The organism is Pseudoxanthomonas composti (assembly GCF_004122095.1).
GTDB classification, from domain to species: domain Bacteria; phylum Pseudomonadota; class Gammaproteobacteria; order Xanthomonadales; family Xanthomonadaceae; genus Pseudoxanthomonas_A; species Pseudoxanthomonas_A composti.
In genome coordinates, this window is sequence record NZ_SAWZ01000011.1 from 1 (window position 1) to 112,009 (window position 112,009).

The 112,009-nt window shown below is 67.6% G+C and carries 105 protein-coding genes, 1 tRNA gene and 1 pseudogene; 54 read left to right on the plus strand and 53 right to left on the minus strand.

The features are described 5' to 3' along the window. The first annotated feature begins 543 nt into the window (after positions 1–543). The 6 genes from EPA99_RS16255 to cho all read left to right on the plus strand — a co-directional run bounded on the left by EPA99_RS16255 (position 544) and on the right by cho (position 7,336). On the plus strand, positions 544–1,449 hold the full coding sequence (locus tag EPA99_RS16255; RefSeq protein ID WP_129472302.1) for a manganese catalase family protein: 906 nt from the start codon (positions 544–546) through the stop codon (positions 1,447–1,449). Positions 1,450–1,550: 101 nt separating this feature from the next. Further along, the gene (ku, locus tag EPA99_RS16260; RefSeq protein ID WP_129472303.1) at positions 1,551–2,486 is read left to right on the plus strand and encodes a non-homologous end joining protein Ku; all 936 of its coding nucleotides are present in this window, start codon (positions 1,551–1,553) and stop codon (positions 2,484–2,486) included. A 30-nt stretch (positions 2,487–2,516) separates the two neighbouring features. After that, on the plus strand, positions 2,517–2,693 hold the full coding sequence (locus EPA99_RS16265) for a DUF3606 domain-containing protein (RefSeq protein WP_129472304.1): 177 nt from the start codon (positions 2,517–2,519) through the stop codon (positions 2,691–2,693). A 12-nt stretch (positions 2,694–2,705) separates the two neighbouring features. Beyond that, on the plus strand, positions 2,706–5,303 hold the full coding sequence (ligD, locus tag EPA99_RS16270) for a DNA ligase D (RefSeq protein ID WP_129472305.1): 2,598 nt from the start codon (positions 2,706–2,708) through the stop codon (positions 5,301–5,303). A gap of 342 nt (positions 5,304–5,645) precedes the next feature. Then, positions 5,646–6,392 carry an OBAP family protein gene (locus EPA99_RS16275; RefSeq protein ID WP_129472306.1) on the plus strand — a complete coding sequence of 249 codons (747 nt, stop codon included), beginning with the start codon at positions 5,646–5,648 and terminating at the stop codon, positions 6,390–6,392. Positions 6,393–6,478: 86 nt separating this feature from the next. Continuing rightward, on the plus strand, positions 6,479–7,336 hold the full coding sequence (gene cho, locus EPA99_RS16280; RefSeq protein ID WP_129472307.1) for an excinuclease Cho: 858 nt from the start codon (positions 6,479–6,481) through the stop codon (positions 7,334–7,336). A 64-nt stretch (positions 7,337–7,400) separates the two neighbouring features. Here cho and EPA99_RS16285 read toward each other — a convergent pair whose 3' ends face one another. The 3 genes from EPA99_RS16285 to EPA99_RS16295 form a co-directional block, all read right to left on the minus strand. Next, positions 7,401–7,571, minus strand: a complete 171-nt coding sequence (locus EPA99_RS16285) for a CsbD family protein (protein ID WP_129472308.1) — start codon at positions 7,569–7,571, stop codon at positions 7,401–7,403. Between the two features lie 123 nt (positions 7,572–7,694). Continuing rightward, positions 7,695–7,889 (minus strand): hypothetical protein, encoded by a 195-nt coding sequence (locus tag EPA99_RS16290; RefSeq protein WP_129472309.1) that lies wholly within the window; start codon positions 7,887–7,889, stop codon positions 7,695–7,697. Next, the gene (locus EPA99_RS16295; protein WP_129472310.1) at positions 7,886–8,521 is read right to left on the minus strand and encodes a DNA-3-methyladenine glycosylase; all 636 of its coding nucleotides are present in this window, start codon (positions 8,519–8,521) and stop codon (positions 7,886–7,888) included. The genes EPA99_RS16290 and EPA99_RS16295 overlap by 4 nt, the downstream gene beginning before the upstream one ends. Positions 8,522–8,752: 231 nt before the next feature. Here EPA99_RS16295 and EPA99_RS16300 point away from each other — a divergent pair, with 231 nt between their 5' ends. The 5 genes from EPA99_RS16300 (at position 8,753) to EPA99_RS19090 (ending at position 12,088) form a co-directional block, all read left to right on the plus strand. After that, the gene (locus EPA99_RS16300) at positions 8,753–9,337 is read left to right on the plus strand and encodes a GbsR/MarR family transcriptional regulator (protein WP_206733788.1); all 585 of its coding nucleotides are present in this window, start codon (positions 8,753–8,755) and stop codon (positions 9,335–9,337) included. Continuing rightward, complete coding sequence (locus EPA99_RS16305) at positions 9,337–10,734, plus strand: cytochrome ubiquinol oxidase subunit I (protein WP_129472311.1); 1,398 nt, start codon at positions 9,337–9,339, stop codon at positions 10,732–10,734. The genes EPA99_RS16300 and EPA99_RS16305 overlap by 1 nt, the downstream gene beginning before the upstream one ends. A 1-nt stretch (position 10,735) precedes the next feature. Next, positions 10,736–11,740 (plus strand): cytochrome d ubiquinol oxidase subunit II, encoded by a 1,005-nt coding sequence (gene cydB, locus EPA99_RS16310; RefSeq protein ID WP_129472312.1) that lies wholly within the window; start codon positions 10,736–10,738, stop codon positions 11,738–11,740. Position 11,741: 1 nt separating this feature from the next. Continuing rightward, a complete protein-coding gene (locus EPA99_RS16315; protein ID WP_129472313.1) occupies positions 11,742–11,858 on the plus strand; it encodes a DUF2474 domain-containing protein in 117 nt (38 codons plus the stop codon). Between the two features lie 107 nt (positions 11,859–11,965). Beyond that, positions 11,966–12,088, plus strand: coding sequence for a hypothetical protein (locus tag EPA99_RS19090; RefSeq protein ID WP_277751652.1), 123 nt, complete (start codon positions 11,966–11,968; stop codon positions 12,086–12,088). Between the two features lie 111 nt (positions 12,089–12,199). Here EPA99_RS19090 and EPA99_RS16320 read toward each other — a convergent pair whose 3' ends face one another. Beyond that, positions 12,200–12,493, minus strand: coding sequence for a hypothetical protein (locus EPA99_RS16320; protein ID WP_129472314.1), 294 nt, complete (start codon positions 12,491–12,493; stop codon positions 12,200–12,202). A gap of 362 nt (positions 12,494–12,855) precedes the next feature. Between EPA99_RS16320 and EPA99_RS16325 the strand changes: the two genes are divergently transcribed. Both EPA99_RS16325 and glgX read left to right on the plus strand, forming a co-directional pair. After that, a complete protein-coding gene (locus tag EPA99_RS16325) occupies positions 12,856–13,542 on the plus strand; it encodes a DUF1349 domain-containing protein (RefSeq protein ID WP_129472315.1) in 687 nt (228 codons plus the stop codon). 155 nt (positions 13,543–13,697) lie between these two features. After that, on the plus strand, positions 13,698–15,821 hold the full coding sequence (glgX, locus tag EPA99_RS16330) for a glycogen debranching protein GlgX (protein WP_129472316.1): 2,124 nt from the start codon (positions 13,698–13,700) through the stop codon (positions 15,819–15,821). Positions 15,822–16,159: 338 nt separating this feature from the next. On the opposite strand, the gene EPA99_RS16335 is transcribed toward glgX, so the two are convergent. The 3 genes from EPA99_RS16335 to EPA99_RS16345 all read right to left on the minus strand — a co-directional run bounded on the left by EPA99_RS16335 (position 16,160) and on the right by EPA99_RS16345 (position 18,366). Next, positions 16,160–16,465, minus strand: a complete 306-nt coding sequence (locus EPA99_RS16335; RefSeq protein ID WP_129472317.1) for a hypothetical protein — start codon at positions 16,463–16,465, stop codon at positions 16,160–16,162. Between the two features lie 184 nt (positions 16,466–16,649). Continuing rightward, positions 16,650–17,138 (minus strand): pyridoxamine 5'-phosphate oxidase family protein, encoded by a 489-nt coding sequence (locus tag EPA99_RS16340; RefSeq protein WP_129472318.1) that lies wholly within the window; start codon positions 17,136–17,138, stop codon positions 16,650–16,652. Between the two features lie 307 nt (positions 17,139–17,445). Then, on the minus strand, positions 17,446–18,366 hold the full coding sequence (locus tag EPA99_RS16345; protein ID WP_129472319.1) for a helix-turn-helix domain-containing protein: 921 nt from the start codon (positions 18,364–18,366) through the stop codon (positions 17,446–17,448). On the opposite strand from EPA99_RS16345, the gene EPA99_RS16350 reads away from it, so the two are divergent. Further along, complete coding sequence (locus EPA99_RS16350; RefSeq protein WP_129472320.1) at positions 18,341–19,171, plus strand: NAD-dependent epimerase/dehydratase family protein; 831 nt, start codon at positions 18,341–18,343, stop codon at positions 19,169–19,171. The two genes, EPA99_RS16345 and EPA99_RS16350, sit on opposite strands and share 26 nt — an antisense overlap. 214 nt (positions 19,172–19,385) lie before the next feature. Next, positions 19,386–20,294, plus strand: coding sequence for a LysR family transcriptional regulator (locus EPA99_RS16355; protein WP_129472321.1), 909 nt, complete (start codon positions 19,386–19,388; stop codon positions 20,292–20,294). Here EPA99_RS16355 and EPA99_RS16360 read toward each other — a convergent pair. The 3 genes from EPA99_RS16360 to EPA99_RS16370 form a co-directional block, all read right to left on the minus strand. Continuing rightward, complete coding sequence (locus EPA99_RS16360; protein WP_241688436.1) at positions 20,280–21,047, minus strand: substrate-binding domain-containing protein; 768 nt, start codon at positions 21,045–21,047, stop codon at positions 20,280–20,282. The genes EPA99_RS16355 and EPA99_RS16360 overlap by 15 nt on opposite strands. An 8-nt stretch (positions 21,048–21,055) precedes the next feature. Next, a complete protein-coding gene (gene tcuC, locus EPA99_RS16365; protein WP_164978679.1) occupies positions 21,056–22,375 on the minus strand; it encodes an MFS transporter in 1,320 nt (439 codons plus the stop codon). 494 nt (positions 22,376–22,869) lie between these two features. Further along, complete coding sequence (locus tag EPA99_RS16370; protein ID WP_129472323.1) at positions 22,870–23,421, minus strand: hypothetical protein; 552 nt, start codon at positions 23,419–23,421, stop codon at positions 22,870–22,872. 199 nt (positions 23,422–23,620) lie between these two features. On the opposite strand from EPA99_RS16370, the gene EPA99_RS16375 reads away from it, so the two are divergent. Continuing rightward, positions 23,621–23,845 carry a hypothetical protein gene (locus tag EPA99_RS16375; RefSeq protein WP_129472324.1) on the plus strand — a complete coding sequence of 75 codons (225 nt, stop codon included), beginning with the start codon at positions 23,621–23,623 and terminating at the stop codon, positions 23,843–23,845. A gap of 54 nt (positions 23,846–23,899) precedes the next feature. On the opposite strand, the gene EPA99_RS16380 is transcribed toward EPA99_RS16375, so the two are convergent. After that, on the minus strand, positions 23,900–24,997 hold the full coding sequence (locus tag EPA99_RS16380; protein ID WP_206733791.1) for an SDR family oxidoreductase: 1,098 nt from the start codon (positions 24,995–24,997) through the stop codon (positions 23,900–23,902). A gap of 103 nt (positions 24,998–25,100) precedes the next feature. On the opposite strand from EPA99_RS16380, the gene EPA99_RS16385 reads away from it, so the two are divergent. The 3 genes from EPA99_RS16385 (at position 25,101) to EPA99_RS16395 (ending at position 27,097) form a co-directional block, all read left to right on the plus strand. Next, positions 25,101–25,430 (plus strand): winged helix-turn-helix transcriptional regulator, encoded by a 330-nt coding sequence (locus tag EPA99_RS16385; protein WP_206733789.1) that lies wholly within the window; start codon positions 25,101–25,103, stop codon positions 25,428–25,430. Positions 25,431–25,990: 560 nt separating this feature from the next. Beyond that, positions 25,991–26,503 carry a ferritin-like domain-containing protein gene (locus EPA99_RS16390; RefSeq protein WP_129472327.1) on the plus strand — a complete coding sequence of 171 codons (513 nt, stop codon included), beginning with the start codon at positions 25,991–25,993 and terminating at the stop codon, positions 26,501–26,503. Between the two features lie 99 nt (positions 26,504–26,602). Beyond that, on the plus strand, positions 26,603–27,097 hold the full coding sequence (locus EPA99_RS16395) for a YciE/YciF ferroxidase family protein (protein WP_129472328.1): 495 nt from the start codon (positions 26,603–26,605) through the stop codon (positions 27,095–27,097). 171 nt (positions 27,098–27,268) lie between these two features. On the opposite strand, the gene EPA99_RS16400 is transcribed toward EPA99_RS16395, so the two are convergent. Continuing rightward, positions 27,269–27,793, minus strand: coding sequence for a cysteine hydrolase family protein (locus EPA99_RS16400; protein ID WP_129472329.1), 525 nt, complete (start codon positions 27,791–27,793; stop codon positions 27,269–27,271). A 275-nt stretch (positions 27,794–28,068) separates the two neighbouring features. Here EPA99_RS16400 and EPA99_RS16405 point away from each other — a divergent pair, with 275 nt between their 5' ends. Continuing rightward, a complete protein-coding gene (locus tag EPA99_RS16405; RefSeq protein WP_129472330.1) occupies positions 28,069–29,232 on the plus strand; it encodes a zinc-dependent alcohol dehydrogenase in 1,164 nt (387 codons plus the stop codon). Between the two features lie 78 nt (positions 29,233–29,310). Here EPA99_RS16405 and EPA99_RS19020 read toward each other — a convergent pair whose 3' ends face one another. Continuing rightward, positions 29,311–29,826, minus strand: a complete 516-nt coding sequence (locus tag EPA99_RS19020) for a DUF3247 family protein (RefSeq protein WP_241688431.1) — start codon at positions 29,824–29,826, stop codon at positions 29,311–29,313. Positions 29,827–29,829: 3 nt separating this feature from the next. Beyond that, entirely contained in the window at positions 29,830–30,429 is a 600-nt protein-coding gene (locus EPA99_RS16415; RefSeq protein ID WP_129472331.1) for a DUF2585 family protein, read from the minus strand. Between the two features lie 108 nt (positions 30,430–30,537). Here EPA99_RS16415 and EPA99_RS16420 point away from each other — a divergent pair, with 108 nt between their 5' ends. Then, a complete protein-coding gene (locus EPA99_RS16420; protein ID WP_129472332.1) occupies positions 30,538–31,068 on the plus strand; it encodes a sterol desaturase family protein in 531 nt (176 codons plus the stop codon). Here EPA99_RS16420 and EPA99_RS16425 read toward each other — a convergent pair. The 7 genes from EPA99_RS16425 to EPA99_RS16455 all read right to left on the minus strand — a co-directional run bounded on the left by EPA99_RS16425 (position 31,033) and on the right by EPA99_RS16455 (position 38,710). Then, entirely contained in the window at positions 31,033–31,971 is a 939-nt protein-coding gene (locus EPA99_RS16425; RefSeq protein WP_129472333.1) for a phytoene/squalene synthase family protein, read from the minus strand. The two genes, EPA99_RS16420 and EPA99_RS16425, sit on opposite strands and share 36 nt — an antisense overlap. Continuing rightward, positions 31,968–33,461: a phytoene desaturase gene (locus EPA99_RS16430; protein WP_129472334.1), complete on the minus strand. Its 1,494-nt coding sequence runs from the start codon at positions 33,459–33,461 to the stop codon at positions 31,968–31,970. Before EPA99_RS16430 ends, EPA99_RS16425 begins: the two co-directional genes overlap by 4 nt. Further along, entirely contained in the window at positions 33,458–34,630 is a 1,173-nt protein-coding gene (gene crtY / locus EPA99_RS16435) for a lycopene beta-cyclase CrtY (protein WP_129472335.1), read from the minus strand. Before crtY ends, EPA99_RS16430 begins: the two co-directional genes overlap by 4 nt. Next, the gene (locus EPA99_RS16440; RefSeq protein ID WP_129472336.1) at positions 34,627–35,901 is read right to left on the minus strand and encodes a glycosyltransferase; all 1,275 of its coding nucleotides are present in this window, start codon (positions 35,899–35,901) and stop codon (positions 34,627–34,629) included. The genes crtY and EPA99_RS16440 overlap by 4 nt, the downstream gene beginning before the upstream one ends. Beyond that, positions 35,898–36,974, minus strand: coding sequence for a type 2 isopentenyl-diphosphate Delta-isomerase (gene fni / locus EPA99_RS16445; RefSeq protein WP_129472337.1), 1,077 nt, complete (start codon positions 36,972–36,974; stop codon positions 35,898–35,900). The genes EPA99_RS16440 and fni overlap by 4 nt, the downstream gene beginning before the upstream one ends. Beyond that, positions 36,974–37,861: a polyprenyl synthetase family protein gene (locus EPA99_RS16450; protein WP_129472338.1), complete on the minus strand. Its 888-nt coding sequence runs from the start codon at positions 37,859–37,861 to the stop codon at positions 36,974–36,976. Before EPA99_RS16450 ends, fni begins: the two co-directional genes overlap by 1 nt. A 330-nt stretch (positions 37,862–38,191) precedes the next feature. Further along, entirely contained in the window at positions 38,192–38,710 is a 519-nt protein-coding gene (locus tag EPA99_RS16455) for a hypothetical protein (protein ID WP_129472339.1), read from the minus strand. A 1,941-nt stretch (positions 38,711–40,651) separates the two neighbouring features. Here EPA99_RS16455 and EPA99_RS19180 point away from each other — a divergent pair. Beyond that, positions 40,652–41,263, plus strand: a pseudogene (locus tag EPA99_RS19180) (DUF6531 domain-containing protein); the annotation flags it as partial. 1,125 nt (positions 41,264–42,388) lie between these two features. Next, positions 42,389–45,055, plus strand: coding sequence for an RHS repeat domain-containing protein (locus EPA99_RS16460; RefSeq protein ID WP_241688432.1), 2,667 nt, complete (start codon positions 42,389–42,391; stop codon positions 45,053–45,055). Between the two features lie 434 nt (positions 45,056–45,489). Here the strand turns inward: EPA99_RS16460 and EPA99_RS16470 are convergent, their stop codons facing one another. The 19 genes from EPA99_RS16470 to EPA99_RS16560 form a co-directional block, all read right to left on the minus strand. Continuing rightward, complete coding sequence (locus tag EPA99_RS16470) at positions 45,490–46,299, minus strand: CheR family methyltransferase (RefSeq protein WP_206733793.1); 810 nt, start codon at positions 46,297–46,299, stop codon at positions 45,490–45,492. 34 nt (positions 46,300–46,333) lie between these two features. Continuing rightward, a complete protein-coding gene (locus tag EPA99_RS16475) occupies positions 46,334–46,867 on the minus strand; it encodes a chemotaxis protein CheW (RefSeq protein WP_129472341.1) in 534 nt (177 codons plus the stop codon). Positions 46,868–46,878: 11 nt separating this feature from the next. Next, positions 46,879–48,543 (minus strand): methyl-accepting chemotaxis protein, encoded by a 1,665-nt coding sequence (locus EPA99_RS16480; protein ID WP_129472342.1) that lies wholly within the window; start codon positions 48,541–48,543, stop codon positions 46,879–46,881. An 816-nt stretch (positions 48,544–49,359) separates the two neighbouring features. Next, positions 49,360–50,646, minus strand: a complete 1,287-nt coding sequence (locus EPA99_RS16485; RefSeq protein WP_129472343.1) for a Y-family DNA polymerase — start codon at positions 50,644–50,646, stop codon at positions 49,360–49,362. Then, positions 50,646–51,125: a LexA family protein gene (locus EPA99_RS16490; protein ID WP_129472344.1), complete on the minus strand. Its 480-nt coding sequence runs from the start codon at positions 51,123–51,125 to the stop codon at positions 50,646–50,648. Before EPA99_RS16490 ends, EPA99_RS16485 begins: the two co-directional genes overlap by 1 nt. A gap of 284 nt (positions 51,126–51,409) precedes the next feature. Continuing rightward, entirely contained in the window at positions 51,410–52,798 is a 1,389-nt protein-coding gene (locus tag EPA99_RS16495; RefSeq protein ID WP_164978680.1) for an O-antigen ligase family protein, read from the minus strand. After that, positions 52,798–54,675 carry an asparagine synthase (glutamine-hydrolyzing) gene (asnB, locus tag EPA99_RS16500; protein ID WP_129472346.1) on the minus strand — a complete coding sequence of 626 codons (1,878 nt, stop codon included), beginning with the start codon at positions 54,673–54,675 and terminating at the stop codon, positions 52,798–52,800. The genes EPA99_RS16495 and asnB overlap by 1 nt, the downstream gene beginning before the upstream one ends. A gap of 3 nt (positions 54,676–54,678) precedes the next feature. Continuing rightward, a complete protein-coding gene (locus tag EPA99_RS16505; RefSeq protein ID WP_129472347.1) occupies positions 54,679–55,869 on the minus strand; it encodes a glycosyltransferase family 4 protein in 1,191 nt (396 codons plus the stop codon). Continuing rightward, entirely contained in the window at positions 55,847–57,637 is a 1,791-nt protein-coding gene (locus EPA99_RS16510; RefSeq protein ID WP_129472348.1) for an asparagine synthetase B family protein, read from the minus strand. The genes EPA99_RS16505 and EPA99_RS16510 overlap by 23 nt, the downstream gene beginning before the upstream one ends. Beyond that, positions 57,634–58,800 (minus strand): glycosyltransferase, encoded by a 1,167-nt coding sequence (locus tag EPA99_RS16515; RefSeq protein WP_129472349.1) that lies wholly within the window; start codon positions 58,798–58,800, stop codon positions 57,634–57,636. Before EPA99_RS16515 ends, EPA99_RS16510 begins: the two co-directional genes overlap by 4 nt. Beyond that, the gene (locus tag EPA99_RS16520; RefSeq protein WP_129472350.1) at positions 58,790–60,016 is read right to left on the minus strand and encodes a glycosyltransferase; all 1,227 of its coding nucleotides are present in this window, start codon (positions 60,014–60,016) and stop codon (positions 58,790–58,792) included. Before EPA99_RS16520 ends, EPA99_RS16515 begins: the two co-directional genes overlap by 11 nt. A 3-nt stretch (positions 60,017–60,019) precedes the next feature. Continuing rightward, positions 60,020–61,156 carry a glycosyltransferase gene (locus EPA99_RS16525; RefSeq protein WP_241688433.1) on the minus strand — a complete coding sequence of 379 codons (1,137 nt, stop codon included), beginning with the start codon at positions 61,154–61,156 and terminating at the stop codon, positions 60,020–60,022. Beyond that, positions 61,153–61,983, minus strand: coding sequence for a polysaccharide deacetylase family protein (locus tag EPA99_RS16530; RefSeq protein WP_164978682.1), 831 nt, complete (start codon positions 61,981–61,983; stop codon positions 61,153–61,155). The genes EPA99_RS16525 and EPA99_RS16530 overlap by 4 nt, the downstream gene beginning before the upstream one ends. Before the next feature lie 5 nt (positions 61,984–61,988). Continuing rightward, complete coding sequence (locus tag EPA99_RS16535; RefSeq protein WP_129472353.1) at positions 61,989–63,329, minus strand: porin family protein; 1,341 nt, start codon at positions 63,327–63,329, stop codon at positions 61,989–61,991. Between the two features lie 4 nt (positions 63,330–63,333). Next, complete coding sequence (locus EPA99_RS16540) at positions 63,334–64,062, minus strand: P-loop NTPase family protein (RefSeq protein WP_129472354.1); 729 nt, start codon at positions 64,060–64,062, stop codon at positions 63,334–63,336. Then, positions 64,059–65,609, minus strand: coding sequence for an XrtA system polysaccharide chain length determinant (locus EPA99_RS16545; protein WP_129472355.1), 1,551 nt, complete (start codon positions 65,607–65,609; stop codon positions 64,059–64,061). Before EPA99_RS16545 ends, EPA99_RS16540 begins: the two co-directional genes overlap by 4 nt. A gap of 8 nt (positions 65,610–65,617) precedes the next feature. Continuing rightward, entirely contained in the window at positions 65,618–66,244 is a 627-nt protein-coding gene (locus tag EPA99_RS16550) for an XrtA/PEP-CTERM system exopolysaccharide export protein (RefSeq protein WP_241688434.1), read from the minus strand. A gap of 339 nt (positions 66,245–66,583) precedes the next feature. After that, a complete protein-coding gene (locus tag EPA99_RS16555) occupies positions 66,584–67,591 on the minus strand; it encodes an NAD-dependent epimerase (RefSeq protein ID WP_129472356.1) in 1,008 nt (335 codons plus the stop codon). Between the two features lie 119 nt (positions 67,592–67,710). Beyond that, on the minus strand, positions 67,711–69,000 hold the full coding sequence (locus EPA99_RS16560) for a nucleotide sugar dehydrogenase (RefSeq protein WP_129472357.1): 1,290 nt from the start codon (positions 68,998–69,000) through the stop codon (positions 67,711–67,713). Between the two features lie 218 nt (positions 69,001–69,218). Here EPA99_RS16560 and galE point away from each other — a divergent pair, with 218 nt between their 5' ends. Next, the gene (gene galE, locus EPA99_RS16565; RefSeq protein ID WP_129472358.1) at positions 69,219–70,283 is read left to right on the plus strand and encodes a UDP-glucose 4-epimerase GalE; all 1,065 of its coding nucleotides are present in this window, start codon (positions 69,219–69,221) and stop codon (positions 70,281–70,283) included. Positions 70,284–70,296: 13 nt separating this feature from the next. Here the strand turns inward: galE and EPA99_RS16570 are convergent, their stop codons facing one another. The 4 genes from EPA99_RS16570 to EPA99_RS16585 form a co-directional block, all read right to left on the minus strand. Next, on the minus strand, positions 70,297–71,163 hold the full coding sequence (locus EPA99_RS16570) for an alpha/beta hydrolase family protein (RefSeq protein ID WP_129472359.1): 867 nt from the start codon (positions 71,161–71,163) through the stop codon (positions 70,297–70,299). 239 nt (positions 71,164–71,402) lie between these two features. Then, entirely contained in the window at positions 71,403–72,806 is a 1,404-nt protein-coding gene (locus EPA99_RS16575) for a PhoH family protein (protein WP_129472360.1), read from the minus strand. Between the two features lie 97 nt (positions 72,807–72,903). Then, positions 72,904–73,377, minus strand: a complete 474-nt coding sequence (locus EPA99_RS16580) for a peroxiredoxin (RefSeq protein ID WP_129472361.1) — start codon at positions 73,375–73,377, stop codon at positions 72,904–72,906. A 104-nt stretch (positions 73,378–73,481) separates the two neighbouring features. Next, positions 73,482–74,093, minus strand: a complete 612-nt coding sequence (locus tag EPA99_RS16585) for a glycine cleavage system transcriptional repressor (RefSeq protein WP_425479221.1) — start codon at positions 74,091–74,093, stop codon at positions 73,482–73,484. Positions 74,094–74,189: 96 nt separating this feature from the next. Here EPA99_RS16585 and dapA point away from each other — a divergent pair, with 96 nt between their 5' ends. Both dapA and EPA99_RS16595 read left to right on the plus strand, forming a co-directional pair. Next, positions 74,190–75,098 carry a 4-hydroxy-tetrahydrodipicolinate synthase gene (dapA, locus tag EPA99_RS16590; protein ID WP_129472363.1) on the plus strand — a complete coding sequence of 303 codons (909 nt, stop codon included), beginning with the start codon at positions 74,190–74,192 and terminating at the stop codon, positions 75,096–75,098. Positions 75,099–75,115: 17 nt separating this feature from the next. After that, positions 75,116–75,625 carry a hypothetical protein gene (locus EPA99_RS16595; protein ID WP_129472364.1) on the plus strand — a complete coding sequence of 170 codons (510 nt, stop codon included), beginning with the start codon at positions 75,116–75,118 and terminating at the stop codon, positions 75,623–75,625. Positions 75,626–76,137: 512 nt separating this feature from the next. Here the strand turns inward: EPA99_RS16595 and fdxA are convergent. Beyond that, positions 76,138–76,461 (minus strand): ferredoxin FdxA, encoded by a 324-nt coding sequence (fdxA, locus tag EPA99_RS16600; protein ID WP_129472365.1) that lies wholly within the window; start codon positions 76,459–76,461, stop codon positions 76,138–76,140. Positions 76,462–76,666: 205 nt separating this feature from the next. Continuing rightward, positions 76,667–76,741, minus strand: a tRNA-Glu gene (locus tag EPA99_RS16605). 178 nt (positions 76,742–76,919) lie between these two features. On the opposite strand from EPA99_RS16605, the gene pcnB reads away from it, so the two are divergent. Genes pcnB through pgi form a run of 6 tightly spaced genes read left to right on the plus strand, consistent with a single transcriptional unit; the run spans position 76,920 to position 82,454 of the window. Beyond that, entirely contained in the window at positions 76,920–78,326 is a 1,407-nt protein-coding gene (gene pcnB, locus EPA99_RS16610) for a polynucleotide adenylyltransferase PcnB (RefSeq protein WP_129472366.1), read from the plus strand. Further along, on the plus strand, positions 78,323–78,835 hold the full coding sequence (gene folK, locus EPA99_RS16615) for a 2-amino-4-hydroxy-6-hydroxymethyldihydropteridine diphosphokinase (RefSeq protein WP_129472367.1): 513 nt from the start codon (positions 78,323–78,325) through the stop codon (positions 78,833–78,835). The genes pcnB and folK overlap by 4 nt, the downstream gene beginning before the upstream one ends. After that, entirely contained in the window at positions 78,832–79,644 is an 813-nt protein-coding gene (gene panB / locus EPA99_RS16620; RefSeq protein WP_129472368.1) for a 3-methyl-2-oxobutanoate hydroxymethyltransferase, read from the plus strand. Before folK ends, panB begins: the two co-directional genes overlap by 4 nt. A 29-nt stretch (positions 79,645–79,673) precedes the next feature. Continuing rightward, positions 79,674–80,516: a pantoate--beta-alanine ligase gene (gene panC, locus EPA99_RS16625; protein ID WP_129472369.1), complete on the plus strand. Its 843-nt coding sequence runs from the start codon at positions 79,674–79,676 to the stop codon at positions 80,514–80,516. Between the two features lie 58 nt (positions 80,517–80,574). Next, complete coding sequence (gene panD, locus EPA99_RS16630) at positions 80,575–80,955, plus strand: aspartate 1-decarboxylase (protein ID WP_129472370.1); 381 nt, start codon at positions 80,575–80,577, stop codon at positions 80,953–80,955. Further along, entirely contained in the window at positions 80,952–82,454 is a 1,503-nt protein-coding gene (gene pgi, locus EPA99_RS16635; RefSeq protein ID WP_129472371.1) for a glucose-6-phosphate isomerase, read from the plus strand. The genes panD and pgi overlap by 4 nt, the downstream gene beginning before the upstream one ends. 96 nt (positions 82,455–82,550) lie before the next feature. On the opposite strand, the gene EPA99_RS16640 is transcribed toward pgi, so the two are convergent. Genes EPA99_RS16640 through EPA99_RS16655 form a run of 4 tightly spaced genes read right to left on the minus strand, consistent with a single transcriptional unit; the run spans position 82,551 to position 86,982 of the window. Then, complete coding sequence (locus EPA99_RS16640; RefSeq protein WP_129472372.1) at positions 82,551–83,099, minus strand: Slp family lipoprotein; 549 nt, start codon at positions 83,097–83,099, stop codon at positions 82,551–82,553. After that, positions 83,099–85,066, minus strand: a complete 1,968-nt coding sequence (locus EPA99_RS16645) for a transglutaminase TgpA family protein (protein ID WP_129472373.1) — start codon at positions 85,064–85,066, stop codon at positions 83,099–83,101. The genes EPA99_RS16640 and EPA99_RS16645 overlap by 1 nt, the downstream gene beginning before the upstream one ends. Further along, positions 85,063–86,019, minus strand: a complete 957-nt coding sequence (locus tag EPA99_RS16650) for a DUF58 domain-containing protein (protein ID WP_129472374.1) — start codon at positions 86,017–86,019, stop codon at positions 85,063–85,065. Before EPA99_RS16650 ends, EPA99_RS16645 begins: the two co-directional genes overlap by 4 nt. Positions 86,020–86,028: 9 nt before the next feature. Further along, complete coding sequence (locus tag EPA99_RS16655) at positions 86,029–86,982, minus strand: AAA family ATPase (protein ID WP_129472375.1); 954 nt, start codon at positions 86,980–86,982, stop codon at positions 86,029–86,031. Positions 86,983–87,023: 41 nt separating this feature from the next. Here EPA99_RS16655 and EPA99_RS16660 point away from each other — a divergent pair, with 41 nt between their 5' ends. Next, positions 87,024–88,865 (plus strand): ArnT family glycosyltransferase, encoded by a 1,842-nt coding sequence (locus EPA99_RS16660; protein WP_129472376.1) that lies wholly within the window; start codon positions 87,024–87,026, stop codon positions 88,863–88,865. Positions 88,866–88,869: 4 nt separating this feature from the next. Here the strand turns inward: EPA99_RS16660 and EPA99_RS16665 are convergent, their stop codons facing one another. Beyond that, positions 88,870–89,439: a Maf family protein gene (locus EPA99_RS16665; RefSeq protein ID WP_129472377.1), complete on the minus strand. Its 570-nt coding sequence runs from the start codon at positions 89,437–89,439 to the stop codon at positions 88,870–88,872. Between the two features lie 114 nt (positions 89,440–89,553). Between EPA99_RS16665 and EPA99_RS16670 the strand changes: the two genes are divergently transcribed. From EPA99_RS16670 to EPA99_RS16730, 13 genes are all read left to right on the plus strand, one after another. After that, positions 89,554–90,063, plus strand: coding sequence for a YceD family protein (locus tag EPA99_RS16670; protein ID WP_129472378.1), 510 nt, complete (start codon positions 89,554–89,556; stop codon positions 90,061–90,063). Positions 90,064–90,123: 60 nt separating this feature from the next. Then, on the plus strand, positions 90,124–90,318 hold the full coding sequence (gene rpmF / locus EPA99_RS16675; RefSeq protein ID WP_129472379.1) for a 50S ribosomal protein L32: 195 nt from the start codon (positions 90,124–90,126) through the stop codon (positions 90,316–90,318). Positions 90,319–90,398: 80 nt separating this feature from the next. Then, positions 90,399–91,394 (plus strand): beta-ketoacyl-ACP synthase III, encoded by a 996-nt coding sequence (locus EPA99_RS16680; RefSeq protein ID WP_129472380.1) that lies wholly within the window; start codon positions 90,399–90,401, stop codon positions 91,392–91,394. A 162-nt stretch (positions 91,395–91,556) separates the two neighbouring features. Further along, positions 91,557–92,348, plus strand: a complete 792-nt coding sequence (locus EPA99_RS16685) for a BUD32 family EKC/KEOPS complex subunit (RefSeq protein ID WP_129472381.1) — start codon at positions 91,557–91,559, stop codon at positions 92,346–92,348. 78 nt (positions 92,349–92,426) lie between these two features. Further along, a complete protein-coding gene (fabD, locus tag EPA99_RS16690) occupies positions 92,427–93,371 on the plus strand; it encodes an ACP S-malonyltransferase (protein ID WP_129472382.1) in 945 nt (314 codons plus the stop codon). A gap of 55 nt (positions 93,372–93,426) precedes the next feature. Continuing rightward, positions 93,427–94,170: a 3-oxoacyl-ACP reductase FabG gene (gene fabG, locus EPA99_RS16695; protein WP_129472383.1), complete on the plus strand. Its 744-nt coding sequence runs from the start codon at positions 93,427–93,429 to the stop codon at positions 94,168–94,170. Between the two features lie 115 nt (positions 94,171–94,285). Next, on the plus strand, positions 94,286–94,525 hold the full coding sequence (gene acpP, locus EPA99_RS16700; protein ID WP_014161144.1) for an acyl carrier protein: 240 nt from the start codon (positions 94,286–94,288) through the stop codon (positions 94,523–94,525). Between the two features lie 120 nt (positions 94,526–94,645). After that, positions 94,646–95,884, plus strand: coding sequence for a beta-ketoacyl-ACP synthase II (gene fabF / locus EPA99_RS16705; protein ID WP_129472384.1), 1,239 nt, complete (start codon positions 94,646–94,648; stop codon positions 95,882–95,884). 236 nt (positions 95,885–96,120) lie between these two features. After that, positions 96,121–97,482 carry an aminodeoxychorismate synthase component I gene (locus tag EPA99_RS16710; protein ID WP_129472385.1) on the plus strand — a complete coding sequence of 454 codons (1,362 nt, stop codon included), beginning with the start codon at positions 96,121–96,123 and terminating at the stop codon, positions 97,480–97,482. Between the two features lie 103 nt (positions 97,483–97,585). Next, on the plus strand, positions 97,586–98,674 hold the full coding sequence (gene mltG, locus EPA99_RS16715; RefSeq protein WP_129472386.1) for an endolytic transglycosylase MltG: 1,089 nt from the start codon (positions 97,586–97,588) through the stop codon (positions 98,672–98,674). Continuing rightward, positions 98,671–99,321, plus strand: coding sequence for a dTMP kinase (tmk, locus tag EPA99_RS16720; protein ID WP_129472387.1), 651 nt, complete (start codon positions 98,671–98,673; stop codon positions 99,319–99,321). The genes mltG and tmk overlap by 4 nt, the downstream gene beginning before the upstream one ends. Beyond that, entirely contained in the window at positions 99,318–100,280 is a 963-nt protein-coding gene (locus EPA99_RS16725) for a DNA polymerase III subunit delta' (protein ID WP_129472388.1), read from the plus strand. Before tmk ends, EPA99_RS16725 begins: the two co-directional genes overlap by 4 nt. After that, entirely contained in the window at positions 100,277–100,630 is a 354-nt protein-coding gene (locus EPA99_RS16730; RefSeq protein WP_129472389.1) for a PilZ domain-containing protein, read from the plus strand. The genes EPA99_RS16725 and EPA99_RS16730 overlap by 4 nt, the downstream gene beginning before the upstream one ends. A 787-nt stretch (positions 100,631–101,417) precedes the next feature. Here the strand turns inward: EPA99_RS16730 and EPA99_RS18780 are convergent. Both EPA99_RS18780 and EPA99_RS16735 read right to left on the minus strand, forming a co-directional pair. Beyond that, positions 101,418–101,591, minus strand: a complete 174-nt coding sequence (locus EPA99_RS18780) for a hypothetical protein (protein ID WP_164978683.1) — start codon at positions 101,589–101,591, stop codon at positions 101,418–101,420. 76 nt (positions 101,592–101,667) lie between these two features. Further along, a complete protein-coding gene (locus EPA99_RS16735; RefSeq protein WP_129472390.1) occupies positions 101,668–103,761 on the minus strand; it encodes a 3-hydroxyacyl-CoA dehydrogenase NAD-binding domain-containing protein in 2,094 nt (697 codons plus the stop codon). Positions 103,762–103,992: 231 nt separating this feature from the next. Here EPA99_RS16735 and rpoE point away from each other — a divergent pair, with 231 nt between their 5' ends. The 8 genes from rpoE (at position 103,993) to era (ending at position 111,987) form a co-directional block, all read left to right on the plus strand. Then, complete coding sequence (gene rpoE / locus EPA99_RS16740; protein ID WP_129472424.1) at positions 103,993–104,613, plus strand: RNA polymerase sigma factor RpoE; 621 nt, start codon at positions 103,993–103,995, stop codon at positions 104,611–104,613. Beyond that, positions 104,610–105,518, plus strand: coding sequence for a sigma-E factor negative regulatory protein (locus EPA99_RS16745; RefSeq protein ID WP_129472391.1), 909 nt, complete (start codon positions 104,610–104,612; stop codon positions 105,516–105,518). Before rpoE ends, EPA99_RS16745 begins: the two co-directional genes overlap by 4 nt. A gap of 102 nt (positions 105,519–105,620) precedes the next feature. Then, positions 105,621–107,171: a DegQ family serine endoprotease gene (locus EPA99_RS16750; protein WP_129472392.1), complete on the plus strand. Its 1,551-nt coding sequence runs from the start codon at positions 105,621–105,623 to the stop codon at positions 107,169–107,171. Between the two features lie 123 nt (positions 107,172–107,294). Beyond that, entirely contained in the window at positions 107,295–109,088 is a 1,794-nt protein-coding gene (gene lepA / locus EPA99_RS16755; protein ID WP_129472393.1) for a translation elongation factor 4, read from the plus strand. Between the two features lie 105 nt (positions 109,089–109,193). Further along, on the plus strand, positions 109,194–109,988 hold the full coding sequence (gene lepB, locus EPA99_RS16760; RefSeq protein WP_129472394.1) for a signal peptidase I: 795 nt from the start codon (positions 109,194–109,196) through the stop codon (positions 109,986–109,988). A 24-nt stretch (positions 109,989–110,012) separates the two neighbouring features. Continuing rightward, positions 110,013–110,399 (plus strand): DUF4845 domain-containing protein, encoded by a 387-nt coding sequence (locus tag EPA99_RS16765; protein ID WP_129472395.1) that lies wholly within the window; start codon positions 110,013–110,015, stop codon positions 110,397–110,399. An 8-nt stretch (positions 110,400–110,407) separates the two neighbouring features. After that, the gene (gene rnc, locus EPA99_RS16770) at positions 110,408–111,070 is read left to right on the plus strand and encodes a ribonuclease III (RefSeq protein ID WP_129472396.1); all 663 of its coding nucleotides are present in this window, start codon (positions 110,408–110,410) and stop codon (positions 111,068–111,070) included. 8 nt (positions 111,071–111,078) lie between these two features. Further along, the gene (era, locus tag EPA99_RS16775) at positions 111,079–111,987 is read left to right on the plus strand and encodes a GTPase Era (protein ID WP_206733790.1); all 909 of its coding nucleotides are present in this window, start codon (positions 111,079–111,081) and stop codon (positions 111,985–111,987) included. Positions 111,988–112,009 lie beyond the last annotated feature (22 nt).

A 112,009-nucleotide genomic window follows, 5' to 3' on the forward strand; every position in this document is an offset into this window, starting at 1 on the left:
GCGCCGCGATGGTGGATGGAAGAGCGCCATCCACCCTACGTAGGGTGGATGGAAGAGCGCCATCCACCCTACGTAGGGTGGGCAACGCGAAGCTTGCCCACCGGGGCTTCGGCGGACGACTGAGGTGATGGCACGCGCGCGCTTCGGTCGATGCGCGGCGATGGTGGATGGAAGAGCGCCATCCACCCTGCGTAGGGTGGGCAACGCGAAGCTTGGCCACCGGGGCTTTGGCGGACGACTAAGGTGAGGGCGTGCGCGCTTCGGTCGATTCGTCGCGGTGGTGGATGGAAGAGCGTCATCCACCCTACGTGGGGTAGACAACGCGAAGCTTGTCCACCAAGCGAATCGCGCCCACGAACCGCGCCGACGAGACCGGTGTTCCGGAACGACCGCTGCGAAGCTGCACGCACACGCTTCGTGCAAGAAGTGCACGGCGTAACGATCCGGGAGGCGATCACAACATGCGCCTGACATCGATTTACGCCGTCGCGCCTAGCGTCGTGTCCCACAGGGGACACCGAGCAAGAAAGGAGCCAGGCACACATGTTCATGCACAACAAGCGGCTGCAGTACACCGTCCACGTCGCCGCACCCAATCCTCAGTTGGCCACGCTCATGCTGGAGCAATTCGGTGGCCCACAGGGCGAGCTTGCGGCTGCGATGCGCTACTTCACCCAGGCGCTGGCCGAGGACGATCCGGGCCGCAAGGACATGCTCTACGACATCGCTACCGAAGAGTTGAGCCACCTGGAGATCATCGGCTCCATCATCACCATGCTCAACAAGGGCGCCAAGGGTGAGCTGGCCGAGGGCATGGTGGAAACGGCCGACATGCGCTTCCTCACCGGCAACAGCACCAGCCAGACCGAAGCCATCCTTTATGGCAATGGTCCGGCCCTGGTGAATTCCAGCGGCGTGCCGTGGACGGCGGCCTACATCGACACCATCGGTGAACCCACCGCGGACCTGCGTTCCAACATCGCCGCCGAGGCGCGCGCCAAGATGGTGTATGAGCGCCTGATCGGCGTCACCGACGATCCGGGCATCAAGGATGCGCTGACCTTCCTGATGACGCGCGAAGTGGCGCACCAGAAGTCCTTCGAAAAGGCCTTGTACGCGATCAAGGACAACTTCCCGCCGGGCAAGATGCCGGGCGATCCGGCCTTCACCGACCTGTACTTCGACATGTCCCAGGGCGATGTGGGCAACGCGCGCGGGCCGTGGAACCAGGGCGCGCAGTGGGAGGTCATCGACGACCGCGAGGCGCAGTCGGCGGTGGATGGCGGCGACGGCTCGGCGAGCGTCGTGCTGACCGCGCAGCAACAGGCCGCGCTGGAGGCCTTCGCACTGCGTACCGCCTCGGACCCCACCGGCGATCCGACCACCGGTGCCGACCTGGGCGCAGGGCCGGGCGCCGGTGCCACCAAGAAGGGGCCGGCCGAGCCTTGATGGACGCGCGAGTCAGGGGCGGCATGGCTGCCCCTTTTCGTTCACACCTGGGCGATGACGCCGGCGCTACAACGGCGGCAGTTTCCCGCGGGGTGAATTGAATGGCCAGGCCAATCTGGAGTGGGTCGCTGTCGTTCGGGCTGTTGAACGTGCCGGTGTCGCTGATGTCTGGCGAGCGGCGCATGGACCTGAGCCTGCGCATGCTCGATGCGCGCGACAAGAAGCCGATCCGTTACGAGCGCGTCAATGCGGACACCGGCGAGGAAGTGCCGTGGAAGGACATCGTCAAGGCCTTCGAGTACGACAAGGGCAGCTATGTGGTGATCGAAAAGGAAGACATCGCCGCGGCCGCGCCGGAGACCCACGAATCGATCGACGTGGAGGCGTTCGTGGATGCCGCCAGCATCGGCCTGCGCTTCTTCGAGAAGCCCTACATCCTGGTGCCGGGCAAGAAGGCGGAGAAGGGCTACGTGCTGCTGCGCGAGACGCTCAAGCAGACCGGCAAGGTCGGCATCGCGCGGGTGGTGATCCGCACGCGCGAATACATCTGTGCGGTCATGCCCGAGGGCGATGCGCTGATCATGATCCTGCTGCGCTATCCGCAGGAGCTGGTCTCGCCGGAGGAGTACAAGTTGCCGCAGGGCGACACGGCCAGCTACCGCGTCACGCCCAAGGAGCTGGAGATGGCCACGCAGCTCATCGACAGCATGACCTCCGAATGGACACCGGACGACTACCAGGACGAGTTCCGCGAGCGCCTGTCGGACATCATCAAGAAACGCATGAAGCAGGCCGGCGCCACGACCAAGTTCGAGGAGCCCGCCCAGCACGAGGATTCGACCACCAACGTGGTGGACTTCATGTCGCTGCTGCAGAAGAGCCTGGAAACCAACAAGCGCACCCCCGCCAAGGGCACGCCGGTCAAGACCGCCAGCAAGCCCACCAAGGCCGCCAAGAAGGCCACGACCAAGAAGGCGGCCAAGAAATCGACCACCAAGAAGACCTCGGCAAAGAAGGCCGTGCGCAAGTCGGCCTGAGCGTCCAACCCACCATCGAAGGAGACCGCCATGAGCGATGACAAGGCCAAGACCGGCGCGCCGGACCGCGACCGCATCAACGTCAACGAAGACTACGAGCTGCAGTACTGGACCAAGGCCCTGGGCGTCAGCGCCGACGAGCTGCGCGAAGCTGTGCGCGCGGCGGGGACCAGCGCCGACGCGGTGCGCCGGCACCTCGGGAAATAGGTTCACCGCGCCATGTCGTTGACCGAATACCGCCGCAAGCGCAGCTTCGACAGCACCCGGGAGCCCGAGCCCGGCAAGGCCCTGCCCAAGGGCCGGCGGGCGATCTTCGTGGTGCAGCTGCACCATGCCAGCCGCCGGCACTACGACTTCCGCCTGCAGATCGGTGATGCGTTGAAGAGCTGGGCGGTGCCCAAGGGGCCCAGCTACGATCCCAAGGTCAAGCGCATGGCGGTGGAAGTGGAGGACCACCCGGTGGACTACGCCGAGTTCGAAGGCGAGATTCCCAAGGGGCAATACGGTGGCGGACACGTGGCGCAGTTCGACCGCGGGGTCTGGGCCACCACCGGCGATCCGGAGGCGCAGCTGGCCAAGGGGCACCTGCGCTTCGAGCTGTTCGGCGACAAGCTCAAGGGCGGCTGGCACCTGGTGCGCTCCGGCAAGGCCGCCAGGCAGCCGCAGTGGCTGCTGTTCAAGGACGAGGATGCCTTCGCCAGCAAGGTGGAAGCGGACGATTTGCTGGGCGATGTCACCCAGCCACCGGCGGCGGACCTCAAGCGCGCCGGCAGTGGCAAGCCGGACAAGCGCGGCCTGAAGCAAGTCTCGGTCCCGCGCAGGAAGCGCCGCAAGGACTGGGGCGCCAAAGCTTCGGCCTTGCCGCATGCCAAGCGCGCCAAGGCGCCGGACGGTCCGTTCTCGCCACAGCTGGCAAGGCTCGGGCAGCAGCCGCCTGCGGGCGAGCAGTGGATCCACGAGATCAAGTGGGATGGCTACCGGATCCTGGCCACCGTGGCCGAGGGCCAGGTTCGGCTGTGGTCGCGCAATGCCCTGGAGTGGACCGACAAGATTCCCGAGATTCGCAACGCGGTGGCCGCCCTGGGACTGCGTTCGGGCGCGCTGGATGGCGAGCTGATCGCTGGCAGCGGCAGCCGCGAGGACTTCAACCTGTTGCAGGCCACCTTGTCCGGCGAGCGCCAGGGCACGCTGGCCTATGCGCTGTTCGATCTGCTGCACGTGGACGGGGTGGATATCGCCGATGCGCCGTTGCTGGAGCGCAAGGCCCTGCTCAAGCAACTGCTGGACGATGCCGACGCCGCGCACCTGGCCTTCAGCTCGCATATCCAGGCCGATGGCGACGCGGCCTACCGGCTCGCGGCCGAGCGCGACTTCGAAGGCATCATCTCCAAGCGGGGCGATCGCGCCTATCAGGGCGGCAGGAGCGATGAGTGGCGCAAGACCAAGCTGCTGGCCACCGATGAGTTCGCCGTGGTCGGCTACACCGCACCGAAAGGCAGCCGCAGCGGGTTCGGCTCGCTGCTGCTGGCGCGCCCCGACGCGCAGCATGGCTGGCGCTATGCCGGGCGCGTGGGGTCCGGCTTCAACGACGAAACGATCCAGGCCCTCAGCGAAAGGCTGGGCAAGCCGGGCAGCAAGACGCCTTCGGTGTACGTGCCGGAGAACGACACCGACCTGCGCTCGGCCATCTGGTTCGCGCCCAGGTTCGTAGTGGAAGTGCACTCGCGTGGCATCGGTGGCCAGTCGCTGTTGCGGCAGGCCTCGTTCAAGACCGTCAGGCCGGACAAGGACGTGGGCGACCTGGCCGACTCGGACCAGGGCCCGCGCCAGCGCCGGGCCAAGCCGGCAGCGGCCGCGACGGCCGCGAAGAAAGGCACCGCGGCCACCAAGGCCAAACAGTCGGCTCCGGCGCGCAAGGCCGGCAGCAAGGCAGCGCCCGCCGCGCGGCAGCCACCGCCGCTGTCATCGCCCGGCAAGCTGTTGTTCCCGGACGACAAGATCACCAAGCAGGACGTGTGGAACTACTACGAGGCCGTGATGGATCACCTGCTGCCGGAGGTGATCGACCGCCCCTTGTCCATCATCCGCTGTCCGGCCGGCACCGGGCGGCCCTGCTTCTTCCAGAAGCACCACACCGCGGGCCTGGAGCTGGTGGACTCGGTGCGCCTGAAGGAGGACAGCGGCGTCAACGCGCACTACCTGGTGGTGCGCGACCCCGCCAGCCTGCTGGAGCTGGTGCAATTCAACGCGCTGGAGTTCCACCCCTGGGGCAGCCACGCCGAGGCGCCGGATCGCGCCGACCGGGTGGTGTTCGACCTGGATCCGGGGCCGGGCGTGTCCTTCGACGAGGTCAAGCGCGCGGCCGTGGAAATCCGCAAGCTCCTGGAGCAGCTGGAACTGCAGTCCTTCCTGCGGGTGTCCGGCGGCAAGGGCCTGCACGTGGTGGTGCCGCTGAACCCGGGGTGCGACTGGGACCTGACCAAGCGCTTTGCCAAGGGGTTCGCCGATGCGCTGGCGCAGCAGTCGCCGGACCGCTTCGTGTCCACCGCGACCAAGCGCCTGCGCAAGGGGCGGATCTTCGTGGACTACCTGCGCAACGGGCGCGGCGCTACCGCTGTGGCGTCCTACTCGCTGCGCGGACGGCCCGGCGCGCCGGTGGCCATGCCGTTGTCCTGGAGCGAGCTGGGCAAGCTCAAGCGCGCCGATGCCTTCACCCTCAAGGACGTGCCCGCCAAGCTCAAGCGCCGCCGCAAGGATCCGTGGGAGGGCATCTCGATGCTGAAGCAGAACCTGGCCCGCTGGGCCGATAGCGAGTAGGGCGCTGGCGTAAGCGTGCAAGGAACCGGGTGTCGCTGGGACAAGGTCCTGGTGCGTGCCATCGCGGGCTTGCCGCGCCATTGAACTCCGACTGACGCCAAACGCTTTCGTGGGAGCGGCTTCAGCCGCGAAGGGACTTTACCGGGAGGTCCCTTCGCGGCTGAAGCGGCTCCCACAGGGGATCGCGGACGCCGCGCGCCCATGGCGGCGCCAGGGTGTCCACGCCACGCGCCATCCTTGGCGCAATGGCACAGCGAAGGTCTTGCACGAAGTGCGCGCGCGCATCGGCGCGGACGTAACGCCGCTGTGTGTTTCCCTGGCGCCTGTTCGAAGGAGCGCCTCATGAAGATCCCCGCAGTCCCCCTCATTGCCGCCTGCTGCCTGTCCGCCTGCGGTGGCGATGATTCGCCTTCCCAGGTGCGGGCCCCCGGCGGCAAGGCGCAGGCCGACACCGCTGTGCTGGAGGCTGGCGCGGCCGCGCTCCAGGACCGCCCGCCGGTGGAAGCGCTCAACGCCTATCTGGATGGGTTCCACTTCTACAACGGTACGCCCGAGGGGCAAATGGAGGCGCATCACTACTGCGCCATCCTCAACGAGGATCTGATCCAGTGCGTGATCTACGATGGCAACGTCGGCCAGGCCAAGCTCATGGGCGTGGAGTACATCGTCAGCGAGAAACTCTTCAAGACGCTGCCGGCGGCCGAGCGCACGTTCTGGCACAGCCATGTCCACGAGGTGAAGTCCGGCCAGCTCATCGCCCCGGGCATCCCCAAGCTGGCCGAGCACCGGTTGATGGAAAAACTGGTCAGCACCTATGGCAAGACCTGGCACACCTGGCATACGGATCGCAAGAAATCCCTGCCCACCGGCGTGCCGCAGCTGATGATGGGCTTCACCGCCGACGGACAGGCCCGCGCGGACATGGTGGCCGCGCGCGACCGGCGCATGCAGGTTTCCAGCGAGCAGAACCGCCAGGAACGCCAGGACATCCCGGTCCCGCAGATCGTGGAAGGCGCCGACCACTGGCAGCGCCAGGCGCCGGTGCAGCTCGGCGATCCCACCGGCGCGCCGCACGAGCACACGCCATAGGCGCGGCCTGTCGCTGTCGCAGGGCTTGAGACGGGCGTGGGACAGGCTGCCCGTGCCAGTTCGCCCTGAAGTTTCGCAAGTCCGCCATGCCCAGCCGTGCCAAGCGCGCCCGCCGCGCTGCCGATGTCCTCGAATACGCCTATCCATCCCACCTGCGCGATTGCGTCGATGCCCTGCCCAGGTCGCCCGGCGTCTACACCTTTCACGGCAGGCACGGGTCGCTGCCGCTCTACATCGGCAAGAGCATCAATATTCGCCAGCGGGTCATGGACCACTGCCGCACGCCGGAGGAGGCCTCGCTGTTGCGCCAGACCACGGCGGTAAGCCATGTCGAAATGGCCGGCGATATCGGGGCGCGGCTGCTGGAGGCGCAGCTGGTGAAGCGGCAGTCGCCCCTGTACAACAAGCTGCTGCGCAAGGTGCCGCGGCAGTTCTCGATCCGGCTCTACCGGGGTGAGGTCTCCATTGCGCATTCGGCCGAATGCGACGTCACCGCCTCGCCGATGCTGTTCGGGCTCTACTCCAGCCCACAATCGGCACGCAAGACGCTACGGCGGCTGGCCGATACGCATCGGCTCTGTTACGGGTTGGTGGGAATCGAGCGTCACATTGCCGGGCGTCCCTGCTTTCGCGCCATGCTCAAGCGGTGCGCGGGCGCCTGCTACGGCGAGGAGCCGCTGGAGGCGCATGAAGAGCGCCTGCGTTCGGCCTTGATCCGCCTGGAGCTGTCGACCTGGCCGTTTCCTGGCGCGATTGCGCTGCGGGAGCAGGGCGAGGGGCTGCAGCAGTTCCACGTGCTCGATGCGTGGCAGTACCTGGGCAGCGTTCCAGCCTTGGCGCAGGCCGGTGAGTTGGCGGGTGCATCGGCGGGTTTCGACCGCGATTCCTACAAGATCATCAAGGCCGCGATCGAGTCGGGGCTGCACGAGGTCAGCGTGCTCTGAGTCTTTTCCAAACGCGTGCGCCGTACCGCGACCCACCTCCGCGGGCCGCGGCACGCAGGCGCATTCAGTGGCGTGCGTTGTCGCGTGCCTTGCCCACTTCGCTTTGGACCTTGCCAGCGCCCTTCTGCAACTTGCCTTCCACTTCCTGGCTCTTGTTGCCGGTCACCTTGCCAGCGACTTCCTTGGCAGTGCCCTTGACCTGATTCTTGGCGCCTTCGATGCGATTCTTGTCCACAGCTGACTCCGAAAGTTGAAGCCCGGTACGGGCGGGGCCAAGGTGCGCGCGCCGCAGTGTGGTCCGAGTGAAAAGCATGCACGCTGTCCCATCGACGTTTATCCGGCGGAAAGCTCAGCTGCGCTAGGGCGAGCGCAGCGAGGCCTGCAAGGCGGCCGCGATCGCGGCATCGCCACTGACCAGGTCCTTCCAGGCAAGCGCCAGCCCCTTGCGCTTGCCCTTGGGCACCAGCCGTAGCCCTTCGGGATCGATGGTGAGTGTGTAAGCGGTCTCTTCGATCACCAGCTCGCGTCGCAGCGGTTTGTCCAGGGGCGTCATGGCAAATCCTTGCGCGGTCGCACGCGCGGAGCAGGGCGTCGGGAAACATGTGGGTGGTCTGGCACATGCCAGCGCCACGGGAAATCGATGGCTTTGCTGATGCCGATCCGCGGCCCGATGGCAGGCTCGACTGCCGGCGGCATCCCATCGCTGACGATGCGGATGCCACGGTCGCCGGTCACCAGGTCGGCGCCATCCAGCGCCTTGGTGATCCCCAGGGCCTGCGATAGCCGCCCCGGGCCACTGCCCAGCGCCTGCAGCTTGTCCACGCCTGGCCGGGCCTGGCGGATGCGCTCCAGGCCCGCCACTGGCTCGATGGCGCGCAGCAACACACCCCAGCCCTGGCCGGCATCGCCGCACACGGCATTGGCGCCCCAGTGCATGCCATAGGAGAAGTACACGTACAGGTGCCCCGGCTCGCCGAACATCGTGGCGGTGCGGGGGGTGGGGCCACGGAACGAATGGGCGGCCGGATCCTCCGTGCCGGCGTAGGCCTCCACCTCGACGATCCTGCCTGCACGTCCATCGTCTTTGACCAGCAGCTTGTTCAGCAGCTCGGGCGCCACCAGCGTGGGGTGGCGTCGGTAGAAGTCGCGCGGCAGCGTCAGCCAGTTCAAATCATCACGCTGCATGCAGGCCCCATGTCCGTCTGAACGCCCCGGCGCTGCCCGGCGGGCGCGCCGAAGATCCCGGGATGCGAACGCCCGCCTGCACGCCCACCGGCCTGGCTGGGGCGGCCCCGGCTCGGCCACGCCCGGGGAGGCCCGGCATCGGCAGGCGAGCCGGCGCGATGGCCCTGGACACGTGGGGCGCGACCAGATGTACAATGCGTTCAGAAATTACTGAACGATCAGGATGTTCAAGTGGAATCACTACCGTCCTCCATCCAGCGCTTCGTGCTGCATTTCGGGGAAATGGGAAGCAGGTGGGGCATCAACAGGACCGTGGGCCAGATCTACGCCCTGCTGTTCTTGTCAGACCGCCCGCTAACCGGGGATGAAATCGCCGACACGCTGTCGATGTCGCGCTCGAACGTGAGCATGGGGCTGAAGGAACTGGATTCCTGGCGGCTGATCCGCAAGCGCCACCTGCCCGGCGACAGGCGCGAGTACATCGAAACGCCCAGCGATGTCTGGCAGATCGCGCGCACCCTGATCGAGGAGCGGCGCCGCCGCGAGATCGACCCCACGCTGACCCTGCTGCGCGACGTCCTGCTGGAGCGCCCTGCCGGGGCCGAGGAAAAACATGCACAGCTCAAGATGCGCGAGATGCACGATTTCATCGAGCTGTTGACCCTGTGGAGCGACGATATCCAGAAACTGGACGACACCAGCCTGCGGCAGCTGCTCAACCTGGGCCGGGGCGTGTCGCGCGTGTTCGAGCTCAAGGGCAAGGTGAGTCTGTTGAAGAGCGCCGCGCGCGCCAAGCCGGTCGATAGGAGCCCCTGATGGATGCCTTGTTGCTTGCCAGAGCGCAGTTCGCCTTTACCGTCTCCTTCCACTTCATCTTCCCGGCCTTCTCCATTGGCCTGGCCAGCTACCTGATGGTGCTGGAGGGGCTGTGGCTGAAGACCGGCAGCGGTCTGTACGCCAACCTCTATCGCTACTGGTTGAAGATCTTCGCCGTGGTCTTCGGCATGGGCGTGGTCTCCGGGATCGTGATGTCCTACCAGTTCGGGACCAACTGGTCGGTGTTCTCGGCCAAGGCCGGGCCCATCATCGGCCCGCTGATGGCCTACGAGGTGATGACCGCCTTCTTCCTGGAAGCCGGCTTCCTGGGGGTGATGCTATTCGGCATCAACAAGGTAGGGCCGCGGCTGCATTTCTTCGCCACCTGCATGGTCGCCCTGGGCACCCTGATCTCGGCGACCTGGATCCTCAGCGTGAACAGCTGGATGCAGACCCCGGCCGGCTACGCCATCAACGAGGCCGGGCAGTTCGTCCCCGCGGGGTCATGGTGGCCCATCGTGTTCAACCCGAGCTTCCCGTATCGCCTGGTGCATACGGTCATCGCCGCCTTCCTGACCACCTCGCTGGTGGTGGGCGCGGTGGGCGCGTGGCACCTGCTGCGCGACCGCAGCAATCCCGGCGCGCGCAAGATGTTCTCCATGGCCATGTGGATGCTGGCGGTGAGCGCCCCGATCCAGATCCTGGCCGGCGATGCCCACGGCCTGAATACGCTGGAGCGCCAACCTGCCAAGGTGCTGGCGATGGAAGGCGACTACCGGCCCAGTCCGGACGGGGCGCCATTGATCCTGTTCGGCCTGCCCGACAGCGAGCAGGGCAGGGTGCGCTATGAGGTCGCCATCCCCAAGGTCGGCTCGCTGATCCTCAAGCACGATCCGAACGCCCCGCTGCAGGGCCTGACCGATTTCCCCAAGGAGCTGTGGCCGCCGGTGCCGGTCGTGTTCTGGTCCTTCCGCATCATGGTCGGCCTGGGCATGGCGATGCTGGCGCTGGGCCTGTTCGGACTGCTGGCCCGCTATCGCAGGAAGCTGTACGAATGGGCGCTGCTGCATCGGGCGGCGGTAGCCATGGGCCCGGCCGGTTTCGTTGCGGTCATCGCCGGATGGGTGACCACCGAAGTCGGGCGCCAGCCGTTCACGGTGTATGGGCTGATGCGCACGGCCGATTCGGCCTCGCCGCTGGATGCCTCGGCCTTGGCCGTGTCCCTGCTGGCCTTCGTGGTGGTGTATTTCTTCGCCTTCGGTGCCGGCACCTATTACATCCTGCGCCTGATGGCCAAGCCACCGCAGCCGCACGAGCCGGCGCCGCCGCGTGTGCCACAGCGCGCGGCCGGCATCACGCCCGCCGCGGCGGTCGACGCCAACGTCAAGGAGCACTGACATGGAAGCGCTGGATCTGACCTTGATCTGGGCCGGCATCATTGCCCTGGCCGTGTTCGCCTACGTGGTCATGGACGGCTTCGACCTGGGCATCGGCATCCTGTTCCCCACCTTCGCCGTGGGCGAGGAACGCGACCAGGCGATGAACTCGATCGCGCCGGTGTGGGATGGCAACGAGACCTGGCTGGTCATGGGCGGCGGCGGGCTGATGGCCGCCTTTCCCATCGCCTACGCCATCGTGCTGCCGGCCACTTACCCGCTGGTGATCGCCATGCTGCTGGGCCTGGTCTTTCGCGGCGTGGCCTTCGAGTTCCGCTGGCGCGACCCGGCGCATCGCGCGTTCTGGGACTGGGCCTTCTGCATCGGCTCGGTGGTGGCCACCTTCTCGCAAGGGGTGATGCTGGGCGCCATCCTGCAGGGCATCCATGTCGAGCAGGGCGCCTATGCCGGCGGCTGGCTGGACTGGCTGAGCCCGTTCTCGCTGCTGACCGGGGCGGCGCTGCTGATCGGCTACGCGCTGCTGGGTGCGACCTGGTTGTTCGGCAAGGTGGAAGGCACGGCGCAGCAGCATGCGCGCAGGATGGCCGGACGCCTGGCCTGGATCATGCTGCTGGCCATCGCCGTGGTCAGCGCCGCCACGCCCCTCCTCAACCTGGAGTACGCCCGACGCTGGCTGGAGTTCCCCAGCGTGCTGCTGACCGCCCAGGTGCCGCTGCTGACCATCATCGCCATGGTCCTGCTGCTGCGCGGGCTGCGCAAAGGGCGGGAGCGTTTGCCGTTCCTGATGGCGCTGGGGTTGTTCCTGCTGGGCTTCATCGGGCTGCTGATCAGCGTCTTTCCCTACGTAGTCCCTGGCGCGGTCACCATCTGGGAGGCGGCCGTTCCCAGGGAAAGCCAGGTCTTCCTGCTGGTCGGCACGGCCATCATCATCCCGGTCATCGTCCTGTACACCAGCTGGTCGTACTGGGTCTTCCGCGGCAAGGTGGGAACCGAGGGGTACCACTGACATGGACAGGCAGGCGCCGCTCTGGCAGCGACTGGGCTGGATGGTCGCCATCTGGCTGGCCAGCGTGCTCGCCCTGGGGGCGGTGGCGAGCGTGATCCGCTTCTGGCTCAAGGGGTGAGGGACGCGGCCTGCCTTCCGGGCGTGCACCGCGTCTTGTCCTGGCGTTGACACGGCCGTCGGTAGCCTGAGGCCGACTCGCCTGGAACCGGTTTCGTGCACAACTCCATGTTTCTCACCGTTGCCGCCACGATCGGCGTTGGCCTGATCCTCGGGATCGCCGCCATCGTGGTGCACGACGTGGTGGCCAACTACCGGCGCATGGTGCGGCTGGGGCGCAACGCGCGCTAGCCAAGTCTGCGGCGTAGACACATTGCAGCGGCTGTCAACGCCTTTCTCGTCGAATGCTGCACGGCCATATCTGGATAGAGGCCAGCACCTTCTAGACCCCAGGAGCCGCCCTCAAGGCTCCCGCGGCGCGCGTCGAAGCACCTTTTCGGTGAGTTCCTGCAGCTGGTGGCTCAGCGGGCTCAATACCCGCATCTGCTCGCCATCGGCAAGCCGCGCGGCGGAGGTCTGCAGCGATTGCGCCAGCACCGCCGAGACCCGCTGGTCCCATGCTTCCCGGAACTCGACCGGGTATGGGTGGGTGGCGATGAGCGTATCGAGCATCGCCCCCTGGGCCAGGACCAGGGCCTGCAGCTCGGCCAGGGCGCGCGTGGTGTCGGCAAGTGACAAGCGTTCGTCGTCTTTCATGAGTACGGGCCGGCACCACGGAGGGGCACGAGACTAGCCGGGCGCTCGTGAGCGTTTTGCAGTGGATGGCCCCCGTGCCGCGCATACGGCGCCGACTTGCAGTCGGAGAAGGGGGTTAGAGGGGCGGAAGCCAAATCATGCCTTCGCAAGCCTGCGCTGGGCCCTGTGTGGGCGTGGCGGGTAGTGAGTGATGCCGACGGCGATGCAGGACCTGCAGCCCCTGCATCCCCGCACGCAGCTGCCATCGTCCGGCGGCGGGACGTAAAGCCCGCCACCTCGTCCTGGCGCGCACAGGCGCGTGCGCGGCAAGGCGGGTACCCTGTGGCATTCGGTCACTGCAGGCTGCCGCTCCGGGAGGATCCATGGCCATCAAGGACACCACATCAGTGGATATCGGGCGACGCACCGCCTTGGGCCAGCTGGCCGCGGGCAGCGTGGTCCTCGCCGCCGGCGCGGAGGAACGCCAGAGCGCCTGGACGCAGGGCACCTGGCTCAATCCGCCCGCGACCCATCGCGTGGTGGAGGGCGATGCGCTGGAGGTGGTGACCGACAAGGCCACCGACTTCTGGCGCGAGACGCACTACGGGTTCACGCGCGACAGCGGGCACTTCCTGGGCATGAAGACCGCGGCGGCCTTCACCTGCCAGCTGCGGATCCGCGGACAGTTCCAGGCGCTGTACGACCAGGCGGGCCTGATGATCCGCCTCAACCCGCGCCAATGGGTCAAGGCCGGGATCGAGCTGAGCGATGGCCGGGCGATGTTGAGCAGCGTGCTTACCGACGGCAGGTCCGATTGGGCCACCGGCCCCTACGAGGGCGACCCGGCCGATTTCTGGATCCGCGCCACGGTGGCCAAGGGCGTGCTGCGCCTGCAGGTCTCGGCCGATGGAAAGCACTGGCCGTTGATGCGACTGTGCCCGTTCCCCGAGGCCGACCACTATCTCGCCGGCCCGATGACGTGTACGCCCGAGCGCCAGGGGCTGAAGGTGCGCTTTTCCGATTGGCAGTTGGGGCCGGTGCTGGGCAAGGAGCTGCACGACCTGAGCTGAGGCCCGGCGCGCGTATCGGGCGCATAGGGACAGGTGCGCGATCGCGGGCGTGTGCCCGCATCGCCAAGGTGCACACGCCGTGCACAGCATCAATCGGAAGCTGCGGCACCCCCAAGACGCAATTCCGCGCTTGGCGAGCCTGCGAGCCCCCCCCAATGCGCGATACCGCCAAATACACCACCCCGTCCCGAGTCCGGGAGGGGCGCCCCTTCCCGCGTGGCGCCACCTACGACGGAAACGGCACCAACTTCGCGCTGTTCAGTGCCCATGCCACCAAGGTGGAGCTGTGCCTGTTCGACGAGGCCGGCACCGAGGAGCGCATCGAGCTGCCCGAATACACCAACGAGATCTGGCACGGCTATCTGCCCGACGTGAAGCCTGGCCAGCGCTATGGCTACCGCGTGCACGGCCCGTACGCGCCGGAGCAGGGGCATCGGTTCAATCACCACAAGCTGCTGCTGGACCCGTACGCGCGCGAGATCGACGGCGACCTGACCTGGGCTGATGAACTCTACGGCTATACCGTGGGCCATCCCGATGGCGACCTGAGCTTCGATGAGCGCGACAGCGCCCCGTTCATGCCCAAGGCCGTGGTGGTCCAGGACGATTACGATTGGGGCGATGACCAGCGCCTGCTGACGCCGTGGAGCGAGAGCTTCATCTACGAGACCCACGTGCGTGGCATCACCATGCGCCGCGATGACGTGCCCGAGGAACTGCGCGGCACCTTCGCAGGGCTCGCCCAGGAGCCGGTGCTGTCCTACATCAAGTCGCTGGGGGTCAGCGCGGTTGAGCTGCTGCCGGTACACGGCTACCTGGACGACCAGTACCTGCAGGACAAGAACCTGCGCAATTACTGGGGCTACAACACGCTGGCCTTCTTCGCGCTGAAGTCGCGCTATCTGTCCTCGGGGCATCGCGACGAGTTCCGCGACATGGTCAAGGCCATGCACCGCCAGGGCCTGGAGGTGATCCTGGATGTGGTCTACAACCACACCGCCGAAGGCAACGAGATGGGGCCCACGCTGTCCTTCAAGGGCATCGACAACGCCAGCTATTACCGCCTGGCCGAAGACAAGCGCTACTACATCAACGACACCGGCACGGGCAACACGCTCAACCTGAGCAACTTCCGCGTCATCCAGTTCGTCAACGACTCGCTGCGCTACTGGGCCGGTGAGATGCACGTGGACGGCTTCCGCTTCGACCTGGCCACCATCCTGGGGCGCGAGCCCACCGGCTTCGACCAGCGCAACGGGTTCCTGGACGCGTGCGGGCAGGACCCGTTGCTGTCGCAGGTCAAGCTGATCGCCGAGCCGTGGGACTGCGGCCCGGGTGGCTACCAGGTCGGCCACTTCCCGCCGGGCTGGGCCGAGTGGAACGACAAGTTCCGCGACAACGCGCGCAGCTTCTGGAAGGGCGACGAAGGCAAGCTGGCCGAGTTCGCCACGCGCTTCACCGGCTCGGCCGACCTATTCGACCGTCGCGGGCGTCGGCCCTGGTCCTCGGTCAATTTCATCACCGCCCATGATGGCTTCACCCTGCGCGACCTGGTCAGCTACAACGACAAGCACAACCAGGCCAACGGCGAGGACAACCGCGACGGCTCCGACCACGACTCCTCCTGCAACTACGGGGTCGAAGGCGAGACCGACGATGCGGGCATCCTGGCCTTGCGCGAGCGGCAGATGAAGAACCTGCTTGCCACCCTGCTGCTGGCGCAGGGCACGCCGATGATGCTGGCCGGCGACGAGCGCGCGCAGACCCAGGGCGGCAACAACAACACCTATTGCCAGGACAACGAGATCACCTGGATCGACTGGCACAACGATCCCACCGAAGGGCGCCTGGCGGACTTCGTGCGCCAGCTCACCCAGGTGCGCAAGCAATACCCCATCCTGACCCGCGGACGCTTTCTCAACGGGCAGTACAACGAGCAGGCGGGGTTGAAGGATCTGACCTGGCTCAACCCCAGCGGCGATGAAATGCGCGATGAGGACTGGTCCGATGCCGGCGCGCGCTCGGTGGGACTGGTGCTGGAAGGCAAGGCCCAGGCCTCGGGAGTGCGCGAGCATGCGCACGATGCCACCTTGCTGATCCTGATCAACGCCTACCACGAAGGCGTGAGCTTTCGACTGCCCGACGACGAGGACCAGCCCCTGCACTGGAAGCTGGTGCTGTCCACCGACGATGAGCTGGACCGCAACTCGGTGCCGAAGGGCTCGACCGACTTCCTGGCGCCGCCGCGCAGTGTGACGCTGTTCGAGTGCAAGAGCTGATGTGACGCCGGGCGCACGCCGCGGCTGGTAATGCGGTGTGCGCCTGCTGGCATTGGCGTTATGGGCATCGCCAGACGTGTGCCCGTTCGCTCTCACAGTTGCTGGTTGGGGCTTGGAGCATCAGGCCCGGCATCGCCGTTTGAACAGGGAGGGTGGCCACGCGGTATCCGCTGCCCGCGCGGCCTATGACGCGCAAGGGCCCAAGCGCACTGGTGGATGACGCATGGCGTGAAGACCAAGCGCTGGCGCGCAGCCGCATGGCAGCTGGGCGATCGCTTCGCCGACGATGTTTAGGTTGATCGCGAATGCCACTGCCCGCCGCTTCGACGGGCGGCGTCCTAATCGGCTTCGAGTTCCAGGTCCGCGGGCGGCCGTGCCCGGGCGTGGCGGGTACCGAAACTGCCCTCGACAAAGCGTCGCGCGGCCACCATCAGCGGCTCGATGTCGCCCTGTGGACTGGTCAGCGGTCCAAACGGCTCTCTGAATTCACCGACGCCGCGGATGGAAATGCGCTGTACATGGAGGTCGCCGCCGGCGCCTTCCCACATTTCCACCCAGTAGGTTCGGCCATCGCAAGCGCCGTGTCGGAAGATCCTGGTCTGTACATCCCGGTCCATGGTGCGCCTCGTGGTTCCCTTGCTCATACCTTACGCGCCGGAGCGCGAGACGGTGTGAGGAAGCGCGAGGAATCACAGGCGAGGGCGGGTGGCTGAGACGATATCGTCGCATCCGCGCAGAGGGCCGGCTCCGCGCTTGTACCAGTCGGGCCGGTGCATACACAGGACCGCGCCGGGCGTAAACCACGTCCGGCGCCGGTCCGCAGGGGGGTCAACGCAGGTCGACCTTGGCCACGTGGTCCTTGTAGTCCTTCTTCGGGTCGCGTCCCAGCAGCAGTTTCAGGCCTGCCACCAGGCTCGAGCCGTTCTTCCAGATCTCGGCCTGCTCGGCGTCCAGGCGCAGCAGCGCAAGCTTGGGATCGTCCTTGCCCTGCTCGTACCACGCCGCGATGAAGGGGTTCCACAGGCGGTCGATCACCTCGCGATTGTCATCGCGCGAGAGCGTGCCGCGGATGCTGGCGAACACATCGTGATCCTTGGAGGCGAAGGCTGCGATGGCGCGGTGGCCGCCGCCGAGCTTCTGGACCATGGCGTTGTCGGTGGCGGTGAAGAACCAGATAGGGCCGTTCTCATCACCTTCGATCATGGCGGTCATGGGACGGGTATGGCCGTCCTCCAGTCCTTCCAGGCCCAGCATCACGGTGCGGTCGGACTTGAGCGCCTTCCAGAAAGCGGTTTCGAGCTCGTCGGGTGTGGTCATTGCATTGACTCCATGCGGTGGTCGGACCCGGAGCATGGGCCTGCGCCTGTCGAATCCGTGTGTCGATCCGGCAAGGTGTTCAGCAGTTACAAAGCACAGGGTCGAAGGCTGGAGCACGTCGATGGCTGGCGAACAGTGCAAAGATGTCACCAGGACATCTCGACCAACTTGTTCTTACCGCGAAGGATTCCGCCGCCAACCGCACTGTGGGAGCGGCTTCAGCCGCGAAGGGGCCTTCCGGTAAAGCCCCTTCGCGGCTAATGGCCCGAGGCCACCCAGAGCCGCTCCCACAAGCGCAGACCAACACTCAGCCAGGCATGCCCAGGCCCTCGGAGACATCCTCAGCTTGCGCCAACTCCTGCATGAACCTGCGCGGCGTGACGCCGGCGATGGCGCGGAACTCGGCGATCAGATGCGCCTGGTCGCAATAGCCCGCATCGGCGGCGATCGCGGCCCAGTGCGCCTTCGGCGACCCGATCGCTGAGCTCACCGCCTGCTTGAACCGCTGCAGCCGCGCATAGGCTTTCGGATTCAACCCGATCTCGTCCTGGAAGATCCGCCGCAGGTGTCGCTCGCTCACGCCCAGCGTGCGCGCGACGCTCGCCACGTCCTGGTAGGGCAGGGATTCCATCGCCGCGTGGATCAGTGGCTGACGCTCCGCCGCGCGCACGCATGCGCCGCGCTCGGCCAGCGCTTCACCCAGCACGCGCACTGCCGCCTCTGGCGTTGGCAGCCCCTCGAGCTGTCCCAGCAAGCGATCGCAGGCCGCCGATCCCCACAGCGTATCCAGGGCCACCACGCGCCCCAGCAGATCGCGCGGCGCGACACCGAGCAATCGGCGCGAAGCGCCTGGCGCGAGCCTGACGAACAAGGTGCGCTGCCCGGCCTGGATGCGTTTGCGATGCGCGCGCGGGCGAGCGCCCATCGCGTAGGCTTCCACGCCGCCGCTGCCATCACGGACCACCACATGCAGGTGGGCGCTGGGCATCACCACCCGGTCCAGCGCCTGTTGGCAGTGATGCAGGAAGACCCCGCTGACCGGCGTGGGAAGCCCCTGGCGCAGGGTGAGGCGAGTCGGGATGGCCAGTGGCATCGGGCCATTGTGTGGCCGGCCCAGCGCCCGGCACAAGCTGGCCGATTTTTCCAATGCGTCCGGGACGCGCCTGGCTAGGCTCATCGCTTTCCAAGCAAGCGAGCGAGCCATGAAACTGTTGTTGACCGGCGCCACCGGCAAGGTGGGCAGTCGTCTGTTGGGGCGGCTGCTGGCACAGGGCCATCAGGTCACGGCCCTGGTCCGCGATACCGCGCGTGCCCGGGACATGCTGGGCACGGAGGTGTCCATCGCCGCAGGCGATCTGCTGGATGCCGCCTCCCTGGCGCGCGCCCTGGCGGGCATGGAGGCGGTGATCCACTGCGCGGCTTTCTTCCGCGGCGCCACCAGCCAGCAGGCGCATGCGACCAACCAAGACGGGACACGGCACTTGGCCGAGGCGGCGCGAAAGGCCGGCGCGCGCCGATTCGTCTTTGCCAGCACCGGTCTGGTCTATGGGCCTTCGCCGGGACGTCTGGTGAACGAGGACGACGCCTGCGCGCCGGTCGATGCCTACCCGTTGAGCAAGCTGGCGGCCGAACGCGCGCTGTTGGCCATGCCGGAGCTGGATGTGCGCGTGCTGCGGTTTCCCTTCGTCTACGGCGACGGGGACCGGCATATCGAGGAGATTGCCGCGTTCGCGCGCGGCTTCGCCCCGGACCTGCGGATGTCCATCGCCCATCACCAGGACATCGCCCAGAGCGTGATCAGGCTGCTGGAGGCCGCGGCACCCGGGCACCGGCTCTACAACGTGGTGGACGATCACGCGCCGACGTTTTCCGAGCTGATGGCGGCGGTGGGCCAACCCGCCCCGGACGGAACGCAGGCCGAGCGCGGCGCGGCCTTCGGTGCCCTGATGGATGGCAGCAGACTGCGGCAAGACCTGGGCTTCGCGCCGGTCTATCCCCGCTTGCAGGATGCGGTCCGGGCCGGTGCGCTGTAGCGTCATGTGCCGACCCGGCTTCAGGCCTCGGACAATTCTGACACGAGGCGATCTGCGCGCGGCTTGATTGTGGCGAGCGGTTGTTCGAAGTGCTCATTTGCCAAGCCGCTGTCGGTCGCGAACCGATGGACGCGCCCTCACATCCAGCGGCCACGGTGCCAAGCGCGTCACGACGTGCTATCAATGCCGCGCCCAGCCCTGGTGCGCGCGCGCTGTGACCATCAAGTTCGACCTCAACGACCTGCAGGCCTTTCGCGCCGTGGCCGAAAGCGGAAGCTTCCGCCGCGCGGCCGAAACGATCCGCATCACCCAGCCCGCGCTGAGCCGCAGGATCGACAAGCTGGAGTCGGCGTTGAACGTGAAGCTGTTCGAGCGCACCACCCGCCAGGTCAGCCTGACCACGGTGGGGCGCGCCTTCATGCCGCAGGTCGAGCGCATGCTCGACGACCTCGACCTGGCGCTGATGAGCATCGGCGATGCTGGATCCAGCCGCATGGGCACGGTGACCGTGGCCTGCGTGCCCTCGGCCGCCTACTTCTTCATGCCGCGCGCGATCAGCGGGCTGCACCAGCGCTTTCCCCGGATCAGGATCCGCCTGTTCGATGGCAGCGCCAGCCATGTCAGCGCCGCAGTGGCCTCCGGCGATGCCGATTTCGGCGTCAGCTTCAGCGGCAATCTCTCGCCTGAGGTCGAGTTCGAATCGCTGCTGCAGGAGCGCTACGTCATCGCCTGTCGTCGCGACCATCCGCTGGCGCGGCGCAAGACGGTGACGTGGAAGGAAGCCTACACCCACGACTACATCACCCTGGACAAGAGCTCGGGCAATCGCCTGGTCCTGGACCGGGCGCTGGCCGATTTCACACCGGACAAGCCGAGCATCTGCGAGACCCGGCACGTGACCACGTTGATTGGGCTGGTGGAGGCCGGGGTGGGAATCGCGGCGGTCCCGTCCATCGCCATGCCGCCGGATCCGCATCCGCTGCTGGCCGCGGTGCCCTTGCGCGAGCCAGAGGTCGCGCGCAACGTGGGCATCCTTAAGCGTCGCGGCCGGACCTTGACTCCGGCGGCACTGGAGCTGGAAAAGCTGCTGCGCGAGACCCGGCTGGACTCAGCGGGCGACTGAGTCCAGGCCGGTCTGTTCGGCGATGGCCGCCGCCTCTGGCGATTGCAGGTAGCGCAGCAGCTGCTCGGCCTCGTGCCGATGCTGGGCGCCTACCGGAATGCCTGCCGCATACCGGGTGATGGACTGGACCTGCTCCGGAATCCGGCCGACGAAGTCCGCACCCTGGATGGGCAACAGTTCGGCCACCTGCTGGAAGCCGAGCTGGTACTGCCCATCGGCGACCACCGAGGCCACCGGGATGCGCTCGATCTTGCGGCTCTTGGGCGTCATCTGGGGCTCGATGCCCAGGCGCTTGAACAGCGTGCGCTCGATGTACACGCCACTGGCGCTGTCCGAGTAGGCGACCGAGCGCGCATCCAGCAGGGTCTGCTTCAAGGCCTGCACGCTGTCGATCGCCGGCTTGGGCGCACCATGGCGCACGACCAGGCCGATGCGCGAATCGGCGATCTCCACGCGCGAGGCCGGGTCCACCAGGCCCTGATCGATCAACTGCTGCAGGGCCGAGCCGACCATGATGACCAGGTCGGCATGCTCGCCGTTCTTCAGGCGGGTCGGGATGGACTGGGGCGTAGCGCCCATCGACGGGCCGTGGACGGTTTCCACCTCGACGCCGGTCTGCTTGCCGTAGGCAGGTGCCAGGCGGGCCAGGGCGGCGGTATAGCCGCCGGAAGTCATCACCGTGAGCTCGCGTGCCCAGCAGGGCGCTGGCAGCAGCGAGAGCAGCAGCGACAGCAGCAGGACGCGGCGGCGCAGGCGCGAGATCACTTGGCGACCGCCACGGCTTCGACCACGCGTTGCGGCCGGCCCTGATAGCGGCGGTACATGTACAGCGTCGCCGCCAGCGCGCACAACGCGGCCAGGATCAGCCAGTACGCCGGCGCGCCCTTGTCGCCGGTGGCATGGATCAGCCAGGTCGAAATGGCCGGGGTGAAGCCGCCGAAGAACGCGGTGGCCAGGCTGTAGGCCAGCGAAAAGCCTGCCACGCGCACGTGCGCCGGCATGATCTCGGTCAGGGCCGGGATCAGCGCGCCGTTGTAGATGCCGTAGATGAAGGACAGCCACAGCAGCACCTGCAGCATGTGCGCAAAGCTTGGCGCGTTGGCCAGGAAGGACAGCACCGGATAGGCCGTCAGCGCGCACAGCGCCGACATGGCCAGCAGCAGCGGCTTGCGGCCAAAGCGGTCGCTCAGCGCGCCGCCGATGGGCAACCAGATGAAGTTGGACACGCCCACCAGCAAGGTCACGATCAGCGCATCGCCGGTGCTGAGCTTGAGCACGGTCTTGCCGAAGGTCGGTGCGTAGACGGTGATGAGGTAGAAGGCGGTGGTGGTCATGGCCACCATCAGCATCCCGGCGACCACGGTGCCGGCGCTGCGCATCAGGCCGCTGACCACGCCCTTCATGGTCGGGCGATGCTTGCGCTGCTGGAACTCCTTGGTTTCCTCCAGGCTGCGACGCAGCAGGAAGATGAAGGGAATGATGACGCAGCCCACCGCGAAGGGGATGCGCCAGCCCCACTGCGCCAGGTCCTGCGCGGGCATGAGCTGGTTGAGCAGATAGCCGATGGCGGCCGCCGCGACGATGGCCAGCTGCTGGCTGGCCGACTGCCAGCTGGCGAAGAAGCCACGCCGGCCCGGGGTGGCCATTTCGGCCAGGTACACCGACACCCCGCCCATCTCCGCACCGGCGGAAAAGCCCTGCAGCAGCCTGCCCAGCAGCACCAGGGCCGGCGCGAGCAGGCCGATGCTGGCATAGCCCGGCACCATTACGATCAGCACCGTGCCGCTGGCCATGATCGCCAGGGTGACGACCAGTCCCTTGCGGCGTCCGACATCGTCGATGTAGGCACCGAGGATCACCGCGCCCAGCGGCCGCATCAGGAAGCCCGCGCCGAACACGGCGAAGGTCATCATCAGCGAGGCGAACTCGTTGGAAGCGGGAAAGAACACCGCCGCGATCTGCGTGGCATAGAAGCCGAAGAGGAAGAAGTCGAACTGCTCCAGGAAGTTGCCCGAGGTCACCCTCAGCACCATTCCCAGCTTGGATTGGGCGCCTGTCGGCGCATGGCGATGGCCTTGCATGGAATCTCCAGACATCTGCGCGAGGCGCGCTTAAGGACAGATGCGATCGATTCTGCAAGCGCCTTTCGGCGGCGATAATTGCCGGTTTCTCATCGACTGATGCACGTGGCGCATCACCACGTCACGCTCGGTCGCGCGCCTCCTTGTGGTTCAAGGGGATAGGGCCGCGATACCCGTCGGGCGGACACTTGCCCGCCGGCCGCGCCCCGCCACCGACACGACCAAAGTCTTAGATCGCAGGCCGCCTGCTGCCGTGTGTCAGGGCGCGGCGGGTGGCGATCGCGAAGCGTCCATTGGCGCATCTTCCGGAAACGGGCACAACACCGCAGTTCAGGGCATCAGCGATGCGGATGTTGCCAAGTGGCGTGAGCGCTGCAATGCGGTCTTGCTCCAGCAGCGCCTGGAAATTCGTCGCGCCGAAAGCGGCGCGGCGCGTGCCCTCTGCGGACGTGCCCTGCCGCCTTGAGCGCGCGGATATCGCGCAAGCGGCCTGCCTAGCAGCGGTGCCAGGGTTGGTCGAGTGCGACGAGCGCGTCCGGGCCTGCGAGCAGCAGCCATTGCAGCGGCGAGATGGCGTTCAGCGCCAGTGGAAGGTGCCGGCCATCTTGATCGGCCTGGACCAGCACCTTGGCCTCGCCGTGTCGCCCCGCAGTATCGGCCACGCTGTAGCGCAGTGCCGGAAGGTAGGCGATGCCGTCGGGCGGCAACCAATCACAGGGCCCGCCCGCATCGCGTCGATCGCTGCGGAATCCGATCACCGGGATCACGCAGCGCTGGGTGTTCCATACGGCGTGATCGATCGCGCCGAACGTGGCCGCATCGACCTGACCGTCGTAGGCATCGCGCCGGTCTCCACGCTCAAGGCCGAAGGTCGCCTCGGCAATGTCGGAACAACGCGCGGCGCGATCAATGACAGTGAGTGAACCACCGAGCGCGATCTCACCGTCGCGCCGCGGCGTTGCCGAAAGCGCCACCGGATCGCATGCGTTCTGCCTGAGTTGGATCAGGTGAGTGATGACCATATGCATCTCATCTTCGAATGACACCCAACAGGCTCCTCCCGCAGACGCGAGCGATGTGTGCGCGCCGTCAGGAAACGATTGTTCCCGCGTGCCGTCCGTCGTGTCCCCTTCCTTGTCCTTCGCGTTGCCTGCAAGATCTGCACGGTCGGCGCGCGCGTCTCACCGTTGCGGAACGGCGCTAACGCAACCTGTGAGCCCGAACAGACACACCAGGGAGCCTGTCATGGGGATCTGCGACACCTGCGGAAACGTCTACGACAACACCTTTTCCATCCGGCAAGGCGATCGCCAAGCCACCTACGACTCGTTCGAGTGCGCCATCCAGGGCTTCGCGCCGCGTTGTGCCCACTGCGGCTGCCCCGTGCTGGGGCACGGGGTCGAGGATGCAGGGGCGATCTACTGCTGCGGCCATTGCGCGCGCAGCAAGGTGCTGAAGGACAATCACTGAAAGTCCTTGCCGCGCGGCTCGCCCGCGGACGTCCGGCAGGACGCGGCCAAGCCCTCAGGGAATGAGCTTGTCCCTGCGCAATCGCGCGAACAGCTCGAAGAACGCATCGTCGCTGGGCTGATACGCCAGAAAGCCCATGCGCCGGCTCTTGGACATGTCGGTCACCACCTCCAGCGGACGGCCCAGGTCGGCATCGGTGTGCCAGGGCGAGACCAGCCGCGTCATATCCGATTCCACCAGCCCGTGCGCGCCGGCGAGCGCCTTCCAGCGCGGCGCATCGTCGGCCATCTGTTGCTCCAGTGGCCGTAGCTCGCCGGTGAATGGTGCCGCTTCCAGCTCGAACCACTGCGCCAGGCGCTGCCACATCCAACGCCAACGGAACACGTCGCCGTTGACGATGTTGAAGGCCTGGTTGGCCGCTGCCGGCGTCTGCGTGGCCCAGATCAACTGGCGCGCCAGCTGGCGCGCATCGGTCATGTCGGTCAGCCCGTTCCACTGCGCGGCCGAGCCCGGGAAGTAGAAAGGACGGCCGCTGGCCTTGCACAGGCTGGCGTAGACCGCCAGCGTGGTGCCCATGTTCATCGCGTTGCCGACCGCCGCGCCAATCACCGTGTGCGGGCGATGCACGCTCCAGTGAAAGCCATCGCGCGCAGCAGCAGCAAACAGCGCGTCCTCCTGGGCGTAATAGAAATTGTCCACGTCCAGCCGGTCCTGATCCTCGCGGAACGGGGTCTGCGGCAGGCTGCTCTGGGCGTAGGCTTCAAACGGGCCCAGGTAATGCTTCAGGCCGGTGACCAGGGCGACATGCCGCACCGTGCCCGCCTCGGCCAGGGCGTCGAGCAGGTGCCGCACCATGGCGCCGTTGACGCGGATGTTCTCGGCCTCGGTGGCCTGGCGCGCCCAGGTGGTGATGAACACATGCGTGGGCGTCAGGCCTGCCAGCGCCGCCTGCGTGGCGGCCGGGTCCTGCAGGTCCGCGGCGATCCGCCTCACGCCGGCGCGCAGGGTGTCCGGCCGCCGCGCCAGGCCACTGACCTCCCAGCCCTCGGCGAGCAGCTGATCGATCAAGGCATTGCCGGTAATTCCCGTGGCACCGACCACCAAGGCATGTCGCGTCACACTGTCCACTCCAATCGACCAGGGCGCCACCATAGACAAGGCGGTGCGCCTCTCCAAGCAGGCACGAAATGGTGACCACCCGATGAAGTCAGGTACCCCCGAAGAGGAATGGCGGGAGGATTGCGCCCCAAGGCGAGTGTTGGAGCTGTTCAGCACCAAGTGGACCTCGATGGTGCTGCATACCTTGCTGGTCCGCCACGGCGGTACTACGCGCACGGGGGCGTTGCACCGAAGCCTGCCGGCGATTTCCAAGAAGATGCTGACCCAGACCCTGCGCGAGCTGGAGGAGGCCGGAGCGCTGACGCGTACGGTTCACCCCACCGTCCCACCGGCCGTGGAATACGCCTTGACGCCGCTGGGTGTGCAACTGGTGGAGCCGATCGAATTGGTCTACGACTGGGCGCGCCGGAACGCCGCCGCGCTGGACGCGCTCAAGCCAAGGCCGACTTCGCGCCGCCGGGGTTGATCGCGCCAGACGCGCGCTGATCGGGTCGCGCCGTTTGGCCGTGGGAGTTGCGCCCCCTGTTCGCGTGGTGGCACGCGTGTGCGCGTGGCAGCGGCTTCAGCCGCGAACTGACTGTCCTAGGGGCAAGCCCTTCGCCGATGAATCGGCTCCTACACGATTACGCTCGGAAGCGGCTGGGGTGGCCTCGGGTATCAGTTGCAGCGCCTTCCGAGGCAAGGCTCCTTGCTGATAGATCGGCTCGCTCAGGACCGTGCGTGGGAGCGGCTTCAGCCGCGAATGGGCTTCCCAGGCAAGCCCATTCGCCGATGAATCGGCTCCCACACCCGGCGTACGAGGGAATCGTCGCTGGCCCCCGCGGCACGGGCGCCGCAGGCACGCAAGTTATGCACGGGTGACCCGCCGGCTTGACGCCCGCTGCGAAGCCACTTAACGCCAAGCCAGGAGGATCTGCCGGCAATGGCGCACCGCATTCGCAGTATCTGCGGCGCGCCGGACCAGGCGCCGCGGAGCGCATGCAGCGCTCCAGAGGCGAGATAGCACAGAGAATGGAGAAACAAGGCATGGCGACAGAACAAATCGAGAACCTGAAGGACTGGCTGCGCGATGCGCATGCGATGGAACAGCAGGCCGAGTCGATGCTCAAGGCACAGGCGGCACGGCTGGAGCACTACCCGCGCCTGAAGGCCAGGATCGAGGAACATCTGCAGGAAACCCAGGCACAGAAGGCGTTGCTGGAAGGATGCTTCGAGCGGCTGGACATCAGCCCCTCCACGATCAAGGACGCGCTGGGCAAGGTTGCAGCCATCGGCCAGGCGCTGGGCGGCTCGGTGAATTCGGATGAGGTGGTCAAGGGCGTGATCGCCAGCTACGTGTTCGAGAATCTCGAAATCGCCAGTTACACCTCGCTCAAGGCCGCCGCGCAGGCAGTGGGCGACAGCGCCGTGGCGCAGGTCTGCGACCAGATCCTCCCCCAGGAGCAGGCCATGGCCGACTGGCTGCGCCAGTACATCCCCGAGGTGACCGAGGAGTTCCTGGCGCGCGACGCGACGCCCGGCGTGACCGCCAAGAAGTAACCACAGGCTGCGGCGCGCGCGACTGCGATCTGGCATCGCGTAGCGCCGGCGGTCGCCTGACCGCGCCATCTTCTTTCATACGACCCACGAGAGGTATACATGTCCATCAAGACCGCAGAAGAATTGTTCGTCCATGAACTGTCCGACATCTACAGCGCGGAAAAGCAGCTGACCAAGGCGCTGCCGAGGCTGGCCCGAGCCTCTTCCAATCCCGCCCTGGCCGAGGCCTTCACCGCGCACCTGGAAGAAACGCAGGGGCAGATCGAGCGTATCGACCAGCTGGTCGAGCTGCTCGGTATCCGCTTGAAGCGCATCAAGTGCGCTGCGATGGAAGGCCTGGTGGAGGAGGGCAAGGAAGTCATCGACAGCATCGAGGAAGGCCCGGTGCGTGATGCCGCGCTGATTGGCGGCGCGCAGAAGGTGGAGCATTACGAAATCGCCTCCTACGGCACCCTGGCCGCGCTGGCGAAGAATCTGGGCTACAAGGACGCCATCCCGCTCATCCTGGAAACGCTGAAGGAAGAGAAGTCCACCGACGAGAAGCTGACCCTGCTGGCCGAAGGCGGCGGCAACCAGGCTGCGGCGAAAAAGTGAGCAACCGCTTGAACTGCCGTCTCGTGGTGCGCTCATACGCGTGCCATGGGACGGCAGTTTCTTTATCCGTGACGGTCGCACTCCGCGAACGACCACACGCCTGCGGCCCGGGCGAGCACGCGTAACAGGCTTCGGCGCCGCGCTTCGGTGAGTGCCCGGGTCTGATTGTCGTCAGTCAGCTCGAGGCAACCCGAAGGACTCTTCCAGGATCGCCAGCGCATGCGCGCGCCGGGTTGGCGTCTCTGCGGCGATCAGCTCAGGTGCGACGCGGACATCGAAACCGCGCATCGAACCATCGATGGCCGTGGCCAGCACACAGAGGTCGGCCGCCACGCCGACCACCGTAATCCGCTGGATGTTCTCGGCGCGGAGCAGGCCCTCCAGTGAGGTCTTGAAGAAGCCGGAATGGCCAGGCTTGACCACAACTGGGGTCTCGGGCCCGACATGCAGCTGCTGCGCCACAGCCGCACTGGGGCCGCCGAGTGCGCGCATGGCGTTCGCGAACTCCGTCGCGCTCCTGGCAGCACCCACCTCGTCATTGCTGTAGATCACGTGTCCGCCTTGTTCCAGGCATCGCAGGCTGGCGCGCGCGATGGGTGCTGCAATCGCGATGGCATTCTTCGCCAGCTCCGCCGCGCCGGGAAAATCGAAGCAGTTGAACATGTCGACGACGATGAGCGCTGAGTGCTTGGCCATGGCGCATTGAATTTCCGCGGTTGTTGCCGGCACGTGTAGAGCGGCTTCCTGCAGCACACCTATGACGACCTGCGGATGCTGCGCAACTCAGGAACAGGCCAGGCACATCACGGCGTAGCGCTGCTTTCAGGGCTCCGTGCGTGCGCATGCATGCCCGTGGTGCCGCGGTACACCGCAGATTTTTCGCGCCGCCCCGCGCATCCTCCGCGGAGTTCACCAGCAGCAGATCCCGTGGTGCCTACAACACCCGATATCTTCTCAGCGGGAGTTGCGTCATGAAAGCACTGACCTATCACGGCAAGAAGGATGTCCGGGTCGAAACCGTCCCGGATCCGGAACTCCAGGACGCCGACGACATCCTGCTGCGTGTCACCGCCACCGCGATCTGCGGCTCGGACCTGCACCTGTTCCATGGCAAGATTCCCGAGACCCGGCACGGGGACATCTTCGGCCATGAGTTCATGGGCATCGTCGAGGAAGCGGGTCCTTCGGTGACCAATGTCAAGGTCGGCGACCGGGTGGTGATTCCCTTCGTGATCGCCTGCGGGCAATGCTTCTTCTGCGAGCACGAGTTGTTCGCCGCGTGCGAGACGACCAACAAGGGCCAGGGCGCCAGCCTGCGCAAGCGCACGGAAATGACGCCGCCGGCCGCGCTGTTCGGCTACTCGCACCTCTACGGCGGCGTGCCGGGTGGACAGGCCGAACTGGTGCGGGTGCCCAAGGCCAACGTCGGCCCGCTGGTGATTCCCGGCAGCCTGGCCGATGAGCGCGTGCTGTTCCTGTCCGACATCCTGCCGACCGGCTACCAGGCGGTGGTCAACGCCAGGGTCGGGCCGGGCTCCACGCTGGCCATCTTCGGCGCCGGAGCGGTCGGGCTGATGGCGGCGGCGTGCGCGCGCATGCTGGGCGTGGAGGAGATCTACATGGTGGATGCCGAGGACTATCGCCTGGACTTCGCCGTGGCCACCTACGGGGTGATCCCGATCGACCTCAACCAGGGCGATCCGTCCGAGCGCATCCTCGAGAAGACCGCCGGCCGCGGCGTGTCCGCCTCCATCGATGCGGTCGGGTTCGAGGCCAAGGGCAGCACCACCGAGACCGTGCTGAGCACCCTGAAGCTGGAAACCAGCTCGGGAGTGGTGCTACGTCATTGCATTACTGCGACCCGACGCGGCGGTGTCGTCAGCGTCCCGGGCGTGTATGCCGGCTTCATCCATGGCTTCCTCATCGGCGATGCCTTCGACAAGGGGCTCGCCTTCGCCACCGGGCAGACCCACGTGCAGAAGTTCCTCCCTGAGCTTTTGAACTTCATCGAGGAAGGCAGGCTGCAACCCGACGTGATCATCTCCCACCGGATGAAGCTGGCCGAAGCCGCCGACGGCTACAGGATCTTCGACGAGAAGCAGGACCAGTGCCGCAAGGTCGTACTCACGCCCTGACCCTGGCTTACCGCAAGCGACGGCTCCCCAGCGTGCGTGCTGCGCGACTGGGTGCGCACACAGAATTTTGCCTCCGCCTCACGCGGATCCGAGCCTGACCACGCGCGTGATGTCTTCGAGCTTGATCAGTCTGGACTGGCCATCTTCGGCATCCACGCGCACCAGACCGTTGAAACCTTCCTGGCCATCGCCGTCCACGCCAAGGACCACGGCCGGACGCTCGACGACAGTGCCCTTGAAGACGGTCTGGTCGCGCATGTGGAACTCGAACTTGCCTTCGGCATCCAGCTCCAGCTGCAGCGCCCGAAGCTGTTCCACACTGGCCGGGTCGGTCGCTGTGTGATTTGTCACCTTGGTCATCTGGCTCACTCCTGCGTTGGCGGTTGTCATCGATGTCAGGCGCCTGCGGGCAGTAGGATCGCCGTAAGGCGCGCCTGCGCCGAGGCTGCGCGCGACAGCGTTATCGATGCGCAGGCAACAGGATGGAACTCGACTTGCGGTGGCTGCGCCGTGAAAAAAGTTCATGACAGAGGTGGCGGTGCCTTCAGAGATCGGGGAAGCAATCCACGCGCAAGGCATCGCGCGGATGCGCATGCCTCAGAACACGTCCCGCACCAGTCGATATGCGGCCACCGCGATACCATCATGGATCATGAGCGTCGTGAAGACCTCCAGCGCCAGCGCCGCGGCCAGCGCCCAGCGCATTCCCAGCCGGCTGGCCAGGGCGAAACCGATCAGGCTGAAGGCCGAATCGGCCAGGGAGTTCAGCACGCTGTCGCCGTGATAGGGCGGGGCGGCGTTGGTGGCATTGCTCAGCAGCGCGATCGCCCAGCGCGAATTCTCTGCGACTTCCCAGAGCGTGCTGCTGATCAGCGTCAGCAGGCACAAGTCGATGGCCGGCCACCGCGGTCGCAGCCAGGACAGGCCGACGAAGCACAACATGCCGAAGGCAGCGTGCAGCAGGGAATAGAAATCGGCCAGCTGCTGCGAGTTTTCCGCCGGATCCTGGCCGAGCTGCCACAGCGACACGTGTCCGCATGGGCAGGTCAACGGCCTGCCTGCCAGCCATAGCGCCGCGACGTGGACGATCAGGCACGCGGCCACCACCAGTCCCACGTGCCGCAGCCAGGCCCAGCGCGGGAAGGCGTGCCGTGCCTGGCGGGTGAATCCATTGAGGTGATGGGTCAGCCAGTTCAATCAGTAGTCTCGGGGCGGGGCGGTCCGTACGCGCGCAAGTGAGAAGCCCGTGTGACTGGCGCGGCGCGCGAGCCTCGTATGATCGCCCTTCCCAAGGTGGACGTGTCCATGTCTGTTCTCACCAACACCCTCGTGTTTCTCGGCAGCCTGCTGGCCATGGAGCTGGTCGCGCTGCTGGTGCACCGCCACGTGATGCATGGCTGGGGGTGGCGATGGCATGCATCGCATCACCACAAGCGGACCGGTGTGTTCGAGAAGAACGACCTGTACGCGGTGTTCTTCGCCGGTGCCGCCATCGCGCTCATTTACGCCGGCTCGCGGGGGTATCACCCGTTGGAGTGGATCGGCGCGGGCATGACGGCCTATGGCCTGTTGTACTTCGTGTTCCACGACGGGCTGGTGCACAAGCGCTGGCCGTTCCGCCACACGCCGCGCTCGGGCTACCTCAAGCGCCTGTACCAGGCGCACCGGCTGCATCACGCGGTCGAGGGAAGACACGGCTGCGTGTCCTATGGATTTCTCTGGGCGCCTTCGGTCAAGCAGTTGAAAGCCGAGCTGCACAGGCTTCATGGCGGACCCATCAAGAAGGCACCGTTGGCCAGCTCAGCCAAGGCGCCAGCCGGGCGGGCGCTGCCATAGGCCATCGGGCCTGGGCGCGGCCCTGGCCCATCTGGAGACCAAGGCCCTGCCCAGGCCGCCGAGCATCAGCCGCAGCTTGGTGGGGGTGGAGGTCCGCACCCGGCTGTCCCAGGCCCGCGCGCCGCGCCGCTTGACCTGGATGCCGATCTGTCGATACACGCCGTGGGCCGACGCGACAGCCCAAGCGGACCGGAACGGAAGCGCCGGCAGGCCCTGCAGCGCCGAGGCGTAGTAGGGCTCGGCCGCATCGACCAGGCGCGCGGCAAGTGCGGCCAGCCGATCGCGGTGCTGTCTTGCGCCCAGGTCGGACTGCGCCAGCCGCTGTTCCTGCAGCCAGCGGCGCGGCAGGTAGCAGCGGCCCACCTGCGCATCCTCGACCAGGTCGCGGGCGATGTTGGTCAGCTGGAACGCCAGACCAAGATCGCAGGCGCGGTCCAGCGCGTCGCGTCCGCTGGCGCCCATCACCTGGCACATCATCAGCCCCACCACGCCGGCCACGCCGTAGCAGTAGCGCAGCGTGTCCTCGAAGGTCTCGTACACCGTCCCGCGCACATCCATGGCATAGCCATCCAGGTGCGCCAGCGCCAGCTGTTCTGGAAGTCGGTGACGCCTTGCCACCGTGCGCAGCGCCCGAAACGGCGGGCTGTCCACTGGCGCCTCGGCACAGGCCTGGCGTGTCTGCACGTAAAGCGCGTCCAGCCGGGCCACCGCCTCGGTGCGGGACATCCGCTGGGCGCCATGGCCCAGGTCCTGGCCGTCCACCTGGTCATCGCAATGCCGGCACCAGGCGTAGAGCAGGGTGACGCTTTCGCGGCTGCGTGCATCGAACAACCTGGCGGCCGCCGAAAAGCTCTTCGAGCCCTGGCGGATGGCCGCAGCGGCGTAATCCTCATCCGCGCTCATGGCATCGCCAGGTCATCGAGCATGAGCTGTGCGGTGGCCTTGGCCGAGCCCACCACGCCGGGAACGCCCGCGCCCGGATGCGTGCCCGCGCCCACCAGATACAGGTTGGGAAGGTCCGCATCGCGGTTGTGCGGCCTGAACCAGGCGCTCTGGGTCAGGATGGGCTCCAGGGAAAAGGCCGAACCGTGGTACGCATTGAGCTCATCCCGGAAGGTGAAGGGGGTGATGAAGTGGCTGGTGACCAGCTGCTGGCGCAGCCCCGGCATGTAGAAGCGCTCGAGATAGTCGAAGATCCTGTCGCGGTAGCGCGGCCCTTCCTCATCCCAATCGATGTCCGCGTTGCCCAGGTGCGGCACCGGCGCGAGCACGTAGTGGCTGCCGCAGCCCGGCGGCGCCAGCGACGGATCGGTCACGCAGGGCGCATGCAGGTACAGCGAGAAATCCTCTGGCAGGGTGGGGCCCTTGAAGATCTCGTCGATCAGCCCGCGGTAGCGCTGCCCGAAGCACACGGTGTGGTGCCGCAGCTGGGCGTGGTGGTGGTCCAGGCCGAAATAGAGCACGAACAGGGACATGCTGAAGCGCTTGCGCTTGAGCGATGCGGCCCGTCGCTGCGCCGGTGGGTGATGGCCCAGCAGGCGCTCGTAGGTATGCACCACATCGGCGTTGGAGGCGATGGCATCCACCGGGAACTGCGACCCATCGGCCAGGCGGATCGACGCGGCGCGTCCATGCTCGACCTCGATGCGCGTGGCATCGGCATCGAGCAGCAGTTTTCCGCCCAGGTCCTGGAAAAGCTTCACCATGCCGTTGACCAGCGCGCCGGTGCCGCCCTTGGGAAACCACACCCCCCAGCGACGTTCCAGCGCGTGGATCAAGGTGTAGATGGAAGAGGTCTTGTAGGGGTTGCCGCCCACCAGCAGCGAGTGGAACGAGAACGCCTGTCGCAGCTGCTCGTCCTGGATGAAGCGCGAGACGATGCCGTAGACGCTCTTCCAGGCCTCCAGCTTGGCCAGCTGCGGCCCGGCGCTGAGCATGTCCCGGAAAGACAGGAAGGGCACGGCGCCCAGCTCGAGGTAGCCAGCTTCGAAGACCGCCTTGGAATAGGCGAGGAACTTCTGGTAACCGGCCACGTCGGCCGGGTTGCGCGCATGGATCTGCCGGTCCAGCGCTTCCTGGTCGTTGGCGTAGTCGAAGTGCGTGCCGTCCTCCCAGCACAGCCGATAGAACGGATCCACCGGCAGCATGTCCACGTAATCGGACATGCGCCGGCCGCTGAGCGCGAACAGCTCCTCCAGCGCGGTGGGGTCGGTGATGACCGTGGGCCCGCCATCGAACACGAAGCCCTCGCGCTCGTACACGTAGGCGCGGCCGCCGGGCTTGTCGCGTCGCTCCAGCAAGGTGGTGGCCACGCCCGCCGACTGCAGGCGGATGGCCAGCGCCAGCCCACCGAAGCCGGCGCCGACCACGACGGCACGCTTCTGATGACTCATCTTGTGTTCCTTAGATGTGCAGGGGAGGCCAGCGCGGCGCGCAAGGCCTCGGCCAGCGGGATGGGGGGTTTCCCGGACAGGATGCGCAGCTTGTCGGCCAGCGTCAGCCGGTCGGCGTAGAAGCGCTGGATCAGCCCTTGCGGCAGGCCGTAGAAGCGCTGCATCACCCGCCAGCGCTGCTGGGGCTGGCCGGCCATGAAGAACAGGCGGTTGAGCAGGCGGAAAAAGCCCTGCCTGCGCCAGCTGGTCAGGGCTTGCTCACGGGTGATGCGCGCCACGGTGGCCGCATCCAACTGGCCGCTGTCGGCCAGTCGTTCGGCCAGCCTGGCCGCGTACGGGAGGGAGTAGCCCGTGGTCGGGTGAAACAACGCGGCGGCCAGTCCCGCGCGCGGCTGCGGATCGTGCGCGGGCCAGAAGCGCTGGAAATCCCCATCCAGAACGATGGGCAGCACGCCGCGCTCGCAGCCCAGTTGTTCGGCCACCTTCAGGCCGCGCGCCTGCGCATAGGCGGCGATGTTGGCCGTGGCCTGTTCGACCGCGACCTGCGGGCTGCTGGTGTAGTGCGTGTCCTCGATCAACAGCGTGTCCGGGCTGAAAGGCAGCACGTAGACGAAGCGATAGCCCTGGCCTTGCGCGACGCTGGCGTCCATCAGGGTGGGCGCGCGCAGCCCGTGCGGGGTTTCAGTGCGCAGGGTGTGGCCGACGAAGGCCTGGTAACCCAGCGCCAGGTGCGGGCTGGGGCGCGCGCCGCGACCGTCGATCACCGCGCCTGCGCGCAGCCGGCGGCCATCGGATAGCGTGACCTGGGTCGGGGAGAGGTGGGCCACCTCGGCGCCCACGCGCATGTTCTCGCCCAGCGCCGCGCCCACCTGGCGCGCCAAGTCCTCGGACAGGAGGCTGGAATACGCCCCGTCCAGCTGCCGGTGCAGCCCCGGGAAGCGCACCTCGTAGCCGTTCCAGCTGTGGCGCGCCAGCGGCAGGACCCACGCGCGCGTGGCGGCCGACAGATCGGTGTGGTGGAAGGACCAGGTGTGCTGGCCGCAGGGCACAGCCTGGCGCTCCAGCAACAGCACGCGCAGCCCGGGCCTGAGCGCATGCATGCGCAGGGCGATCAGCGCATTGGCCAGGCCACCACCGACCAGGATGACATCAGCGTCCGTTTCGCTCATGCAGGGACAGCCGATGGCGAACGCGCAGTGGTGGCCTGGATGATGTCCGCAGCGCGCTCGCTCCCCCCCGCCTGGCCGATCTGCACGCCGATCTCGCGCGCCGCCGCCGCATAGGCAGGGCGGTCCAGCAGTGCCGCCAGCGCCTGGGCGATCTGCCTGGCGGTGCACCACCGCGCCGACAGGCGCAGGCCGGCACCGGCATGGACGACACGCGCAGCCACGCCCGGCTGATCGAAGGCGATCGGCAGGGCCAGCATGGGCACACCGGCCACGCACGCGTCCAGGGCGGTGTTCAACCCGGCGTGGGTGACCACCGCGTCGGCGCGCGCCAGCATCGCGCGTTGCGGCACCGAGTGCACCACCATGACCTCGCCCGGCACTTCCAGCGCGCGTGCGCGCTCAGGCGACAGGCCGCCGCAATGGGCGATCACCAGCTGCACCTTCAAACCGCGACAGGCGCGCGCGATGCGCTTGAACAGGGCCAGCCGATGCCCCTGCAACGTGCCCAGCGAGGCGAAGACCACCTTGCGACCGTCCGCCAGCGGCAGCGCCAACGGCGGGTCCTCGGCCGCCGGACGAAGTGGCCCGACGTGATGGAAATGCGGCGGTGGCTGCTGCCGCGGAAAGTCGAAGCGTTCCACCGTCTGGCTGATCTGCGCAAGCGGCGAGAGGCAGTCGTGCAGCCCCGCGCGCGCGCCCAGGCCAAGCCGCGCGGCCTGCGCGGCGATCGTGCGATCCAGCGGCCGCATCAGCATGTCGTAGACCTGCTGGCTGCTGCGATACAGCTGCAGCGCCGACGGCCCGGTGGCGTACTCCCACGGCATCACCGGCAACGGGATGCCCGGCTCGCGATTGATCGGCAGGGCGCAGGCGACCGAGACGAAGGGCAGCCCCAACGCCTGCGCGACCAACGCGCCGGCCGCTTCCATCTGGTCGCAGATCACCGCCTCCACGCCGGCGTGGACAAAGGCCTCCGGTAGCGCCTCGCACAGCATCTGCGTGGTCAGGCTGACATCGCCGATCACCCGCTTCAGGCCCAGCGGCCCGCCCGGATTGGCCGCCCGCGCCAGCATCGCGCGCACCGTGCCAGCCTGCCGCGCAGGGTCGCCGACCGCGTGAAATGCCACGGGGCCCGGCTCCACCAGCGCGGCCGCATCGGCCTGATGAAAGAACGTGGCGCGATGCCCCCGGGCGACCAGACGCTGGGCGATGGCCTGCAGGGCGCGGAAGTGGCTGGGAAACGCCGGGCCAACCAGGGCAAAGTGGGTCATGCCGCTTCGATCGACCCCGGCTCGCGCTGCCTGACCAGTCTTGCCTGGCGCAGTGCGGCCAGATCGCCGCTGCCGGTGCAGAAGCAGGCGATGCGCAGCTGCTGGGCCATGACCTCGAAGTGCTCGATCACCGACTCGGTCGACTCGACCGCGCTGTTCAACACCGAGGCGGCCTGACCGATCAGGTCCGCGCCCAGGGCGATGGCCTTGGCCGCATCGATCCCATCGCGCACGCCGCCCGAGGCAATGAGCGGCACCGTCGGCAGGCACTGCCGCACGGCCACCAGCGCCTCGGCCGTGGGGATGCCCCAGTTGGCGAATGCGCTGGCCACGGCGCGGTCCCTCAGCGTCGGCGCGCGTTCGGATTCCACGGCCGCCCAACTGGTGCCGCCAGCGCCGGCCACGTCGATGACGGCCACGCCGGCCTCCACCAGTTGCCGCGCCACCTCCGCCGACAGCCCCGCGCCGACCTCCTTGACCACGATGGGCGTGCGCGACTGCCGCGCAAGCGTCTCCAGCGCGACCAGGACGCCGCGCCAGTCGCGGTCGCCGCCGGCCTGCACGGCTTCCTGCAGGGGATTGAGGTGGATGATCAAGGCATCGGCATCGATCATCTGCACCGCGCGCAGCGCCAGCTGCACGCCGCCACTGCGCAGCTGCGCCGCGCCCAGGTTGGCCAGGATCGGTACGTCGGGCGCGCGCTTGCGCAGGTCGCGGGTGAGGCCGTGATCGGCTGCGGTCTCCAGCGCCACGCGCTGGGAGCCCACCGCAATGGCGATGCGCAGCGCCTGCGCCGCTTCGGCCAGGTGGCGGTTGATGCCCTTGGCGCGCAGGGCGCCGCCTGTCATCGAACTGATCAGGAACGGCGCCTTCAGATCGCGCCCCAGGAAACGGGTCTCCAGCGAGATCGCATCCAGGTCCAGCTCAGGCAGTGCGCAGTGCTCGAATCGGTAGCCATCCAGGCCCGTGCGGGTCCGCGCCAGCGCGCGACGCTGGTCCAGCACGATATCCAGGTGATCGTTCTTGCGGGAGACGTGACAATCCGGGGCCGCGCCCTTGCTCGCCAGCCCCATCACGGCACCTTGAACAGCTTGCGGCAGTACTGCAGCAGCGGGCTGGAGGCGCCGAACAGATCGGCAAGCGCGGTTTCGATGCGCTGCACATGCTGGCGCATCTGCTCGCGCGAATGGGCAATGCCCAACAGGCTGATCAGGGTGGACTTGCCTGCATCCTGGCCCGAGTCCTTGCCCGAGCTGGTGCTGTCTTCGCCGTCCTGCAGATCGTCCTGCAGCTGGAAGGCCTGGCCCAGTTCCAGGGCGAGCCTGCGCAGGGACTGACGAGTCTGGGTATCGGTCTGGGCCACCACTGCCGTCATCTCGAACGCAGCGGCGAACAGGGCCCCGGTCTTCAGCGCATTCTTGTTGCTGACCTGGTCGGCGCTCTGCTCGGGCGCCTCGCGCAGATCCAGGCATTGCCCCCCGACCAGGCCCTGCGGACCGATGGCGCAGGCCAGCAGGGCCACGAGTTGGTTCCTGGTCTCTGGCTGCACCTCGGGCAGGCCAGCCAGCAGCGAAAAGGCTTGGCTCAACAGGCCGATCGAGGCGAGCGCGGCGATGTCCTCGCCGAAGCGGCGGTGGATGGTCGGCCTGCCGCGGCGCATCTGCGCGTTGTCCATGCACGGCATGTCATCCAGCACCAGCGAGGCCGCATGCACCATCTCCACCGCGCAGGCCGCATCCAACAGCCCGCGCGTGGGCGCGTCCAGCTCATGACCGATGGCCAGCATCATCACCGGCCGCGTGCGCTTGCCCGGGCCCGTGGCTGCTTCGCGGATCGCTAGCGCGACCAGGTCGCCGGGATCGCCCGGCCGGGGAAGCAGTTCGCCAAGACGGCGGTCGACCAGCGCCTTCAGCGCATCGGGTGAGTGGTGTAGTCCAGGTATGGTCGCCAGTGCCCGCACGGATGCTCCCGACCACCGCTCGGTGGCGCTGATTTGCAGAATTGAAGGCGCCACGTCGCTGGCGTCTTGAACTTCATGAATAGTGCCGGACGTGGTGTAAAAGCTGTCGTCACACACAGGGCTCGATGAGGTGAGCAGGTGGCGATCGGTGGGCGCGCAGGTGGCGTCGTCGGCGCCGCGCGTCTGGGACTTCACCTGCGCGCGCGGCTTTTGCTGGATGCAAGCGGTTGTCCTGCGATGCCAACGCTTTCGCTCTGCGCTGCGTGACGCTTCGCGCAGCGGCGCTCGTCGACGATCTTGTCCAGAGCGCTGCGATATCGGGCAATAGCGTTATAGACGCCGCCAGGCCTGGCACAGCATCGACAGCGCCTGCTCGCCGTCTAGCCTCAGCCAGTCGCGTGGCGCGACATCGCCCAACGCCAGCGGCAGCGGACCCAGTGGCGGCTGCTCGCGCACCATCAGCTTGCATTCGCCGTGGCGCCCGTCGTCGTCCGGGACGCTGTAACGCAGCGCGGGCAGATAGGTCAGCTTGCCCGAAGCCGTCACCCATCGCCGCGCTTCGGCTTTTGTCGCAGCACGTTTCCGAAAACCGATGGCCGGCACCAGGCAACGCTGGGTCTGCCACACCGCCTGCTCGGCCAGGCTCAGATGATCGGCATCCGCAATCGCATCGAAGGGATGCCTGGGATTTCCACACTCCACACCGAATGTGCATTCGGCCACGACCGTACTTTCCTCGCGTCGCTCGATCACCGCCAGCAGCTCGCCGAGGGCGACCTCTCTCTCTGTCGCGCCTTCGCGCGCGTCGGCCTGCCAATGCCGCAGTTGAATGAGATGCGTCAGTGCCATGGAGCCTCCTGGTAGAGTTCTGTGCCCCCTTCCGCAGATTGGTCGAGACTTTGGAACGGGAGGCCAAGGTTTCAACCGCTAAATGGCTCAAACGTGACCGCTGCAGAGTATTGGGGTGAATGTCGGGCGCATCGCTTGAGATGGCCGCTACATAAAGTCGCCGACCCCAGAGGTTGCGCGAGCGCTGCCTGAAGGGTGTCATGTCAGCGCTTGATCACGCGTTATCTCCTGAGTGCGGCCTGGAGTGCACCACTGGAGGCTTCGCCAGAAGGCGCGAGGATTGATTCAAAACAACGGGCGGCAGACGACAGACATTCGCGAGCGGACATGCAGGGAGCCTGGCTTGTCACGATGCCGCGATACGCGCTCGCGGCTAGCCTTGCGCGGCAGCAGACAAAGGTCAGTTGGTCGCCAAGCCAGGGGGTGCCGACGGAGCGCACCTATCCAGCCCCTCGCCGACCGGTCGCACTGGGTTAGGAGCGCGATTGCTCACTCCCCGGCACGGTGGTCAGATGCAGGTCCCGGCGTAGCGCCAAGACCCTCGCTCAGCAAGCGCAGACCGACCATGGTCATCGTGCCGTGCACCGCGCAGCTCGGGCAGGTCAGGCTCGCCCCCGAATCATGAGTCGCGATAAAGCCGGGTCCACCCACGGCGGCCCCCCACCGATGCGCGCAACGCAGGCACTCGGCAATAAGGGATGAAATCCCGATCCACCGCCCCGCGCTGTACAGCGGAACGGCCTGATGGATGTTGAAACATGCAGTCTGCAGCATCGATGCCCTCCACGGCTCGGAAGCGGCCCTGACGCGAAGCGCTCCCAGGCAACGCAGGCCGTTATCAGCACTACAGCCGTCTGCAACGCGAAACGCGGCCACGTCAGGCCGCGTGCGCGTCGCGGGGCCTGGGGCCGTGGGTGACGCGCGCCGGCGCTTGCCGTTGCTGCATTGAAGCATTGGCGCCACAGCCCGGCGAATCGGCATGCAGTCAGCGAGTTGAAGACGTGGGTGTCCAGCTGTGGGCGGGGAGGGTAGCGGCCCGACACGCAGTCGATCCAACAACCGGGAGCGGGGAGGCCGCTCTGCAAGCCGCAGACCGCAGCCCCGTGCTCTCTCACCGACCGGCCCTGGAATTCCACCACGCCAGCGCAGAGACGCTCTCTCAAGGCTGACGCATGCCCCCGTTGGCACCACCGCCCTTAACTCGAGGAGAGCGCCGTCTTAGAAGCCCACCAAAGCCGCAAAAAGAAAGCCCCGCCTTTCGACGGGGCTCTTCGAGGGCCCGACATCAGCTATCGGGGGCTCCCCTGCAGCAGGACCGCGAGATCAGCTGGTGAACGGGAGTTTGGGCCGGCGGATGTGAGGCTGCTGAGAAGGCTGATTGAGAGAGGTAAGCCCTTGACCGACTGTTGACGCCTGATGTGCGAAGCGACAATCATCCTTAACTGTCGTCTGGGGACGATGTACGGGTAGCAAGAACAGGAATTCTTCCCTTCCACTTTAAGGATCGATATGAAGCCCGCTGTCTCAAGTGCGAGGGGTCCTAGGCATTTGCTTTCGTTTGCTACCCATTTCATGGGGGCAATTGCTGCTCTGGCCCTGACGGGCGGAGCTTTTGCCGGCTCCGCAGTCGCGCAGACTGTCAGTGCTTGCTACGAGGGCGTCTGCAAGAGCTCGCTTAGTGAAGCGGAAGCGCTCATGCGGCAAGACCCCATCTACGGGAGCCTGTTCCGCAAGTCGACGTCTCGTCTTCTTACTGTGAGTGACAGGTCGTCGACCCGTGCTATCCAGTACGATGTTGATAACACGGTGCCAGAGAGGTTTTATCAGCCCGGTTACGTCATGGACGGCTGGGGCTCTTATGAAACGGGCTGCGCGGCCTCTGAGAGTGATGAATATACCTGCGTAAGTGAGCAGGAGATTATAGCTCGCTTTGCCGCGTCCATGAAAAATTTATACGCCGGTTGCAACTTGCGGAATGAAGCTATCGGAGGCTCCTACATCGAGCCGTTTAGGACTGTTAGGTCTTATTACAATGGGTCCTCGGGTAGTACCGGAAAAATCGATAGCACGCATCAAGGCGCAGGGCCGAACGGCCAAAAAGCATGGAGTTATGAAGTCAATTGCCCCGCATGGGGTGAGCCTGTAATTTGGTATCCGCGCTGGCATCCGATCTATAAGACTCAGGTCTTTCAGTGTCCAGTTGGCTTCTATGCTGAAGATGGAATTTCGGCGGCGTACGCCGATGCCAATACGAGCCCAGACGCGATCGTCGAGTGGCCAAAACTTTGCGCGCCTGGAAAGCAGTACGCTGAGATCAGCGTCACCACAACGCAGGTGGCGAGCCCATGCACTGCGCATCCTTGCCATCCTTCCACAGGTGATAAATCAAGGGCGGAAGTCGATTTCGAGTTTGCTGGGCGGCCTTTTGTGCGTAGCTATCACTCTCTCGGCCAAGCTTCAGGACACTCCGGATCGGGAGCTTCTTGGTCACATACCTACGAAGAGCGTCTAGATATCTACGGAAGTGTCGTGCTCGTCGATGAGCGCGGTTTTGTTGAGACCTTTTCCGCCCTCAACTCCGCAGCGGATCGTTTGCGAGGAAGAAATTCCCAGCGGCTGCTCACGTTGGACAGCAACCATCGCTATCACCTCTATGAGGCAAACCGGGCCGAGAAGATCTTTGACAGGTCGGGGAGTCTTATCTCAGTAGTCGATCCAAACAAGCCAGCTCATAGCCTTGAGTTGGTGTATACGAACGGGCGACTCGCCAGAGTGACTGATGGTACCGGGCGCTCACTCGTGTTTCATTACTCGGGAGGCTTGCTGAGCTCGATTGACCGGCCCGACGGGCAGAAGGTCAGCTATTATTATGATGGCGACAACAACCTCAGCGCTGTTGACTACGGCGGGGGCGTGGTTAAAAAGTATCACTACCATGAGCCTGAGCTTGCCGGCTCTAATCAAATTAATCACCTCACTGGCATCACGTCTGAGGACGGGCGCCGCTATGCTAGCTTCGCATACGACAGCAAGGATCGTGTTGTTTCCAGCGTTTTGCACGTCGCCGATGCAAGGGTGGAGCGTACCTACCTGAATTACTCATCCGAGACGTCGGTTTCAGTTGTAGTGGACGGGGAGGGAGATACGACATACACCATCGAGCCTGGCATGTACCGCCGAATCACCGCGGTCTCGCGTCCTAACGGGAGCAGTGGCTACCAGTTCAACAGTGATGATCGTCTCGCGCAGGAGACGGACGCAAAGGGGGTGGTGACTTCCTATACCTACACGGACGCGTACCCTAGCTCGATCGTTCGCGGTGTAGGGACAGCGAGCGAGAGAAAGGAAGTCATCTTGCGCGACGCCAATAATCAGACTGTGAGACGCGAGCTCTGGTCTAAGGCTGGTGGAACGGAGAGGCTGGAATCAGTTGAGGCATTTGTTTACGACAATGCGCGTCGGCTGCAAGCGTCTTGCGCCGTCGACCCTGCTGTATCGGTCGCGGCGAGTTATCAGTGCGGATCATCTGCATCGGCTCCGGCGGGGGTGAGGCAGCGCAGGTTCACCTACTGTGATACTTCTGACGCTGCGCAATGTCCGCTTTTGAGTCTGATGAAATCCGCTGTCGGCGGCACTGAGCCGGAAGTCGCCTTGGAGTATCGCGCCGTTGATCATGCTGTGTGCACAACCAATCAAGCTGGTTGCGCTTATCGCAAAGGCGACCTCTGGAAAATCACCAACGGCCTGGGCCAGGTCACCGAAACCCTGGCTTACGACGGCGCCGGCCGCCCCAAATCGGTCAAGGACCCCAACGGCGTCATCACCGATTACGAGTACCACGTCCGCGGCTGGCTGACCGCGGTCAAGGTGCGCGGCACCAACAACAGCGCCGAGACCGACGACCGCATTACCCGCATCGAGTATTGGCCCACCGGCCTGGTCAAGAAGGTCAGCCTGCCCATGGGCGCCGCGACCAACTACACCTACGATGCCGCCCATCGCCTGACCCAGGTCTCGGACAACGCCGGCAACAAGATCGTCTACACGCTGGACAATGCCGGTAACCGCATCAAGGAAGAGGTCAAGAACTCCAGCGGCACGCTCAAGGCCACCCTGAGCCGGGTCTACAACCAGCTCGGCCAGCTGGCCACGGCGGCCGACGCCAGCGCCAATCCGACCGACTTCTCCTACGACGCCAATGGCAACACCACTGGCACCGAGGACGCCCTGGGCCGCACGACCAGCTACGCCTTCGACGCCCTGAATCGGCTGAAGGAGTCCATCCAGGACACCGCGGGTATCCAGGCCAAGACCGGCGTGAAGTACAACGCCCTGGACCAAGTCACCGAGGTGACCGACCCCAAGGGCCTGAAGACCACCTACAAGTACAACGGCTTTGGAGACCTGACCGAACTCAAGAGCCCGGACACCGGCACCACCACCTACACCTACGACGAGGCCGGCAACGTCAAGACCGCCAAGGATGCCCGTGGCAAGACCGCCACCTATGCCTACGATGGTCTGAACCGGGTCACCTCGATCGGCTACGCCAGCACCGCCCTCAACGTCACCTACGGCTACGACACGGCCGGCACGGCCTGCGCCAGCGGCGAGACCTTCGCCAAGGGCCGCCTGAGCTCGATGACTGACGGGGCAGGCAGTACCCAGTACTGCTACAACCGCTTCGGCGATTTGGTGCGCAAGGTGCAGACCATCAACGGTGTCAGCCTGACCCTGCGCTACACCTATGCAGCCAATGGCAACCTCACCGGCATGGTCTACCCGGACAACACCGTCGTGGACTACACGCGTGACGTGCAGGGCAGGGTGACGGCGGTGGGTGTGACCCGACCGGCGGCCAGCCGTGAGGTCGTGCTCAGCCAAGCCAGCTACCACCCCTTCGGCCCCGTGGCTGGCTGGACCTATGGCAACGGCCGCACCATGAGCCGGCCGGTGGATCTGGACTACCGCCCCCTAGCCATCGTCGACTCGGCCGCCGATGGCCTTCAGGTCGCCTTTGGCTACGACCCGGTGGGCAACCTGACCAGCCTGAACTCGGCCACCAACACCACCCCGCAGCTGACCATCGGCTACGACGCCCTGGGCCGACTGACCTCGCTGAGCGATCCCAACGCCACCCAGCCGTTGGAGGCCTACACCTATGACGCCACCGGCAACCGCACCAGCGCCAAGCAGAACGGCCTCACCAAGGCCTACACCTATGCCTCGACCAGCCACCGCCTGACCAATGTCGGCGGCCTGGCCAGAAGCTACGCCGCCGACGGCAGCACCACCGCCCTCAACGGCACAGCCAAGCAGTTCACCTACGACGACACCGGCCGGATGCAGCAGGCCAAGAACGGCAGCACCGTGGTGATGAACTACCGCTACAACGGGCGAGGCGAGCGCACCCGCGCCTATCTCGGCAGCGCCAACACCTACACGCTCTACGACGAGGCCGGCCACTGGCTGGGCGACTACGGCAACAACGGCACAGTCATCCAACAGGCGATCTGGATGGAAGACCTGCCGGTGGGCGTGGTCACCACCGCCAAGACCCACTACCTCCAGCCCGATCACCTAGGCACCCCACGCGCTGTCATCGACCCTGCTAGCAACAAGGCCATCTGGAGCTGGAGCATCCGCGGTGAAGCCTTCGGCGCTACCGCACCGAACGAGGACCCCGACCAGGACGGGCAGGCGTTCGTCTTCAACCTGCGATTCCCCGGACAGCGCTATGACGCGGCGAGCGGACTGAACTACAACTACTTCCGGGACTATGAGCCTGGCACGGGGCGGTATGTGCAGAGCGACCCGATTGGCTTTGCCGGCGGCATATCAACGTATGGATACGTCAGCAATTCCCCGCTCGAGTACCTTGATGCACTCGGACTCCAGAGGGGCATCCCGATCCGTGGTCCTACCACTCCCGGATATCCGGGTAGTTCGGGTGGCTACTACGATCCCAACAGTCCCTACAACACGGGTCCAAACGGTGAGACTGTATACCCAGGCATGTCTATCCCAAGCTCTGCCGATATCGTAGCCGGCATCCTCACATCGCCGCTTCTTACGTCTCCTGCTTCTCCGGTCCCCACGTTCCTTTCGTTAACCAAGCATCTATCGAGCGAGATGGCGTGCGGTGAAGGTGAGAATTGCCAGAGGCGTTACGAAGAAGAGGCGGCTCGATGCGAAACTTGGCGAGGTCGAGGACCGCGCGGTGAGAGTGAGCGGTGGTACTACGCCTGTCTCTCCCGTGCCGCAAATCGGCGTAACCTATGCACGGGTAACGGTGGTCCGACTGGCGAAGAACCACCAGAATGGTCTGGCAGAGATTTGCGATAAGTATGGAAGAGGTAGACGCTAACACGGGCGCACGAGAGAGTAAGTTCCCCTCTGGGGAATTGGAGTCGCGAGGTAATTTTATCGACGGGCGCCAAGTGGGAAAACACCAAAGGTGGCACAGAAATGGAAGACTGTTCTCAGAGATTGAGTACAAAGATGGCGTAATGGATGGCGTAATCCGTGAGTGGGACGAATCTGGTCAAATGACGCTTTGCGCCAATTTGTGCTCTGGCGAGTTCCATGGCAAATACCGGACCTGGTGGAATTCTGGCTCGCTCAAGGAGGATGGTGAGTTTAGGATGGGAAAGCGAGTTGGAAAGTACGTCTGGTACAAGTCAGACGGATCTGTGTGGCGGGAGCTCGATTTTCCGGTCGATACATCGGAATGATCTTTCCATTGAAACGGGCGCTCATTTAGACGTTCGAAAAAGCCTTCAACGAATCGCCTTCTGATAAACCGAAGGCGCCAGCGCCTTGAGCCCGCTCTGCACATCGCCCAGATGCTCCGAGTGCCCGATGCAGAGATAGGCGCCGGGCTTGAGGCAGGCGACGACGCGTGCGATTACCTGCGCTTTGGTGGCCTGGTTGAAATAGATCATGACGTTGCGCAGGAACACCACGTCGAACTGGCCCAGCCGCGGCAGCGCGGTGGTCAGGTTGGCCTGGGCGAAGCGCACCTTGCTGCGCAGCGCCGGATCGATCAGCAGGCTGCCGGCATGCTCTTGCTGGCCGCGCAGGCAGTAGCGCTTGAGATATGCCTGAGAAAGATGCTCCAGACGCTGCATGGGGTATTGACCGCGGCAGGCGATGGCCAGCATGCGGGTGCTGATGTCCGTGCCCAGGACTTCGAAGGGCCGGCCATGCCGGACCTGATCCAGCACCATGGCCGCGCTGTAGGCTTCCTCGCCGCTGGAGCTGGCGGCGCTCCAGAAGCGGAACGTGCCCGGCCCAGCCTGGCGGGCGACGTCCTGCAGGAAGTCGAAGTGCTTGGGCTCGCGGAAGAAGTAGGTCTCGTTGGTGGTCAGCAGATCCACCGCGGTCTGCGCCTCGGCGCCGCCGTCCGGGCGGCCCAGCAGGGCCAGGTAATCGCCATAGCTGGCAACGCCGCACGCGGACAGGCGCTTTTGCAGGCGGCCGCATACCAGCGATTGCTTGGAGGCGGCCAGATGGATGCCGGCGCGCTGCTGGATGAAGCGCTGGATCTGGGCGAACTCGGCCGGGGTGATTGCCGGCGCGTCGCCCAGCATCCGGTGATCGCCCATGGCCTGGGCGGACATGTCAGTGCAGCTCCGCCAGCTCGGCGTTCGCCTCGCCCCAGGCCTGCAGGTCCAGGATCCGGTGCATGTCCAGCAGGATCACGAACCCCGAGGCGCGTTTGGCGATGCCGGTGATGAAATCGCTGCGCACGTGCGTGCCGAACGGGGGCGGCTCGTCGATCTCGGCCGCGCTCAGTTCCATCACCTCGTGGACCGCGTCGACCTGCACACCCATGATCTGCGCCTGGTCGCCGTGTTCGACCGCCACGATGACGATGCAGCTGCGGCGGGTGACAGCGCTGGCCGGCTTGCCCAGGCGGACCAGCAGGTCCACCACCGGGACCACGGCCCCACGCAGGTTGATCACCCCGCGCAGGCCGGCGGGCATCATCGGCACCGGCGCCGGCTCACGGTACTCGATGATCTCCTTCACCCCCAGGATGGAGGTGCCGAGGATTTCGCTGCCCAGGCTGAAGGTAAGGTACTGCGAGGCCTGCGCAGCGATCGGAGCCGACCCAGCGGCGGCCGATGCCGCAGCGGAAGCATGAGTGTGCATCGCGACCTCCCTCAGAACCGCGTGAACTTGGAATCGTCCAGGAACTCACCGTGCGGCTGCGCGTAGGCCAGGTGGGTGCCCGCGGCGACCGACAGGCGCTGGCGCGAGGGCGCCGCACGCTTGCTGGGGGCCACGTCCGCCACGCCCTGCGCCGGACGCGGCGCGCTGCCGGGCAGGCGGAAGAACGCCATGGCCTGCTGCAACTGCGCGGCCTGGGCGCTCATCTCCTCGGACGTCGCGGCCAGTTCTTCCGAAGCGGAAGCGTTCTGCTGGGTGGTCTGGTTGAGCTGGATCACCGCCGCGTTGATCTGGCTGACGCCGGAGGACTGCTCCTCGGAGGCGGCCGAGATTTCCTGCACCAGGTCGGAGGTCTTCTTGATGCTGGGGACGATGGTGTCCAGCAGGCGGCCGGCCTGGTCGGCCAGCTCCACGCTGCTGCTGGCCACCTCGCCGATTTCCTGCGCCGCGACCTGGCTGCGTTCGGCCAGCTTGCGCACCTCGGCGGCCACCACGGCAAAGCCCTTGCCATGTTCGCCTGCCCGTGCCGCCTCGATGGCCGCATTGAGCGCCAGCAGGTTGGTCTGGTAAGCGATGTCGTCGATGATGCCGATCTTCTGCGCGATCTGCTTCATCGCCTGGGTGCTGGCGGTGACCACTTCGCCGCCCTTGACCGCATCCTGCGCGGCTTGCGTTGCCATCGAGTCGGTGACGCGCGAGTTCTCGGTGTTCTGTGCGATCGAGGCGGTCATCTGCTCCAGCGACGCGCTGGTCTGCTCGACGCTGGCGGCCTGCTCGCTGGACGCCTGGCTCAGCGACTGCGCCGTGGCGCTGACTTCCTCGGAGGCGCCGGCCAGGGCATGGGCGCTGCCGTTGACTTCGCCGACCACCGCCGACAGCTTGGAGACCATTGTGCGCATGGCTTCCAGCAGACGGCCGGTCTCATCGCGCCCGGTCGGCTCGATCTGCATCGTCAGGTCGCCTTCGGCCAGGCCGTTGGCCACGGCCACCGCGCGCCGGATCGGCACCGTGACGCTGCGGCTCATCCACACGCCGGTGCCAATGCCGATCAGCACGCCGGCGATGGTGATGGACAGCATCTTGAGCACGATGCCGCGGTAGATCTCATCAGTGGCGTCGTTGGCGGCGGCCGCGGCGGTCTGCTTGAGCTTGCTCAGCTCGCTCATGGTCTGGTCCAGCACGTCGGCGTGGCCGCGCACGGTTTTCAGGGACGCCACCAGCTCCGGATTCAGCGCCAGGTTTTCCTTCTCCGCCAGGTCCAGGCTGTGCTGCAGTTCGGCCAGGTAGGTGACCCAGCGCTGCTCGAAGCCGACGAACAGCTGCTGCGTCTGCGGATTCTCGTCGAACAGCGGCTTGGCGCTGGCCATCTCGGTCTGCACCGCCGCGATGTACTGCTTCATCCGCTCGCGGTGGTGGTCGCGCTCTTCCTGGGTCTGGGCCAACAGGAAGTTGGCGCGCGAGCGGCCCAGATAGATGAGGTTGATGTTGGCCTCCTTGACGCTGGACAGGCCCATCAACTCCTTGTCATACAGGCTGGTGGCCAGCTCGCTGATGCGCCGCGAATCGCGAATGCCCTGCCAGCCGATGACGCCACCGATCGCCGCCAGTACCAGGAAGGCAGCGGTGAGACGGACTCCAATCTTGATATTGCCCAACATGATGCGTTCCTCTTAAGTGGCTCAGGCGGCTTGGGCGTCGAGCGCGGTGTCGTGGGGGTAATGCGTTGGTTCGATCTGGATGACGATTGCGCGGATGCCCCGCGTCATGGCCGCGTGCCTACTGCGCTGCGCGGCCGCAAGTACAGAGGCGCCAGGGGGCCGAAGCTGGTGGAACATCAGCAACTGGGCACCGGTGGAATGCCTGGCAGCCGACCTGGGATTAACCGATGCGTAAAACCCGCTCGAGGACTCGCCACACATCGACCGGTCGGACGCCGACGTGCATCTGCAGGTCACCCCGTCCGGAGCAACGCTGGTGCTTTGCTGGGTGTCCTGAATCTCGACTACGGGCATGGCTGAGCTCCTGCTTCGACGCTTCCTTGAAATCATTAACGTCTTGTGTAGAAGCGCCTTGAAGCTCGGTTTCGTTTTCCTAGATTCACATCGCATTCACAGCGTTTCCCGCGCTCCGAGCGGGAAATTAAGGAATGAACGTCAAATTTTTTCTTCGATTCGAAACGTTGACTCGCTGTGGCATGTCCGCTTTTGGGCGCGCACTCGACCACGCTTTGGCCAGCGTTTCACCACGGTTGGTTCCATCGGGCGCAGGTTCCGACCTTCGGAGGTTGGTCGTGCGCGGACCACGGCGCATGCACGTCGTGCGCCGAGGGCATGCTCCGCACAATCGCTCTGCGATTGGCGGACAACTCGCGGGAGTGAGAAGGCTGAAGCTTCGCGTCGGTGAATTGGCGCACGGCGCCACGATGCGATCGAGGTTGCCAGGGTGTGCGCGCGCCGCAATCAACCTAGCTGCGATCAGCAGCGGGCGCTTGGAAGATCGGAGAGCGTGGTCGTGAACATGCCCGACAGCAGCGCCTGCTGCGAGTGCCACTGCGCGCCGCGCTGCCAGCCGCTGGCGCCCAGCCCGGCGGCGCTGCGGCCGAAGCGGCGGTTGATCGCGTCCAGGGTGGCCATCAGCCTGTCGTCGCCATGACGCGCGGGGCCGAACAGGTCCGCCTGCAACTGTTCGGGGCGGGCCAGGTCCATCAGCCACACCCCGGCCTTCTTGTAGGCGTGGCCCTGGCGCATGAAACCCTGCGAAAGCCGCCGCACCGTCGCCAGGATCAGGCGGGTGTCGGAGGTGGCCGCGGGCAGGCGCGCGGTGCGGGTGGGGTTGTGCTGTGGCACGCCGGGCTTGAACGGATCGGTCTCGGCCAGGATGCCGATGGCGCTGGTGGTCAGCCCCTGCTGGCGTAGCTTTTCGGTGGCGCGGATGGCGAAGGTGGCGAGTGCATCGGCCATGTCCTGGGTGTTGTCCACCCACTCGCCGAAGGAGCGGCTGACCATGATCTGCTGGCGGTCGGGTTCGACCTCGGCCAGCTCGAGGCAGGGGCGTCCTTGCACTTCGCGTTGGGTACGCGCCATGACCACGCCGAAGTGGGTGAGCACGTCGTCCGGCGGCGCATCGCGCAGGTCCGCCACGGTGTGCACGCCACGCGCCCGCAGGCGCGCCGCCCAGCGGTGGCCCACGCCCCAGACTTCGCCGACCGGCGTTGCGCGCAAGACCGCATCCAGGGTGATGGGCGCCAGCGCAGCCAGGTCGCACACGCCGGCAAAGTCGGCCGGATAGCTGCCTGGCTTGCGCGCGGCCTCCTTGGCGATGTGGTTGGCCAGCTTGGCCAAGGTCTTGGTGGGGCCAATGCCCACGCAATTGGGGATGCCGGTCCAGCGGTGCACGCGCTCGCGTAGCGCCACCATGCGCGCGTAGCGGTCGCCGATTCCGGCCAGGTCCAGGAACGACTCGTCGATGGAGTACACCTCCACCCGCGGCACCGCCGCGCGCAGGATCGCGCCGATGCGCGCGGCGATGTTGCCGTAAAGCCCGAAATTGGCCGAGCGCATCGCCAGCTGCCGGCGCACCTGCGGTTCCACCTTGTGGATCGGGTGGCCCATGGTGATGCCCAGCGCCTTGGCCTCATCGGACCGGGCGATCGCGCAGCCATCGTTGTTGCTCAGCACCACCAGCGGCCGCCCGCGCAGCTCGGGCTGGAACACCCGCTCGACGGAGCAGTAGAAGTTGTTGCCGTCGATCAGCGCGAACATCAGCGCCCTTTGCGGCTATGGCCCCGGGTGATCTGGCGCGCCACGCTGACGACCGCGAACACCTCCACCTCGGTTTCCGGCGCCAGCACGATCGCCGGCACGTAGGGGTTGCGGCTATGCAGTTCGATGTGGTCGGCGGCGACCTTGAGCACCTTGCAGGTGGGCTGGTTGCCATCCCAGGTGGCCACCACGATGTCGCCATCCAAAGGTGTGACCGAGCGGTCCACGATCAGGATGTCGCCGTCGCAGATGCCGGCATGCAGCATGCTCTCGCCCTCGGCCTTGTACATGTAGGTGGCCGGCGGATTGCGCACCAGCACCCGGTTGAGGTCGATCTCATCGTCCTGGTAGTCCTCGGCCGGGGACGGGAAGCCCAGCTGGATGCGCAGCGCGCTGACGGGCATGGACAGCGCCGGTGGATCGACCACAGCGATGCCCAGGTAGCGGGCGTAGGTATGGGGGGCAGGCAGGTAAAGCATGGCGCGAACTCTCGCGGGATGAGGTCTCAAGTCGCGAGACGGGCGAGAAAGTTAGCAAAAATACTAATGGCGGGCCTGAATTGGGAGGCGGAGGCGCGGCGGCTTCGTCATGTTAGGTACGAGCGCCCACGCGTTTGATCGAGCGGCGCCGAGCTGCGCCCGCACTCGCTCAGGTCAGCGGCTGTTGAAGCCATGCCTGTTGTCGTCGCAAGCCGGTTGCAGAGATGCCTCGGCAGTCAACTCGCGTGATCAGATTCGCGGAGGCCTTTGGGCGAGCTGCCCACTCACTCGTTACGAGCAGGCGCATCCAGCGCCTGCGCAGGCGGTGCTTCATCCACCGCACTGGGCGCGGGCCCATAGCGTCCGGGCAGGGCGCGCGAGGCCAGCGGGAAGCGCTGGCCAATGGCATGCACCGGGGAGATGACGGCCGCGGTGGCATTCACGCCGGCGGCGGCGCGCTGGCGCAGGGCGACGTAGTGCTCCAGCAGGCCGCATAGGATCCAGAAATTGCCCATGACCGGGCCTTCGTAGAAGGGGCTGCCGTAGGCGTTGCCCAGGCCGACGGCCACCACCATCAGCGTGAATCCCAGCGTCAGCGCCTTGCCCTCGGTGTCCTGGGAAGGCACCTTGCGCACCATGCTTGCGCCGAACCACAGCAGGCTGGCCAGCACCAGCAGCAGCGCGCCCAGGCCCAGCGGCCCGGTCTCGGCCAGGGTCAGCATGTAGATGCTGTGGGCGTCGTAGCCGGCATAGCGCGGGACGTAGGTGCCGATGTTGCGCTTGAAGCGGTTCAGGCCCACGCCCAGCGGGTGGTCCTGCCACATCTCGAAGGCGCCGGCCCAGATCTCGAAGCGGCTGGCGGTGCTGTCGTCGAGCTGCTCGTCGCCCACCGCGTCCTGCTGCTGGGTCTCGGCCACGCGCTGGGTCACGCTGTCCGGCAGCAGGCCCACCGCCGGTACCATCAGGATGCCGATCAGCGTGGCCAGGATCACGTTGCGGCGGATCAGCAGCAGCGCCACGCAGACCAGCGCGATCAGATAGGACTGGCGCGAGTAGGTGGCCATGATGGCGATGGCCAGCAGGCCGATGCCCACCACCGCGCCCAGGCGCCAGAGCTTCTGCCCGCGCAGGAACAGCGCCAGGGCGACGAACAGCGGCATGAACATGGCGTAGAACACGCCGGCGCGGTTGGAGTCGCGGAAGTCGGTGCCGAACGGGCCGGAAGCGCGGCGGGTCTCGTTGAAGTTGCCGAAGCCGTAGTCCAGGCCTTCGCGCACGGCTTCCAGGCCGGCCACCGCGGCCACCACGGCGACCAGGATGATCAGCTGCCGGGTGCTCTTCTCGTCCTGCCCGCAGCGCCGGTACACGAAGTACAGCAGCGGATAGAACAGCAGGTTCTTCAGGTAGGTGATGTCCTCGATGGCATCGCCCGGCTGGCGCAGCATGCCGATCACGCAGGACAGGGTCAGCGCGCCGAACAGCAGCAGCAGCGGCACGGTCAGCGGCGAACGCCCGATGGCGGTCTGGTGCCGCGGCTTGAGCACCAGCAGGCCGGCCACGCACAGGCCGAACAGGATGTTGGAGACGTTGACCGCGGGAATGCCGGTGGAGAAGTCCAGGTGAAGCTGGTTCACCATGAACACGATCGGCACCATCAACAACCACTTCAACATCATGCCGCTCCGGCCGGCGCATCCAGGAAGGTGCGCGCCCAGCGTTCCAGGCACAGCACCTGCCACAGCGGCTCGCTGTGGTCCACCGCGCCGGAAAGGTGCTCGGCCAGCAGGCCGTCGGCGGCGGCCGGGTCGATCAGCCCGCGTTCGCGGAAGCTGCGCGAAGCGAAGGTGTCCGCGGCCAGGGCGCGCAGCGGCCCGCGGAACCAGGCCGGCAGCGGCACGCCGAAGCCCTGCTTGGGCTTGCTGATGGCGCGCGGCGGCAGCCACGGCGCGGCGACCTCGCGCAGCAGGTGCTTGCCACGGCCATCGCGCACGCGCAGCGACTCGGGCAGGCGCAGGGCGAACTCCACCAGCGAGGTAGCCAGGAACGGCGAGCGTCCCTCCAGCGAGGCAGCCATGGCCATGCGGTCCAGCTTCACCAGGATGTCGTCGGGCAGATAGCTCTGCAGGTCGATCGCCACGGCGCGGTCCAGCACCGAATCGCCGGCGCCGAGATCGCTGCCGGCCTGGTGTAGCAGGGGCAGGTCGTAGTGCTGGGCGCCACCGGCGCCGGCGCGCAGCGCGCTGGCCGTGTCCGGACGGGTCAGGGCCACGCCGCTGAGGTAGCGCTGGGCGAAGGGCAGGCGCATGCGCTCGCCGATGCGGCCCAGCCGCTTGCCCAGCGGGTCGGGCACGATGGCCCCGGCCATGGACAGGGCCAGCGCGGCGGGCTTGCGCAGCGCGCCGCTGCGCTCCAGGGTCATCAGCTTGAGATAGCGGTCGTAGCCGCCGAACAGCTCGTCGCCGCCATCGCCGGTCAGCACCATCTTCACGTGCTGGGCGGCCAGTTCGGACACCAGGTAGGTGGGCACGGCCGAGGCGTCGGCGAAAGGCTCGTCGAAGTGGAACACCAGCTTGTCCAGCAGGCCCACCGCATCGGGTTGCACGACCAGCTCATGGTGCTCGGTGCCTAGGTGGCGGGCCACCCGGCGGGCATCGTCCAGCTCGTTGTAGGCGTCTTCGCTGAAGCCGATGGTGAAGGTCTTGACCGGACGCTGCATGCGGCGCGCCATCAGCGCCACCACGGTGCTGGAGTCCAGTCCGCCGCTCAGGAACGCGCCGAACGGCACGTCGGCCACCAGCCGGCTGGAGACGGCCTGGTCCAGCAAGGTTTCCAGCTGTTCGGCCGCTTCGGTCTGGCTCAGCTGCAGCTTAGGCCCCATCGACGGCTGCCAGTAGCGATGCAGCGAGACCTGGCCGTTGCACACGCGCAGCAGGTGGCCCGGCGGCAGCTTGTGCACGTCGCGGAAAATCGAGCGCGGGCAGGGCACGTAGCCGTAGGTCAGGTAGGCGCGCAGGGCGTCCGGGTCGATCTCGCGCGGGCAGTCCGGCGATTGCAGCAGCGACTTGAGTTCCGAGCCGAACAGGATGCGCTGCGCGTTGGCCGTGTAGTACAGCGGCTTTTCGCCCAGGCGGTCGCGCGCCAGCAGCAGCTCGCCACTGCGCGTGTCCCAGATGGCCACGCCGAACATGCCGTCGAGCCGGGTGAACGCGTCGGCGCCCCAGCGCAGGTAGGCCTGCAGGATGACTTCGGTATCGCCCTGGGTGTGGAAGACGTGGCCGGCCGCTTCCAGCTCGCGCCGCAGTTCGCGGTAGTTGTAGATCTCGCCGTTGAACACCAGCGCCACGCGCCGGTCGGCGCCATACAGCGGCTGGTGGCTGCCGGCGACATCGATGATGGCCAGGCGGCGCATGCCCAGCAGGGCACGCTGGTCATGATGGATGCCGGTGTCGTCCGGCCCGCGATGGGCGATGACCTCGGTCATGCGCTGGCCCAGGGCCAGGGAAGGCGCCGGCTGGCCGGGGGCCACGACAAGTCCTGCGATGCCGCACATCGGTCAGATCCCCGTCCCGGCCAGGGCCGAGCGTTCCTGCACCGGCGCCGGCTGGCCACGATAGATCGCAAGCAGGCGGGCCAGCACGCGCTCCAGTCCGGCCTGGCGCTCCACCGCCACGCGCGCGGCTTCGCCCATGGCCTGGCGCGCGTGCGCGGGCAGCGCGGCGGCCTGGGCCAAGGCCTGCGCCAGCCCGGCGCGGTCGCCCGGCTCGAACAGCCAGCCGGTCTCGGCGCGCACGAAATCCTCGTTGCCGCTGATGCGGCTGGCCACCATCGGCAGGCCCGAGGCCATGGATTCGAGCAGCGTGTTGGACAGGCCCTCGATGCGCGAAGGCAGCACGCCCAGGTTGGCATCGGCCAGCACGCGCTCGATGTCGTTGCGATGCCCGGCGAAGTCCACCTGCGTGGCGATGCCCAGCGCCTGCGCGCGGGCCTTCAGGCCCTCTTCCAGCGAGCCGGTGCCGACCACCAGCAGGCTGGCCTGCGGGTGCGCCGGGGCGATGTCGGAGAAGGCGTCCAGCAGCGTGTCCAGGCCTTTTTCCTTTTCCAGGCGGCCGATGAACACGAAGCGCGCCGGCGCATCGGGCGCGCGGGTGACGCCGGCGAAGCGCTGCGTATCGACCGCATTGGGGATGGCGGCGATGCGCTCGGCGGGAATGCCGCGCGCGGCCAGGGTCTTGGCGATGCGCTGGCTGATGACCTGCCAGGTGCCGATCCGCAGCAGGGCCTTGTAGGCGATGCGGTCCCAGAAGGGCGCGTTCGGCGCCAGGGTACCCATTTCCAGCTCCCACCAGCCCGAGACCTTGGCCAGCACGCGCTTGTCCAGCCAGCTGCCCAGCAGCGCGCAGACCGCGCCCATGCGGTGAGCAATGTGCACGTGCCAGGCGTCGTAGCGGTGGCGGCGGCGGACCAGGAACGCGGCCAGGGTCAGCCACAGCAGCGGACCGCTGAACAGACGGATGTGCGGGTAGCGCAGGCGCACCACCGGCACGCCATCGACGCGGCAGACCCGGCCCTGCAGGCCATCGCGCAGCTGCGGCGCCAGCACGGTGACACGGTGCCCGCGCGCGCGCAGGGCGCGCGAGAGCGTGCGCACCTGGGCCTCGGCGCCGCCGCCGCGCTGGGCCGGGTAGGCGGCCTCCAGCACCATCAGCACGCGGACGGGAGTCTCAGTGGACAGCGGAGCGCGCATCGAAGTACTTCCTCATCCACAGTTCCAGAACCAGCAGTTGCCACAGCGCGGCCGAATGGTCCGCGCCGCCGGCCATGTGCATCTCCACCAGCCGGCTGACGAAGGCCGGTTCGATCCAGCCGCGTGCCTGCGTGCGCTCATCCAGCAGCACCTGCCGCACGCGGGTCTGCATCGGGCCGGGCTCCTTCATCCACACCGCGATCGGCAGGCCGAAGCCCTGCTTGGGCTTCTTGAGGATGTCGGTGGGCAGGATGCCGACCATGGCCTGCTTGAACAGCCAGCGCTTCTGCGTGCCGCGCAGCTTGGCATCGGCCGGCAGGCGGCCGCAGAAGGCCACCAGCGCCTTGTCCAGATACGGGAATCGCGCGGCGACGCCATGATGGCGGCAGGCGCGGTGCACCTTGACCAGGTCGTTCTGGGCGATGGCCATGGCCAGGTCCAGGCGCATGATCTGGTTGAGCGGGTCGACCGGGCCGCCTTCGGCGTAGGTCTGGCGCATGTAGTCCAGCGAGGCATCGCGATCGACCTGGGCGCGGAACGCCGGGGTCAGCAGCGCCTCGTAGTATTCCGAGGCGAAGGCATCGTCCTGGTAGAAGCGGTCCGGATTGGGCATGGCGCCGCGCCGGGTGTAGTTGCGCACGCGGTTGAGCGTCCAGTTGCTGCCGCCGCCGACGGCATTGCCGATCGCCACGCCCAGGGCCTTCAGCGGCGCGGGCAGGCGATAGAAGCGCTCCATCAGCTTGTCCTTGGCGTAGCGCTCGTTGCCGCCGAAGATCTCATCGCCGCCGTCGCCGCCCAGCATCACCGTCATGCCCAGCTGCTGGCCCAGTTGCGCGCAGGCCAGGGTCGGCACGGCCGAGGCGTTGCCGAAGGGCTGGTCGTAGGCCTGGATCACCGTGTCCAGCATGTCCAGCGCCCGGTCGCGGTCCACGCGCTCGGTGTAGGGCTCGGCGCCGCAGGCGCGGCTGGCGATGCGCGCGAACTCCAGCTCGTCGTATCCGGCCTCCTCGAAGCCGATCGAGCAGGTCTTCACCTGCCCGTCGCTGGCCAGGATGCTGGTGATGCTGCTGCTGTCGGTGCCACCGCTGAGGAAGCAGCCCCAGGTCATGTCCTTGTCAGGGCGATGCGCGCGCACGCTGTCGATCATGCGCTCGCGCAGGGCCTTGGCCAGGGCGTGGTCGCCACCGTGCAGGTCGGCCGGATACTCGGGCAGGTAGTAGCGATCGGCGTGCGCGCCCTGCAGCGACAGCTGCAGGCGAGTCCCGGGCATGACGCGGCGGATGTCGGCACAGATGGTCAGCGGGGCCGGGATGCAGGCGAAGTTGAGGTAGTGATAGACCGCCTGCAGGTCCGGCTGGCGGCGCACGCCGGGTGCGTCCAGCAACAGGCGCAGGTCGGTGGCGATGGCGAAATGGCCATCGCGGGCGTACCAGTACAGCGGCAGCGAGCCGAAATGGTCGGTGGTGGCCAGGAACGCCTCTTCCGCCGCCCCGCCCCAGGCCACCTGCGCGAAGCGCCCGCGCCACTGCGAGGCCACCGCCTCGATCGCCGGCTGCGCGCCGTCTTCCAGCTGGCCTTCGATCAGGTCGGCCAGGGCCACCCAGCGCGTCCCGGCCGCGGTCTGACCGCGATGCACGTCCCCGCGCACGGCGGCGATCGTGCCAGGTGCGGGCCCGGCCAGCGGCTGGAAACCCTCCAGCCCGTCCAGCCACGCCTGCGCGCGCGGCCCATAGGCCACGATGAAGTCGCCGGTCACCGCCACGGTCATGCGCGCTGCTCCCGCGGTGCGTCGTTCTTCATGGAAACAGGGCGGTGCATGCAGCGCTCGTAGATGGCAGTGGTGGCCGCGACCAGCGCCGGGATGGAATAGCGCGCCTGCATAGTCGCCCGCGCTTGGCGGCCCAGCTGCTGGCGCAGGGGGGCATCGGTGGTGAAGCGCTGGATCAGTTGCGCCAGCATGGCATCGTCGTCCGTGTCGAACAGGGCGCCATCATGGCCGTTTTCGATCAGCTCCGGGTTACCGCCCACGTTGGAGGCGATCACCGGGCATCCGCTGGACATGGCCTCCATGACCACGTTGGACATGCCCTCGTAGCGCGATGGCAGCACGGTGAAGTCGGCGGCCTGCATTAGCGCCAGGGTGTCGTCGCGTTCGCCCAGGAAGCGCACGTCGGCCCCCAGCGCCAGCGTCTCGACCTGGCGCTGCAGCACCGCGCGCAGCGGGCCGTCGCCGGCCAGCAGCAACAGCGGGCGATGGGCCAGCGGCAGGCGCGAAAGCGCGCGCAGCAGGCAGGGGATGTTCTTGGCCTCGACCAGGCGGCCCACGTACAGCGCCAACACGCGCTCCGGCGGCACGGCCAGCGCCTGACGCATGACCTGCCTGGCGCTGTCCTCTGGCAGGTCCGGGATGACGATGCCGTTGGGCACCACGTCGATCCTGGCCAGCGGCACGCCGGCGCGCTCGGAGGCCGCTTCCGCGCCGGCCTGGGAATTGGAGATCACCGCCGCGCTGCTGCGCAGGATCACCCGCTTGATCCGCCAGAACCAGCCGGGCATCTCCACGTACAGCCCACGTACCGAGGCCACGCGCCTGGCGCGCGAGAACCCCAGCAGGCTGGCGATCAGCGTCCACAGCTCGGCGGTCAGCGAAAACGCATGCACCAGGTCGTAGCGGCCCTTGCGCAGCAGCGCGGCGTAGCGCAGCACGAAGCCCGGGTCGATGCGCCCGCGCTTGGGCAGGTGATGCACCACGATGCCCTGGGCTTCCAGCTGGTCCACCAGAAACGAGCGCTGGCGGAAGTACAGCAGCTCCGGCTGCCAGCGGCTGCGGTCCAGGCCGGACAGCAGGCGGGTGATCTGGCGCTGGCTGCCACCGACTTCCATTTCGTCGGTGACCACCAGCAGGCGGCGCGGGGACGCATCAGCCGGCATGGGCGACCTCGCTCATGTAGGCGCGCAGGCGGCGGGTCTCGGTGCGCACGTCGAAGGCTCGCTCGATCTGCGCGCGCGCCTGCAGGGCCAGCTGCGTGCGCAGCGGCGCGTCGTCGAGCAGGCGCGCGATGGCATCGGCCAGGGCCACCGGATCGCGTTGCTCCACCAGCAGGCCGCTGTGGCCGTCTTCCACCAGCTCGGGGATACCGGACACGCGCGTGCTGACCACGGCGCAGCCGGTGGCCATGGCCTCCATCAGCGCCACCGGGATGCCATCGCGGTTGCCGTCCACGGCCACTTCCGAGGGCATCACGAACACGGCGGCCTGGTTCATCCACTCGCGCACCACGTGCTGCGGCTGGGCGCCGGTGAACTGCACCTGCCGCTCCAGGCCGCTGGCCAGCACCTGCGCCCGCAGCGCGTGCTCCAGCGGGCCGGAGCCGACCAGGCGGCAGCGGAACTCCACGCCGCGCTCGCGCAGCAGCGCCAGCGCGCTGACCAGGGTGGAAAAGCCCTTGATCGGGTCCAGCCGGCCCACGGTCAGCAGCGTGCGCGGTTCGCGCCCCTCGGGCAGGTACGGCGTGTTGGCCGCATCCACGCCGCAATGGATCACCTTCAGCGAGGCATCGGCATGGGCGCCGTGCTCGCGCAGCCACAGGGTGTTGAACTGGGAAATGGTGACGGCCAGGGCGGCGTCGTGCAGCTTGCGCGCCACCAGCTGGTCTTCCACGAAGATGTCGTGGGCGTGGCAGGTGAAGCCGAACGGCCGGCCCAGCAGCTGGCCCAGGGTCCAGGCCACGGTGGAGGGATAGGTGGCCCAGTGCGAGTACACCAGCTGCGGATCGAAGCGGCGCAGCCAGGCGGCCTGCTCCAGCCCCCGCAGCCAGGCGACCAGCGACTTGGCCAGCACGGCCGGCTTGCGCCAGTGTCCGCCGATCACCGTCGCCAGGCTGCCCAGCACCACGCCAGGATGCGCCAGCAGCTCGCGCGCGGCCGACACCAGCGCGCCAGCCATCGAGGCGGGGTGGCGCACGCGGTCCATCAGCGCCGCCGCTTCGGGCTGGACCAGCGCTTCGCTGGGGCGCTTGAGCGAGAGCACGCGCACGTCCACGCCTTCGTCGATCAGCGCCTGGATCTCGCGCACGATGAAGGTTTCCGACCAGCACGGGAACAGCGAGACTACGTAGACCACGCGGTGCAGGGAAGACGAGGTCATGGGTCAGGCGTCCCGAGCCGGGGTGATCTGCCACAGATGCGCCTGCCGGTTGCGCAGGTAGTCGGGCAGGGCGATCAGGGCGCTGGTATTGAGGCTGGCGAAGGCCGTGGCCAGGCGCACCGGCAGCCAGCGGGCCGTGCCCGGGAGCAGGCGGCCCGCCAGCGCGGTGAGCCAGCCGCCGAGCTGCAGCGCCAGCATCAGGCCGAAGAACCGGCTGCCGTCCAGGGCCAGCCACGCACTGCTGAGCAGCATCGCCAGCAGTAGCCACGGGGCGAGCAGGCGCAGCCACTTGTGGCCCCACAGGCGCAGCGCCAGCGGGTGCGCGCCGGGGATGGCAAGCTGCGGCCAGCGGTGGATCAGCTGAAAGTTGCCGGCCAGGGTGCGGCGCTTGCGGCGCTCCTCGGCCAGCGGGTCGGTGGCGGCTCGGTCCCAGGCGCGGGCGGCTGGCTCGAACACCACGCGCCAGCCCTGGGCCGCCATCGCCAGCGGAATCCACATATCGTCCAGCACCAGGCCGGGCGGGATGGCGGGCAGCGCCTGGCGGCGGGCGCAGTACAGCGCGCCGGTCACGCCCACCAGCGAGCCGCTGGCGCTCTCCAGCTTGCGGATGGCTTTTTCGTAGCGCCAGTAGGCATCCACCCCGCGGCCGTAGTCGCCGTCGGCCTCCAGCATCAGCTCGCCGCTGGCGGCGCCGACCTGCGGGTCGGCCAACACCGCCGCCAGGGCGCGGGCCGCGCCTGCTTCCACGCGCTGGCGCACGTCGGTGAACAGCACCAGCTCGCCGCGCAGCTGCGGGACCACATCGGCCAGGCACGCGGACTTGCCGCGGCGCTGGCTGAATTCATGGACCTGCACCCCGTTGCAGGCGCGGGCGATGGCGGCGCTGGCATCGGTGCAGCCATCGCAGACCACGTGCAAACGCATGGCATCGACCGGGTAGTTCTGCGCCATCAGGTTGGCCAGCTTGGTGGCCAGGTGCGCGGCGCCGTTGTGCACCACCACCACGACATCGAGCACCGGCGTCTGCGCCGCGCGCCGCACCGGCTGCGGGCGCAGGCGCGCGCGCACGGCCATGAGCAGCGGGTAGCCGGCGTAGGCCAGCAGGACGCCAGCCGCGGACAGCCAGAACAGCAGGGTCACGGTGCGCCCCGAAGGACCGACAGGGCGCGGTTGCGGGCCCATTCGTAAGGGGCGTTGCCCATCACCCGCTTGAGCGTGGCAAGGCCCGCGTAACGCAGGCGGTCGCGCCGCAGCGTGGCGGCATCGCCAACGATCCACTGGTCGAAGCGGTCTTCGGCCTGGCTGGCGGTGACCGCAAGGCGCGGCAGGATGGTGCCGGGCTGGGCGGGCAGGGCGCCGGGGCGCGAGGACAGCACATGGTGGAAGCCGCACTCCAGCGCGGTCTGCGCCAGGTTGCGCGGCATGCGGCCGCCTGGCGGCGCCAGCAGCGTCACCGACTGCCCGATCTCGTCCTCGATGCGCTCACGCGAGTCGCGCAGGCTGCGTCGCAGCTCCGCCTCGGACAGATCGGTCAGGTAGATGTGGCGCTCGCCATGGGACTGGATGGACATGCCGGCCTGGGCCATCTCGCGCAGCTCGCTCCAGCTGGCGAAGCCAGGGGTGCCGACATTGGCCGGGTTGATGAAGAAATCGGCGGTCATGCCATGGCGCAACAGCAGCCCCAGGGCCAGGTGGCGGTTGCTGATGTGGCCATCGTCGAAGGTCAGCAGCACCGGGTGCGCATGCAGGCCGAGCAGCCAGTCGCGCACCGAGCCGCCGCCGCCGGCGATCTGGCGCACGCGATGCAGTTGGCGGTCGAACACGCGCGTGAGCAGCGTGTACTCCGGGTCCTGGCCGGCAGGGTGCCGGCCGGGCTCGGACAGCGCGTGGTACATCAGCGCAACGCCCGCCCGATCCTTGGCGGGACGCGCAGCTGGATGTCCGGTTGGCTGGGTGGCGATGAGCATGCAGATCAGCGGCGGTAGGTGACTGAGACGATGGCGCTGTTTTCCGTGTAGTTCTGGCCCTGGATCGAGCTGCTGCGCTCGCGGCGCAGCAGGTCCAGACGGGCGCTCCATCGACGTGAGAAACGCTGTGCCAGGCCGATACCGGCCAGCTTGTCGGTGTCGGTGCGCGAAACCGTGTCGAAATCGCGGCGCTGCCAGTTGGCCATGAACGACAGCGTGGTCAGCTGCCGCAGCTGCCAGCTGCCCACCAGCTGCAGGCCCTGCAGGTCCTGGTCGAAGGTGTCCTGCTGCTCGTAGCGCAGGCGGCCCACGTACGGGTCCACGGTCAGGTTCAGGCGCTCGCCGGTGTAGGTCCAGGACGCGTTGGCGCGCTGCTCGCGGAACACGTCCGGAATGATCTGGATCCCCGGGATGACAGAACCCAGCGACGGGTCGCCCGGCAGCACGGGAATGACCGTGCCGGTGGCGGTGTCCAGGTTGAGCAACATGTCCTGGGCCGCATCGGCGAACTGGTCGGAAAAACCCACGCGGAAGGTGCCGCGCGCGCCCGGGGTCCAGCTCAGGTCGGCCCGCAGCAGCGGCCCGGAGGCCTGCTGGTTGAGATTGCGCTGGTCCAGTCGGGTGTAGCCGGCATCGATGTCCAGCGTGGCCGAGGCCAGCTCGCGCCGGTAGGTCAGGTAGGCGTCGTAGCGGTCGTAGTCGTACAGCGAGCTGATCTGGTCGTACTCGATGCGCGAGGCTTCGACATTGACCAGGCCCTGGGTGACGCCGCTGAAATCGCGCTGCAGGCGCGCGGCGGCCGAGTAGCGCGCGCTGTTGAAGCTGGCGGTTTCCTCGGCGTAGCTGTCGGTGTAGCGCAGGTCCAGCTGCGCCTTGGTGGTCTTGCCCAGGCGCGCGTAGAAGGTCGGGCCGGCCTCGAAGACGTTGATCTGTTGCTGGTTGCCCGGGGTGAAGGCCTGCAGCGTATCCACCGACTGCTGGCTCAGCGTCTCGCGCGCGAACAGGCTGAAGCGGTCGGGCGACAGGCGCCATTCCATGTCGCCGCGGACCTCGCCACGCCAGTCGTCGGCGTAGGTGTTTTCCTGGTAGGTCAGGTACTGCAGGTCGCCGGCCAGGTCCAGGTCGAGCGCCGGGCCGTGCTGATCCAGGTCGAAACGGAAGCGCGGGGCGACGATGGTGTCGCTGCGCTCATCGGCCTGGCTGAGGTTGATGTTGTCGCTGTGCAGCACGCCCAGGCCGACCTGGTAATCGAAACGCGCGGCCAGGGCCGGCACGGGCAGCAGCGCCGCCAATGCGGCGGCGCACAGGGTGGGCTTGGGCGCGGTGCGCTTGTTGCGGACGGCCACGGCCTCAGACTCCCTCATTGAAGACGACACCAGCGAACTTGCCCGGGCTGAAATCCGCGGCCGCCTGCGCGATCGCCGAGGGGGTGTCGCGGCCGTAGCCGGCCACCAGCACCACGATATCGGCCAGCTCGGACAGGATGCGCGCGTCGGGCGCGCCGCGCACCGGCGGTGCATCCAGGAAGATGTGGCAGTTCGGGCTGCGCGTGCGCACGGTGTCCAGCAGCAGGCGCAGGCGCGGGGAGGACAGGAACTCGCTGGCCATCTCGCGCGAGTTGCCGGCCGGCAGCAGCTGCAGGCGGGCGATGCCGGTGTCGTGGATGACCTGGTCGGCCTCGGCGTTGCGGTCTTCGAGGTAGTCGATCAGGCCCATGGACGGGCTCAGCTTGAGGGTGGCGTGCTGCGAGGGATGGCGCAGGTCGCAGTCCACCAGCAGCGCGCTGCGGCTCTCGTCGAAAGACACCGCGGTGGCCAGGTTGCGGGCCACGTAGCTGCCGCCGCTGCCACGGCTGACCGGCGCGACCAGGGTGATGGCGCCGGGCTGGGTCACCGACAGCACCCGCGTGCGCAGGTCGCGGAAGGCATCCACTTCCGCGCGCGACTGCTCGCCGCGGTAGATGGTGGCGCGCTCTTCCAGCTGCACCGGGGTCAGCTCGGTGTTGGCCACGCGCGGCGCGATGAACCGGCTGGCCACGTTGTTGCTGCTCGGCCGGTGATCGGCGACGGAACGACTCATAGCACCTCCAGCGACTTCAGGACGAAGACCGCCACGTACAGCACCGGCACCGAGGCCAGCACGGCCGCGGCCGTCAGCATGCGGCGCCTGGCAGCCTGACGCTGCGGGCCGCTCAGGTAGGCGGGCATGGTGCCCAGCACGGGCAGGCCGGCCTCGCGCTCGATCTGCTGCGCGCTGCGCACCCGCGGGTCCAGGCGGACCAGCGCGAACAGCGCCAGCAGCGGCACCACGATGGCCAGCACCAGGCCGATCAGCGCCACGTGGCTCACGCGCAGCCCGCTGGGGCGCAGCGGCACCGACGCCGGCTCCTGCAGGCGGAAGCTCATGCTCTTGCCTTCGGCGTCCAGGTTCATCGACACGCGAGCGTTCTCGCGGCGCTTGAGCAGATCCTGGTAGATGTCGCGGTCGACCTGGTAGTCGCGGTTGAGCTCGGCGGTGGTGCTTTCGGAAGAGGCGATGCGGTTGCTGCGCGCCTCTTCCTTGGCCAGCATGCCCTCGGCCATGGCCACGCGCGAGGCGGTGGCCGCGGCACGGCGGCTGGCCTCGGCCTGCTTGCTGCGCAGTTCGGCGTACAGCGGGTTGAACTGCGCATCGCTTTCGCCGGCCAGGTGCGGACGGGCCTGCTCGCGGCGCAGGTCTTCCTGCACGTCGTTGATCTGGTGCTGCAGGCGTACCACGTCCGGGTGCTGGTCGGTGTAGTTCATCAGCAGCTGGTCGCGCTGGGACTGCAGCTCCAGCAGGCGCTGGCGGTACTGGGTGCCGCGCGAGTTGGACAGGGTGACGTCGTTCTCGCCGGACAGCTGCGCGCGCAGCGCCGATTCCTGCGAGCGCAGCTCGATCAGCTCCATGCGTCCTGCATCGATGATGCTGCGCAGCTGGCTGATGCGGCCGGCGGTGTCGCCTTCCAGGCCCGGGCGTGCATCGGGATTGGCGGTGCGGAACTCCTCCAGCTGGGTCTCGGAGGACTTCAGCTTCTGGTGGTACTGGGCCACCTGCGAATTGATGAAGTCATAGGCCTGACGGCTTTCCAGCGCCTTGGCCGCCAGGCTTTCGCTGATCAGCAGCTCACCGAAGCGCTTGGTCACGCGATAGGCGCGCTGCGGATCGCTGTCGTTGTAGGAAATGCTGATCAGGTTCGGACGCGGGTTGGTGATGCTGGTGCGGCCGATGATCTTCTCGCTCAGGCGGTCCTGCTCCACCGCGCTGGGCTTGGCGTCCATCCAGCCGCCGGTGGCCAGGATGTCGGCCATGACCTTCTTGCTGAAGGCCACTTCCTTGAGGATGCTGGCGCGGTCGCGGTTGCTGGTGGCCACCGCACGGCCTTCCATCAGCGGCGAGATGATGTTGCCTTCCTCGACCAGGATCGAGGTGGAGGACACGTACTTCTTCGGCAGCATCAGGCCCACGCCCAGCCCCGCCAGCGCGATCACGGCGAAGATCGAGGCCAGCAGCACCGGGCGGCGGCGCAGCTCCTTCAATGCCACCGGCAGCAGGGCCAGCGGCGAACGGCTGTCGCCGCCGTTGCCGGCGCTGTTCCAGTCGGACATGGTCGCGCTCACAGGCGACGCTCCGGCACGGTGATCACATCGCCCGGGGACACCGTGAAGTTGGTGGTGAGATCGCCACGGTTGAGGATGCGCTCGAGCTGCACGTCCATCGTCTTGGTGTCCTTGTCGCTCTTGCGATACAGGTGCGAACGATCGCCCGCGGCGAACTCGGTGGTGCCGCCCGCGGCCAGGACCGCGTCGAGCACGGTCATGCCCTGGCGATACGGAATGGACACCGGCTGACGCACCGCACCGGTCACGCGCACGCGCGAGAGGTACTCGTGGCTGCGCAGCTCGGTCAGGATCACCGCCACCTGCGGGTCGCGGATGTAGGTGGTCAGGCGCGTCTGGATGTCGGCGGCGACCTCGGTGGCGGTGCGGCCGCCGGCGGCCACGTCGCCGATCAGCGGGACCGAGATCTTGCCGTCCGGACGCACCGGCACGGTGATGCCCAGGTCCGGGTTGCGCCAGACCGAGACCTGCACCACGTCGTCCACGCCGATGCGGTAATCGTTGGCGGTCGATGCGGCGGAAGCGGCCGGCGCTGCGGCCTGGGCGCCCAAGGCGGCCGGTGCGCAGGTGCCGCACATGGCCAGCAGCAGACCGGCGCCGGCCAGGAAGGAGATGCGATTCAAGGTGAACCCCTGTTGTGTTCAACGACTTGCCTACACAACGCGGGGCAGGGATGCGACCGGCCATGTGGCGGGTGTCTGCGTCAGCGAATCCCGCGCGTGCGCGGCGAGCATTCAGGCCTCAGCCATCTGCATGGAAAAGTGCGCAAATACGCATGGCGTGCCACGCCCGCGCTGCGATCGCCCCGAGCGCAAAGCGCCATGCGGTAGCCCTCTGCGGGACTGCACTGTGGAACTGCCTGTGGGAGCGGCTCCGGGTGGCCTAGGGCCATCAGCCGCGAAGAGGCCTTTCAGGGAAAGCCTCTTCGCGGCTGGAGCCGCTCCCACAAAGCTCAGCGAGCTCTACTGCCCGTAATACGCCCGATACCACTCGACGAAGTTGCGCACCCCGGTTTCCACGGGCGTGGAGGGCGCGTAGCCGGTATCGCGACGAAGCGCCTGCACGTCGGCGTAGCTGTCGGGGACATCGCCCGGTTGCAGCGGCAGCAGGTTCATCTCGGCCTTGCGGCCCAGGCACTCTTCCAGCACCTGGATGTAGCGCAGCAGCTCGACCGGGGAGTGATTGCCGATGTTGTAGAGCCGGTACGGCGCACTGGAGGTGGCTGGCGTGGGCTGCAGCGGGTCGTAGGACGGGTCCGGCCCGGGCACCGTGTCCAGCGTGCGGATCACGCCCTCGACGATGTCGTCGATGTAGGTGAAGTCGCGCGAGTGGCGGCCATGGTTGAACACGTCGATCGGCTGTCCGGCCAGGATGCGCTTGGTGAACAGGAACAGCGCCATGTCCGGACGCCCCCACGGCCCATAGACCGTAAAGAACCGCAGGCCGGTGGTGGGCAGGCCGAACAGATGGCTGTAGGTGTGGGCCATCAGCTCGTTGGACTTCTTGGTGGCCGCGTACAGGCTGACCGGATGGTCCACGCTGTCTTCCACCGCGAACGGCATCTTGCGATTGCTGCCGTAGACCGAACTGGAGGAGGCGTAGACCAGGTGCTCAACGCCGCGGTGCCGGCAGGCTTCCAGGATGTTGACGAAGCCGACGATGTTGCTGTCGATGTAGGCCTGCGGATTCTCCAGCGAGTAGCGCACGCCGGCCTGCGCGGCCAGGTTGACCACCCGCTGCGGCTTGAACGCATCGAACGCCGCTTCCAGCGCCGCTCGGTCTTCCAGCGCGCCCTTGGCGAAGCGGAACCCCGCCTGCGGCAACAGCCGGTCCAGGCGTGCCTGCTTCAGGGTGGGGTCGTAGTAGTCGTTGAGGTTGTCGTAGCCGAACACCTCGTCACCGCGGGCCAGCAGGCGCTGGCTCAGGTGCGAGCCGATGAAACCGGCAGCGCCGGTGACCAGAACACGCATGGGATTACCTCGACAGGCGCCGGATTCGGCGCCGGATAGTAAGGGATACGCAGCCGGAACGCCGCTGCAGGCGATTCAAGACCGCTCGCGCCGGCCCTGGCCGACGGCGGCGGCCTCGATCAGAGCCCGCCGTCCACGCCCTGCCGTGGCAGCACGCGCTTGACGTCGAACAGCACCGCGTTGTCGTGGCCGAGCTTGCGGATGCCGTCGATGCCCAGCTCCACGAACTCGCGATGGGCCACGGCCAGGATCACCGCGTCGTAGTCGCCCGGCTGCGGCTGCGCCACCAGCTCCAGGCCGTACTCATGCCGGGCCTCGTCGGCGTTGACCCAGGGGTCGTGCACGTCGACCTTGGCGTTGAAGCTGCGCAGCTCGGCGATGATGTCCACCACGCGGGTGTTGCGCACGTCCGGGCAGTTCTCCTTGAACGCCAGGCCCAGCACCAGCACGCGCGCGCCGGCGGCGGCCAGGTTGCGCTTGCCCATCAGCTTGGCCACGCGGCGGGCGACATGGCTGCCCATGCCATCGTTGATGCGGCGACCGGCCAGGATCACGTCCGGGTGGTAGCCGATCTGCTGGGCCTTGTGGGTCAGGTAGTACGGGTCCACGCCGATGCAGTGGCCGCCGACCAGGCCGGGCTTGAACGGCAGGAAGTTCCACTTGGTGCCGGCCGCTTCCAGGACCTCGTGGGTGTCGATGCCCAGGCGGTGGAAGATCAGCGACAGTTCGTTGATCAGCGCGATGTTGACGTCGCGCTGGGTGTTCTCGATGACCTTGGCGGCTTCGGCCACGCGGATGCTGGAGGCCTTGTGGGTGCCGGCGTGAATGATCGCGCCGTACAGCCTGTCCACGAAGTCCGCCGCCTCGGGCGTGGAGCCGGAGGTCACCTTGACGATGGTTTCCAGGCGGTGCTCGCGGTCGCCCGGGTTGATGCGCTCGGGGCTGTAGCCGGCGTAGAAATCCTGGTTGAAGTGCAGGCCGGACTCGCGCTCGATGATCGGCACGCACACTTCCTCGGTGGCGCCGGGATAGACGGTGGATTCGAACACCGCCACGCCGCCGCGGCCGATGGCGCGGCCCACGGTGATGCTGGCCGATTCCAGCGGGCGCAGGTCCGGGCGCTTGTACTCATCGATCGGCGTGGGCACGGTGACGATGAACACATCGCAGCCGGCCAGGTCGGCCGGGTTGTCGGTGACCTGCAGGCGCGCGGCGGCCTGCAGTTCCTCGCGCGAGGTCTCCAGGGTGTGGTCGTGGTGCTCGCGCAGTTCGGCCACGCGGCGCTGGTTGATATCGAAGCCCAGCGTGTCGAAGTGCTTGCCGAAGGTCGCTGCCAGCGGCAGGCCCACGTAGCCCAGGCCGATCACGGCCACACGGATGGAAGAAAGATCGGGAAGCGGTGCGGTCATCCGTGGTGTTCCTGTATGCGAAGGCCGTGCAAGCAAGGGCGATTGAAGTGGGTCGGAGGCGGCGCGCGTCGGGTGCGGCGCTCGGTTCCAGGCTAATACGGCGGGCAGGTGCCGAACAGGACACGCGCATCGGGGTGGCCGTTGTACGTCGCGTTCAGCGTAAGGGACGCCAAGGCGTGGTCATCGGACCCGCCAAGCGCGGCCGGAGCCGGGGAAGCATGAACATTCTGTTGTGTGGGGGTGCGGGCTACATCGGCTCGCATGCGGCCGTGGTCCTGGCCGGTCGTGGTCATCAGGTGGTCATCGTCGACAACCACTGCAACAGCAGCCCGGACGTGGTCCTGCGCGTGCAGCAGCTGACCGGGACCCGCATCGAGAGCCACTGTTTGGACGTGCGCGACGGCGGCGCCCTGACCGCGCTGATGTCGGCCCAGCGTTTCGATGCGGTGGTGCACTTCGCCGCGCTCAAGGCGGTGGGCGAGTCCTGCGAGCAACCGCTGGCCTACTTCGACAACAACATCTCCGGCACCATCACCCTGCTGCAGGCCATGCGCGCCTGCGGCGTGCGGCACCTGGTGTTCAGCTCCTCGGCCACGGTCTACGGCGATCCGGAGCTGGTGCCGATCCCCGAGACGGCGCGGCTGCAGGTCACCAACCCCTACGGCCGCACCAAGCTGGTGATGGAGCAGCTGATCGAGGACGTGTGCAGGGCCGATCCGGGCTTCAGCGCCGCCAACCTGCGCTACTTCAACCCGGTGGGCGCGCATCCCTCGGGCCTGATCGGCGAGTCGCCCAGCGGCGTCCCCAACAACCTGATGCCCTATGTCTGCCAGGTCGCGGCCGGACAGCGCGACCACCTGCGCATCTTCGGCGGCGACTGGCCGACCGTGGATGGCACCGGCGTGCGCGACTACCTGCACGTGATGGACCTGGCCGAGGCCCACGCCGATGCGCTGGAGTACCTCGCAAGCACCCAGCAGAGCCTGACGGTCAACCTGGGCACCGGGCAGGGCGTGAGCGTGCGCCAGCTCGTGGAAACCTTCGCGCGCGAGAACGACTGCGCCTTGCCCTACGAAATCGTCGGCCGTCGCGCCGGAGACGTGGCCGAGGTCTACGCCGACCCGGCGCTGGCCAGGCGCCTGCTGGGCTGGGAGGCCAAGCGCGATTTGGCCACCATGTGCCGCGACGCGTGGCGCTGGCAGCGGCAGGGCCAGGGTGTGTGCGACATGCCGGACGGCTCGGACGAGGCCGCGACGAGCGCGGGGATGGCCAGCGCGGCCTGAACCTCCAGGGGCCTCAGCGCTCGAGCAGCGCCTCGGCCACCGGCGCAGGCGCCTGCATCCAGGCGAAGTGATCGGCCGGAACCTTCAGCGTGTCGCGGTCCAGCAAGGTGATCGGGCCGCTGTTGGCTGGTTTGGCAAAGCGCGCGGTCAGGGCGCGCAGCGAGGACGGCGGCGCCAGCCAGTCCCGTGCGAACAGCACGCCCCGGGTCGGCACGTCCAGCTGCGACAGCGCCGCCTGCAGATCGGTCGGCACACCAGCGGCGGCGTAGACATCGCTCAGGCCCACACGCGCCCAGTCCTGGATCACGCCGCGGGCCTCGTTGCCGCCAAAGCCGATGCGCCGGCCGGGCAGGGCGCCGTGACGGCGCGCCAGCCACGGTAGGAAGCGATAGACCAGAGGCAGCAACCACCCGCGAGGGCCCGGAAAGCAGCGCCAGTACGGCGTCCCGCTGGCCACCAGCCACAGCTGTTGCCAGCGCGCCTGCGGGCTCAGCGCCGCATGGCAGCACGCCAGCTGGCCGCCCAGGCTATGGCCGCCAATCAACCGCGGCAGATCGCCGAAGGCCTCGGCCAGCGCCGACTCGGTGGCCGGCAGGTCCTGGGTGAGCAGCTCGCGATAGCCCCAGTCCTGCTGCGTGCCTGCGCGCAGGCTGCTGCTGCCATGGCCGCGCCACTCGTGCAGGCATACGGCGATGCCACGCTCGGCCAGCGCTTGGGCAAAGGGCAGGTAGTGGCGGGCGGCCACGCCCAGGGCGGGGATCCACAGCAGCGCCGCACGCGGCTGGGCCGGCGCGCGGATGAGCATGGTCCAGGTGTGTCCGTCGCCGGACTGGACCGGGACCTGCGTGGGGAAGGGCGTGGAGGTCGCGTCTGTCTTCATTGCGCCATTGTGCCGGGCCGTGCCGGTGTACGCGCGGGCTTGCGCTCGGGGCGATCGGCCAGCGCGATCCCACGCCTGGTTTCAGCGCGTGGCCGCCATCGAAGACGGCTGGGGCAAGCGACCGACGCCGTCCAGCCGCCGACGACCAGCATCACGGCCGCGCCAAACCCGCCCGCCATCCAGCCGGGGCCGGATGGCGGGCGTCAGGGGCTGGCCGCCCGCGAGCGAACAGGCTTGGCTCAGAGCACTTCCGAGGCGTAATCAGCCAGGCGCGAGCGCTCGCCGCGACGCAGGGTGACGTGCGCGCTGTGCGCCCAGCCCTTGAAGCGGTCCACCGCGTAGGTCAGGCCCGAGGTGGTCTCGGTCAGGTACGGGGTGTCGATCTGCTCCACATTGCCCAGGCAGACGATCTTGGTGCCCGGGCCGGCGCGGGTGATCAGCGTCTTCATCTGCTTGGGCGTGAGGTTCTGCGCCTCGTCCAGGATCAGGTAGCGCGAAAGGAAGGTGCGGCCACGCATGAAGTTCATCGAGCGGATCTTGATGCGGCTGGCCAGCAGGTCGTTGGTGGCCGCCCGGCCCCAGGCGCCGCCTTCCTGGTTGTGCGTGAGCACTTCCAGGTTGTCGGTCAGCGCGCCCATCCACGGGGTCATCTTTTCTTCCTCGGTGCCGGGCAGGAAGCCGATGTCCTCGCCGACGCTGACCGTGGCGCGGGTCATGATGATCTCGCGATAGCGCTGCTGGTCCATGGTCTGCGCCAGGCCCGCGGCCAATGCCAGCAGGGTCTTGCCGGTGCCGGCCGTGCCCAGCAGGCTGACGAAATCCACGTCGGGGTCCATCAGCGCATTGAGCGCGAAGTTCTGCTCCCGGTTGCGCGCGCTGATGCCCCACACCGCGTGCTGGCCGCTGCGGTAGTCGTTGACCAGGGTCAGGGTGGCGCGGCCGTCGGGCTGCACCTTGACCACCTTCAGTTCCACCTCGTCCTCGCCAGGCAGGTAGAGATACTGGTTGGGGTGCCACGCTTCTTCCGGGCCGCTGGCGATCTCGTAGCTGGTATGGCCGCTCTTGTCGGTCCAGGATTTCAGGTCGCGCTCGTGGCGGTTCCAGAAGTCCTCCGGCAGCTCGGTGGCGCCGGTGAACAGCAGCGAGAAATCGTCCAGCGCGCGGTCGTTCTCGTAATCCTCGGCGGGCAGGCCGCTGATGGAAGCCTTGATGCGCAGGTTGATGTCCTTGGACACCAGGATCACCGGCGTGCCGGGGTTCTCCTCGACCAGGGCCAGCACCGAGGCCAGGATCTTGTTGTCCGGCGCGACATTGCCGAAAGTGCGGCCGGGCTCGATCGGTGTGACCTGGAAGTACAGCTTGCCGATGGCATTGGCGCGCTTGAGCTGCAGGCCCTGCGGGTGCGAGAGCGGGATGCCGGCCTGGATCGCCTCGGCGCCGGCCCCGACGATCAGCTCGTTGAGGAAGCGGCTGACCTGGCGCGCGTTGCGCGAGACTTCAGAGGTGCCTTTCTTGGCGTTGTCCAGCTCTTCGATGACCTGCATCGGCAGGAAGACATCGTGTTCCTCGAACTTGAACAGGGCGGTCGGGTCGTGCATCAGCACGTTGGTGTCCAGCACGTAGATGCGCTTGCCTCGGGTCATCATGATTTCCTGTGTGTGGACGAACAGACAGACGAACAGCAGCAGGCCGCCACGACCCGCGGGGCGGGATGGCGACCTGTGAGGAACGACGGGGGCTTCACTGCGAAATGGCGGCCTTCAGCGCATCGAGCACGGCCTGGGCGTGTCCGGGCACCTTGACCTTGCGCCACTGCGCCACGATGCGCGCCTCGGGCGAGATCAGGAACGTACTGCGCTCGATGCCCAGCACCGTGCGCCCGTACATGTTCTTTTCCTTGATCACCTCCAACGCCGTGCACAGCTTCTCGTCGGCGTCGCTGATCAGCGGGAAGTTGAAGCCCTGCTTGGCGCAGAAGTTGTCGTGGGACTTCACCGAGTCGCGCGAGACGCCGAAGACGCTGGCGCCCAGCTGCTCGAACTGCGGCAGCAAGGCATTGAACTCGATGCCTTCGGTGGTGCAGCCCGGCGTGCTGTCCTTGGGATAGAAATACAGCACGACCCAACGACCAGCCTGCTCGGCAAGCGTGGTGGTCTGCCCGCCGGACAGGGCCAGCGGCAGCTTGAGCGTGGCGGCTGACAGCTTCTCGCTCATCGGTCTCCTCCCATGGCAGCCAGGACCCTGGCGCGCACGCCGATGACTGCGGTGTTGGAGCGATCAGGCAAGCGCACGTGGTCCATTCGGGTCCCGGTAGGCCTTCAGAATTTCATCGGGTCCATGATCGCGTCCAGGTTCAGATGGTCGCAGAACTCAAGGAAGTCATCGCGCAGCGCGGCGATGTGCATGTTGGCCGGCACGCCAATGGTCACCTGCGCCGAGAACATCTCCGCGCCGGTCTGCATGGCCCGGTAGCGGGTGCTCTGCAGGTTCTCGATGGTGATGCCCTGGCGGTCGAAGAAATCGGCCAGCTGGAACAGGATGCCCGGCTTGTCGGCGGCCACCACTTCCACGATATAGGGCAGCAGATTGGTCTGCACCACCTTGGCGGCGGTGCGGTACCAGACCAGCTTCAGGCCTTCCTCGCGCTCCAGGCGCGTCATCATCGCCTCCAGCTTGGCCACCGAGTCCCAGGACCCGGTTGCCAACGCGGTCACGGACACGTCGCGGCCCACGGTGGCCAGGCGCGCGTCGACCAGGTTGCAGCCGGAATCGGAAATACGCCGCGTCACCGCCAGCAGAGGGGACTCCGGATGCGTCGTATACGCGTTGATCAGGAGGTGGTTTTCGTTCGGCGAAGGCCGGGGCGAGGTGTCGGTCAAGGTACTTCCGATGGACTGCGAGTCTGAATGGCGTCCGCGTGGGGGCGGCATGCGATGTTCAGCATACTTGCCCGCGGTTTCGGCCCGCAAGTAACATCCGCAGGCCGCGCGGCACCCTCGCGCGCTTCTTCGAATCGGGACTCTCTTTTGTCCGTCTCAGGCTGCATTACCGCGCTGGCAACGCCTTTCACGGCGGCCGGCGACCTCGATCTGGATGCCTGGGGCCGGCTGCTGGACCTGCAGCTGGCCGGGGGCGCGCAGGCCGTGGTGGTGGCCGGCTCCACCGGCGAGGCCGCGGCGCTGGAGGACGAGGAATACCTCGCCCTGATCCACAGCGCGGTGGCGCACCTCGACGGGCGCATCCCGGTGATCGCCGGGACCGGACAGATGAATACGGCCAAGACCATCGCCCAGACCCGTCTGGCGGCCTCGGCCGGGGCGCAGCTTGCGCTGGTGGTGGTGCCGGCCTACGTGCGTCCGACCCAAGCCGGCATGGCGGCGCATTTCACCGCCGTGGCCGAGCAGGGCGGTCTGCCCGTGCTGCTCTACAACGTGCCGGGGCGGACCGGCAGCGACCTGCTGCCGGAGACGGTAGCCACCCTGGCCACCCATCCGGGCATCGTCGGCATCAAGGAAGCCCGCGCCGAGGCCGAGCGCATGCAGGCCCTGCTGGCCTTGCGCGCGCCGGACTTCGCCGTGCTCAGTGGCGATGACGGCACCGCGCTGCGCGCGATGCTGGCCGGCGCCGACGGACTGATCTCGGTCGGCTCCAATGCGCTGCCGCGCAGTTTCAGCCGGCTCTGCGCGCTGGCCGCCGCCGGCCATGCCGCCGAGGCTCATGCGCTGGACGCGCAGCTGGCCGCCTATCATGCATTCAACGGTGTCGAATCCAATCCGATTCCGGTCAAGGCGCTGCTGCAGCGCCTGGGGATGGGCCAGGGCCTGCGCTTGCCGTTGCTGCCCCTGTCCGCGCCCCATGTCGGCCAGGCCGATACACTTGCGGCCAAGATCGCCGTCCTCGAAGCAACCTCTGGCCGCACTCCGCTCGCGGCCTGAACTGGAGAACTGATTACATGCGTGCATCCCGTGTCACCCGTCCCCTCGCGCTCGTGCTGCTGGCATCGGCTGTGGTTGCTGCCTCGGGCTGCAGCTGGTTTCGCAAGGGGCCGCGCGGCGACTACGCGCTGAGCCCCGAGCAGCGCCCGCTGGAAGTGCCGCCGGATCTGAATCTCCCGTCCACCGCTGGCGCCATGCAGATCCCGCCGCCGGCCACGGCCCAGCCGGCCGCTGGCGCGACCGCGCCGTCGGGCGTGGGTTTCAACATCGCCAACGGCACGCGCGATGAAGTGTTCGCGCGCGTGGGCTCGGCGCTGGAGGAACTGGAAGGCGTGCAGATCGCCAGCAAGGCCCAGCTGCTGGGCACCTACGACGTGGCCTACGAGGGCGCCAACTTCCTGGTGCGCATCAGCGCGGCCGGCTCCGGCGCCTACGTCTCGGCGGTCGACCCGCGCGGCACGCCGGCCACCGGCGCGGCTCCGAACAAGCTGATGGCCGAGCTGAAGCAGGCACTCGGCGGCGGCTGAGTTTCGCCCGGTCGGTCTGAAGGGAGGGCGCCGCATCGGCGCCCTTCTTTTTTTGTACTTCTGTCCAATGGGTGAAGCGCCGCGACCGCGTTGCCGCTTCGCAAGGGCGACCGGTTGATCGCACTCTGATCGACCTATCATCCCCGGCTGACTGAAGGCACTTCAGAAGAACCCACGTCGGCGTCATCGAGTCGAACGCGCCACCTGTGGGAGCGGCTTTAGCCGCGAAGGGGCCTTCCCGGGAAAGCCTCTTCGCGGCTAAAGCCGCTCCGATAGAAGCTGCTCTCTCAGAAGTTGCTCAGGATGCACTTGGGGATCACGCCAGATGACGCTGCGCTGCTCGGCTGCCACACCGTCGCGGCACCGGGGGTCTGGATGCTCGGCGAAGTCGGCTTGTCCAGAACACGCGCACGCGATCAGCAGGGAACATCCCTGCGTGCGATCGAAACGGTTTTGTCAGGAAAGGTGGGTCTCTGCCCGCCGCATGAAGCCAGACCTGACGAGACGCTCGCTCAGCGCTCCAGCAGCGGCAGCTTGCCGGTCTTGCCTTCCCACTCGCCGGCATCGGCCATGGGCTCCTTGCGCACGGTGATCACCGGCCAGGACTTGGACAGTTCCGCATTGAGTTCGACAAAGGCTTCCTGGCCTGCGGGCACGTCGTCCTCGGGGAAGATGGCGCCGATCGGGCATTCCGGCTCGCACAGGGTGCAGTCGATGCACTCGTCCGGATCGATCACCAGGAAGTTGGGGCCTTCATGGAAGCAGTCCACCGGGCACACCTCGACGCAGTCGGTGTACTTGCACTTGATGCAGTTCTCGGTGACGACGAAGGGCATGGACTTGAGTTCCTTGGAGCGATTGCCTGGACGCGGCGCGGGAGTGTAATCCAGCAATGGGCTGCGCTGCGTCGGCTGGCCTTCACGCCCAATCGGTCTCCTTCGGCGCGGGACAGCCTGCTGTCGGCAGGTGGGACCTGCCATGCCGCGATCGTTGGAGAGGCCTGCGTGTGCAGGCAGGGTGTTCTGCGTGCTGACCAGAAGCTGGCGCTCCCTAGGGGACTCGAACCCCTGTTTTAGCCTTGAGAGGGCCACGTCCTAACCACTAGACGAAGGGAGCGTACTTGGTCGCGTCTGGCGCAGCGCATTAGTATAGGCGGCCAACCTGTCGCGGGCAATACGGATGGCGGCAGAAAATGTCGCCGCCTTGCCACGCGGGTGCGGCCGGTGCCTGAAAGGCTGCATGATCCCCCCGGGCGGGGCATGACGCTGACAGGCCCCGGCTGGCAAGCAACAAGATGCTCGCCACGTTCTACCCTGCCATCCAACCTGCGACACTGTTCAAGTTCTATACGGAAGCCGCCGTCATCGCATCGTTCGTTACACCCATCATCGTCCCGCGGGATCAGCACACCATCTCGCGCAAGGCCATCAGCCCCAACGCCCTGCGCGTGCTGTATCGGTTGCGCGACGCCGGCTTCGGTGCCTATCTCGTCGGCGGCGCGGTCCGCGACCTGCTGCTGGGCGTGACGCCCAAGGATTTCGACGTGGCCACCGACGCCACGCCCGAGCAGGTCAAACAGCTGTTCCGCAATTGCCGCCTGATCGGCCGACGTTTCCGCCTGGCGCACGTGGTCTTCGGCCAGGAGATCATCGAGGTCGCCACCTTCCGCGCCAACAGCGATGACGGCAGCGGCGACCGCGAGCTGCACGAGGACGGCCGGCTGCTGCGCGACAACGTCTACGGCACCATCGAGGACGACGCGGTCCGCCGCGACTTCACCGCCAACGCGCTGTACTACGCCATCGAGGATTTCTCCGTTCGCGACTACTGCGGCGGCTTCGAGGACGTGATGGCGCGCCGGATGAAGCTGATCGGCGAGCCCGAGGCGCGCTATCGCGAGGACCCGGTCCGCATGCTGCGCGCGGTGCGCCTGTCGGCCAAGCTGGGCTTCACCATCGATGGCCCCACGGCCGAGCCGATTGCCCGCCTGGCGCCCCTGCTGTCCGAGGCCGCGCCGGCGCGGCTGTTCGAGGAGATCCTCAAGCTGTTCCTGTCCGGCCATGCCGTGGCCAGCTTCGAGACCCTGGAGGCCTATGGCCTGCTGCCGGCGCTGTTGCCGGAAACCGCGGCGGCCCTGGCATCCAACCGCAGCGGTGCGCTGCGCCGGATGGTGCTGCAAGGCCTGGCCGGCACCGATCATCGCGTGGCCCACGACGAACCGGTCTCGCCGGCGTTCCTGTTCGCGCTGCTGCTGTGGCCCGCGTATTGCCGCGCGTTGATCGGGCTGCAGGCCCAGGGCGTGCAGGCCGAGGAGGCGCAGCGCCGCGCCGCCGACCGCGTGACCCTGCACCAGCTGGAGACGGTGGCGCTGCCGCGCCGGTTCTCGGTGCCGATGCAGGAAATCTGGCTGTTGCAGGCGCGCTTCTCGCAGCGGCAGAAGCGTCGCGTGTTCCGCCTGATGGCGCATCCGCGCTTCCGCGCCGCCTATGATTTCCTGGTCCTGCGCATGACCGCCTCGGACGAGCACGCCGCCGACGTGGCCTTCTGGCGCGAGGCGCAGACCCAGTCCGGCGATGAACTGGCCGCCGCGCTCGGCGCGCCGACGCCGCCGGACAGCTATAGCGACAGCGATGTGGAGCCGTCCAAGCGGCGCCGTCGCCGCCGTCGCCGCAGTGGCGCCGAAGGCCCGACGCTCGAATGAGTCGCCGGTCCGTCGCCTACGTGGGCCTGGGTGGCAACGTGGGCGATAGCGGCAGGATCCTGTGCGAGGCGTTCGAGGCGATCGATGGCCTGGACCAGACGCGGCTGATCGCACGATCCAGCCTGTATCGCACCCCGGCCTGGGGTCTGCAGGCGCAGCCGGATTTCCTCAATGCCGTGGCACAGGTCGAGACGGCGTTGTCGCCAGGCGCGCTGCTGGAGGCCTTGCTGGAGATCGAGCGTCGCTTCGGGCGCAACCGCGCCGAAGAGGTGCGCTGGGGTCCGCGCACGCTGGACCTGGACCTGCTGCTGTACGAGCAGGTGGTGCTGAAGCTACCGGCGCTGACGCTGCCGCATCCGCGCCTGGCCGAGCGCGCCTTCGCGCTGGCACCCCTGGTCGAGATCGCCCCGCAGCTCATCATCCCCGGCGTCGGCGCAGCACGGGATGCACTGTCGCGTCTGCCGATCTCGGACATCCAGCGCCTATCGGAGGATAATGCGCAGCCATGAGTACCCAAGCCGATAGCAAGCCCTGGACCGTGCCCGCGCTGGCCCAGGCCAAGCGCGATGGCCGCAAGCTGGTGATGTTGACCTGCTACGACCACGGCTTCGCGCGCACGCTCGATGCCAACGGCGTGGACCTGATCCTGATCGGCGACTCCCTGGGCATGGTGGTGCAGGGGCATGATTCGACCCTGCCGGTCACGGTGGAGGACATGGTCTATCACACGCGGATCGTCGCCCGTGGCCTGCAGCGTGCGCTGCTGGTCTCGGACCTGTCCTTCCAGTCCGATGCCACCCCCGAACGCGCCTTGGATGCAGCCACACGCCTGCTGCAGGCCGGGGCGGAGATGGTCAAGCTGGAGGGCGCCGGCCACAAGCTGGAGGTCATCCGCTTCCTGGCCGAGCGCGACATCCCGGTGTGCTCGCACCTTGGGCTGACGCCGCAATCGGTGTTGGCCTTCGGCGGCTATCGCGTGCAGGGGCGCGAGGACGCGGCCGCGGCCAAGCTGCTGGCCGATGCCAAGGCGGTGGTCGAGGCCGGCGCGTCGCTGCTGGTGCTGGAGTGCGTGCCCTCGGCGCTGGCCGAGAAGATCACCGCGGCGGTGGTGGTGCCCACCATCGGCATTGGCGCCGGCCCACACTGCGATGGCCAGGTGCTGGTTCTGCACGACTTCCTGGGCCTGGACAGCGGGCACCGCCGGCCGAAGTTCGTCAAGGATTTCCTGGGCGAGGGCGGTTCGGTGGCCGGCGCGGTGCGCGCCTACGCCGAGGCCGTGCGCGCCGGCAGCTTTCCCGCGGCCGAACATTCCTACTGAGCGCCGAAGGCGTTCTTCGAGAAACCGACATGATCGAGAAGTTGAGCGAGCTGGCCGCGCTGCGAGCGCGTGTGTCCGAGTGGAAACGCCAGGGCTTGCGCGTGGGCTTCGTGCCGACGATGGGCAACCTGCACGCCGGGCACTACTCGCTGGTGGAACTGGCGCGCCAGCACGCCGATCGCGTGGTCTCCAGCGTGTTCGTCAACCCGACCCAGTTCGGCCCGAACGAGGACTACACCCGCTATCCGCGCACGCCCGATGCCGACATGGCCGGGCTGGAGGCGGCCGGCTGCGACGTGCTGTGGCTGCCGACGGTCGAGTCCATGTACCCATTCGGCGTGGAGCTGGCGGCCAAGGTCCACGTACCCGGCGTAAGCGGGGTACTGGAAGGCGCTTGCCGGCCCGGGCATTTCGATGGGGTCTGCACGGTGGTCAGCCGCCTGTTCAACCAGGTCCAGCCCGACGTGGCCGCCTTCGGCAAGAAGGACTACCAGCAGCTTGCGGTGATCCGGCAGATGGTCACCGACCTGGCCTTTCCCATCCAGATCATCGGTGGCGACATCGTTCGTGAAGACGATGGCCTGGCGATGAGTTCGCGCAATCAGTACCTGTCGGCGCAGCTGCGCCCGCAGGCGGCGCAGATCCGCAAGGTGCTGCTGCAGATGCAGGCCGGCCTGGCCGCGGGGCAGCCGCGCACGCGGGTCGAGACCGAAGCGGGCCAGCGCCTGGATGCGGCGGGCTTCGTGACCGACTACGCCGTGATCCGCCGTCCGGACCTGTCCGAGCCCGCCGAAGATGAACCCGGCGCGCGGGTGGCCTTGATTGCGGCCCGCCTCGGCACCACCCGTCTGATCGACAACCTCGAATTCTGATGGTCCGGCCCCAGGGGCTGTAACATCCCGCCTTTATTCTTTTGCCAGTACCGCCGTCATGCATCTCAGCCTGCTGAAAACCAAGATCCATCGCGCTACCGTCACGCACTCGGAGCTGAACTACGAGGGCTCCGTGGCCATCGATGGCCTGTTGCTCGATGCCACCGGCATCCGTGAGTTCGAGCAGGTCCACATCTGGGACGTGACCAACGGCAGTCGCTTCAGCACCTACGCGATCCGCGCCGACGAGGGCAGCGGCATCATCTCGCTCAACGGCGGCGCCGCGCGCCACGTGCAGGTCGGCGACCTGGTCATCATCGCCGCCTTTGCCAGCATGAGCGAGGAAGAAGCCGCCAAGTTCCAGCCGACGCTGGTCTATGTGGACGGCAAGAACAAGATCACCCACACCAACACCACCATTCCCAAGCAGGCCGCATGAATCGATTCGACGCGCTCGTTCCCCACGCCACCCGACTGGCCGGCCGCAAGGCCACCGAACTGAGCGCGTCGGCGCCTGCGCGCGCCACGGCCTTGAGCCTGCGCGTGGGCCCGGTGTACGCCAATTTCGCGCGCCAGGGCTACGACGCCCAGGCGCTGGATGCGCTGGAGCGCATCGGCCGCGAGGGGGGGCTGGAGCAGGCGTTCCACCGCCTGTTCGACGGCGAGACCGTCAACATCACCGAGGGCCGGGCGGCGCTGCACACCGCGCTGCGCGGCAACCTGTCCAAGGCGGCCACCGCGCGCGAAGCGTTCGAGACCGCCGCGCAGGTGCGCCAGCGCATGGGCGAGCTGGTGCGCCAGCTGGAAGCCAGCGAAGTCACCGATATCGTCAGCGTCGGCATCGGCGGGTCCGACCTGGGACCGCGGCTGGTGGCCGACGCCTTGCGCGACCCGGTCCCGGCCAAGCTGCGCGTGCATTTCATCTCCAACGTCGATGGCGCCGCCGCGCAGCGCACGCTGGCCACGCTGGACCCGGCCAAGACCGCCGCGGTGCTGATCTCCAAGACCTTCGGGACGCAGGAAACCCTGCTCAACGGCAAGATCCTGGCCGAGTGGCTGGGCAGCAACGAGCGCATCTACGCGGTCAGCGCCAATCCCGAGCGCGCGGCCAAGGCCTTCCAGATCGCGCCCGAGCGGGTGCTGCCGATGTGGGATTGGGTGGGTGGGCGCTACTCGCTGTGGTCCTCGGTCGGTTTCCCGATCGCGCTGGCGATCGGCTTCGACCGCTTCCAGCGCCTGCTGGACGGCGCCGCGGCGATGGATGCGCACGTGATCGCCGACCCCATGGCCAGCCTGCCGGTGCGCCACGCGCTGACGGCGGTGTGGAACCGCAACGTGCTGGGCCATGCCGCCCATGGCGTGATGACCTACGACCAGCGCCTGGCGCTGCTGCCGGCCTACCTGCAGCAGCTGGTGATGGAAAGCCTGGGCAAGTCCACCACGCTGGAAGGCGCCGAGGTCCAGGGCGAGACCGTGCCGGTCTGGTGGGGCGGGGCAGGCACCGACGTGCAGCACAGCTTCTTCCAGGCCCTGCACCAGGGCACCCAGATCGTGCCGCTGGACTTCGTCGGCGTGGTCCGTAACGACGACCCCTACAGCGAGAACCACGTCGCGCTGATGTCCAACCTGCTGGCACAGTCCGAGGCCTTGGCCAACGGCCAGTCCAGCGACGACCCGCATCGCAGCTACGCCGGTGGCCGTCCGAGCACGATGTTCCTGCTCGATGCGCTTACCCCCGAATCGCTGGGCGCGCTGATCGCCATGTACGAGCACAGCGTGTATGCCCAGTCGATCCTGTGGGGCATCAACGCCTTCGATCAGTTCGGCGTGGAACTGGGCAAGCAGCTGGCCAACAACCTGTTGCCGGCACTGAAGGGCGAAGCTCAGGCCGAGGACCCGGTGACGCAGGCGCTGCTGGCGGAAATCCGCTCGCGCTGAGTTCGCCCATCCGCTCCGGCAGCCACGCTCTCGGCGTCGGATCCATGAAATGAAAAAGCCGCGGAAGTTCCGCGGCTTTTTCGTTGCTGCCCGGGATTACCACCAACCCCAGCGGCCATAGCCATAACCCCACGGGCCGCCCCAGCGCGGGCCCCAGAACGGATCCGGGTAGGGATAGGGGCGGACCTGGACGTCCTGGATTTCCGGCCACAGATAGACCACGTCGGCCTGCATGCGCGGCAGGCGATAGTCGTACTCGCCGATCTTGGTGTTCTCCACGCCTTCCACGCGACCGATGAAGGTCACCTCGCGGCCAGGCGCGAACACGGCCGGGTCGTAGAAGCCGGCGCGGCAGGCGATGAAGCGGCCATCGGTGGCGTCGGGGTCGCTGCGCTGCGGACGGCCAGTGGCGCTGAGCGGGCGACCGATCAGTTGGAAGCAGGTGGCATCCGGGCCAGGCTTGGTCTCCACGATGGAGCCGCCCCAGCGCACCTGTGCGCCGGGCTGGCCGGCCGTGGTGGCATCGCGCGGGGTGATCGGGTTGAACTGGCCCTGCAGCGGCTTGGGTGCGGTGGCGCAGGAGGCCAGGGCCAGTGCGAGGGAGGCGACGGCCAGGCCGCGCCAGAGGAATCGGGACTTGGACATCACAGCCTCCTGAGAGCTTGGGGACGATGCCGGCGCAGCTCACGGATGAGCGGGGCAACGTCGGCGACACCGCGAGCGTAGCGCGCATGGGCGAAACGCTCGCTGAGTGTAAGCAGGACCGGGCCATTGGCGATGTCGTGGCGCGCCACACGCTGCGCCCAGCGCTGCGCGGTTTCGTGAGGTTCAGGTCCCAGGCCGCGGCGGGCGTAACGGCGCCCGACCTGATGCCAGGCGCGCAGCAGCGGGTCGGCTTCACGCTCGCCGCGCGCCAGCAGCCAGGCCATGCCCAGCAGCACGGCCGAGGCCAGCACCGCGAAGATCACACCCAGCCGGCCCGGGTCCAACTTGTCCAGGCCAAAAGGCTTGAAGAGCTGCTGTTGCCGGTTGGCATCGAAGCCGAGCACCAGATCGTTCCAGCCGCGGCGCAGCCAGTCGCCGACCTCGCGCAGGCTGCCGAAATCTGCGCCGAATCCGCCGTCCTGTCCGCCTGCGCCCAGTCGATCCTCCAGGGTGTCGTAGATGCGCTCGGGCGCGACCGCCGCGGTCGGGTCCACCCGCACCCAGCCGCGCCCCCGCAGCCAGACCTCGGCCCAGGCGTGGGCGTCCATGCGCCGCACCACCCAGTAGCCGCCGATGCGGTTGCGTACCCCGCCGACGTAGCCGGTGACCACGCGCGCGGGAATGCCGGCCCCGCGCATCAGCACAACGAAGGCCGAGCTGAAGTGCTCACAGAAGCCCTGCTTGTACTGGAACAGGAACTCGTCCACGCCGTTGTGCCCCGGCAGCGGCGTATCCAGGGTGTAGCCGAACTCGGCGTTGATCCAGCGCGTGGCGCGGCTGACGATGGCGGCATCGTCATTGCCCGCTTCCTGTCGCCACTGCCTGGCCAGGGCCAGCGTGCGCGGGTTGAAGCCCCGGGGCAGGGCCAGGGCGCGCTGGCGCAGCACGGCCGGCAGCGTGGCATCGAAGCTGGAGGCCGGCGCGGACTGCATGCGCCAGCGACGCAGCGCTGCGATCGGTCGCCGCGCCTGCAGGCCATAGTCGTAGGCCAGGCGCAGGTCCTCCGGCGCACCTACGGGTAGCTCCAGGGCCACCACGTCGCGGCGGTCGCTGGGTTCGAGATCGATCTGATAGTCCCAGCGCGTGGCCTGGCGCGTGGCGGGCTGGACCTCCAGGCCCTGCAGCCAGTCCGGGCGTGTCCAGGCGCGGCCGTCGAAATCCAGCAACACCGGCCCTCGCCAGTAGCGCTCCTGTGGCGCCGGGACCGCACCGAAGAACTGCACCCGCAGCGCCGGGCTGTCGTCGGCCATCAGGTCCACCCACTGCCCAGGCTCCATGCGGTCGGACAGGCCGGGGCGGGCGATGGCGCGCTCCGGCACGCCCCACAGCGGCTCGGCCAGGCGTGGGAACAGCCAGAACACGCACAGCCCCAGCGGCAGGCCCACCGCGATCAGCCGCAGCAGCGCCCACAGGCGGGTGCGCAGCGGCAGCGCGATATCGGCCAGGCCCGCCTCCAGATCGGCCATGCGTCGCAGCGCCAGCAGCGCGCACAGCGCGGCCAGCAGCCCCAGCGCCATCGTCGCCGGCCCCTGATCCAGCAGGAAGGCGGCAAACGGCGCGAACAGCGCGAAGCCGACCAGGCTGCGACCATCGCGCAAGCTGGCGGTCTCGCTGGGCTTGATCGCCAGCATCACCGCCAGCAGGCCACAGCCGGTATCGCGGCCGAAGCGCGAGCCCATCACCCAGAACACCGCCAGCAGCATCGCCGCGGCCAGGACCGCGCGCAGCAGCGCCGGCACCGGGCGCGACCAGGCGATCCAGGCGGTCAGCACCGCGGCGGTGCCGGTGGTCAAGGCCAGGGTCGCCGGCAGCTGCAGCAACAGCGGCAATAGCGCCGCTGCGGCCGCCGCCAGCGCCCAGGCGCGGCTCTGGCGGTCCAGCGCCAGCGAAGCAGGCCTGGATTTCATCGGGGCGCTTCTCGCGGCAGCAGCGCCAGCGCGCGCAGGCACAGGTGGCGGTGTCCCGGGCCCTGCGACGGCCCCAGCGGGGCCTGGCCCGGCAGCGCCAGGCGATAGCGTCGCGCCTGCTGCTCGGCCAGGTCCACCCAGTGCGCCAGGCGCTGGATACGCTGCTCGTAGGGCAGGGCGCTCAGGCCTTGCCAGTCCAGCATCACTTCCACCCCGCGCGGTTGTTCGAACTCGCGCACCATCAGCGTGTCGCGCCGGGCCGAGGGTTTCCAGGCCACGGCGCGCTGCGGATCGCCAGGGCGATAAGGCCGCAGGTGGTGGACGTCCTCCCCGGCAGGATTGAGCACGGACTGGCGCGCACTGCCGCCGCCCTCGGGCAGGGGCGGGCCCTGCTGCTCAGCCTTGGGGTACACCAGCAGCGAGACCTCCGGCCAGACCCAGGACCAGGCGCGCGCCAGTCCCAGCGGCTGGGTCGTGGACAGGTGCAGCCGCTCCAGCGTCAGCAGGCCACGGACCTCGGTGGGGATGTCGATCGTGGCCACTACCGGCTCCTGCTGCAGGGCGGGCACGTGCGATTGACGCGCGCCATGCCGCAGCTGCAGTCCGCGACGCACGCGGCCGTCGCGGCTGGCCAGGCCGACCTGCAGCAGCAGCGGCTGGCCCGCCGGCACCGGCTCGGCGTGCACGGTGTCCACGCGCAGCCCGGACAGCTGCAGATGGGCGGCGATCAGGCTGGCCAGTCCGGTCGTGCCCAGCAGCAGGCACAGCATCAGCGCCGGGTTGTTGTTGTAGTTCAAGGCCCCGCCCAGCATCGCCAGCATCAGCAGGGCGAAGAACAGGCCGAACCCGGTGGGCAGCACATACACGCGTCGCCGGTCCAGCAGCACGGGCAGGCGCTCGCGCCTGCGTGGGCGGGCAAACCTGGCCAGCCATGCGTCCAAGCGTTGACCCATGCGCGGTGCTCAGTCCACCGCCACCGCGTGCAGGATGGCCTTGGCCAGCGCCTGCGGCATGGCGGCCTCGGCTTCGGCGACCAGTCGATGCGAGGCCACGGCCGGAAACAGCGCCTGCACATCCTCCGGCAGCACATGCGCCCGGCCCAGCAGCATGGCGTGCGCACGGGCGGCGCGCAGCAGGGCGATGCCCGCGCGCGGGGACAGCCCTACGCGCACCCCCGGGTGCTGCCGGCTGCGCGTCAGCAGCGCCTGCACGTAGTCGATCAGGGCCTCGCTGGCGTGGATCTCCTCCACCGCCTCGCGCAGGGCCAGGACCCGCGCGGTATCCAGGACCGGATCGACGCGCGCGATCATCTCGCGGCGGTCGCTGCCGGCCAGCAGGGCGCGCTCGGAGGCCGCATTCGGATAGCCCAGCCCCATGCGCAGCAGGAAGCGGTCCAGCTGCGAGTCCGGCAGCGGGTAGGTGCCCTGCAGGTCCACAGGATTCTGCGTGGCGATGACGAAGAACGGCTCGGGCAGGGCGTGGGTCACGCCATCGAGGGTCACCTGCTGCTCGGCCATGGCTTCCAGCAACGCGCTCTGCGTGCGCGGCGGGGCGCGATTGATCTCGTCGGCCAGCAGCACCTGGGTGAACACCGGGCCCGGATGGAACTGGAACTGGCGCGACTGCGCATCGAACACCGACACGCCCAGCACGTCCGAGGGCAACAGGTCGGAGGTGAACTGCACGCGCTGGAACTGCAGGCCCAGGGTCGCGGCCAGCGCATGAGCCAGGGTGGTCTTGCCCAGGCCGGGCAGGTCCTCGATCAGCAGATGCCCGCCGGACAGCGCGGCCACGAACGCCAGCCGGACCTCGAATGGCTTGCCCAGCACCAGCCGGTTCACCTGCTCCTGCGCGGCCTTCAGGGCCTGGGCCAGGTCGTCCGGTAGCATCTGTCGAGCGGGAGGCGTGCCGTGCATCGTGATCTCGTTCCGTCGTCGAAAAAAAAGTGTAGCGGCATATGCAGGAAGAAAAACGCGCGGCCCGTTGCTTCATCGTGCTGTGGGCCGTGGCCACCGCGGTCAAACTGGTCATCGCCGCGCGGCTGCCGCTGTTCGTCGATGAGGCCTTCTATTGGCAGGAAGGCCGCCACCTGGCCGCGGCGTATTCGGATCTTCCCGGACTGACCGCCTGGCTGATCCGGCTTGGCACCGAGCTTGGCGGCCAGCATGTGATCGCCGCGCGCATGCCCTTCCTGCTGATGGCCGCGGCGTTGCCGTGGATGGTGAAGCGTGTCACGGCGCGGCTGTTCGATGCGCAGGCCGGCTGGCTCGCGGCCAGCTTGACCTTGCTGATGCCGCTGTCGGGCAGCCTGGGACTGCTGGCCTTGCCCGATGTCGCCATGGCCTTCGCCGCGATGCTGTGCCTGGAGGCGATCGCCCGCATGCTGCGGGCGGTGGATGCCGCATCGGTGCTGCTGCTGGCCGCTGGCCTGAGTCTGGGCGCGCTGTCGCATTACCGTTTTGTCGGGGTGATCGGCGTGGGCTTCCTGGCGCTGCTGTGCATGCCGCAGGGCCGCCTGTTGCTGCGCGACCCGCGCGTGTGGATCGCCCTGGCGATCGGACTGGCGGCGTGGTCGCCGCTGCTCGCATGGAACCTGCAGAACGCCGACGCCGGGTTGCGCTTCCAACTGGTCGAGCGCCACCCCTGGCAGTTCCAGTGGCGCGGCCTGGCGTTCCTGCCGGCACAGCTGCTGCTGGTCACCCCGGTGCTGGCCGCGGCGATGATCCAGGCGGTCACGCGCCTGCGACGCGACGATCCGCATCATCCGGCGGCCTGGCGTGCGCTGGCACTGATGGGCGCGTTCTCGACCCTGGGTTACGGCGTGCTGGGCTTTTTCGCCGACGTGGACCGGGTGAGCTTCCACTGGCCCTTGCAGGGTTACCTGGCGCTGCTGGTGCTGGTGCCGTGGGCCATGCGTGGCTGGACGCCAGCCTGGCGCGGCATGTTATGGGGACTGTGCGGGCTGGGGTTGCTGGGCGTGCTCGGCTACTACCTGGTGCTGTCCAGTGCCGGCCTGCGCGAGCGGCTGGCCGCTTCCAAGTACTACCCGTACAACTTCGCGGGCTGGCACGCGCTCGCGGACGCGGTGGAGGACGAGCTGGGCCGCATGCCGCCCGGGACGCGGATCCTGGCGGACGACTTCAAGGTCGGCGCCGAGCTGGGGTTCGCCCTGGACGATCCGCGGATCGCCGTGCTGGATCATCCCCTCAATCGCAAACACGGCCGGGCGCCGCAGCTGCGGCTGTGGTCACTGGAGCAGGGCGATGGCGGCGGTGCGCCCGCCTTGCTGGTGATCGCGCCTGGGGACGTGCAATACAAGTCGCTGCTGCAGCGCTACCACTGGCTCTGCGAGCGGCTGGGTCCGTTGCCGGCGCCACGCGTGGTGCACGTGGACCACGGCCAGCAGCGCTTCCTGCTGTTCCGCTTGCCGCCCAAGCGGATGCAGGGGCCCTGCACCTTGCCTGGCATGGCCTGGGTCGATGCCCCCGCGTCAGGCGCCCGCGTCGCCTCCTCCTTCCAGGTCAGCGGCTGGGCGTTCAAGGATGGGGTGGGGCTGGCCGGCGTGGACGTCCTTTTGGACGGGCAGGTCATGACGCGCGCGCAGTATGGGGTGCCCACGCCCAAGGTGGCCGAGTTCTGGAAGGACAGCAGCGATCCCCAGCAGCCCAATGTCGGCTTCACGGCACGCGTGGACGCCCGCGGGCTGGAGCCCGGCCAGCACTGGTTGGGCCTGCGCCTGCACGGGCGCGATGGCAGCGTGGAGGACTGGCCGGAGACACCGGTCCTCATCGGCCCCTGAGCGCTCAGGGCAGCTGGAAGCCGGCCTGGCGCAGCAGCCTGGACAATCCGATCAGCGGCAGGCCGACCAGGGCGGTGGGGTCGCTGGTTTCGATCGCATCGAACAAGCTGATGCCCAGGCCCTCGCATTTGAAGCTGCCGGCGCAATCCAGCGGCGACTCCTGGTCGATGTAGCGGACGATTTCGGCCTCGCCGAGAGGGCGAAAGCGCACCGTGGTGCGATCGCTCAGCCGCAGCAGCCCCTCGGCGCTGGCCACCGCCACCGCGGTGTGGAAGTGGACCGCCTGGCCGGACATGCGTTGCAGCTGCTGCAGGGCCGCCTGGCGGGAGCCGGGCTTGCCCAGCGGCTGCCCAGCCAGGTCGGCCACCTGGTCCGAGCCGATCACGCAGGCCTGTGGATGCAGGGCCAGGCCCGCGCGCGCCTTGTCCTGCGCCAAGCGCAGGGCCAGGTCCGCCGGCAGTTCGCCCTCACGCGGGGTCTCGTCCACGGCGATCGAGGCCGTCTCGAACGGCAAGCGCAGCCGCGACAACAGCTCGCGCCGATACGCCGAGGTGGACGCCAGGATGAGTTGCATGCACGATGCCCGCCTTGTCTGGGGCGCAGAGTCTGTGCGCTGCCGGGCCATGGCGGCAACCTGACCAGGCCCGATTTGACACCGGGAAGCCTGATCTCTACCATTTTGCGGCTTATGTCCGCGAACCTGCCCGAGAAGTTGGATGCTTGGCGCATGGTGGCGGCGCGGCGCAGTTTCCAAGGTCGCGTCCCATTGTCACAGCTGACGCGCCTGGACGGCCTGCTGGTCGATGCCGAGGGAGACGTGCAGTACGCATTGCAGTTCGATCGCGATGCGCTGCAGATTCCCTATGTGGAGCTGAAGATCGCTGCTGAGTTGCCGCTGGAATGCCAGCGCAGCCTGCAGCGTTTTCTGTTCCCGGTGTCGATGACGCAGCGTCTGGGCCTGATCCGTGACGAGGCCGATGAATCGGCGCTGCCGCCCGAGTACGAAGCGCTGCTGGTGCCCGAAGACGGCATGCTGCGGCCGTTGGATCTGGTGGAAGACGAACTGGTGCTCGCCGTGCCAGCCGTCCCGCTGGATCCGGACACGCCGGTGGTCGACCAGGAATGGTCGCCGCAGGCCGAGGAGGCGGAGCGGGCCAACCCGTTCGCGGCGCTGGCCTCGTTGAAGCACAAGAACTGACCGCTACGGCGGCCCGCAGCAACACGAATCGCAGTTACACGAACCCGTTGGAGCAAGACCATGGCAGTACAGAAATCCCGAGTCACCCCGTCCCGCCGCGGCCAGCGCCGTTCGCACGATGCCCTGACCGCCAAGCAGCTGGCGACCGATCCGACCACCGGTGAGACCCACCTGCGTCACCACGTGACCGCCGACGGCTACTACCGTGGCAAGAAGGTCATCGCCACCAAGACCGCGATCGTCGACGAAGAGTGATGCCAGGGCGCGCCCAGGCGCGCCGTGGTTGATCCATGGGTAGTCACGGCCCGCATGCGGGCCACGTCGCGGGAGCGCACATGAGCCAGCCGGCACCTCACGGCCGTATTTTTTCGCGTATCGCCGGCACCGGGAGTTTTCTGCCGGAGAAGGTCCTGACCAACGACGATCTGTCGAAGATGGTCGAGACCAGCGATGAGTGGATCCGCAGCCGGACCGGCATCCAGGAGCGTCGCATCGTCGTCGATGGCGAGACGACCGCCGACCTGGGCCATGCCGCTGCCGTGCGCGCGATGGAGGCGGCAGGTGTGACCGCCGCCGACATCGACATGATCGTGGTGGGCACCACCACGCCGGATCTGATCTTTCCCTCGACCGCCTGCCTGATCCAGGCCCGCCTGGGCGTTGAGCGCTGCGCGGCGCTCGATGTCAATGCGGCGTGCTCGGGCTTCCTCTACGCCCTGAGCGTGGCCGACAAGTTCATCCGCTGCGGCGATGTCCGCACGGTGCTGGTGATCGGCGCCGAGACCCTGAGCCGCATCGTCGACTGGACCGAGCGCACCACCTGCGTGCTGTTCGGCGACGGCGCCGGCGCGGTGGTGCTCAAGGCCGACACCGAAACTGGCGTGCTCAGCACCCACCTGCATGCCGATGGCAGCAAGAAGGATTTGCTGTGGAATCCGGTCGGCATCTCCTGCGGGTTCAAGGCTGACGAGGCCAACTTCGGCGCCAAGATCACCATGAAAGGCAACGACGTGTTCAAGTACGCCGTCAAGGCGCTGGACGCGGTGGTGGACCAGGCGCTGGAGGCCAACGGCCTGGACAAGCACGAACTGGATTGGCTGATCCCGCACCAGGCCAACCTGCGCATCATCGAGGCCACCGCCAAGCGGCTGGACATGTCGATGGAGCAGGTGGTGGTCACCGTGGACAAGCACGGCAATACCTCCGCCGCCTCGGTGCCCCTGGCCCTGGATGCGGCCGTGCGCGACGGCCGGATCCAGCGCGGGCAGCTGCTGCTGCTGGAAGCCTTCGGCGGCGGTTTCACCTGGGGTTCGGCGCTGCTGCGCTATTGATGCGCGCAGCCGCGGCAACGGCCGCGGCGCAAGAAGTGGTTTCCAGAACGTCTGGCTTGCCGGGTCGTCCGGCAGGCCAAGTCGTGCGCTGATCGATCGGCGCGCGACGGCAGAAGCGTTCGACGCTGTCGCCTAGGCGGGCGTCGTCGCGGGAGGTTTGCCATGGTGGAACAGATGCAGCTCGCCTCGCGTCAGCAGGCTTGGCTGAAACACTATCCCGAAGGGGGACGCGCCTTGTCGCTGGGTGCGCTGAGGATGCTGGTGGACCGGCTCGGTATCGGCCCCTTGCGCCCGCCGCCGCATCGTGGCGGCGATGCGGCACGTGCGATCGAGTCGCGGCGCCTGCGCGAACTGGCCGCCCAGCAGGTCAACGTGCCGCGCGTGCTGGGGCAGGGCCGGCGCTCGCTGATGCTGAGCGACAACGGACGGTCGTTGAACACCTGTCTGCGCGAGGCGGCGTCGGACCAGGCGCGCGATGCGCTGGTGCAACGGGCGGTGCAGGCCATCGCCCAGGCGCATGCGCAGGGCGCGTACCTGGGCCAGCCGGTGCCGCGCAACATGACCTTCGATGGCAGCCGCATCGGCTTCATCGATTTCGAGGAAGACCCGCTCGAGGTAATGACGCTGACCCAGGCGCAGGCACGCGACTGGCTGATGTTCGGCTATGGCGTGGCGCGCTACTACGAGACGCGTCCGCAGATGTTGCAGCAGCTCATCTCCGAGGCCATGGTCCGGCAGGACGCGCAAGTGCGGGAAGCGGCGCATCACGCCACCACGCGCTTGCAGCGACTGGCCGGCGTTGCCCGGCACCTGGGGCGCTCGGCACGCAGGCTGGCGCAGGCCATCGTGGTGATCCACGGCGCGAGCGCGCTGGGCGTGCTGGTGGTCGTTGGCCTGATGGCCGATTACTTCAGCGATGGCGACCTGGACGTGCTGCGGGTGTTGCTGGGCTGAGGCCGGGCATACGCCGCAGTACAGACGCAAGGCGCATTTCGCACGTATCATCGCCCGCTGCTTTTTCGAGGTGCCTGCGTGACCGACTCCAATCTCGCCTTCGTGTTCCCCGGACAGGGGTCGCAGTCGCTGGGGATGCTGGCCGAACTGGCCGAACTGCACCCGCAGGTGCGCGACACCTTCGCCGAAGCCTCCGACGGCGCCGGGGTGGATCTGTGGACGCTGTCCCAGGGCGGGCCGGAAGACATGCTGGGCCGCACCGAGTACACCCAGCCGGCATTGCTGGCCGCGGGCATTGCCGTGTGGCGCCTGTGGCAGCAGCAGGGCGGCGCGGTGCCGGCGACGCTGGCCGGGCACAGCCTGGGCGAGTACACCGCGCTGGTCGCCGCCGGTGCGCTGTCGCTGAAGGACGGCGCGCACCTGGTGCGGATCCGCGGCCAGCTGATGCAGGACGCCGCACCGGCTGGCGTCGGCGCCATGGCCGCCGTGCTGGGCGCCGAAGAAGCCTTGGTGACCGAGGTCTGCGCGCAGGTCTCCGGGACCCGGGTGGTGGTGCCGGCCAACTACAACTCGCCCGGCCAGATCGTGATCGGCGGCGATGCCGAGGCGGTCGATGCGGCCATCGCCGAGCTCAACGCGCGTGGCATCCGCAAGACGGTCAAGCTCGCCGTCAGCGTGCCCTCGCACACCCCGCTGATGCGCGATGCCGCCAACCGCCTGGCCGAGACCATCCAGGGCATGTCCTGGCACCTGCCGGCGCTGCCGGTGGTGCAGAACGTGGATGCGCAGGTGCACGACAGCATCGAGGGCATCGCCGATGCGCTGGTGCGCCAGCTGTACCTGCCGGTGCGCTGGACCGAGTGCGTGCAGGCCCTGGCCAGCGGCGGCGTGACTCGCGTGGCCGAGTGCGGCCCTGGCAAGGTGCTGACCGGCCTGGTCAAGCGCATCGACAAGTCGCTGGACGCGCGCGCGCTGGCCACGCCGGCCGATTTCGCCGGCGCGCTGGAAGCCTGGGCTTGCTGATGTTCCCGTGCCGCATCGGCGGCACCCGATTCCCGCCATCCAAAGGACGCATTCCATGAGCAAGCCACTGCAGGGCGAAATCGCGCTGGTCACCGGCGCAAGCCGCGGCATCGGCGCGGCCATCGCCGACCTGCTGGCCGAGCAGGGCGCCACCGTCATCGGCACGGCGACCACCGACAACGGCGCCCAGGCCATCGCCCAGCGCATGGAAGCCCTCGGCGGCCATGGCCGCACGCTGGATGTCACCGATGCGGCGGCGATCGAGGCACTGGTCGATGCGACCGCCAAGGAGTTCGGCCCGATCTCCATCCTGGTCAACAATGCCGGCATCACCCGCGACAACCTGCTGATGCGGATGAAGGAAGAGGACTGGCAGGCGATCATCGACACCAACCTGTCCAGCGTGTTCCGCACCTCCAAGGCGGTCATGCGCGGCATGATGAAGGCGCGCAAGGGCCGCATCATCAACATCGCCTCGGTGATCGGCCTGGTGGGCAACCCGGGGCAGGCCAACTATGCGGCGGCCAAGGCGGGCATCATCGCCTTCTCCAAGTCGCTGGCCAAGGAGATCGGCAGCCGCGGCGTGACCGTCAACGTGGTCGCCCCGGGCTTCATCGATACCGACATGACCCGTGCGCTGCCTGAGGACGCCAAGGGCGCGATGCTGGGCCAGATCGCCCTGGGCCGGTTCGGCGAGGCGAGCGACATCGCCAACGCCGTGGCCTTCCTGGCGGGCCCCTCGGCGGCCTACATCACCGGCGAAACCTTGCACGTCAACGGCGGCATGTACATGCCGTAAGCGAAAATCAGGCCGTAAGTGGCTGATTCAGAAGCGGTCGAGGGGGTCTGCCCGTTGCCGGTTCTTTACACTAAACTATTCGTTGTTTTCCCCAACTCCGCGTGGAGCGATATCCATGAGCAGCATTGAAGAGCGCGTCAAGAAGATCGTTGTCGAACAGCTTGGCGTTAAAGAAGAAGAAGTGACCACCAGCGCATCGTTTGTCGACGATCTCGGCGCTGACTCGCTGGATACCGTTGAGCTGGTGATGGCGCTGGAAGAAGAGTTCGAGTGCGAGATCCCGGACGAAGAAGCCGAGAAGATCACCTCCGTGCAGCAGGCCATCGACTACGTCAAGGCGCACGTCAAGGCCTGATGCGGGGTTGAAGCAAGTCGTGCCGGGGCCGCGCATGCGGCCCCGTGCGCATCTGGCGCCGCCAAGGGCGCCCCTGGCCGGCATCGGGCCGGCAGCATTCTTACCGTGGAGTAGAGCGTTATGAGTCGACGTCGCGTCGTGGTCACCGGCATGGGCATGGTTTCGCCGCTGGGCAACGATCTGGCCACCAGCTGGGACGGCATCAAGAATGGCCGTTCGGGCATCGGTCCTGTCACCTCGTTCGACAGCTCCACGTTTCCGACCCGCATCGCCGGCGAGGTGCGTGACCTGGATGTCACCAAATTCGTGAATCCAAAAGATGCCAAGAAGATGGATGCCTTCATCCACTACGGCATCGCCGCATCGCTCATGGCGATGGAAGACTCCGGGCTGGAGATCAGCGAGGCCAATGCCGAGCGCGTTGGCGCGATCATCGGCTCGGGCATCGGCGGCATCCTCGGCATCGAGCAGCAGACCGAGAAGTACCTTGATGGCGGCGTGCGCAAGGTGTCGCCGTTCTACATCCCCAGCACCATCATCAACATGCTGCCCGGCCACCTGAGCATCATGAAGGGCCTGAAGGGCCCGGGCTTCTCGGCGGTGTCGGCCTGCGCCACGGCCAACCACTCCATCGGCATGGCCATGCGCATGATCCAGTACGGCGATGCCGATGCGATGGTCGTGGGCGGCGCCGAGCGCGGCTCCTCGCCGACCTCGATGGGCGGCTTCTGCTCGATGAAGGCCATGTCCACGCGCAACGACGATCCCACGCGCGCCTCGCGCCCCTGGGACAAGGACCGCGACGGCTTCGTCATGGGTGATGGCGCCGGCATCCTGGTGATCGAGGAATACGAACACGCCAAGGCCCGCGGTGCGCGCATCTACTGCGAGCTGGCCGGCTTCGGCGCCAGCTCCGACGCCTGGCACATGACCGCCCCCAGCGAGGACGGCAGCGGCCCGGCGCGCTGCATGGTCTCGGCCATGAAGGACGCCGGTATCAACCCCGAGCAGGTCGAATACCTCAACGCGCACGGCACTTCCACGCCGCTGGGCGATGTGGCCGAAACCCTAGCGATGAAGCGCGCCATGGGCGACCACGCCTACAAGATGATGGTCAGCTCCACCAAGTCGATGACCGGCCATCTGCTGGGCGCGGCTGGTGGCATCGAGGCGATCTTCTCGGTCATGGCCATCCACGACGGCGTGATTCCGCCCACCATCAACCTGGACAACCCGGGCGAGGGGTGCGACCTGGACTACGTGCCGAACGTGGCGCGTGAGAAGAAGATCGACGTGGCCGTCTCGAACGGTTTCGGCTTCGGCGGGACCAATGGGACCTTGGTGTTCCGTCGAATCTGAGGGTTATAGGAACGAGCGGAGAGGAACGAGGAACGAGTGAAGGCGCCTCCCGTTTTGTGGTTGCCTTTGCGCCTTGTTCTGCCGCTTCCAACTTTGCGTCGCGTTGCTGATTCATCTCTGCGGTGGCGTCTTTGGTGCTGCCGGGTGGAATCTGCACGTCCTGAGAGCGTGCTGCCGGCATCGCACGCCTCGGGCTTCCACTCGTTCCTCGTTCCTCTCCACTCGTTTCTCGCTCAATGATTCACAGCCATCCGCTCCCAGCCGTCCCCGACCTGCTGGTCCTGCACGGCGTGGCGCCGCAGCGCTATCCGATGCTGCTGGAGTCGGTGGCCTCGGGCACGGCGCATGGGCGCTGGGATCTGCTGCTGGTGGCGCGCGAGGGCGAGGCGCTGGTGCTGGGGGCCGACGGCATCACCCGTGACGGCGCCGGGCAGCCCCTGCAGGGCGATTTCCTGAAGTTGCTGGACCAGGCCTGGCAGGCCGTGCCGGCCGTTCGCGACGCACCGCAGTGGCCCTTCCGCGGCGGCTGGGCGCTGATGCTGGGGTATGAGCTGGCCCAGCAGGTCGAGCCGACCCTGCAGCTGCCCCAGCGCGAGGACGGCCTGCCGGTGGCCATGGCCCTGCGTTGCCCGGTCGCGCTCCTGCATGACCGCAGCAGCGGCCAGGCCTGGGTGGTGGGCGAGGCCGGCAATCAGGCGCTCATGGCGCAGGTCCTGGCGGACGTGGCACAGGTGGCCGGCACGGCGCCGGACTGGCCTGCCTGGCCTGGCGTGCCGGAATTGCAGGAGGACCCGCCGGCGCACTTCATTGCCGGCGTCGAGCGCATCCTCGATTACCTGCTGGCCGGCGACATCTTCCAGGTCAACCTCTCGCGTGCCTGGCACGCGCCGCTGGCGGCGCCCGCCTCGGCGGCGCAGCTGTACGCGCGCTTGCGCTTGGCCAACCCCGCGCCGTTCGCCGGCCTGTTCGTGCAGCCGGAGTGGGCGGTGGTGAGCTCCTCGCCCGAGCGGCTGGTGTCGGTGCGCGGCGATGTGGTGGAAACACGGCCCATCGCCGGCACCCGCGCGCGCTTCGAAGGCGATGACGATGCCGACCGCATTCGTGAACTGGTCGGCCATCCCAAGGAGCGCGCCGAGCACGTGATGCTGATCGACCTGGAGCGCAACGACCTGGGTCGTCTGTGCACGCCGGGCAGCGTAGAGGTCGATGAACTGATGAGCGTTGAGAGCTACGCCCACGTGCACCACATCGTCAGCAACGTCCGCGGTGTGATGCGCCAGGGCGTGACGCCGGGCCAGGTGATCGGCGCGACGTTCCCCGGCGGCACCATCACCGGCTGCCCCAAGGTGCGCTGCATGGAGATCATCGCCGAGCTCGAGCGCACGCCCCGCGGCGCCTACACCGGCGCCTTCGGCTGGCTCAACCGCGATGGCGACCTGGACCTCAACATCCTGATCCGCACCGCCGAGCTGCAGCGCACGCCCGCGGGCCAGCAGCTGCGCTTCCGTACCGGCGCAGGCATCGTGGCCGACTCCGATGCGGGCCGCGAGCTGGAGGAAACCCGCGCCAAGGCCCGTGGCCTGCTGCGTGCCCTGTGAGCGGTGGCCGGGGCGGGGCTGTCGAATCAATCGCTTACGAGGCGTTCGGCCGTTCACGGTATCCTGACCGGCCTGTTTCGAGCCCGGCGCTGCCGGAGGCAACGTGGTTTCAGCCTTGAGGCGCGGCTGCCGCGCAGTGGCGATCTTCCTGTTGGTGGTGGTCCTGGCCGTCGCGGCGGCCGGGGCGATGGTCTACGTGCGCTTTGAGCGCTTCCAGAACACCGCCATCCCCAACCTGGCCGAAGGCCAGACACTGCAGGTGCAGCGCGGGGACTCCTTCGCCCGGGTGCTGCGGCGCCTGCGCGAGGCGGGCATCGACGTTGGCTACGATCTGGAGTGGCAGCTGCTGGCGCGGCAGATGGACGTGGCCGCGCGCCTGAAGGTCGGCGAGTACCCGCTGACGCCCGGGACCAGTCCGCGCGCGCTGTTGCAGCGCATGCGCGATGGCAAGGTGCTGCAATACCGCTTCACCATCGTGGAGGGCTGGAACATCCGCCAGCTGCGTGCCGCGCTGGCCAAGGCCACGCCGCTCGTCCACCGCAGCGATGCCCTGGACGACGCCGCGCTGATGCAGGCGCTGGGGGCGCCTGGGCAGCACCCGGAGGGGCGCTTCCTGCCGCAGACCTACGTCTACATCCGTGGCGATACCGACCTGGAAGTGCTGGGACAGGCGCACGCGGCCATGCAGAAGGCGCTGGCCGAAGTCTGGGCGCAGCGCGCGCCGGAGCTGCCGATCGCAACGCCGGAGCAGGCGTTGATCCTGGCGTCCATCATCGAGAAAGAGACCGGCATCGCCCAGGAGCGCCCGCAGATCGCCGGTGTGTTCGCGCGCCGATTGAAGATCGGCATGCCCCTGCAGACCGATCCCACGGTGATCTACGGCATGGGCAGCGCCTACGACGGCAACATCCGTCGCCGCGACCTGACCACCGATACGCCGTACAACACCTACACCCGCGCCGGCCTGACGCCCACGCCGATCGCCATGCCCGGGGTGGATGCGCTGAAGGCCGCGGTGAACCCGGCGCCAGGCGATGCGCTGTTCTTCGTGGCCCTGGGCGATGGCAGCGGGCGCCACGTGTTCTCCGCCTCGCTGTCCGAGCACAACGCGGCCGTGGCGCGCTACCTGCGCAACCTGCGGCGCCCGCCGCTGCCGGAAGAAGCGCCGGTGCCGGAGGCCGCGCCGCGATGAGCCGGGCCATCCTCCAGCATCGTCGCTTCATCAGCCTGGAAGGCGGGGAGGGCGCGGGCAAGACCAGCGCCATCGCCGCCATCCGCGAACAACTGCAGCGCAGCGGCGGCGAAATCGTGCTCACGCGCGAGCCCGGCGGCACGCCGCTGGCCGAACAGCTGCGGGCCCTGCTGCTGGGGAAGCATGAGGAAATCCTCGTGCCCGAGGCCGAACTGCTGATGATGTTCGCCGCCCGCGCCCAGCACGTGCGCAACGTGATCCAGCCAGCGCTGCAGCGCGGCGCCTGGGTGATCAGCGACCGCTTCACCGACTCCAGCTATGCCTACCAGGGCGCCGGGCGCGGCCTGGACCTGAGCCTGCTGGAGACGCTGGAGCAGAACGTGGTCGGTCTGCGTCCCGGGCTGACGCTGCTGCTGGACCTGGACGTGCGCGAAGGCCGTGCACGCACGGCCGGACGCGACCTGTGGCCGGACCGCATCGAAAGCGAGCGCGACGATTTCTTCGAGCGTGTGCGCGAGGGCTTCCGCCGCCGCGCGGCCGCCGAGCCGGAGCGCTTCCGGGTGATCGACGCGGCGCAGACGCCGCAGGCGGTGGCCGCCGATGTCGGGGGTGCGGTGCGTGCGTGGATGGAGGCGGCCGAGGCATGAGTAACGCGTTTTCGCCCTGGCAGCAGCGGGCCTACGCGCATGCGATCTCGGCGCTGGATGCCGGTCGCATGGGCCACGGCCTGATGGTCTGCGGCCCGTCCGGACTGGGCAAGCGCGAGGTGGTGGAAGCGATGGCGCGTTACGTGCTGTGCGGCGGCACGCCAGCGCCGGGCGATCGCAACCTGCAACTGCTCCACGCCGGCACGCATCCGGACATGCACCGGGTGTCGTTCATCCCCACGCGCGATGGCAGCAAGCTGCGCACCGAGATCGTGATCGACCAGATCCGCGACTTGTCGCAGAAGCTCTCGCTGACCCCGCAATACGGGCGCGCGGTGGTGGCCATCGTCGACCCGGCCGACGCGGTGAACCGCTCGGCCTACAACGCCTTGCTCAAGACCCTGGAAGAACCCGCGCCCGGCCGTTACCTCTGGTTGATCGCCAGCGATGTGATGCGTCTGCCGGCCACCATCCGCAGCCGTTGCCAGAAGCTGGAGTTCCGCCTGCCGGCGGAGGAGGAAGCCCTGCAGTGGCTGCAGGTGCAGGGCCACGATGCAAAAGCGGCTGCCCAGGCGCTGGAGGCCGCACGCGGTCATCCCGGGCTTGCCGACGAGTGGCTGCGCAACGATGGCCTGGCGCTGCGGCAGGAAGTGGCGCGCGACCTGGAACGCGTCCGCCGCGGCGAGGCGGGCACGGTGGAAACCGCGCAACGCTGGAGCGGCGACGAGCACGCGGACCTGCGGCTGCGCCATGCCGCCGACCTGGCCCTGGCGCAGGCCGCATCGGCTGGCTTGACCGATCCGGCGCGATTGAACAAGCTTGCCCGATGGTTCGACGCGGCCAACCGGACCCGCGACCTGCTGCGAACCACGGTTCGCGCGGACTTGGCCATGGTCGAGCTGTTGTCGGCCTGGCGTGAGAGCAACAGCGGCCCGTCCGCACATGGAGATCGTCGATGAATGTTCCGGTAGGCGGCAAAGGCATGCTTTCCCTGGCCGTGAAGGACAAGGCCTCGCTCTACAACGCGTATATCCCGTTCGTGAAGCAGGGCGGCATTTTCGTGCCCACGCCCAAGCGCTATTTCCTGGGCGATGAAGTCTTTCTGTTGCTGACCCTGCCCGAATCCAGCGAGCGCCTGGCCATCGCCGGCAAGGTGATCTGGGTGACGCCCGCCGGCGCGCAGGGCGCCAGGACCGCGGGCATCGGCGTGCAGTTCGCCGATAACGCCGATGGCGAGGCGATCAAGAACCGCATCGAGACCCTGCTGGCCGGCACGCTGAGCGCCGACAAGCCGACGCACACGATGTAAGTCGTCGCCCTACACGTAGGCTCCAAGCCTGCAGTGGAGGGATGGCGATCAAACAGCAGCTCCGTCGCAGAGCGTAGGTTGCGAAGGTCTCACAAGCATGCTGTGGGAGCGGGATTCAGCTGCGGATGGACTTCGCGGTTTGATTCGGACTTCGTAGGCGAAGCCTTCAAACCTGACGCGCGCAGCAGCGGGCCGGCGGCTGGTGGCCGCGGCGAGCGGAGGCAGGTAGCCGAGCGCCCGAGTGAGGGCAGGATGCCCTGATGGAGGGAAGAGCGGGTACCGACCGCCGGATCGCTGCCTCTCCGACGCCATGGAGCGCAGGCCCTGCACGTGCGACCTGCAGGGCGAGGACAAGTGCTCGGCCAGAATGCGGGCGCGAAAAGCCGACTTCGCCAAGCAGCCTGGCCCTGAGCCGGGCATGGCTGCTCGGCTCGGTCAGCCATCCATGGCTGACTCGCCGCCGCGGGCCATCCATGGCCCGCTTTCCGCCATACCCGACTCAGGGCCAGGCCCGGTAACTGGAGGATCCGGAGGTCTTCAACCCAAAGCCGATGATCCTGAAGCGCGCGGCAGCGGTTCGGCCGCCGGTAGTCGCGGAGGCGAAGCAAGAGCTGAGCGCCTCACGACGGGGCAGGTTGCGCTGATGGAGGGAAGAGCGGCTACCGGCCGCCGGCCGACCGCGGTTCTTCCGAGGTCGTGATGGGCGCATACCGCACCGCGATCCTCATGAACCGCGAAAAGAAAAAGCCGGGCATTGCCCGGCGTTTCATCACCGCCACGCTGCTGTCTAAAGACTCTTGAGCAGATTGCCCAGCAGCAGCACGACCAGGCCGGCGCAGACCAGCCAGAACGCGTAGGGCACCAGCGCAGGGATGTAGTGCAGGCGCGCGGCGACCCCGAGGCCGCCGAGCAGGAAGGCGAGGAAGTAGGTGCCCGCGGAGGGCGCGGAAAGATTGAACATTGCAGGATCTGTCAGTCTCGGGTGGGCGACATGATGCCCGATCCGACAGGATCGGGCGCAGCGCCAGTGTCGGTGGTCAGGCCACCGGCTCGCGCAACACCGGGTTGTCCCAACCCGGACGCGGGGCGAAGCGATCGCCGTAGCGCGCCTGCAGCACCTTGAGCTTTTCCACAAGCACGTCGGCGCCGGTGGCGCGGATGTGCTGGATCGGGCCGCCACGGAAGGGTGCGAAGCCGGTACCGAAGATCACTCCGGCATCCAGCAGGTCCGCATCGGCCACCGTGCCTTCGTGCAGGCAGGCCACCGCCTCGTTCAACAGCGGCAGGATCAGGCGGTCTTCCAGGTCGGCCGGTGCCTGGTAGTCTTTGGGAACTTCCGGCTTGACCGCCTTGCTGCCGCGCTCGGTCTGTTCCCACTTGTACAGGCCCTGGCCGTCCTTCTTGCCGCGCTTGTCCGGTTCCACCGCCTGCAGGGCCTGCGGGATCTGCAAGCCGAGGAAGGGAGCAAGCTCCTTGCCGACGCCAGCGGCTACATCCAGGCCGACGGTATCGATCAGTTCGATCGGTCCCATCGGCATGCCGAACTTCACCGCCGCCTTGTCCAGTACCGGCCCGGGGATGCCCTCGGCGTAGGCCGTGGCTGCCTCCAGCATGTACGGGAACAGCACCCGGTTGACCAGGAAGCCAGGGGTGCCGGCCACCGGCACCGGGAACTTGTCCAGCGCCTTGCAGAAGGCCGCCAGGCGCTGCACGTTGGCCGGATCGAGGCCATCGTGCTGGACGATTTCCACCAGCGGCATCTGCGCCACCGGGTTGAAGTAGTGCAGGCCGGCGAACTGCGCCGGGCGCTGCAGGTGTTCGCGCAGCTCCACCAGCGGAATCGAGGAGGTGTTGGTGGTCAGCAATGCGTCGGGTTTCAGGCGCGGCTCGATGCTCTCGTACAGGGCGCGCTTGGCTTCGGGATTCTCGATGATGGCCTCGATCACCAGGTCGGCGCTGGTCACGCCTTCGCCGGACAGATCGGCCTTCAGGCGCGCGGCCACGGCCGGGCGCTTGGCCGGGTCCTTCACGCGCTTGTCGAACAAGGCCTGGGCGCGAGTCATCGCTGGATCGATGTAGCGCTGCTCGCGGTCCTGCAGGGTCACGGTAAAGCCCTTGTAGGCCGACCAAGCGGCGATGTCGCCGCCCATCACCCCTGCACCGATGACGTGTACGTGCTGGATCGCAGGCGCTGAGGTGCCGCCCGCGTCCTTGCCGCCCAGGGCCTTCAGGCGTTCGGTCAGGAAGAAGATGCGGATCAGGTTGCGCGCGGTCGGCGTGCCGGCCAGCTTGACCACGCCGCGGCGTTCGGCGTCCAGGCGGCCTTTGATGCCCTTGCCGCCGCTGCGCTCCCAGGTGTTGATAAGGGCGTAGGGCGCCGGGTACTGGTCCTTGCGCGCCTTGCGCGCGACCTGCTTGGCCATCTGCGGCGCCAGCAGCTTGCGCGCCGGCCAGGTGTTGGTGGCCCAGCCGGTCAGGCGCTGCTTGAGCGGGCGCTTGCTGCCGCGCAGCGCCAGTGCGGCGGCGGTATCCACCAGCACCGCCTTGTCCACGACCTTGTCCACCAGGCCCATCGCGCGCGCGGCCGAGGCGGACACCGCGCGGCCGGTCAGCATCAGGTCCATGGCCGCCGGCGCGCCGATCAGGCGCGGCAAGCGGGCACTGCCGCCCCAGCCCGGGAAGATGCCCAGCTTGGTTTCCGGCAGGCCGATCCGGGTAGAGGCATCGTTCGAGGCGACCCGGTAGCGGCAGGCCAGGGAGATCTCGGTGCCGCCGCCCATGCAGAAGCCATGGATGGCCGCCACCGTGGGGCAGGGCAGTTCCGCTAGCTTCTGGAACGTGGCCTGGCCACGGCGGATGGCATCGTTCACCGTGCCGCGGCGGTCGAATTCCTGGAACTCCTTCAGATCGGCCCCGGCGATGAAGCCGCTGGGCTTGGCCGAGGCGATCACCACCCCCTTGGGCGGGTCGATGGCCAGGCGCTCGATCAGCTCGCCCAGTTCGATCAGCACATCCTGCGAGAACGCATTGACCGAGGCCTCGGCCCGGTCCAGCGACAGCACGACCACGCCGTCCTCACGCTGGGCCGTTTTCCAATGGCTGAATCGCAGCCCGTCGAAGCTCGCCGTCATCGAAGCAACCATCCGTTCACGTATGGACAAGGTCGTTATGATCGTGAGCTTGTTTGGCCCGCGTCAAATCCGCATATGGGGAATGGGGCTGCCGGTCGCATCCCCAATAGCGGTTCGAGCCGGGTCGGCCATGGCAGGACTGAACTCCTGGCATCCCCCTTTGAACTTTTTGCCGCGCAGGCGGTCACAAGGCACGGCTTCATCGCCGAGCTGACAGGAGTGCAGCCCGGCATGGCCGGAGACGAAACACCACAGGAGCTGGATCTTGATCTGGTCAAGCGCGTGCAAGGCGGGGACAGCTCGGCCTTCGATGTCCTGGTACGCAAGTACCAGCATCGGGTCGTCACCCTGGTCGGGCGCTACGTGCACGATTGGAGCGAATCGCAGGACGTGGCCCAGGAGGCCTTTATTCGCGCCTACCGCGCGATCGGAAGCTTCCGCGGCGACGCCCAGTTCTATACCTGGCTGCACCGGATCGCCGTGAACACCGCAAAGAATCACCTGGTTGCCCACAACCGCCGTCCGCCCACGGACGACATCGATGCCAGCGAAGCCGAGCAGTTCGATGGCGGCACGCGCCTGCGCGACACCGATACGCCCGAGCGCGAACTCATGCGCCAGGAGCTGGAGAACACGGTGATGCGCGCGGTCGAGCGGCTGCCGGAGGAACTGAGGTCCGCCATCACCCTGCGCGAGGTGGAGGGACTGAGCTATGAGGAAATCGCGCAGAAGATGGATTGCCCCATCGGCACCGTGCGTTCGCGGATCTACCGCGCCCGCGAGGCGATCGATGCCGAACTCCGTCCCCTGCTTGATACCGCAAGCGCCACTCGCGAGCGTTCCCGCATATGACAGACAAACTCGTACAACACTACGGCCAGCAGCTTTCCGAGCTGATCGATGGCGAACTGGCGCCTGACCAGGCGCGCTTCCTGTTGCGACGCCTGCAGCACGATGACGAGCTCAAGGGCTGCCTGGAACGTTGGCAGCTCTGCGGCGACGTGTTGCGTGGCCAGGCCACGCACGCCGCGCCCGTCGATTTCGCCGCCCGCGTGGCCGCGGCGGTTGCGCAGGAGGCGGTTGCGCCTGCGGGCCGCCAGGCTGGCCGCGGCGGTCGTGGGCTGCTGCGCTGGGGCGGCGGCGCCCTGGCCGCGTCGGTCGCATTGATCGCCCTGCTGGTGGCACGCCAGGTCCCCGATGCGCCCGGCGCCGCTCCGGCCGGGACCGAAACGCTGGCTGCGGTGGACCCGGCGCCGGCCGCACCCGCGGTGGCGACGGTGGCCGATGCGTCGGACAGCCAGCCGATCGACCTGCCCGCGAACGACTCATCGCCTTATGGTCCGTCGGCCCAGGCGGCCTCGAGCGCTGCCGCGGCCGGTCTGGCCGTGGCCAGCGTGGCGCCGCGCCAGGCCCGCGGCGAGCGTCGTGGCAGCGCCACGCGCACCCAGCAGGTCGCCCGCGCCGCGCAGCAACGCGCGGACGCGCCGCAGCTGGCCACGGCCAACGCGCCGGTGGCGCTGCCTTCGCTGCATCGCCTGTCCACCGAGGAGGCCATCGCCAAGCGCGACCCGTTCCTGGGCGGCATGGGCGAGCCCGCCGCGCGCCCCTGGCCGCGTTCGGTGCTGCCGCAATATGCCAACAGCCCCTACGCCGCGAGCTATGGCGGTGGCAGCGCTGGCTTCTATCCGTTCGAGCCGCAGTTGCGCCAGGCCCCGGCCACGTCGGCCAGTGCGCCGGCTGCGGATGCCACGCCTTGAGGCAGCCGCCCAGGCTCGGCTGATTTCGTTCGCGTGTCGTGCCGCCGCAGGCGATGCCTGCGGACATTCCCTTCCGTTCTCCTGCTTCGAGGCATGTATTCGATGACCCATCCTGTCCGAAACCGCCTGCTGGCCCTGGCCGCCCTGACCGTTCCGCTGGCTGCCTGCGCGCAACAGCATTCCGAGGCCGCGGCCAGCGCCACGCCAGCCGCGGTGGCTTCCATTGCGCAGAGTTCCGCGCCGCAGATCGTCACCGGCCTGCCGGATTTCACCAAGCTGGTGGAGCAGGTCGGCCCTGGGGTGGTGAACATCGAGGCCAAGGTGTCTTCCAAGCCGCAGCCCGGCCGCGGGCGGGGCGGTGGCAACGCGCAGGCCGAGGAGCTGTTCCGCCGCTTCTTCGGCCCGGGCTTTGAAATGCCGGGCATGCCGGACGGGCAGGGCCCGTCGCCGCGTTCGCGCGAGGGCACCTCCCTGGGCAGCGGCTTCATCATTTCGCCCGATGGCTATGTGCTGACCAACCATCACGTGGTCGACGGCGCCGACACGGTGACGGTGAAGCTGTCCGACCGCCGCGAGTTCAAGGCCAAGGTCGTGGGCAGCGACGAGATGTACGACGTGGCCTTGCTCAAGATCGACGCCAGCAACCTGCCGTCGCTGCGCCTGGGCAACTCCAGCACGGTCAAGCCGGGCCAGTGGGCCGTGGCCATCGGCTCGCCGCTGGGGCTGGACCATTCGGTGACTGCCGGCATCGTCAGCGCCACCGGGCGCAGCAACCCGATGGCCGGCCAGCAGTACGTGCGCTTCATCCAGACCGACGTGGCCATCAACCAGGGCAATTCCGGCGGCCCGCTGCTGAACACCGCCGGCGAAGTGGTCGGCATCAATTCGCAGATCTTCTCCATGTCCGGCGGCTACATGGGCATCAGCTTCGCCATCCCGATCGACCTGGCGGTCAGCGCGGCCGACCAGATCAAGAAGAACGGGCGCGTGAGCCGCTCGATGCTGGGCGTGCGCATGCAGCCCATCGATGAGACCCAGGCCAAGGGCCTGAAGCTGCCATCCACCGATGGCGCGCTGGTGGCCGACGTGGAAGCCGGTAGCGGTTCGGCCAAGGCCGGGATCCAGCCGGGCGACTTCATCACCGCCTTCAACGGCCAGAAGATCCACAGCTACGAGGAACTGCCGCCGCTGGTAGGGCCGACCCCGGCCGGCACCACGGTCACCCTGAGCATCATTCGCGATGGCAAGCCGCGCGATATCAAGGTCACGCTGAGCGAGCTGGACCCCAAGGCGGCCGGAGCCGCGGGCGATGAGCAGGACAGCGCCGCGGACGAGGACGCGCCGGCGGCCGCGACCAACCAGATCGGCCTGCAGGTCGGCGAGATCGATGCGGCCACGCGCCAGCGCCTGGGCTTGAAGGCCGGTGAGGGCGTGCGCATCACCGGCGTCAGCGACGAGGTGGCGGCCGATTCGCCGCAGCTGCAGCCTGGCATCATCGTGCTGCAGGTCGGGCGCACCCCGGTCGGCAGCGTGGCCGAGTTCCGCAAGGCCACGGCCGGCTACAAGAAGGGCGATGTGGTGATGCTGCTGGCGCGCTCGCCGCAGGGCGGCGGCAACCAGTTCGTGGCGGTCACGGTGGGCGGCAAGGACTGATTTGGCCTCCAGATCCCCGCGCCGGCCGCAAACCCGGCCGGCGCGGGGCAGGCGTGCGATAATGGCGCGTTGACCTTACCGACGGCCCCATCGCCGCCCATGCAGCCCCAAGTTCCTGATTCCATGCGGAATATCCGCAACTTCTCCATCATCGCGCATGTCGACCACGGCAAGTCGACCCTGGCCGATCGCATCATCCAGCTGTGCGGCGGCCTGACCGAACGCGAGATGGAAGCGCAGGTGCTCGACAACAATCCGATCGAGCGCGAGCGCGGCATCACCATCAAGGCCCAGTCCGTGTCGCTGCCGTACACCGCGCGCGACGGCCAGACCTACTACCTGAACTTCATCGACACCCCCGGGCATGTGGACTTCTCCTACGAAGTCAGCCGCTCGCTGGCCGCCTGCGAAGGCGCGTTGCTGGTGGTCGATGCGGCCCAGGGCGTGGAGGCCCAGTCGGTGGCCAACTGCTACACCGCGGTGGAGCAGGGCCTGGAAGTGGTGCCGGTGCTCAACAAGATCGACCTGCCCACGGCCGATATCGAGCGCGCCAAGGGCGAGATCGAGGCGGTGATCGGCATCGACGCCACCGATGCGGTGGCGGTGTCGGCCAAGACCGGCCTGAACGTGCAGGAGGTGCTGGAGGCCATCGTCCAGCGCATTCCGCCGCCGTCTCCGCGCGACACCGACAAGCTGCAGGCGCTGATCATCGACTCCTGGTTCGACAACTACCTGGGCGTGGTCATGCTGGTGCGGGTGATGCAGGGCGAGATCAAGGATGGCGACGACATCCTGGTCATGACCACCGGGCGCAAGCACAAGGTCGACGATGTCGGCATCTTCACCCCCAAGCGCACCAAGACCAAGGCGCTGCGCGCCGGCGAGGTGGGCTGGATCAACGCGTCGATCAAGGACGTCCACGGCGCCCCGGTCGGCGACACCCTGACCCTGGCCTCGGACCCGGCGCCGGCGCCGCTGCCTGGCTTCCAGGAGATGCAGCCGCGCGTGTTCTCCGGCCTGTTCCCGGTCAACGCCGAGGACTATCCGGCCCTGCGCGAGGCGCTGGAGAAGCTGCGCCTGAACGATGCGGCATTGCGTTTCGAGCCGGAAAGCTCGGAGGCCATGGGCTTCGGTTTCCGCTGCGGCTTTCTGGGCATGCTGCACATGGAGATCGTGCAGGAGCGCCTGGAGCGCGAATACGACCTGGACCTGATCGGCACCGCGCCTACGGTGATCTACGAGGTGCTGCGCACCGACGGCAATGTGGTGACCCTGGACAACCCGGCCAAGCTGCCGCAGGCCAACCTGATCGAGGAGGTGCGCGAGCCCATCATCCGCGCCAACATCCTCACGCCCGAGGCCTACATCGGCAACATCATCAAGCTGTGCGAGGAAAAGCGCGGCGTGCAGATCGGCATCCAGTACATGGCCAGCCAGGTGCAGATCAGCTACGAGCTGCCGATGGCCGAGGTGGTGCTGGACTTCTTCGACAAGCTCAAGTCGGTCAGCCGCGGCTATGCCTCGCTGGACTACGCCTTCCTGCGTTTCCAGGCCGGTCCGTTCGTGCGCCTGGATACGCTGATCAACGGCGACAAGGTCGACGCGCTGAGCCTGATCGTGCACCGCAGCCAGGCCGACCGCCGCGGCCGCGAGCTGTGCGAGAAGATGAAGGACCTGATCCCGCGGCAGATGTTCGACGTGGCCATCCAGGCCGCCGTCGGCGCGCAGATCATCGCCCGTTCCACGGTCAAGGCCATGCGCAAGAACGTGCTGGCCAAGTGCTATGGTGGCGACATCTCGCGCAAGAAGAAGCTGTTGGAGAAGCAGAAGGAAGGCAAGAAGCGCATGAAGCAGGTAGGCCGCGTGGAGATTCCGCAGGAGGCCTTCCTCGCCGTGCTGCAGGTCGACAGCAAGTAATCCACGCACCGGCGCGCCGGTGTTCCCCAGGGGGCGGGTCGGATGGCCCGCCCTTGTTCTGTGCAAGTCGCGATGGCCGCGGGGCTTGCGAGTTGAGGAAAGGCAATGGTCTGGTTCGAAACAATCCTGGTGGTGCTCACCCTGCTGACCGGCGCGATCTGGCTGGCGGACAAGCTGTTCCTGGCCAGGCGCCGGGCCCAGCGCAGCGAACTGCTGGCCGAAGAGCCGGTGCTGGTGGACTACTCCAAGGCGTTCTTCCCGGTGCTGGCGCTGGTGCTGGTGTTGCGCAGCTTCGTGGCCGAGCCCTACAAGATTCCCTCGGCCTCGATGATGCCCAACCTGCTGATCGGCGACTTCATCCTGGTCAACAAGTTCTCCTACGGCCTGCGCCTGCCCATCAACAACGCCAAGTTCGTGCCGCTGGGCGAGCCCAAGCGCGGCGACGTGGTGGTGTTCAAGCCGCCGCACGACCCCGAGAACAACTGGATCAAGCGCGTCATCGGCCTGCCGGGCGATACCGTGGCCTTCCGCGGCAACACCCTGTATCTCAACGGCCAGGAAGTGAGGTACCAGCCGATGGGCACCTACAACGGTCGCGGCATTCCCTACGGCAGCAACGGTGTGGACCTGCTGATGGAGGACCTGCCGGGCCGCCAGCACCTGGTCTACGAGGACATGAACAGGGTCTCGGGCGAGGGCGAATGGACGGTGCCTGCCGGCCACTATTTCGTCATGGGCGACAATCGCGATAATAGCGAGGACAGCCGCCTGTGGCCGGTGCAGCATTTCCTGCCGGAAGAGAACCTGCGGGGCAAGGCATTTCTCATCTGGCTGAACTGCGAGGGCTGGTTCTGCAAGGATGGGTTCAACGCCTCCCGGATCGGGACGGCGATCAATTGATCTGACCAATCGGGGAGTCGGGGAATGAACAAGCGTGACAAGCAGCAGGGCCTGACCTTGACGAGCTTCGTGCTCGTGCTGGCGGTGGTGGGCTTCTTTGCATATGTGGGCATGAAGCTGGTCCCGATGTACATCGAGTTCTACGCGGTGAAAACCGCGCTGAACGGCTTGTCCAAAGAGCCCGGCGTGGCGGACATGGACCCGTCCAAGATCCAGGATCTGTTCTTCAAGCGCATGGACGTGGACAGCGCGGACAACATCAAGCCTTCCAACGTCAAGGTCGAGCGGATGGACGGCGGCTGGAAGATGACAGTCAAGTACGAGGTCCGACGCGATCTGATCGCCAACCTCGACGTGGTGGGCAAGTTCGACGCCGAGAAGGCGTTGACGCTGCGCGCCACGGGCCAATAGCCGACGCGATGGGGGTGGACCGGATCGGCCACCGGTTCGCCGAACCGGCCCTGCTGTCCCAGGCGCTGACGCATCGCAGCGCCGGGGCGCCGCACAACGAGCGCCTGGAATTCCTGGGAGACGGCGTGGTCAACCTGTTGATCGCCGAGGTGCTGTTCCAGCGTTGGCCCAAGGCCGACGAAGGCGCCCTGACCCGCGCCCGCGCCGAGCTGGTGCGCGAGGCCGCCCTGGCCACCATTGCCCGCGAACTGGAGCTGGGCGCGCGCCTGACCATGGGCCCGGGCGAGATGAAATCCGGCGGCCACCGCCGCGACTCGATCCTGGCCGATGCGCTGGAAGCGGTGGTGGCGGCCATCTACCTGGATGCCGGCTTCGAGGCCTGCCGCGCCCGCGTGCTGCCCTGGTTCGAGCAGGCCCTGGCCGCGCTGCCGGTCGGCAAGCCGGAAAAGGACGCCAAGACCCGGCTGCAGGAGTGGCTGCAGGCCCGGCAGAAGCCTTTGCCGGTGTATGAGCTGGTCTCGGAAAGCGGCGAGGAACACGCCCGCCACTTCCAGGTCCGCTGTACGCTGACCGACCCCGAGATGGCCTGCGACGGCGAGGGCAGTTCCCGCCGGATCGCCGAACAGGCCGCCGCCGCCTGCGTGCTGCAGGCCATCGTCCCGAAGAAATGAGTAACGCCGTGACCGATTCCACCCCTCAACGCAGCGGCAGTGTCGCCGTCATCGGCCGCCCCAACGTGGGCAAGTCGACCCTGACCAACGCGCTGGTGGGCGCCAAGGTCAGCATCGTCTCCAGCCGGCCGCAGACCACCCGCCACCGCCTGCTCGGCATCGCGACCTTCCCCGAAGGCCAGATCGTGCTGGTCGATACGCCGGGCCTGCACCGGCAGCAGTCCAAGTTCTCCGCCTCGGCGATGAGCCGGGTCATGAACCGGGCCGCGCGCGGCGCGCTGGAAGGCGTGGACGCGGGCCTGCTGGTGATCGAGGCCGGACGCTGGGACGAGGAGGACACCCTGGCGTTCAACGTGCTCAGCGATGCCGGCATCCCGGTGGTGCTGGTGATCAACAAGGTCGACCGGCTCAAGAATAAGGCCGAGTTGTTGCCGTTCCTGGCCAAGGTCAGCGAGGGGCGCGACTTTGCCGCCGTGCATCCGATCTCGGCGATGAAGCGCAACGGCCTGGAGGCGCTGGTGCGCGACATCCTCGCCCAGTTGCCGGAGCAACCGCCGATGTTCGGCGAGGACGAGATCACCGACCGCAGCGAGCGCTTCCTGGCCGCCGAGCTGGTGCGCGAGCAGCTGATGCGCCAGCTCGGTGCCGAGCTGCCGTATGCGACCACCACCGAGATCGAGCGCTTCACCGAAGACGGCCAGATGCTGCGCATCGGCGCGGTGATCTGGGTCGAGCGCGAGACCCAGAAGGCCATCGTCATCGGCAAGGGCGGCACCCGCCTGAAGGACATCGGTAGCAAGGCGCGCCAGCAGATGGAGCACCTGTTCGGCCGCAAGGTGTTCCTGGAGACCTGGGTGCGCGTGCGCGAGGGCTGGTCGGATGACGAGACGGCGTTGAAGGCGTTCGGATACGAGTAGGGGCGGAGAAACGAGTGAAGAG

What these genes read in the sequence shown, in the direction of transcription:
- EPA99_RS16430 (WP_129472334.1), bottom strand. Translation starts at nt 33,461, where the DNA reads ATGAGTCATCAGAAGCGTGCCGTCGTGGTCGGCGCCGGCTTCGGTGGG.
- ku (WP_129472303.1), top strand. Translation starts at nt 1,551, where the DNA reads ATGGCCAGGCCAATCTGGAGTGGGTCGCTGTCGTTCGGGCTGTTGAAC.
- asnB (WP_129472346.1), bottom strand. Translation starts at nt 54,675, where the DNA reads ATGTGCGGCATCGCAGGACTTGTCGTGGCCCCCGGCCAGCCGGCGCCT.
- rpoE (WP_129472424.1), top strand. Translation starts at nt 103,993, where the DNA reads ATGGCCGGAGACGAAACACCACAGGAGCTGGATCTTGATCTGGTCAAG.
- EPA99_RS16405 (WP_129472330.1), top strand. Translation starts at nt 28,069, where the DNA reads ATGAAAGCACTGACCTATCACGGCAAGAAGGATGTCCGGGTCGAAACC.
- crtY (WP_129472335.1), bottom strand. Translation starts at nt 34,630, where the DNA reads ATGAGCGAAACGGACGCTGATGTCATCCTGGTCGGTGGTGGCCTGGCC.
- EPA99_RS16495 (WP_164978680.1), bottom strand. Translation starts at nt 52,798, where the DNA reads ATGTTGAAGTGGTTGTTGATGGTGCCGATCGTGTTCATGGTGAACCAG.
- EPA99_RS16515 (WP_129472349.1), bottom strand. Translation starts at nt 58,800, where the DNA reads ATGCCGGCTGATGCGTCCCCGCGCCGCCTGCTGGTGGTCACCGACGAA.
- rnc (WP_129472396.1), top strand. Translation starts at nt 110,408, where the DNA reads ATGGGGGTGGACCGGATCGGCCACCGGTTCGCCGAACCGGCCCTGCTG.
- folK (WP_129472367.1), top strand. Translation starts at nt 78,323, where the DNA reads ATGAGTCGCCGGTCCGTCGCCTACGTGGGCCTGGGTGGCAACGTGGGC.
- EPA99_RS16580 (WP_129472361.1), bottom strand. Translation starts at nt 73,377, where the DNA reads ATGAGCGAGAAGCTGTCAGCCGCCACGCTCAAGCTGCCGCTGGCCCTG.
- EPA99_RS16710 (WP_129472385.1), top strand. Translation starts at nt 96,121, where the DNA reads ATGATTCACAGCCATCCGCTCCCAGCCGTCCCCGACCTGCTGGTCCTG.
- EPA99_RS16340 (WP_129472318.1), bottom strand. Translation starts at nt 17,138, where the DNA reads ATGACCACACCCGACGAGCTCGAAACCGCTTTCTGGAAGGCGCTCAAG.
- pgi (WP_129472371.1), top strand. Translation starts at nt 80,952, where the DNA reads ATGAATCGATTCGACGCGCTCGTTCCCCACGCCACCCGACTGGCCGGC.
- EPA99_RS16475 (WP_129472341.1), bottom strand. Translation starts at nt 46,867, where the DNA reads ATGCACACTCATGCTTCCGCTGCGGCATCGGCCGCCGCTGGGTCGGCT.
- EPA99_RS16555 (WP_129472356.1), bottom strand. Translation starts at nt 67,591, where the DNA reads ATGCGTGTTCTGGTCACCGGCGCTGCCGGTTTCATCGGCTCGCACCTG.
- EPA99_RS16375 (WP_129472324.1), top strand. Translation starts at nt 23,621, where the DNA reads ATGGGGATCTGCGACACCTGCGGAAACGTCTACGACAACACCTTTTCC.
- fni (WP_129472337.1), bottom strand. Translation starts at nt 36,974, where the DNA reads ATGGGGCTGGCGAGCAAGGGCGCGGCCCCGGATTGTCACGTCTCCCGC.
- EPA99_RS16745 (WP_129472391.1), top strand. Translation starts at nt 104,610, where the DNA reads ATGACAGACAAACTCGTACAACACTACGGCCAGCAGCTTTCCGAGCTG.
- EPA99_RS16505 (WP_129472347.1), bottom strand. Translation starts at nt 55,869, where the DNA reads ATGCGCGCTCCGCTGTCCACTGAGACTCCCGTCCGCGTGCTGATGGTG.
- EPA99_RS16485 (WP_129472343.1), bottom strand. Translation starts at nt 50,646, where the DNA reads ATGTTCGCGCTGATCGACGGCAACAACTTCTACTGCTCCGTCGAGCGG.
- galE (WP_129472358.1), top strand. Translation starts at nt 69,219, where the DNA reads ATGAACATTCTGTTGTGTGGGGGTGCGGGCTACATCGGCTCGCATGCG.
- EPA99_RS16350 (WP_129472320.1), top strand. Translation starts at nt 18,341, where the DNA reads ATGAAACTGTTGTTGACCGGCGCCACCGGCAAGGTGGGCAGTCGTCTG.
- EPA99_RS16660 (WP_129472376.1), top strand. Translation starts at nt 87,024, where the DNA reads ATGCAGGAAGAAAAACGCGCGGCCCGTTGCTTCATCGTGCTGTGGGCC.
- EPA99_RS16750 (WP_129472392.1), top strand. Translation starts at nt 105,621, where the DNA reads ATGACCCATCCTGTCCGAAACCGCCTGCTGGCCCTGGCCGCCCTGACC.
- tcuC (WP_164978679.1), bottom strand. Translation starts at nt 22,375, where the DNA reads ATGCAAGGCCATCGCCATGCGCCGACAGGCGCCCAATCCAAGCTGGGA.
- EPA99_RS16315 (WP_129472313.1), top strand. Translation starts at nt 11,742, where the DNA reads ATGGACAGGCAGGCGCCGCTCTGGCAGCGACTGGGCTGGATGGTCGCC.
- EPA99_RS16725 (WP_129472388.1), top strand. Translation starts at nt 99,318, where the DNA reads ATGAGTAACGCGTTTTCGCCCTGGCAGCAGCGGGCCTACGCGCATGCG.
- panB (WP_129472368.1), top strand. Translation starts at nt 78,832, where the DNA reads ATGAGTACCCAAGCCGATAGCAAGCCCTGGACCGTGCCCGCGCTGGCC.
- EPA99_RS16570 (WP_129472359.1), bottom strand. Translation starts at nt 71,163, where the DNA reads ATGAAGACAGACGCGACCTCCACGCCCTTCCCCACGCAGGTCCCGGTC.
- EPA99_RS16510 (WP_129472348.1), bottom strand. Translation starts at nt 57,637, where the DNA reads ATGACCGTGGCGGTGACCGGCGACTTCATCGTGGCCTATGGGCCGCGC.
- EPA99_RS18780 (WP_164978683.1), bottom strand. Translation starts at nt 101,591, where the DNA reads ATGTTCAATCTTTCCGCGCCCTCCGCGGGCACCTACTTCCTCGCCTTC.
- acpP (WP_014161144.1), top strand. Translation starts at nt 94,286, where the DNA reads ATGAGCAGCATTGAAGAGCGCGTCAAGAAGATCGTTGTCGAACAGCTT.
- EPA99_RS16265 (WP_129472304.1), top strand. Translation starts at nt 2,517, where the DNA reads ATGAGCGATGACAAGGCCAAGACCGGCGCGCCGGACCGCGACCGCATC.
- cydB (WP_129472312.1), top strand. Translation starts at nt 10,736, where the DNA reads ATGGAAGCGCTGGATCTGACCTTGATCTGGGCCGGCATCATTGCCCTG.
- EPA99_RS16685 (WP_129472381.1), top strand. Translation starts at nt 91,557, where the DNA reads ATGGTGGAACAGATGCAGCTCGCCTCGCGTCAGCAGGCTTGGCTGAAA.
- EPA99_RS16655 (WP_129472375.1), bottom strand. Translation starts at nt 86,982, where the DNA reads ATGCACGGCACGCCTCCCGCTCGACAGATGCTACCGGACGACCTGGCC.
- rpmF (WP_129472379.1), top strand. Translation starts at nt 90,124, where the DNA reads ATGGCAGTACAGAAATCCCGAGTCACCCCGTCCCGCCGCGGCCAGCGC.
- lepA (WP_129472393.1), top strand. Translation starts at nt 107,295, where the DNA reads ATGCGGAATATCCGCAACTTCTCCATCATCGCGCATGTCGACCACGGC.
- EPA99_RS16640 (WP_129472372.1), bottom strand. Translation starts at nt 83,099, where the DNA reads ATGTCCAAGTCCCGATTCCTCTGGCGCGGCCTGGCCGTCGCCTCCCTC.
- fabG (WP_129472383.1), top strand. Translation starts at nt 93,427, where the DNA reads ATGAGCAAGCCACTGCAGGGCGAAATCGCGCTGGTCACCGGCGCAAGC.
- EPA99_RS16440 (WP_129472336.1), bottom strand. Translation starts at nt 35,901, where the DNA reads ATGACCCACTTTGCCCTGGTTGGCCCGGCGTTTCCCAGCCACTTCCGC.
- EPA99_RS19090 (WP_277751652.1), top strand. Translation starts at nt 11,966, where the DNA reads ATGTTTCTCACCGTTGCCGCCACGATCGGCGTTGGCCTGATCCTCGGG.
- EPA99_RS16380 (WP_206733791.1), bottom strand. Translation starts at nt 24,997, where the DNA reads ATGGTGGCGCCCTGGTCGATTGGAGTGGACAGTGTGACGCGACATGCC.
- EPA99_RS16650 (WP_129472374.1), bottom strand. Translation starts at nt 86,019, where the DNA reads ATGGGTCAACGCTTGGACGCATGGCTGGCCAGGTTTGCCCGCCCACGC.
- EPA99_RS16255 (WP_129472302.1), top strand. Translation starts at nt 544, where the DNA reads ATGTTCATGCACAACAAGCGGCTGCAGTACACCGTCCACGTCGCCGCA.
- ligD (WP_129472305.1), top strand. Translation starts at nt 2,706, where the DNA reads ATGTCGTTGACCGAATACCGCCGCAAGCGCAGCTTCGACAGCACCCGG.
- tmk (WP_129472387.1), top strand. Translation starts at nt 98,671, where the DNA reads ATGAGCCGGGCCATCCTCCAGCATCGTCGCTTCATCAGCCTGGAAGGC.
- EPA99_RS16395 (WP_129472328.1), top strand. Translation starts at nt 26,603, where the DNA reads ATGTCCATCAAGACCGCAGAAGAATTGTTCGTCCATGAACTGTCCGAC.
- EPA99_RS16730 (WP_129472389.1), top strand. Translation starts at nt 100,277, where the DNA reads ATGAATGTTCCGGTAGGCGGCAAAGGCATGCTTTCCCTGGCCGTGAAG.
- EPA99_RS16480 (WP_129472342.1), bottom strand. Translation starts at nt 48,543, where the DNA reads ATGTTGGGCAATATCAAGATTGGAGTCCGTCTCACCGCTGCCTTCCTG.
- EPA99_RS16335 (WP_129472317.1), bottom strand. Translation starts at nt 16,465, where the DNA reads ATGAGCAAGGGAACCACGAGGCGCACCATGGACCGGGATGTACAGACC.
- panC (WP_129472369.1), top strand. Translation starts at nt 79,674, where the DNA reads ATGATCGAGAAGTTGAGCGAGCTGGCCGCGCTGCGAGCGCGTGTGTCC.
- EPA99_RS16545 (WP_129472355.1), bottom strand. Translation starts at nt 65,609, where the DNA reads ATGTCCGACTGGAACAGCGCCGGCAACGGCGGCGACAGCCGTTCGCCG.
- EPA99_RS16305 (WP_129472311.1), top strand. Translation starts at nt 9,337, where the DNA reads ATGGATGCCTTGTTGCTTGCCAGAGCGCAGTTCGCCTTTACCGTCTCC.
- EPA99_RS16645 (WP_129472373.1), bottom strand. Translation starts at nt 85,066, where the DNA reads ATGAAATCCAGGCCTGCTTCGCTGGCGCTGGACCGCCAGAGCCGCGCC.
- EPA99_RS16290 (WP_129472309.1), bottom strand. Translation starts at nt 7,889, where the DNA reads ATGACGCCCCTGGACAAACCGCTGCGACGCGAGCTGGTGATCGAAGAG.
- fdxA (WP_129472365.1), bottom strand. Translation starts at nt 76,461, where the DNA reads ATGCCCTTCGTCGTCACCGAGAACTGCATCAAGTGCAAGTACACCGAC.
- EPA99_RS16670 (WP_129472378.1), top strand. Translation starts at nt 89,554, where the DNA reads ATGTCCGCGAACCTGCCCGAGAAGTTGGATGCTTGGCGCATGGTGGCG.
- EPA99_RS19020 (WP_241688431.1), bottom strand. Translation starts at nt 29,826, where the DNA reads ATGCGCATCCGCGCGATGCCTTGCGCGTGGATTGCTTCCCCGATCTCT.
- EPA99_RS16585 (WP_425479221.1), bottom strand. Translation starts at nt 74,093, where the DNA reads ATGCCGCCCCCACGCGGACGCCATTCAGACTCGCAGTCCATCGGAAGT.
- EPA99_RS16765 (WP_129472395.1), top strand. Translation starts at nt 110,013, where the DNA reads ATGAACAAGCGTGACAAGCAGCAGGGCCTGACCTTGACGAGCTTCGTG.
- EPA99_RS16295 (WP_129472310.1), bottom strand. Translation starts at nt 8,521, where the DNA reads ATGCAGCGTGATGATTTGAACTGGCTGACGCTGCCGCGCGACTTCTAC.
- EPA99_RS16320 (WP_129472314.1), bottom strand. Translation starts at nt 12,493, where the DNA reads ATGAAAGACGACGAACGCTTGTCACTTGCCGACACCACGCGCGCCCTG.
- EPA99_RS16490 (WP_129472344.1), bottom strand. Translation starts at nt 51,125, where the DNA reads ATGCTTTACCTGCCTGCCCCCCATACCTACGCCCGCTACCTGGGCATC.
- fabF (WP_129472384.1), top strand. Translation starts at nt 94,646, where the DNA reads ATGAGTCGACGTCGCGTCGTGGTCACCGGCATGGGCATGGTTTCGCCG.
- EPA99_RS16665 (WP_129472377.1), bottom strand. Translation starts at nt 89,439, where the DNA reads ATGCAACTCATCCTGGCGTCCACCTCGGCGTATCGGCGCGAGCTGTTG.
- EPA99_RS16680 (WP_129472380.1), top strand. Translation starts at nt 90,399, where the DNA reads ATGAGCCAGCCGGCACCTCACGGCCGTATTTTTTCGCGTATCGCCGGC.
- EPA99_RS16560 (WP_129472357.1), bottom strand. Translation starts at nt 69,000, where the DNA reads ATGACCGCACCGCTTCCCGATCTTTCTTCCATCCGTGTGGCCGTGATC.
- EPA99_RS16575 (WP_129472360.1), bottom strand. Translation starts at nt 72,806, where the DNA reads ATGACCCGAGGCAAGCGCATCTACGTGCTGGACACCAACGTGCTGATG.
- EPA99_RS16425 (WP_129472333.1), bottom strand. Translation starts at nt 31,971, where the DNA reads ATGAGCGCGGATGAGGATTACGCCGCTGCGGCCATCCGCCAGGGCTCG.
- EPA99_RS16325 (WP_129472315.1), top strand. Translation starts at nt 12,856, where the DNA reads ATGGCCATCAAGGACACCACATCAGTGGATATCGGGCGACGCACCGCC.
- EPA99_RS16540 (WP_129472354.1), bottom strand. Translation starts at nt 64,062, where the DNA reads ATGAGTCGTTCCGTCGCCGATCACCGGCCGAGCAGCAACAACGTGGCC.
- pcnB (WP_129472366.1), top strand. Translation starts at nt 76,920, where the DNA reads ATGCTCGCCACGTTCTACCCTGCCATCCAACCTGCGACACTGTTCAAG.
- EPA99_RS16455 (WP_129472339.1), bottom strand. Translation starts at nt 38,710, where the DNA reads ATGGCACTGACGCATCTCATTCAACTGCGGCATTGGCAGGCCGACGCG.
- glgX (WP_129472316.1), top strand. Translation starts at nt 13,698, where the DNA reads ATGCGCGATACCGCCAAATACACCACCCCGTCCCGAGTCCGGGAGGGG.
- EPA99_RS16530 (WP_164978682.1), bottom strand. Translation starts at nt 61,983, where the DNA reads ATGCTCATCGCCACCCAGCCAACCGGACATCCAGCTGCGCGTCCCGCC.
- cho (WP_129472307.1), top strand. Translation starts at nt 6,479, where the DNA reads ATGCCCAGCCGTGCCAAGCGCGCCCGCCGCGCTGCCGATGTCCTCGAA.
- EPA99_RS16735 (WP_129472390.1), bottom strand. Translation starts at nt 103,761, where the DNA reads ATGACGGCGAGCTTCGACGGGCTGCGATTCAGCCATTGGAAAACGGCC.
- panD (WP_129472370.1), top strand. Translation starts at nt 80,575, where the DNA reads ATGCATCTCAGCCTGCTGAAAACCAAGATCCATCGCGCTACCGTCACG.
- EPA99_RS16390 (WP_129472327.1), top strand. Translation starts at nt 25,991, where the DNA reads ATGGCGACAGAACAAATCGAGAACCTGAAGGACTGGCTGCGCGATGCG.
- EPA99_RS16400 (WP_129472329.1), bottom strand. Translation starts at nt 27,793, where the DNA reads ATGGCCAAGCACTCAGCGCTCATCGTCGTCGACATGTTCAACTGCTTC.
- EPA99_RS16595 (WP_129472364.1), top strand. Translation starts at nt 75,116, where the DNA reads ATGCGTGCATCCCGTGTCACCCGTCCCCTCGCGCTCGTGCTGCTGGCA.
- EPA99_RS16520 (WP_129472350.1), bottom strand. Translation starts at nt 60,016, where the DNA reads ATGACCTCGTCTTCCCTGCACCGCGTGGTCTACGTAGTCTCGCTGTTC.
- lepB (WP_129472394.1), top strand. Translation starts at nt 109,194, where the DNA reads ATGGTCTGGTTCGAAACAATCCTGGTGGTGCTCACCCTGCTGACCGGC.
- EPA99_RS16420 (WP_129472332.1), top strand. Translation starts at nt 30,538, where the DNA reads ATGTCTGTTCTCACCAACACCCTCGTGTTTCTCGGCAGCCTGCTGGCC.
- EPA99_RS16275 (WP_129472306.1), top strand. Translation starts at nt 5,646, where the DNA reads ATGAAGATCCCCGCAGTCCCCCTCATTGCCGCCTGCTGCCTGTCCGCC.